Source organism: Blastococcus sp. SYSU DS0617, from assembly GCF_054051075.1.
Map to the genome: position 1 here is coordinate 1 of NZ_JBJHAO010000005.1, position 115343 is coordinate 115343.

The window sequence follows — 115343 nt, forward strand, 5'->3', positions numbered from 1 at the left end:
CCCCCCCCCCCCCCCCCCCCCCCCCCCCCCCCCCCCCCCCCCCCCCCCCCCCCCCCCCCCGCCCCCGCCCCCCCGCCCCCCCCCCCCCCCCCCCCCCCCCCCCCCCCCCCCCCCCCCCCCCCCCCCCCCCCCCCCACCGCGCCTCGGGCCCCCGTGTTCCGGGTCGTGGGGCTGCCGCCCCTGTGGTCACATTGCCGGACCTATCTCCTTCCGGACCGGGATGCGACATGGCCGAGAGCACGGACACGCAGGAGCAGTACAACACCGTCCGTGCCATCCACCTGGCCGCGGTCGCCGCCCTCGGTGGTTTCCTGTTCGGCTACGACACGGCGGTGATCAACGGCGCCGTCGTGGCGCTCCGGGCGGACTTCGACATGGGGTCCGGGCTCACCGGCTTCGTCGTCGCCTCGGCCCTGCTGGGCGCGGCGCTGGGTGCGTGGGGCGCGGGCCGGGTGGCCGACCGGTACGGCCGCATCCGGGTGATGTTCCTGGCCGCGGTGCTGTTCATGAGCAGCGCCATCGGCTCCGGCCTGGCCCTGGGGCCGGTCGACCTCACCGTCTGGCGGGTGATCGGGGGCGTCGCGGTGGGCGCCGCCTCCGTCATCGCGCCTGCCTACATCGCCGAGATCTCCCCGGCCCCGATCCGCGGCCGGCTGGGCTCGCTCCAGCAGCTGGCGATCGTCGTCGGCATCTTCATCTCGCTGCTGGTCGACGCCCTGCTCGCCAACCTCGCGGGAGGGGCGGCCGAGGACCTGGCCCTCGGCCTCCAGGCGTGGCGCTGGATGTTCATCGCCGAGGCGCTCCCGGGCCTGGTCTACCTGGTCATGTGCCTCACCATCCCCGAGTCCCCGCGGTACCTCGTCGCCCAGGGGGAGCCGAGAGAAGCACGCCGGGTGCTCGCCCGGGTGCTCACCGCCGGGGTGGACGACCGGATCTCCGAAATCCAGCGCACGGTGCGGGCCGAGGACCGGCGCAGGGCCGGCTTCGCCGACCTGCGGGGGCACGTGCTGGGCCTCAAGCCCATCGTCTGGGTGGGCATCCTGCTGTCGGTCTTCCAGCAGGCCGTGGGGATCAACGTGATCTTCTACTACAGCAACGCGCTGTGGCAGCAGGTCGGTTTCAGCGAGTCCGACGCCCTCACGATCACCGTGATCACGTCGATCACCAACATCGTCGTCACGCTGGTGGCCATCGCCACGATCGACAAGGTGGGCCGGCGCATCCTGTTGCTGGTCGGCTCGGCGGGGATGGCGCTGAGCCTGGGGACGCTGGCCTGGACGTTCGGCACCGCCCCCGTCGTGGACGGCGAGCCGGTCCTCGGCGACACGGCGGGGACCGTGGCGCTGGTGGCGGCCAACCTCTTCGTCATCTTCTTTGGGGTGTCGTGGGGTCCGGTGGTGTGGGTGCTCCTCGGCGAGATGTTCAACAACCGGATCCGCGCCGGCGCCCTCGGCCTCGCCGCGGCGGCCCAGTGGATCAGCAACTTCGTGATCTCCCAGACGTTCCCGGTGCTGGCCGGCATCGCGCTCTCCCTGGCGTACGGGCTCTACACCGGCTTCGCCGTCCTGTCGTTCCTCTTCGTCGCGAAGTTCGTGCGGGAGACGAAGGGCCGCCAGCTCGAGGACATGGAGTGACGACGGCACAGCGCCGCCTGAACCGCCTCAGGAGCGCTGGGCCAGGTGCTCCTGGCTGACCTCCCACAGGTGGCGGGCGTTGCCCTCGTCCAGCGCCCACTGCCGCACCCCGCTGCGCACCCGCGCGTCGTCGGCGACGGTGGGCGCCTCGACGCAGTCCTCCAGGTAGTGCCCGCCGGTGGCGAACTCCTGGGCGACGGCGGCGACGTGGCAAGCAATCGTCCACGTCCGGTCACCCACTCGGGGCGCTCGTCAGCCCGTCAGGGGTGGGCGGACGGTGGCCGTCGCCCTGCTGTCCGCTCACCCCCCGAGGAGGAAGAGAGAGGTCCTGGTCGGCGAACCGACCAGGACCTCTCCGTGCCGGGTGTCAGCGAGCGGCGGGAACCAGCTCGTCCTCGGGACGGGGCTCGGGCGCGCGGCGCTCGAGCGCGGCGCCCTCGATGTCGACGTCGGGCAGTGCGCGGTCGAGCCAGCGCGGCAGCCACCAGGCGCTCGTGCCCAGCAGCGTCATGACCGCGGGCACGATCGCCATGCGCACGACGAAGGCGTCGACCAGCACGCCGAACGCGAGTGCGAAGCCGATGCTCTTCACGGTCGCGTCGTGGCCGAGGATGAAGCCGCCGAAGACCGAGCCCATGATCAGCGCCGCCGCCGTCACCACGCGGGCGCCGTGCCGGAAGCCGCCGATGACCGCCTGGGTGGGAGCGGTGCCGTGCACGTGCTCCTCGCGCATCCGGCTGACCAGGAACACCTCGTAGTCCATGGCCAGGCCGAACAGCAGACCGATGAGCAGGATCGGCAGGAAGCTCAGCACCGGCCCGGTGGACTCGACGCCGAGCAGGTCGGCCAGCCAGCCCCACTGGAAGACGGCGACCAGCGCGCCGAAGGTGGCGGCGAGGCTGAGCAGGAAGCCGAGCGTGGCCTTGACCGGCACGAGGATCGACCGGAAGGCGAGCATCAGCAGCAGGAACGCCAGGCCGACGACGACCACGAGGAACACCGGCAGAGCGGCGCCGAGCTTCTCCGAGATGTCGATGCCGAGGGCGGTGTTGCCGGTGACCGCGAGCTCCGAGCCGGTGCTCTCGGTGAGTTCCGGGCGCAGGTCGCGGATGTCGTGCACGAGATCCTCGGTGCCGACCGCGGCGGGCCCGTCCTCGGGGATCACGGCGAGGATCGCGGTGTCGCCGGCACCGTTCGGCTGCGGCGGGGCGACGGCAGCCACGCCGTCGAGGTCGCCGACCGCCGCCGCGGTGGCGGTGAAGGCCGCCTCCGGCTCGTCGGAGCCGGTGGCGTCCACCAGGACGGTGAGCGGGCCGTTGAAGCCCGGGCCGAAGGCGTCGGCGAGCAGGTCGTAGGCCTGCCGCTGGGTGGTCTCCTCACCGAGGTCGCCCTCGGTGGGCAGGCCCAGGCGCAGGTCGAGGGCCGGCAGTGCGATGACGCCCAGTCCGATGACCCCGGCGAGCAGCACGACCAGCGGACGTCGGGTCACGGCGCGGGCCCACCGGGTGCCGGCCGAGTCCCCGGTGGCCAGGGCAGCCTGTCGCCGGCGGAGGCCGGGGACCTGCCAGCGGCCGAACCGCTCGCCGGCGAAGCCGAGCATCGCCGGGACCAGGGTGAGGGCGACCAGGACGGCGACGCCGACCATGCCGGCGGCCACGAGGCCCATGGTGGTGAGGAACGGGATGCCGACCACGGTGAGCCCGGCCAGCGCGATCATCACGGTCAGCCCGGCGAAGACCACGGCGCTGCCGGCGGTGCCCACGGCCCGGCCGGCGGACTCGCGGGCGTCCATGCCGGTGGCCACCTGCTCCTTGTGGCGGATGGTGATGAACAGCGCGTAGTCGATGCCCACGGCCAGGCCGATCATCAGGCCCAGCGTGGGCGTCGTGCTGGTCAGGTCGATGACGGCCGACAGCGCCAGCACCCCGGACATCCCGACGCCGACGCCGATGAGCGCCGTCAGCAGGGGGAGTCCGGCGGCCAGCAGCGACCCGAAGGTGATCGCCAGGACGACCATCGCGACGAGCACGCCGATCGCCTCGGCCGCACCCTGCGCCGGGGTGGCCTGGGTGGCCTCGCCGCCGAACTCGACCTGGAGCCCGGCGTCCTCGGCGGCGTCGGCGACGGCGAGCAGTTCGGCGCGCGCGTCGTCGGTGATCTCGTCGAACTGGGCGGCGTAGTTGACCGTGGCGTAGGCGACGGAGCCGTCGGGGGAGATGCCCTGCCGCTGGAACGGGTCGGTCACCGCCGCCACCTGGTCGGCTTCGGCGGCCTCGGCGAGCGCCTGCTGGATCGCGGCCTGGTACGGCGGGTCGGTGACCGCGCTGCCCTCGGGCGCCGCGAAGACGATGCGGGCTGCAGGGCCGGCGGCTCCGCTCTCGGGGAAGCGCTCGTCGAGGGTCTCCAGCGCGGTCACGGACTCGACGCCGGGGATGCTCAGCTGGGCATCGGCGTCCCGGCTGAAGGCCCCGGCGAGGCCACCGAGCACCACGAGGGCGAGCACCCAGGCGAGCAGGACGGTCCTGCGGCGGTGGAAGGCCCAGCGTCCGAGACGGTGGAGGAGGACGGCCACGTGCGGCTCCCGTTCTGGGGTGGGGTCGGTGACCGGGCACGACGATCTCGTCGCCTAGCCGATCGGCAAGGATGCTACTTGCCGATCGGCTAGGTGGCGCATGACCCGTGTCACGTGTCGCGGCGGATACCCTGTGGCCGTGTCCCGCCCGCTGCCGGCCTCCTCGGAGGGCTCCGCTCCCCATCCCGGGCGCACGGCCGGGGCCCAACGCGTGCTGGACGTGGCGCTGGACCTGTTCAGCGAGCACGGGTTCGCGGGCACCTCGCTGCAGGACATCGCCGACCGGCTGGGCGTCACCAAGGCCGCCGTCTACTACCACTTCCGGTCCAAGGACGACCTGCTGCTCGCCCTGGTGGAGCCGGTGATCGACGAGCTCATGGCGATGGCGGCCGAGGCCGACTCGGATCTGCGCCCCCGGCGCGGTCGTGGGGTCGAACTCGCCCGCTACGTCGACTACCTGCTGCGGCACCGCCGGGTGGCCGCCTTCCTCACCCGCGACGCCAGTGCCATGGGGCACGCGACGCTCGTGCAGAAGGGGGCTCAGCTGCGGGGGCAGGTCGAGGCGATGCTGCTCGGCTCGGACGTCGACGAGCTCGGCACCGTGTGGGGGGCGGCGACGCTGCAGGCGCTCGCCGGCGCCCTGCTGGCCGCCCCGCCCGAGGCCTCCGAGGAGTGGCTGCGCGAGGAGCTGACGGAGCTGGGCGCCCACCTGCTGGCCGGTTACCGGAAGGCCGCCCGCCGCCGCGAGGCCTGACGCCGGACGCGCCCGCACCACTCCGGCGACGAGAGAGGCCCCGGTCGGCGAACCGACCAGGGCCTCTCGTCATGGGGTGAGTGACGGGACTTGAACCCGCGACATCCAGGATCACAACCTGGCGCTCTACCAGCTGAGCTACACCCACCATGTCCGTCCTCCGCGCACGAGCGGGAGGGGAACCGGCGCAACGATACCGGAGGTGCCGCCGTCCCCGACGAGGCCGGGGGAGCGGCGCGCCCTCAGGCTCCCGGGGTCGGCTGCGCGTCCTCGCCGGCGAGCAGCGCCGCGAAGCCGCCGACGACCTCCTCGGCCGCCTTCTTCGCCTGCTGGGTGCTGGGTCCCGGCGTCTCGACGAACACGGTGCGCCGGTAGTAGGCCAGCTCGCGGACCGACTCGATGATGTCGGCCAGCGCGCGGTGCGCCAGCCCCTTGGCCGGCTGCCCGAAGTAGACCCGGGGGAACCAGCGGCGGGCGAGCTCCTTGACCGAGGAGACGTCGATCATCCGGTAGTGCAGGTGGTCGTCGAGCTCGGGCATGTCGCGGGCGAGGAAGCCGCGGTCGGTGCCGATGGAGTTGCCGCACAGGGGGGCGGTCCGGCGCTCGGGTACCCATCGCTTCAGGTAGGCGAGGATCTGCTGCTCGGCCTCGGCCACGGTCAGCGTGGACGCGCGTACCTCCTCGGTCAGCCCCGACTTGGCGTGCATCTCCCGCACGACCTCGTCCATCGCGTCGAGGTCGGCGTCGTCGGCGCCGATGACGAGGTCCAGACCCGGGTCCAGGACGTTGAGCTCGGAGTCGGTGATGAGCACCGCGACCTCGATGAGCTTGTCCTTGACGAGGTCCAGTCCGGTCATCTCGCAGTCGATCCAGACCAGGTGCCCTGTGCTGTCAGCCACGGCGACCGACAGTACGCACCACCACCGACGGCGTCCCGCGGACGCCCGGGCGTGCCGCGTTCCCGGCGCGGGTGAATCGCGGCATGCCCGGCGCGGGTGCCCCGGACCGCCCCGGCCGGTGACGTAGCGTCGGGGCCGATCGCCGGGGGTCGATCGACCACCCGCTGCGCCCGGCACCGCCGGACCACCCACCCCATCGCCCGGAGGACGACCGTGCTGCCCCTCACCCCGCTGCCGCCGCAGACGGACGGGGAGCGTGCCTTCTTCTCCGAACTGGTGCGCTGGGACACCGGGAACGCCATCCGGGGGGCCGTCGTGGCGTCCATCCCGTTCGCGGACGGGCCGCTGCAGCGCCGGCTGTCCGACGCGATCCTCCTGGTGCCCGAGGGCATCGCCGTCGTGCGGGTGGCCGAGGTGGTGCGCCAGTCCGGCGTCGTCACCGCGTCTCCCGAGGGTCCGTGGACGATCGGTCCGGCCGGCACGGGGGGAGCGGTCCTGCAGTTGGCCGGAGGCGGCTCCACGCCGCTCGACGGGCTCATGCGCGCCGGCATGGAGACCGCCGTGCGGCTCCGCCGCGCCGGCCTGGAACCGGGGCGCATCGCCCGGCTCACCGTGCTGGTCGGCGACATCGAGGGCCTGCTGCCCGCCGACGGCGACCTCGGCGAGGGCGACCAGGTGGCCCTCCTGGAGACCCGCTCGCTGCTGCTCGGGATCGCCCGGGCGAGCCGGTACACCGGCGTCGACAACCCGCGGCTGTGGACGACGGCCGACGTGCGCGCCGCCCTGGAGGCGCTCGGCCTGCAGGGCCGTGGGCCCTCGGTCGAGGAGCTCAACGGCGAGGGCTTCCCGTACTCGCCCTACGTCCTGCGCCGGCCGCAGCTGCTGACGCCGGCAGCGATGGCCGCGTCGCCCGCCGCCGCCGCGCCGGGCGCCTCACCGCCGGCCCCGCCCGAGCAGCAGGCGCCCCCGCCGGCGCCCGCGCCGCAGGAGTCCCCGGCGCAGCCGGCCGTGCCCACCCGGGCGTCGATCGAGCAGGCGGTGGCCGCCTCGGTCGCCGCTGCGCACGCCGCGGCAGCCGCCCAGGCCCCGGCCCGCCCGCCGGCGGCCGGGAACGCCCCGGCCGCCGGCGGCCCGACCAACCCCGTCGCCGGGGTGCCGGCGTCCCCGTCCGCGACCGCCGCTGCTGCGGCGCCGGCCGGGGACACCGTCGCCATCGACGGGCCGTCCGTCGCCGACGCTGCCGCCGCTCCGGTGACCACGCGGGACACCGTGGCCGTGGACGGACCCGCCGAGCCGCCGTCGGGCGACGCAGGCATCGGCGGGCTCTTCGGCCGTGGCGAGCCCGAGGTCGCGGACTCCCCGCCGCGCACCGCCGTGCTGCCCGCGCAGCAGCCGCCGGCTGCCGGCACGCCGCCCGTCCCGCCGGCCGCGGAGCCGGACCAGCAGCACTTCTGGGACCGCCCCGCCGACCACGACGACCCCGACCGGCGCGGTCGCAGCCGTCGGATCCTGCTCGTCGTGGCCGCCGTCCTGGTGCTGGCGCTGGTCGGCGTGGGGCTCGCGCTGGGGCTGGCCGACCGGGACGGCGACGACGGGGCGGCGGCCCCGACGGAGCCCTCGGACGCCGCTCCGGCCGGACCTGTCGTGGGCAGCGTGCAGCAGGTCGCGGGCGTGTCGTACACGGTCCGCGCCGCCGATGTCGACGACACCTGCGTCGGCAACGCCTACGGCGACACGGCGGCCTTCTTCCAGGCATCGGACTGCACGGGCCTGGCCCGGGCGCTCTACTCGGCACAGGTCGGCGGGCGCGAGGTGGTCGTCTCGGTGGCGCGGGTGCGGATGCCCGACACCGCCGAGGCCCGGCGGCTGCGGGGGCTGACCGACACCACCGGGACCGGCAACGTCAGCGATCTGCTGAGCGAGGGCGTCAGGTACCCCGGCGGCCCGGAGGAGCTGAGCGACGCCGAGTACGCCAGCGCGGTCTCCGGCTCGACGGTCACCATCGTCGAGAGCGACTGGGTGGACCCCTCCGCCGGCGGCACCGCCGCCGAGCTGGACCAGGTCGCCACCAGCGGGCTGTCGTTGGCCACTCCGGCCATCCCCGGCTGAACCGGTCGAACCGGTCCGAGGCCGCGGTCAGACGGTGGCGGCGGCCTCGGCCATGCCGGTGAGCAGCGCGGCCATCGCGGGCCGGTCGAGCTGTCCGGCACTGTGCGGCGTGGAGTTGATCAGCCCGAAGACGGCGTGGGCCCGGGCCCGGCACGTGGCGGCGTCGGACGTGGGGTGCAGCCGCGCCAGTACCGCGACCCACACCTCCACGTAGCGGCGCTGCAGCCGGCGCACCTGGGCGGCGTCGGCGTCGGCCAGCGAACCGAGGTCCCGGTCGTGGACCGTGATGAGTGCCGGGTTGTCCAGGGCGAACTCCACCTGGAACTCGACGAGGGCACGCAGTTGCGCGGCGGGGTCGGCACCCGCAGCGGAGACCCGCTCGCTGCCACCGACCAGCAGCCGCTCGCTGATCCGCAGCAGCATCTCGGCGAGCATGGCGTCCTTGCCGGTGAAGTGCCGGTAGATAGCCGGACCGGTCACGCCCACCGCCGCACCCACGTCGTCGACGCCCACCGCGCGGGAGCCGCGCTCGGCGAACAACTGGGCCGCCGCCTGCAGGATCTGCTCCCGCCGCGAGGGTCGGTCGACGTCGGCGTGCAGAGCGGTGTCCCGCTCCGTGCCGGTCGTCGTCACGCCGGGATCGTAGCGGCCGGTGAACCGGCGTTCACCGACTCGCGGCGAACTCTGGCCCTCCGGAGTGAACGCTGGTTAACCTGCAGCCGTGGACGTCCCGGTGCTGACCCGTTCGACTGCGACCGACCCGGACGCCGCCGCCGGCAACGCGGCGGCGCACGCGGCGCTGGCCGCGGACCTGGCCGAGCAGCTGCGCACCGTCGCGCTCGGGGGCGGCGAGCGCGCCCGCGAGCGGCACGTGGCGCGCGGCAAGCTGCTGCCCCGCGACCGGGTCGACGCGCTGCTGGACCCGGGCAGCCCGTTCCTCGAGCTCTCCCCGCTGGCCGCCCACGGCCTGTACGACGGCGACGCCCCGGCCGCCGGGATCATCACCGGCATCGGCCGCGTCGCCGGACGGGAGTGCGTCGTCGTGGCCAACGACGCCACCGTCAAGGGCGGCACCTACTACCCGATGACGGTGAAGAAGCACCTGCGGGCGCAGGAGGTGGCGCTGCACAACCGGCTGCCGTGCATCTACCTGGTCGACTCCGGTGGCGCCTTCCTGCCGATGCAGGACGAGGTCTTCCCCGACCGCGAGCACTTCGGCCGGATCTTCTTCAACCAGGCGAACCTCTCCAAGGCCGGCATCGCGCAGATCGCCGCCGTCCTCGGGTCGTGCACCGCCGGTGGTGCGTACGTGCCGGCCATGAGCGACGAGGCCGTGATCGTGCGCGGCCAGGGCACGATCTTCCTCGGCGGCCCGCCCCTGGTGAAGGCCGCGACCGGCGAGGTCGTGACCGCGGAGGACCTGGGCGGGGGAGACCTGCACAGCCGGGTCAGCGGAGTCACCGACCACCTGGCCGACGACGACGCGCACGCCCTGCAGATCGTCCGGCAGATCGTGGGCACCCTCGGCCCACGCGAGCCCCGGCCCTGGGACGTCGAACCGGTCGAGGAGCCGCTGCACCCGCCGGAGTCGGTGGTCGAGGTGGTGCCGCCGGACCCTCGCACGCCCTACGACGTCCGCGACGTGATCGCCCGGCTGGTCGACGGGTCGCGCTTCGCAGAGTTCAAGCCGCTCTACGGTTCCACGTTGGTCACCGGCTTCGCCCGGCTGCACGGGCACCCGGTCGGGATCATCGCGAACAACGGCGTGCTGTTCAGCGAGTCCGCGCTCAAGGGCGCGCACTTCATCGAGCTCTGCGACCGCCGGAAGATCCCGCTGCTGTTCCTGCAGAACATCTCCGGGTTCATGGTCGGGCGCGACTACGAGGCCGGCGGCATCGCCAAGCACGGCGCCAAGATGGTCACCGCCGTCGCCTGCGCCCGGGTGCCGAAGCTGACCGTCGTCATCGGCGGCTCGTTCGGCGCCGGCAACTACTCGATGTGCGGCCGCGCCTACTCGCCCCGGTTCCTCTTCACCTGGCCCAACGCCCGCATCTCGGTGATGGGCGGCGAGCAGGCGGCGTCGGTGCTGGCGACGGTCCGCCGGGACGGTATCGAGGCCCGCGGTGACGAGTGGTCGGCCGAGGACGAGGAGGCCTTCAAGGCGCCGATCCGCGAGCAGTACGAGGCACAGGGGCACCCGTACTACGCCACCGCCCGCCTCTGGGACGACGGCGTCATCGACCCCGCCGACACCCGCACCGTGCTCGGCCTGGCCTTGTCCGCCTGCGCCAACGCCCCCCTCGAGGAGGTCGGTTATGGCGTCTTCCGCATGTGACCCCCGCGGCTCCCTGCTTCTCCGCGGTAGAGCGGTCTGCTTCTCCGCGGAGAAGCGGGACGGGGTGGTGGCGTAGGTGTTCGACACCGTCCTGGTCGCCAACCGCGGCGAGATCGCCGTCCGCGTGCTCCGCACGCTGCGGGAGATGGGCATCCGCTCCGTCGCCGTGTACAGCGACGCCGACGCCGGAGCGCTGCACACCCGGTTGGCCGACGTCGCCGTGCGCATCGGCCCGGCCCCTGCGGCGCAGAGCTACCTGTCGATCGAGCGGGTGCTGGGCGCCGCCGCGCAGACCGGCGCTCAGGCCATCCACCCCGGCTACGGGTTCCTCTCGGAGAACGTCGACTTCGCCCGGGCCTGCGCCGACGCGGGAATCGTGTTCATCGGCCCGCCGGTCGCCGCGATCGAGGCGATGGGCGACAAGATCCGCGCCAAGCAGACCGTGATGGCCGCAGGCGTCCCCGTGGTGCCCGGTCGCACCGAGCCGGGGATGAGCGACGCGCAGGTCAGCGACGCCGCCGTCGCCGTCGGCTTCCCGGTGCTGCTCAAGCCCAGCGCCGGTGGCGGCGGCAAGGGCATGCGGGTGGTCCGGGCCAAGGACGAGCTGCCCGACGCCATCGCCGGCGCCCGCCGCGAGGCGAGCAGTTCCTTCGGCGACGACACGCTGCTGATCGAGCGCTACGTCGGCAACTCCCGGCACATCGAGGTGCAGGTGCTGGGGGACGCGCACGGCAACGTGATCCACCTCGGCGAGCGGGAGTGCAGCCTGCAGCGCCGGCACCAGAAAGTGATCGAGGAGGCCCCGTCGCCGCTGCTGGACACGGCCGGGCGCGCGTCGATGGGCCGGGCGGCCGTGGAGGCGGCGAAGGCCGTCGGCTACACCGGGGCGGGCACGGTCGAGTTCATCGTCGACGCTGATCAGCCGCGGGAGTTCTTCTTCCTGGAGATGAACACCCGGCTGCAGGTGGAGCACCCGGTCACCGAGTGCATCACCGGGCTGGACCTGGTGGAGCAGCAGATCCGGGTGGCGGCCGGGCAGCGGCTGCCGATCGACCAGAGCGACGTCTCCCTCGACGGGCACGCCATCGAGGCCCGGCTGTACGCCGAGGACCCGGCGCGCGGGTTCCTGCCGCAGGCCGGCACGGTGCTCGGCCTGGTCGAGCCCGCCGGCCCCGGCATCCGGGTGGACAGCTCGCTGGCCGTGGGCTCCGTCGTCGGCACCGACTACGACCCGATGCTGGCCAAGGTGATCGCCTGGGCGCCGGACCGCGAGACCGCCCGCGCCCGCCTCGTCGGAGCGCTGGGCCGGAGCTCCGTCCTGGGGGTCACGACCAACGCGGCGTTCCTGCGCGCGCTGCTCACCGACGCCGACGTCGTCGCGGGGAAGCTGGACACCGGGCTGATCGAGCGGCGGGGCGAGGCGCTCACCACGGCCGAGCCCGTGCCGTTTCCCGTGTACGCGGCGGCGGCCCTGGCGCTGCTGGTGGGGTCCGAGCCGACCGGCGCCGTCGTCGACCGCTGGGACGTGCCCGACGGCTGGCGGCTCGGTGAGCCGGCATGGACGGTGCGCCGACTCCAGGCGGCCGGCGGTGAGCCCGTGGAGGTGCGGCTCCGGGGCCGAGCGGCGGCGGCCGAGGTGCAGGCGGCGGGCGGGGTGGTGCCGGCCCGTGCGGTCGTGGACGGCGACCGCCTGAGCGTCACCGTGGGCGATCGGACCACCTCCTACGCCGTCGTCCACTCCGGCGGCACGATCTGGCTGGCCGCGGAGGGGCGGGTGGTGGCGCTCCGGGAGCACCAGCGGCTGTCGTCGGCCGCGGAGGGCGGCGCCCTCGACGGCGCGGTGACCTCGCCCATGCCGGGCACGGTCACGGTGGTGCAGGCGTCGGTCGGCGACGAGGTGGCGGCGGGGACCCCGCTGCTCGTCGTCGAGGCGATGAAGATGGAGCACGTGCTCACCGCCCCGGTCGCGGGCACGGTGACCGAGCTCGGAGTGACAGCCGGCCAGACGGTCGCGCTGGACGAGCGGGTGGCGCTGGTGACCCCGGCGGCGCCCGCCCCTGAGCAGACGGAGAACTGAATGCTGGACTACCGGCTCAGCGACGAGACCGAGGCCCTGCGGACGACGGTGCGGGAGTTCGCCCGCGAGGTGATCGCCCCGCAGATCGGCGAGTTCTACGAGCGCGACGAGTTCCCCACCCACATCGTGCGGCAGATGGGGGAGCTCGGGCTGTTCGGGCTGCCGTTCCCCGAGGAGTACGGCGGCTCGGGCGGGACCTACTTCGACCTCTGCGTGGCGCTCGAGGAGCTGGCGCGCGTCGACTCCTCGATGGCGATCACCGTCGAGGCCGGCGTCTCCCTGGGCGCCATGCCGATCTTCCGGTTCGGCACCGAGGCGCAGAAGCGCGAGTGGCTGCCCCGGCTGTGCTCCGGCGAGGCGCTCGGCGCCTTCGGGCTCACCGAGGCCGGCGGCGGCTCGGACGCCGGCTCGACCCGGACGACGGCCCGGCTCGAGGACGACTCCTGGGTCATCAACGGCTCGAAGGCGTTCATCACCAACTCCGGCACCGACCTCACCGAGCTGGTCACCGTCACCGCCGTGACCGGCACCAAGCTGGACGGCGGCAAGGAGATCTCGGCGATCATTGTGCCGTCGGGGACGCCGGGCTTCGTCGTCGGCCAGCGGTACTCGAAGGTCGGCTGGAACGCCTCGGACACCCGGGAGCTCTCGTTCGACGACGTCCGGGTCCCGGCGGAGAACCTGGTGGGGGAGCGGGGCCGCGGCTACGCGCAGTTCCTCTCGATCCTCGACGAGGGGCGGATCGCGATCTCGGCGCTCTCGGTCGGGCTGGCCCAGGGGTGCGTGGACGAGTCGGTGAAGTACGCCGGCGAGCGCGAGGCGTTCGGGCAGCCCATCGGGAAGAATCAGGCGATCCAGTTCATGATCGCCGACATGGAGGTCCGGGCCTCCACCGCGCGGCTGGCCTACTACCGGGCGGCGGAGAAGATGCTGCGCGGCGAGCCGTTCAAGCGCGAGGCGTCGATCGCCAAGCTCTACAGCTCCGAGGTCGCCATGGACAACGCGCGCTACGCCACCCAGGTGCACGGCGGGTACGGGTTCATGAACGAGTTCCCGGTCGGTCGCTTCTACCGCGACGCCAAGATCCTGGAGATCGGCGAGGGCACCAGCGAGGTGCAGCGGATGCTCATCGCCCGCGACCTCGGCCTCGGCTGAGGTCCGTACCGCGCCTGGTGCGCACCGATCGCCGTCCCGCCCGCCGGGAGACGACGATCGGTGCGCATCCGAGTCAGGTCAGTCCGCCTCGGGAGCGCGCTGGGGAACGGCGACGCTGAGCAGGACGACGCTGCCCTCGTCGGCGTGCAGGCTGTGCCGCCGGTCCGGGATCGGGCTGATCTGATGCGCCGCGAGGCTCACCGTCTGCTCACCCGCGACCAGGCGCACCCGGCCCTGGATCACCAGGATGCTGGCCGCTCCGGGGCTCTCGTGCTCGCTCAGCTCGGCGTCGGCCCGGAGCGCGATGACCGTCTGGCGCAGCCCGTCCACCGGGTGCGGCAGGGTGCGGGCGGCCCGGCCGGCGTGCTCCGAGTTCGCCTTCTCGAGCAGTTCGCCTGCGAGCGCGTGCAGGTCGATGGGGGTGTGGCTCATGCCGCGACCCTAGGCCGCGACCGGGCTTCCGGGCTGTTCGGGGAGCACGCGGCCGGACATCCGGTCAGACCGCCGGGTGGTCCCCGAGGATCTCGGTGCCGTGCTCGGCGGCGAGCTCGACCAGACGGTCGGGATCGGCCAGCAACTCCTCCTCGCCCGCCTCCGCGACGGCCAGGAAGAACTGCTCCATCCCGGTGGGGGACACCAGCGTGAGCATCCGCACCGGCTCGTCGGTGAGCCGGCGCAGCGCGTGCGGACGTCCGCGGGGCACCAGGAGGAACGCGCCCGGGCCGGCCTCGGTCTCACCGCCGTCGAGCCACAGGGCCGCGCGTCCGGCCAGCACGTAGAACGCCTCGTCCGCGGTGGTGTGGCTGTGCAGGGGTGTGGTGACCCCCCAGAACTCCTCCTCGACCAGCCAGTACGCCCCGCGGGTGGCGCCGCTGTCGGCCTTGGTCGTGTAGGTCGATCCCAGCGCCGTCAGCTTCGTCCCGTCTCCCGGTCCGAGCAGGGTCATCGGGCACCTCCGTGCGTGTCGGTGTCGGACCCACGGTCCCGGCGGGGAGCGCACGGGTCAACGTGCACCAGCACGGCCGCTCCCGCGTCGACGGGTCACCGTGTCGACCCGTCGACAGGTCGGCGGGTCGACCGCCTCAGCCGCTGACGTCGATCAGCACCTTGCCGACGGCGCCGTCCTGCACGGCCTGGTGGGCGGCGGCGGTCTCCGCCAGCGGGAACACGTGCAGCGGGAGGCCGGCCTCCTCGCCGACCCGGATCGCCCCGTCGGCGACGGCGGTGGCGACGTCCTCGATGCCGAGCACCTTGGCCCGTTCCGGCTCGGTGTAGACGAGCACGAACTGCCAGCGGGCATTCGGCCCCATCTGGGCCCGCACGGGCACGGTGAGCTCCGCGCCGCCGTCGTCGGCGTACATGGCGACGGCGCCGTGCATGCCGATCACCTGGGCGTCGACGGCCGCGTTCGTCGCCGCCGACACCTCGACGATCGCGTCCACCCCCTTCGGCGCGACCTTCTGGACCTCGGCGACGGCGTCCTGCTCGCGGTAGTTCACGACGTGGTCGGCGCCGGCGGCCGCGGCCAGCTGTGCCTTGCGGGGACTGCTGACGGTGGCGATCACCGTCGCGTCGGCCCAGCGCGCCAGCTGGATCGCCGCGTTGCCGACCGCGCCGGCGCCGCCCTGCACCAGCACGGTGTGCCCGGTGAGCGCGCCGGCGCCCAGCCGGTCGGGCAGCGACTCGGCGACGGTCAGGCACCGGTGGGCGGTGAGGAAGGGGATCCCGAGGGCGGCGCCCAGCTCGAACGACGGCTCTGCTCCGAGCAGGACGACGTGCCGGGCCGGGACGACGGTGTGCTCGGCGGCGGTGCCCCACCGGCGCTGCCAGGCGGCCTCCCAGATCCACACCCGCTGGCCCACCAATACCGGGTCGACGCCCTGGCCGACGGCCTCGACGGTGCCGGAGCCGTCCTGGTTCGGCACCTGCCCGTCCGGTCCGGGCTGTGCGGCGGTGCGGGACTTCCAGTCGGTCGGGTTCACCCCGGAGTACGCGACGCGCACCCGCACCTCACCCGGACCGGGCTCGGGCACCGGGAAGTCGAGGAGTTCGAGGACGTCCGGACCGCCGGTACGGCTGTACGAGATGAGGCGCATGGCCCCGCACCTACCCGATGGAGCCTTGCCGACGCGTGCGCTGAGTAGCGTCCGGACACGGCGCCCGGGCCAGCCTTCGGTCCGCGCCGCGGGTGATCGCCCCCGTCGCCCAGCGATGAGGCTCAGCTCGCGTAGCCGTCGGCCTCGGTCGGCCACTCCACCGGCGGCAGCCCGGCCAGCGCGGCGAGCCGGTCCACGGTGAGCTCGACCGACTCGTCGGTCGGCGGCGCGCCGCTCGGCGAGGCGAGCAGCGCGCGGACGTCGGCCGGGTCGAGCTCCGTGCCGGTGGCCTCCTTCGCCCAGGTGGCGAAGCCCTCGGCCTCGGCGTCCACGTCGACCGGGTCGGAGGCGTCGGGCTCCTCGAAGTAGATGCGCGGCTCGTACCCGAGGAAGAAGCGGCCACCACTGGCGTCGGCGCGGCGGTGGTCGACCGTCGCGATCCGGCTGTCGTGGACGTCGACGAGCAGGAACGGAACCGCCGTCGGAGCGCCTCGGGTCCACCGCCCGTCGCTGTAGGCGAACGTCGCGAAGAGACCCACACAGCGAGGCTAACGATGCGCTGCCCTGCTCCCGGCAGGCCACGAGCCGCGGCGGGCCGTCGCGGATCCCGGCGGAGCTATTCGGCCTGGTCCGTGCATCAGCCGGGCCGCACGGGTAGTGCGGGGGCCGGGCACCATCCGCGATGAGACGAGGAGCCGAACGATGAGCACCAAGGTCGAGGAATCCATCCAGGTCGACGTCCCGCTGAGCACGGCCTACAACCAGTGGACGCAGTTCGAGGACTTCCCGCACTTCATGGGCGGGGTCAAGGAGGTCCAGCAGCGCGGCGACCTGCGCCTGCACTGGGTGGCCGAGATCGCCGGTGTGCGCCGGGAGTGGGACGCCGCGATCCTCGAGCAGGTCCCCGACCGGAAGATCAGCTGGGCGGCCACGGACGGGGCGACCAACGCCGGCGCCGTGCGGTTCGAGCCCGCCGGCCCGTCGTCCACGATCGTGCACCTCAGCCTCGAGTACGAGCCCGAGGGCCTGGTGGAGCACGCCGGCGACACGCTGGGCATCGTGGGCAGGCAGGCGAAGTCGGACCTCCAGAAGTTCAAGGAGCTCATCGAGGACGCGGGCTACGCCAGCGGCGCGTGGCGGGGCTCGAAGGAACACTCCCTCGGTTACGGCACGCCGGGCGTGGAGGACGCGGCCGGGTCCCGCGGGGACAGCGGCAAGGCGGGGCTGTCGGGGAAGGCCGTCGCCGCCGGTGCGGCCGTGGTCGCCGGCGCAGCGGCTGCCGGCGCCGCGGTGGCCGGGTCGAGGACCAGCACGGAGACAGGTCAGCCGCAGGAGGTGCCGCCGCCGCCGACCGCGCAGCCGGTGGTCGTCGAGCCACCGGTGGAGGAGGTCCGGGCCGACGTGCTGGTCGAGGAGACCGACGGCCGGGAAGCCCCCGTCGTCGTCGAGGAGACCGTCGTCGTCGAGGGCGTCGAGTCCACCGCGCGCCGCCAGGGTGACGACCGGTGATGGTGGGCAGCAGCCGCTGAGCGGAGCGGTGGAGGGGGGCTCCCGCCCTTCTCCACCGTGGCTCCCCGGCTGCGCGCGCCGGGGGACGGTCAGGGCTCGGTGAGCGACCCTGGCGGGAGGTTGACCACGATCGCCTCCTGGCTGCTGCGGGCGATGACGACCACGGCCTCTTCGTCGCCCGGGTTCTCCTCGCGGTGCGGGGTGAACGGCGGGACGAAGACGTGGTCGCCCGGCTGCGGGGTCAGCCGCACCTCCTCGCCGTCGCGGGCGAAGACGAACACCGGGCGCCCGGAGACGACGTAGATGGCGGTCTCGGAGTCGCCGTGGTGGTGGTTGCCCGACGTCGCGCCCGGGGCGACCGTCGTCCGGCCCATCCAGAGCCGCTCCGACCCGACCGTGCGCGCCGAGATCGCCTCGCTGCGGCTCATCCCGGGCGTCTGGCCGGTGTCGGTCGACATCTCGGCCGCGCGGACGTGCCGCAGCGGCGCGTGCCACTGGTCGCTGCCGTCGGCGGCGTGGTCGTGTGCCATGGGCGGACGCTAGCGCTGGTCTCCCACGGACGGCAGGAGGGACCATCGCGTGATGCTGCGCAGGGCGGTCGTCGCTGCGGCCGTCGTCGTCCTGTTGTGCACTGCTCTGGTGGGCCTCTTCTGGGCGTTCCAGCGCCATCTCATCTACCTGCCGGACGCCGGGCCGGTCGCCCCGGCGGGCGAGGCCGTCCCGGGGGCGCGGGACGTGGTGCTCGAGACCGACGACGGCCTGCGCCTGGCCGGCTGGTTCGTCCCCGGCCGGACGCGGGACGCCCCCGGGGTACTGGTCGCCAACGGCAACGGCGGCCACCGGGGCATGCGGGCCCCGCTGGCGCGTGCGCTCGCCGAGGAGGGTCTCGCCGTCCTCCTCTTCGACTACCGCGGCTACGGCGGCAACCCGGGCACCCCGAGCGAGGCCGGCCTCGCGCTCGACGCCCGTGCGGCGCGGGCGTTCCTGCTGGACCGGGCGCAGGTCCCGCCCGACCGGCTCGTGTACTTCGGGGAGAGCCTCGGTGCGGCCGTCGCGGCCGAGCTGGCCGACGAGCACCCGCCTGCCGGGCTCGTGCTGCGCTCGCCTTTCGTCGACCTGGCCGCCGTGGGCCGGGAGCACTACCCGTTCCTCCCGGTCCGGGCGCTGCTGCGGGACCGCTACCCGGTGGCGGAGCTCGTCCGCCGGGTCGAGGTGCCCACGACCGTGGTGTACGGCGGCGGCGATTCGATCGTGCCGCCCGCGCAGAGTCGGGAGGTGGCCGACGCCGCGGCTCAGCTGCACCGGGTGGTGGAGGTGCCGGGTGCCGACCACAACGACCTCGTGCTGCTCTCCGGGGAGGAGGTGGTCTCGGCGGTGGTGGAGCTGGCCGCTCTCAGCGGGGGGTGATGGACAGGGTGAGCCGGGCGCGGCCCTCCTCGGAGCGCGCGGTCGCGAGCCGCTCGGCCGAGGGCGTGCCGTACTCCGTCGTCCGCTGGCGGGCGGGCCGGCCGATCGCGGCGGCCATGGCCTCCAGTTCCGCGATGGTCTTCAGCGAGCCGTTCTCGCTGCCGGCCATGCGGCTGATCGTCTCCTCCATGAGCGTGCCGCCGAGGTCGTTGGCCCCGCCCTGCAGCACGGCCTTGGTGCCGGCGTCGGCGAGCTTCACCCACGAGGTCTGGATGTTCGGGATCCGGCCGTGCAGCAGCAGCCGGGCGACGGCGTGGATGGCCCGGTTCTCGCGGACCGTGGGCCCGGGGCGGGCGACGCCGGCCAGGTAGATCGGCGAGTTGTGGTGCACGAAGGGCAGCAGCACGAACTCGCTGAAGCCGCCGGTGCGGTCCTGCAGTGCCGCGAGAGTGCGCAGGTGCCCGACCCAGTGCGCGGGGGTGTCGACGTGGCCGTACATCATCGTCGACGTCGTCGGCAGGCCCACCTGGTGCGCGGTGCCGATGATCTCCAGCCAGGTCGCCGTCGGCAGCTTGCCCTTGGTCAGCACCCAGCGGACGTCGTCGTCGAGGATCTCCGCCGCCGTGCCCGGGATCGAGTCGAGCCCGGCCTCCTTGAGCCCGGTGAGGAACTCGCGGAACGACAGCCCGGTGCGGGCGGCGCCGTTGACGATCTCCATGGGCGAGAAGGCGTGCAGGTGGATGCCCGGCTGCCGCTTCTTCACCTCCCGGGCGAGGTCGAAGTAGGCGGTGCCCGGCAGGTCGGGGTGGATGCCGCCCTGCATGCAGATCTCGGTGGCGCCGGCGGCCCACGCCTCGTCGACGCGGTCACCGACCTGCTCCATCGACAGCGTGTAGGCGTCGGCGTCGGTGCGCCGCTGGGCGAAGGCGCAGAACCGGCAGCCGGTGTAGCAGACGTTGGTGAAGTTGATGTTCCGGTTCACGACGTAGGTGACGTCGTCGCCGTTGACGTCGCGGCGGACCTGATCCGCCAGCGCCGCCAGTGCATCCAGGTCGGCACCGTCGGCACCCAGCAGCGCGAGGTACTCGGCGTCGGACAGCCCGGCCGGGTCGTTCTCGGCGTGCGCGAGAGCGGCGTGCACCTCCGGGTCGCCGACGGTCAGCGCGGTCGAGTGCCCGTCGCGGGCGCTCTCGGTGCGGTCGCGCAGCTCGGACCAGTCGCCGTAGACGGCGTCGAAGTCGCTGCGCCGGTCGCCGGTGCGGCCGACGGTGTCCACCTCGACGTGCAGGTCGACCCGGCCGGACGACGTCCACGACTCGTCCGGCTCCTGCCACGGCAGGCCCACCGGCAGCCCGCCCTCGACGGCGAGCCCGTCCGGGCCGGCCAGCGCGTCCACGTGCGGGCGGACCCGCGGGTCCAGCCAGGGCTCGGGCTGCAGCACGTACGGCGGCTGGGCGGCCAGCCGCTCGCGGAGCTCGAAGCCGGCGTCGGCGGACAGCTGCGCCAGCTTGTCGATGTTCGGCCAGGGCCGCTCGGGGTTGACGTGGTCAGGCGTGAGCGGGCTGACGCCGCCCCAGTCGTCGACGCCGGCGCGCAGCAGCAGACCGAGCTCGGTGGAGTCGGACAGGTTCGGGGGCGCCTGCACCCGCGCCTTCGGGCCGAGCAGCAGCCGGGTGACGGCCACCGCTGCGACGTACTCCTGCAGCTCCAGGTCGTCGTGCGCCTGCATCGCGGTGCGCGGCTTGGCCCGGAAGTTCTGGACGATCGTCTCCTGCACGTGCCCGTGCCGCTGCGCGGTGGCCCGGATCTGCAGGACGGCGTCGACCCGCTCGGCGTAGTCCTCGCCGATGCCGAGCAGCACGCCGGTGGTGAACGGGACGGCGGAGCGGCCGGCGTCCTCCAGGACCCGGAGCCGGAGCGCGGGCTCCTTGTCCGGGGAGCCGAAGTGCGGGCCGCCCGGCTCGGACCACAGCCGCGTCGCGGTGGTCTCGAGCATCATGCCCATCGAGGCCGACACCGGCTTGAGCCGCTGGATCTCCTCCCACGACAGCACGCCGGGGTTGAGGTGGGGCAGCAGCCCGGTCTCCTCGAGCACCCGGATCGCCATGGCGCGCAGGTAGCCCAGCGTGGAGTCGAAGCCGTGCGCCTCCAGCCACTCGGCGGCGACCGGCCAGCGGTCCTCGGGGCGGTCGCCGAGGGTGAACAGCGCTTCCTTGCACCCCATGGCGGCGCCGGCGCGGGCGATGTCGAGCACCTCGTCGGGGGAGAGGTAGGGCGCCTTGCCCTCGGCGCGCAGCTGCCCCGGCGTCGTGACGAACGTGCAGTAGTGGCAGCGGTCGCGGCACAGGTGGGTGAGCGGGATGAACACCTTGCGGCTGTAGGTGACGACGCCCGGCCGCCCGGCGCTGGCCAGACCCGCGTCGCGGACCCGCCCGGCGGCGGTGAGCAGGCGGTCCAGCGGTTCGCCCTCGCCCAGCCCGCGGGCATGCAGCAGGGTCTCGGCCTCGACGGCGTCGAGGGTCACGCCCCGCTCGGCGCGGGTCAGCGCGCGACGCAGGGCGGACTCGGTGGGTGCGGGCAGGGCGGTCATGAGGCCCCCGACGCTAGCCCGCGGAGGAGCACAGCGGGGGCCCCGCCCCGGCGATCCACCTCACCGGGCCTGCCCACATCGGCGATCTGGCCGCGAAGACGGCTCTGTGGCGACCAGATCGCCGATGTGGGCGAGCGGGCAGCGTTCAGAGGTCCCGGCGGGTGAACGACACCGCGGCCAGGCCCCACACCATCGCCACCCACAGCGCGGCCCAGGCCATGTAGGCCCAGGTCAGCGGGGCCACGCTCAGGAACGGGAACGCCTCGCCGTCGGCCCCGCCGAACTGGAGCAGCGCCGAGGGGTCCTGGAACCCGTGCATCGCGCCGCGCCACAGCCCGTCGGTGGGCAGCAGCATCCGCGACACCGAGCCGACGCGGGCGACGGCCTCGTTGTCCAGCGAGGCGCCGATGCCGCCCACGACGCCGGCCACCCAGGTGGTGCAGAACATGCCGACGGCGACGACCCCGGAGGCCATCGGCGAGATGACGGTCGAGAGCAGGACGGCGAGGGTGAGCAGCACGGTCGTCTGTGCGGCGAGCAGCGCCAGCGCGGCCGCCGGGTCGGGCGGCCAGTAGTCGACCGTCGCCCGGACGACGAGGATCTGCGCCAGACCGGCGAGGACGACGAAGACGCTGCCGAAGGTCACCAGCCCCAGCCACTTGCCCAGCAGGAACGCCGACCGCCGGATCGGCCGGGCCAGCACCGCCAGCGCGATGCCCGACTCGGTCTCACCCGCCAGCGTCGGGCCGGCGAGGAACGCGGTGCCCAGCGCGGCGATCAGGCTGTAGCCGAACATGACCAGGTTGAGCAGGATCGACGCCGTCAGCCGCGCCTCTCCGCTGGTCAGCGTGCCGCCGGACTCCGCGGCGAACCGGGAGAAGCCCCACCCGCTCAGCGCGAGCAGGACCAGGGTCAGGATCGCGAGCGCCAGCAGCACCCGGCGGCGGGCAGCCTCGCGCAGGGTGAGCCCCGCGACGGTCAGCACGACCCGGGTCACGAGCGCTCTCCCTCGGCTCCGTCGCGCAGGATGCCCAGCAGCCGCTCCTCGAGGCTGATCCGCCCCGGCTCGACCGCGTGCACCCGGACGCCGAGCGCCACCAGGTCACGCACCAGGTCGGGCACCGTCTCCTCGTCGTCGGCCGGGAAAGCCACGGTGAACCAGTCGCCCTCCCGCTCGACGCTTCCGGCCGCCGCCAGCCGCGTCCCGCCCGCCGGCGGCAGGCCGGTCAGGTGCAGCCGCACTTCGTGCTGGCCGAGCAGCTCCAGCAGCGAACCGGACGCCGCGACCCGGCCCCGATCCAGGATGACCACCCGGTCGCACACCCGCTCCACCTCGCCGATCAGGTGCGAGTTCAGCAGCACGGCGATGCCGCGCGACTTCAGCGACAGCACGATGTCGCGCACGTCGACCCGGCCCAGCGGGTCCAGCGCGCTGGTGGGTTCGTCGAGGACGACGAACTCCGGCCGGGCGACGAGGGCGACGGCGAGGCCGAGCCGCTGCTGCATGCCCTTGGAGAAACCGCCGACCCGGTCAGCGGCGCGGTCGCCGAGCCCGACCAGCTCCAGGGACTCGCGCTGCTCCCGCGCCGTCACGTCCATGCCCGAGAGCCGGACGTGCAGCTCCAGCACCTCGGCGGCGCTGAGCCAGGGCTGGTAGCGGAAGAGCTCGGGCAGGTAGCCGACGCGGGCCCGGGCGGCCGGCTCGGTGGCCGGCTGCCCGAGCAGCATCACCTCGCCGGCGTCGGGGCGCACCAGGCCCAGCAGCATCTTGATGACGGTCGTCTTGCCGGCGCCGTTCGGCCCGAGCAGGCCGACCACCTCCCCGCGGCCGACCTCCAGCGAGACCCCGTCCACGGCGGTGCGCCGGCCGTACCGCTTGCGCAGCCCCGTGCACCAGGCGGCGGCGGGCGGGGGCAGGTCGGCGACCAGCCGGGCCGCGTCCCGCAGGGCGTCGCCGCCGAGCGCCGCCCCGCCGGCCGCCGCGGTGCTCAGCGGAGCCCCCGGGCGACCTCGAGCACCTCGTCGGTGTCCAGGGGGCCGGCCACCACCGTCACCTCGCCGTCCTCGGCCCAGACCACGGCGGCCAGGGTCCGGTCCCGGGTGGCCAGCACCGTGGCCGGCTCGCCGTCCACGTCCTCGGTCGAGGTGGTGACCAGGTCCGAGGGCACCGGGAGCGGCAGGGTGGCGCCGTCCGCGGTGAACGTGCGCAGCTGGGCCGCGACGTCCTCGGGCAGCCCGGGCAGCGAGAGCAGGTAGTCGCGCACCGTCTCGAACGGCACGCCCGAGGAGAAGGCCGACGGCGCCACGGCGCGGCCCACGATCAGCCCGGGCGCACCCATCCCGCTCTGCCACACCTGGGCGACGCCGGGCCCGGCCACGAGCCGCACGGAGGCGCCGTCCAGGCCGGGCGGCGGAGGCGGCAGCGTCTCGCCCGCCTCGGCGGCGGCCTGCGCGGCGCGCGCGGTGGAGAAGGTGAACGTGGCGGTCACCTCACCCCCCACCTGGTACTCCGGCTCCCCGGTGATCCCGGGCGGCAGGGCGGCCACCTCGGGCACCTCCAGGCCGCTCTCCGCCGCCGCGGTGGCAGCGTCGGGCACCGAGCGCAGGTCGCCGTCGCCGGTGATCTCGACGTCGCCGTAGGCCGCCAGGTCGGGCAGGGCGATCAGGTCGGCGCTGCGCAGCCCGACCGCGGCGACCTCCTCGGTCCGGAAGATCTGCAGCCAGTCGTTGGCGGCCGCGGTGCCGGCACCGGCCAGGACGACGCCGAAGGCCAGCGCGGCGACGGCGGGGCGGCGCACCAGCTCCCCGAACCGGCCACGGCGGGCCGGCGCAGGAGACGTGGCGCGCGCCGGGGACGCCGACGTGTGCGCCGCGGCGGACAGCCGCACCCAGCCGGCCGGGACGTCGACGTCGGTGTCGGTGCGGAGCGCCGCGCCGACGAGGGCGGCGTCCTCCCGGGTGGCCGCGAGGGCGGCGAGGCAGTGCGGGCAGTCGGCGACGTGCCGGCGGTCGGTCTCGGCCACGCCGGCCGGCTCGTCGAGCAGTCGGCGCAGCACGCCGTCAGTGGGATGACGCATGACGGGTCAACTCCTTGCGCAGGGCGGATTCGGCGCGTCGCACGGTGGTGCCGACGCTGCCGGGGGACAGGTCCAGGGCGGCCGCTACCTCGGCGTAGCTCAGCCCGCTGTGCCGCAGCACCAGGGCGACGGCCTGCTTGTGGGGGAGCCGGGCGAGCGCGGCCCGGACGCGGCTGCGCTCCTCGAGCGTCACCACGTCCTCGGCGACGTCGGGCACGACGGGAGGGACGGCCGCGGCCGCGGTCTCCTCGTTGGTCGCCCGGCGGCGCCCGGAGCGGATCAGGTTGAGGGCGGTGTGCGCCGCGGCGACCGACAGCCACCCGCCCGCCTCGGATGCGGGCACCGAGGAGCGGTTGAAGGCGAGGAACACCTCCTGGGCGACATCCTCGGCCTGGTCGCGCGAGCCGAGCACGCGGGCGGCCACGGCGACGACCCGCTGGTACTCCCGGCGGAAGACGGCGTCGAGGTCGGAGCGCAGGGCGCCGCGGGGAGGTACATCGGGAACCGGCACGCCGTCCCTCCCTCCGATCCGCGTTACGACGCCGGCGGGCAGCGCCACGGCGAACGCCGGGACCGCCGGTCGGAGCGGGAGATGCCGCACGAGGTCCATGTCCAGGAAGCACCGCCGGGGCCCGGTTTGTGACACCGGGCCGCAGTCTGCCGTGCGGGACGCCCGTTCAGGCCCGGCCGGCGGCCGATCCACCCGGATCGACGTACCGGCCGCGGTGGCGCAGCAGCGGCACCGCGGACGGGTCGCCGGGCAGCACCTCGGTGACCTCCAGCAGGGCGAGCACGTGATCGCCGGCCTCGACCAGCCGGTCCAGCCGGCAGTCCAGCGCCGACAGGCCGCCGGCCAGCACGATCGCGCCGCTGCCCGGGGCGCGCGTCCACGGCACGGCCTCCAGCAGGTGCCTGGCGCTGGGCCGTCCGGCCGAGGAGAACCGGGAGGCGACGATGGCGTGCGGCGCCGCCAGCACGGTCAGCGCGCAGCTGCCGACCTCCTCGAGCACCTCGGCCGGGTAGCCGGAGGCGGTGAGGCCGACGGCGACCAGCGGGGGCGCGGCCGACACGCTCATCACCGAGCTGACCGTCGTCCCGACGTCGTCGATGCCGTCGCGCACGGTCAGCAGGCAGACCCCGGTGGCGTACGAGCCGAGGGCGGCGGCGAACTCGGCGGCGTCGAGCGGCATGCCGCCAGTCCAGCACACGGTCCAGGATGGCGGCATGAGCATCACGCGAGAGCGGACCTACGACGTCATCGTCCTCGGAGCGGGGTCGACCGGCGAGAACGTCGCGGACGTCGTGGTGAAGGGCGGGCTGTCCGCCGTCCTCGTGGAGAGCGAGCTCGTCGGCGGGGAGTGCTCGTACTGGGCCTGCATGCCGAGCAAGGCGCTGCTGCGCGGCACCGAGGTGCTGGCCGAGGCCCGCTCCGTCGACGGCGCGAAGCAGGCGGTGACCGGGGAGCAGGACGTCGCCGCGACCCTCGCGCGCCGCGACTCCTTCACCCACGACTGGGACGACTCGAGCCAGGTCGACTGGGTGGAGGGCACCGGCATCGATCTGGTCCGGGGCGCCGGGAGGCTGGCCGGTGAACGCACGGTCGTCGTCACCGACGCGGAGGGCGACGAGGTGCGGCTGACCGCTCGCGTCGCCGTCGCCGTCTGCACCGGCTCCGTGGGCAAGCTGCCGCCGGTCGACGGCCTGGCCGACGTCGCGCCGTGGGGTCCGCGCGAGGCGACCAGCGCCAAGGAGGCGCCGGCGCGGCTGCTGATCCTGGGCGGCGGCTACGTGGGCTGCGAGATGGCCACCGCGTGGCAGGCGCTGGGCTCGCAGGTCACCCTGCTGCAGCGCGGCGACCGGTTGCTGCCCCGGTCCGAGCCCCAGGCCGGCGATGCGGTGGCGGACGCACTGCGCGCGGCCGGCGCGGACGTGCGCTTCGGCACCGACGTCACCGCGGCGCGCCGGGAGGGCACCGAGGTGGTGCTGACGGCGGGGGACGAGGAGTACCGCGGCGACGAGGTGCTCGTCGCGATCGGCCGCGCCGCGCGCACCACCGACCTCGGCCTGGAGACCGTCGGACTGGAACCGGGGGAGTACCTGCCGGTCGACGACACGCTGCAGGTCCATGGGCTGTCGTGGCTCTACGGCGTCGGCGACGTCAACGGGCGCCAGCTGCTCACCCACATGGGCAAGTACCAGGCCCGCCAGGCCGCGACGGCGATCGTCGCCCGGGCCCGCGGCGAGCGGGTGGACGGTGCCCCGTGGTCACCGACGGCGGCGACCGCCGACCACGCCGCCACGCCGTCGGTGGTGTTCACCGATCCGCAGATCGCCAGCGTGGGCCGCACCGCTGCCGAGGCGCGCGAGGCCGGGCTGCCGCACCGGGTGGTCGAGTACCCGATCGGGAGCGTCGCGGGCGCGTCGCTGTTCGCCGACGGCTACACCGGGACGGCGGTCGCCGTCGTGGACACCGAGCGCGAGGTGCTGCTCGGCGTCACGTTCGTCGGCCGCGGGGTCGCCGAGCTGCTGCACGCCGCCACCATCGCCGTCGTCGGCGAGGTGCCGATCGCGCGGTTGTGGCACGCGGTGCCCGCCTATCCCACGATCAGCGAGATCTGGCTGCGGCTGCTGGAGACCTGGCGCGACGGCGACTGATCGACCCGGCGCGACCCGGCGACCTGTCGACTCGTCGACGTCAGGGGTGTGTGATACGGCAAATGGGGGTGACAGATGGGTCCATCTGGTCGAGCGATCTGTCACCGAAGTGGCTGAACTGGGCCGGCCGCGCAGATTCCGTAGCTCCGGGGGCGTCAGGCGGCGTGCAGCAGCTGTCCCACCCGCTGCACGAAGGCGTCGTGCGAGATGCCTTCACGCTGTTCCAAGGCCAGGGGATGACCGTTCTCGACCAGTTCGACGTGAGGGCGCAACCCCACCGGCTGGGTGTGCACCAGCGCCGGCAGACCCAACGTCGGTTCGTCGAACACCGGGATGTTGTTGGCCAGCGTTCCAGGCACCGGCGGCATCGACTCTCGGCCCTCGGTCTCCCACACCTCCGCCATCCGCACGATGTCCTCCTCGGACACCGAGACCCACACGCCGAACTCGAATGGCTCATCGAGGCCCGCGACGGGCACGCGGATGAGGCCCAAAACGAAGAACTGCTCGTCGTTGATGACGCAGGTGTCGCTGCCGAGCTCGCAGCCCTTGACCCTGCGGAGCTTCCGGGACCAGGCGTCCGGCCCCGGGATGTGGAACGCCTGCGGGATGTCCGAGTGCCACCGGCCGCAGCCCGTGCAGTGGAAGCCCTCGGCGGCGTCTCCAGGGGGAGCAGACGGAGCCGACCGTCCGGAACGACGTCGCAAGAACCTCACGCGGCGATGGTGCCCGACCGCTGGCGCTGACCAGTCGCCGCCCAGCCGCGTGTCGCTGCGCGCCCGACTCGGGGATGACCCCGAGCATCGCCCGCACCAGCAACCCAGGTCCGTTGGGTGCGGAGCGCCAACCCGCGCCCCTAGCGCCCCGGCCGCCCGGCCTCGGTCCGCTCAGAATGGACCCATCCCATCGCCCTCATTTGCCGTACTCAGGGGAGTGGGAACGGGGCGTCGTCGGGTGCGGGCAGCGGCCCGGCGGTGGTGGCGGTGACGGTCATGCCCTCGAAGCGGGCGACGCCGCCCAGCGTGGTGAGGAACGCGGTGTCGGCGGCGTCCCGGCCGGCGCAGATGCGGACCAGCGAGCGGGTGGGTGCCAGCCGGGTCGCGTCGATCACGCACCAGGTGCCGTCGACGTCGGCCTCCACGACGGCGTGGAAATCCATGGGATGCAGGCCCGGTGCGTAGACGGCGACCAGCCGGGCGGGGACCTCGAGCGCGCGCAGCAGGGTGATGGTCAGGTGCGCGTAGTCACGGCACACCCCCTGACCCAGGAGCAGGGTGTCGACGGCGGTGTCCACCGGGCGGCTCGATCCGGAGGTGTAGGTGAGCCGCCGGTGCACCCATGCCGCGACCGCCGGCACGAGCTCCGCTCGCGGCATGGTCGCGTCGAACTCGGCGTGCGCGAACCCCTCGAGCTGGTCCGATGGGCAGTAGCGGCTGGGCCGCAGCGCCAGGGCCCAGTCGGCGGGTGTGACCGGGCGCGGTGCGCCGCCGTCCTCGACCGACGCCGAGTAGGTGATGGTCGTGTCGCCCGGTCGAAGCTGGACCCGGTGGACCCGGGCGCCGTCGACCTCGAACTCGGCCGGCTCCAGGAACGTGCCGCCGGAGATCACCGTCAGCTGCTCGGTCACCGGCGCGGCCACGGCCACCTGCAGGAGCGCGGGCGCCGAGGCGGGCGAGGAGAGGGTCAGCGAGGCGGCGACGTCGATGCGCATGCGGGCATGGTGACTGCGGATCGGGCCTGCCGCTGACCGGCAACAGGACCGACGCGGGGTTCTTACGCGGCGTTCACCGGCGCTGTGCGCGACGGCACGTCGCCGGGCGGTCCGGAACGCCGCAGGTGCGTGATGGGGTGGGGGACGTGCAGTTCTCGCCCTCCTCCGCTCCCTGGCAGCGCTACATCGCCCTCGGCGACTCCTTCACCGAGGGGCTGAGCGACGCCGACCCGTCGCGCCCCGGGGAGTACCGCGGATGGGCCGACCGGCTCGCCCAGCACCTGGCCGCCGCCACCGAGGGCGACGTCGAGTACGCCAACCTCGCGATCCGCGGGCGGCTGCTGCGGCAGGTGGTGGCCGAGCAGGTGCCCGTCGCGCTGGAGGCGGCGCCCGACCTGGTCAGCCTCATCGCCGGCGGCAACGACCTCATGCGCCCCGGCGCGGATCCGGACGAGCTGGCCGCGACCCTGGAGGCCGCCGTCGTCGCCTTCCGGAACGCCGGCGCCGACGTGCTGCTGTCCACCGGCGTCGACACCCGCAACACCCCGATCCTGCGGCGGGCGCGCGGCAGGATCGCGGTGTTCAACGCGAACATCTGGTCGATCTCGGCACGGACCGGCGCCGCCGTCCTCGACCAGTGGGGTGCGGGCTGGGTCCAGGACTTCCGGCTGTGGGACACCGACCGCATCCACCTCACCGACGAGGGGCACCGCCGCATGGCCCTGGCCGCGGCCACCGCGCTGGGCGTGCCGGCCGGTGATGACGAGTGGCGCACCCCGTTGCCGCCGCAGCCGGCCCGCGCCCTCCGGGTCGCGGTGGCCGAGGAGGCGGCCTGGGTGCGCGGGTTCGTCGCGCCGTGGATCGGCCGGCGGCTGCGCGGCACGTCGTCCGGGGACGGCCGCGAGCCCAAGCGCCCCGTACCGCTCGCCCTCCCGCGGCCGTAGCCCGGGTCAGTCCTCGGGGTCGTCGGCGAACTGGTCGAACAGCCCGAACTTGCCGGTGTCGTCGGTGGCGAGCACCACGCGGCGCGGCGGCTCGGCGGCGGCCGTGCGGGGCTGGGGCACGATCGGCGTCTCCAGCGCGTCGGGCAGCAGTTCGCCGGCGACGTCCTCGGCCGGGGCCTGGGTCACCTCGCCGATGAGCACGTCCGCCGGGCTGGGCAGCGGAGCGGGCCGGCCGAAGGCGTAGCCCTGGGCCATGGCGCAGCCGTGGTCCAGCAGCCAGGCGGCCTGGTCCAGGTCCTCGATGCCCTCGGCGATGACCTGCAGTCCCATGCCGCGGCCCAGCTGCAGCAGCCCCTGCACGAGCGCTGCGGTCGCGGGCTCGGCCACGACGTCGGCGACGAACGAGCGGTCGATCTTGAGTGTGTGGATCGGCAGCCGGTGCAGCGCGGTGATGGCCGAGTAGCCGGTGCCGAAGTCGTCCAGCGCCAGGGTCACGCCCGCGTCGGTGACGACGGCGACCGCGTGCAGGGTGGCCTCGGCGGCGAACAGCGCCGTCGACTCGGTGATCTCCAGCTCCAGTCGCTCCGGAGCCAGGCCGGACTCCTCCAGCGCCGCCGCGACCAGCTCGCTGAAGCCGTCCTCGGCCAGGTGCCGGGCCGAGACGTTGACGTGCACGCGCAGCTCGTCGGGCCAGGTGACGGCGTCGTGGCAGGCGCGCCGCAGGACCCAGGCGCCCAGCTTGGAGGTCAGCCGGTTGTTCTCGGCGGCGTCGAGGAAGGCGCCCGGCGGGAGGAGCCCGCGGGTCGGGTGCTGCCAGCGGATGAGTGCCTCGTAGCCCAGCAGCGACTCGTCGGCCAGGTGCACGATCGGCTGGTAGAACAGCCGCAGCTCGTCGTTGTCCAGTGCGTGCCGCAGGTCGACCTCGAGCTGCAGCGCGTCGACGTCGCTGTCGCTGAGCGCCCCCTCGTGCACCTCGACCCGTGCACGGCTGCCGTCGGCCTTGGCCCGGTTGAGCGCGCTCTGCGCCTGGCGAAGCAGGTCGTCGGGCGTCAGATCGGAGCCGAGGGTCAGCCCGACGCTGGCCGACAGCGTGATCTCGCGGTCGAGCACCACGAACGGCTCGTCCAGGACGCCGAGCAGCCGTTCGGCCAGGGCGCGCAGCCCCTCGAGGTCCTCGACGTCCTCGGCGACGACGAGGAACTCATCAGCTCCCAGCCGCACGGCGGTGTCCTCGACGCGGGTGCTCCACCGCAGCCGGTCGGCGACCTGGCTGAGCAGCATGTCGCCGGCCTCGTGCCCGAGGGTGTCGTTCACCGCGCGGAACCGGTCGATGTTGAGGTGCACCAGACCGACCTGCAGGCCCCGGCGCCGGGAGAGCGCGACGGCGTGCCGCAGGCGGTCGGTGAGCGCGCGGCGGTTGGGCAGCCCGGTCAGGGGGTCGGTGAAGGCGCGCCGCACCAGGTCGTCCTCGGCCCGGCGGCGATCGGTGACGTCCACCAGGGAGAGGACGACGAACTGCGGGGTGCCGTTGTTGTGCCGGACGACCTCGTGGGCCTGCACGACCCAGAGCTCGGTGCCGTCGGAGCGGCGCAGCCGGCGCTCGCCGTCGAGCAGCAGGTTCGGGTCCAGCACGGGCTCGCCGGGCAGCGGGGCCAGGCCGAGGTCGCCGACCGGCGGGTCGTCGGGGTGGGCGAGCAGGTCGATGTGCCGGCCGGCCAGGTCGTCGGCGCTGCGCCCGGTCAGGGCGCACATGACCGGGTTGGCGACGAGGACGTGACCGTCGAGGTCGACGAGGGCCTTGGCGATCGGTGCGGAGAGGAACAGCGCCTGGAAGAGCTGGCCGCGGTCGGCCAGCAGCGTGTCGATGGCCCGCATGCGCTGCCGGGCAGCCGCGCTGGGCGTGCCGGTGGGCTGCCACGGCGTCTCGGAGGCGGGATGACTCACCGGGTCAGGGTTACGCATCGGAGGTGCCAAGTGACGGAACTCGTCCACGGAGAGTCGTAATCGTGCCGTCACCGTGTGTGAGAAGTGGGAGACTGCAGGCAGGATCTGCCGAAGGAGCGCCTCCACGTCCGGCAGATCGGACGGACGCGCCCGTCCCTGGGTGTCAGGGCCGGGACGTGGTCCCGCTCCTCAGTCGCCGACGGTGACGCCGGGGGAGAAGGCGACGTAGCCGGCGAAGTCGGTGCCCACCCGCTCCACGGCCGACGGCTTGAGGTCGGGGTAGCTCCAGGCGCCGTCCCGGGTCGTCCCGGACGGGGTGACGACGTCCCAGTACTGGGCCGCGCCCTTCCAGGGGCAGGTGTAGGCGGTCGGGCTCTCCGTGAGCGACCCGGCGACCACGGCGGACGGCGGGAAGTACCAGTTGCCCTCGATGCGGACGAGGTCGGACTCGGGGGCCTCGGCGATGACGCTGCCGTCGACGGTGGCGCGCATGGGGATCCCCTCCCTCTGGACCGCCCGGTGCGGTCGCTGCCGAGGGGAACGCTGCCGCGGGCCCGGGTCATCCCGGGAACACGGTGCGGCGCGGCGACGCTGGGTCGGGCGTGGACAAGAAGATCGGCTTCCTGAACTTCGGGCACTGGCAACCCATCCCGGGCTCGCAGGTGCGCACCGGCCGGGACGCGCTCGTGCAGACCGTCGAGCTGGCCGAGGCGGCCGAGGAGATCGGCCTGGACGGCGCCTACGTGCGGGTGCACCACTTCGCCCGGCAGCTCGCCTCGCCCTTCCCGCTGCTGGCCGCGATGGCCGCCCGCACCTCGCGCATCGAGCTGGGCACCGGCGTCATCGACATGCGGTACGAGAACCCGCTGTACATGGCCGAGGAGGCAGCCGCGGCCGACCTGATCAGCGACGGCCGGTTGCAGCTCGGCGTCAGCCGGGGATCACCGGAGACGGCGCTGCGCGGCTCGGAGGCCTTCGGCTACGTCCCCGGACCCGGCAGCGACGACGCCGAGCTGGCCCGCCAGAAGACCGCGCTCTTCCTGGCCGCCATCTCGGGTGAGCCGGTCGTGGACGCCGACCCGAAGATGACCGGCGGCCGCCCCGGCCGGCTGGCGGTCCAGCCGCAGTCGCCCGGCCTGGCCGAGCGCATCTGGTGGGGCTCGGGGACGAGGGCCACGGCCGAGTGGACGGGCCGCCAGGGGATGAACCTGATGAGCTCCACGCTGCTGGTCGAGGACACCGGCGTCCCCTTCGACGAGCTGCAGGCCGAGCAGATCGCCCGCTTCCGCGAGGCCTGGCGGGCGGCCGGCTGGGAGCGCGAGCCGCGGGTGTCGGTGAGCCGCAGCGTGCTGCCGATCGTCAGCGATCTCGACCGTCAGTACTTCGGCGGCGACCCCGGACAAGACCAGGTCGGCGTCCTGGAGGGCGTGCGGGCGCGGTTCGGGAAGAGCTACGTCGGCGAGCCCGACCGGCTCGCCGAGGACCTCGCCAAGGACGCCGCCGTCCGCGAGGCCGACAGCCTGCTGATCACGGTGCCCAACATGCTCGGCGTCGAGTTCAACGCCCGGCTGCTCGAGAACATCGTGCAGCACGTGGCCCCCGCGATCGGCTGGGTGCACCCCGACCAGCGCTGACCGGTTCGCGGCCGTTCGTGCACGAACTGCGCTCGTGCAGCGCCGGGGACGACAGCTCGTGCACGAACGGTGGGCGGGCCGGCTTCAGCGCAGGTCGAAACCCAGGTCGAGCACCGGGGCGCTGTGCGTGAGCGCGCCGACGGCCAGGTAGTCGACGCCGGTCGCGGCCACCTCGCGCGCCCGCGACAGGTCCAGCCCGCCGCTGGCCTCCAGCCGCACGCCGGTCCCGCGCACGAGCTCGACGGCGTCGCGGGTGTCGGCGGTGGAGAAGTTGTCCAGCAGGACCAGCTGCACGCCGGCCGCGATCGCCTCGCGCACCTGGTCGAGGGTGTCGCACTCGACCTCGAGCGGGATGTCCGGCGCCGTCGTCCGCACCGCCTGCACCGCCGCCGCGATGCCCCCGGCCGCGGCCACGTGGTTGTCCTTGACCAGCGCGGCGTCGCCCAGAGCCATCCGGTGGTTGACCCCGCCGCCGCTGCGCACCGCGTACTTCTCCATCGCCCGCAGGCCCGGCGTCGTCTTGCGGGTGTCGCGCACGGCCGCCCCGGTGCCCTCGATCGCGTCGGCCCACTGCCGGGTGAGCGAGGCGATGCCCGACAGATGGCAGATCAGGTTCAGCGCGGTCCGCTCCGCGGTGAGCAGCGAACGGGTCGGGCCGGTCACGGTGAGGACGGGCAGTCCCGGCTCCGTGACCGCGCCGTCGGCCTCGTGCACCAGGATGTCCACGGCGGGGCCGCCGACGAGGTCGAAGACGGCCGCGGCCACGTGCACCCCGGCGAGCACGCCGACGCTGCGCGGCGTGACGTCACCGGTGGCGACGGCGTCGGCCGGCACGGTGGACCCCGTCGTCACGTCGGGACCGAAGGCGAGGTCCTCGTCCAGGGCGGTACGGATCAGCCGCTCGACGGCGACGGGGTCGAGCCCGTCGGCCAGCAGCGCGGCCGCCAGCCCGTCGCGCAACGGGCCGGTCACGCGACCACCTGCTCGTCGGCGCCGGCCTGCACCGGCACGGTGCGCGTGCGCACGTGCCCGGTGCGGTCCAGCCGGTGCACCAGGCGGACCTGCCACTCCGGCCGGGTCTCCGGGGCGTCGAGCCGCCGGTGGCAGCCCCGGCTCTCGGGACGCCCGAGCGCGGCCGACGCGAGGAGGGTCGCCACGGTGTGCAGCGCCGTCGCCTCGACCGCGGCCAGGCCGAGCGGACCGGCGGCCCGGTCGACGGCGGCGAGCGTCCGGGTCAGCTCGCCGAGGCCGTGGGCGTCGCGGAGGACACCGGCGTGCCGGGTGGTCGCCGCGGTGATCGCGGCCCGAGCGGCCGGGTCGACCGCGTCGCCGCCGGTCGTGGGCGGGGCGATCCCGGCGAGCGCGGGCAGCTCGGCGGCGAGCAGCTCCGCGCAGCGGCGTGCCGCGACCAGCCCCTCGGTGATCGAGTTCGACGCCAGCCGGTTCGCACCCTGGACGCCGGTGCAGGCGACCTCGCCGACGGCGAAGAGGCCGGGCACCCCGGTCCGTCCGTCGAGGTCGGCGAGCACGCCCCCGCAGGCGTAGTGCGCGGCGGGCACGACCGGGACCGGCTGGTGCGCGAGGTCGAGGCCGGCGTCGCGGCAGGCCCGCACGATGCCCGGGAAGCGGTGCTCGAGGAACTCCGCACCCAGGTGCCGGGCGTCGAGGAAGACGTGGTCGGCGCCGGTGGCGCGGAGGGCGGCGGCGATGGTGGCCGAGACGACGTCGCGCGGCGCGAGGTCGGCCAGCGGGTGGGCGCCGGCCATGATCCGGTTCCCGTCCGCGTCGACCAGCACGGCGCCCTCGCCGCGCACCGCCTCGGAGACCAGCGGCTGCTGACCCCGCGCGCCGGCGCCGGTCCACAGCGCCGTCGGGTGGAACTGCACGAGCTCCACGTCTGCGATCTCGGCCCCGGCGCGCAGCGCGAGCGCCAGGCCGTCGCCGGTGGCGCCGGCCGGGTTGGTGGTGGCGGTGAACACCTGACCGAAGCCGCCGGTGGCCAGCACCACCGCGCGGGCGCGCAGGTCGGTGACGTCGGCGAGCGCGCCGTCGTCGGTGATGCGGGCGGTCCGCACTCCGGCGACGCCGCCGTCCGCGGCGTGCAGCGCATCCAGCGCGACGGTGTGCTCGAGCACCGCGATGCCGCGGGCCCGCAGCGCGGTGGCCAGCGTCCGCGTGACCTCGGCGCCGCTGGCATCGCCCCCGGCGTGCACGATCCGGTCGCGGCTGTGCCCGCCCTCGCGGGTGAGCGCGGGCCGGCCGGCGTCGTCCAGGTCGAGGCGGGCGCCGAGCTCCTGCAGCTCCGCGATCGCCCCGGGCGCCTCCGCGACCAGGGTCCGCACAGCGGGCTCGTCGCAGAGCCCGGCGCCGGCGACGAGGGTGTCGCGGACGTGCAGCTCGGCGTCGTCGTCGGCACCGAGCACGGCGGCCAGGCCGCCCTGGGCCCACGGCGTGCTGCCCGCACCGAGCTCGCCCTTGGTGACGACGGTGACCGCGCGCCCGGCCTCGGCCAGCGCAACAGCCGCCATCAGCCCGGCGGCACCGCTGCCCACGACCACGACGTCGGTGATCCGCTCCCGCTCGGCCGCCGGGAGGGGCAGCGCGGCGACGACTGTGGGCGCCAGCGTGGCGACCCGGTTCCGCACCTCACTCACCGACCGGTGACGGCGTGCCGATGGCGACCATGGCCTCGACCGCGGCGCGGGCACGGGCGGCGACCTGGGGGTCGACGGTCACCTCGTCGCGGCCCTCGCGCAGCGCGCGCAGCAGCTTCTCCGGCGTCGACATCTTCATGTAGGGGCACGCGGCGCGAGAGTTGACCGGCTCGAAGGCCGTGGTCGGGTTGGCCTGGCGCAGCTGGTGCAGCATGCCGATCTCGGTGGCGACGAGCACCCGCTTCGCCGTCGTCCGGCGTGCCTCGTCGAGCATCCCGCCGGTGGAGAGGATGTGCACGCGCTCGCCGGGCAGCTGGCCGTCGGACACCATCCACAGCGCGCTGGTCGCGCAGCCGCACTCGGGGTGCACGAGCAGCTCGGCGTCGGGGGCGGCCTCGACGCTGGCCCGCAGGTCGGTGGGGGAGATGCCGGCGTGCACGTGGCACTCGCCCATCCAGATGCGCATGTTCTGCCGGCCGGTGACCCGCTGGACGTGTGCGCCGAGGAACTGGTCGGGCAGGAAGAGGATCTCCCGGTCCACCGGGATCGACTCGACCACCTCGACGGCGTTGGACGAGGTGCAGCAGATGTCGGTCTCGCCCTTCACCTCGGCGGAGGTGTTCACGTAGGAGACGACGACGGCGCCGGGGTGCTCGGCCTTCCAGGCGCGCAGCTGGTCGGCGGTGATCGTGTCGGCCAGCGAGCAGCCGGCGTTCGCGTCGGGGACGAGCACCGTCTTCTCCGGCGCCAGGATCTTCGCGGTCTCCGCCATGAAGTGGACGCCGGCGAAGAGGATCGTGCCGGCCTCGCTGGCGGCGGCGAGGCGGGAGAGGGCGAGGGAATCGCCCACGTGGTCGGCGACGTCCTGGATCTCGGGCGCCTGGTAGTTGTGCGCCAGGATCACGACGTCCTTCTCGCGCGCGAGCCGGCGCACCTCGTCGTGCCAGTGCTGCCACTGGTCGGGCGTCCAGCCGGCGGCGGGAGGGGCGGGCAGCGTCGCGGTCACGGGGACCTCCATGCGGGTGGGGTTTCTGACTATCAGGCGAAAACCTCGTGGCAAGACCCTAGCATTCCCGGGCATGGGTTCCGTGTGGTCGTCGCCGGAGCGCCCGGCCTATCCGCACCAGGCGCTGGCCGTGGTGCTGCAGGTCAGGGCGCGCCGGCTGCACGTGATGCTCTGGGAGCGGCCGAACGAGCCCTTCGCCGGCGCGTGGGCCCTGCCCGGCGGGCCGTTGCTCGCCGAGGAGACCCTCGGGGCGTCGGTGGCGCGGCAGCTGGCGGCCAAGGTCGAGGTCGAGGTGCTCGGCCACCTGGAGCAGCTGGAGACCCGGAGTGACCCCGGTCGGGATCCCCGGGGGCGGACGGTGGCCACGGCCTACCTGGGCCTCATCCCCTCGCACCTGGATCCGGCGCTGCCCGAGGACACCGCGTGGCACCCGGTCGACGCGCTACCGGTGACGGCCTTCGACCACGGCTCGATCGTGCGCTCGGCGCTGGACCGGCTGCGGGCCAAGCTCTCGTACACCAACGTCGGGTTCGCGCTGGCCCCGCCGGAGTTCACGATCGCGGAGCTGCGCGAGCTCTACGTCGCCGCGCTCGGCCACGACGTCACGGCCACGAACCTGCAGCGGGTGCTGCTGCGGCGCGGCGTGCTGGAGCCGACGGGGGAGCAGGCTGCGTCCGGTCGTGCCGGTGGCCGGCCGGCCGCGCTCTACCGGTTCGTCACCCCGGAGCTGGCGGTCACCGATCCGTTCGCTGTGTTCCGCCCGCCGTCCGCGCGCTGATCGTCCGGGGCGCGGCCGGCGCGCATCTCACGTTCCGCGTAGCGGGCCACGGCGTAGAGGAACAACGCCGCGCCGATCATCTCCAGGCACTCCTCGACGGTGGTCACCAGCACGTAGGCGACATTCGCGCCCAGGTCGTCGCCGTAGAACAACCCCCCGACGGCCTCCAGGCCCAGGGCGCCTCCGACGTAGAGCAGGCCGGCGAGCACGAACAGGGCGGCGGTGCGGCGCGGCAGCTTCCAGAGGAAGCCCGCGTACACGACCGCGAACAGGATCACGAGCGGCGCGGCCACGACGACCCACGGGAAGGTGAACGCCCCCTCGGCCTCGACGATCCCGTCCATGCGCGGGATCAGCTCCTCGTGCAGCCACGCCAGCTCGTCGACCGAGAGATAGCCGAACACCAGGGCCAGGCCCAGCCAGTACCGGCGCAGCGGTGCGCTGCGGGCGCGGAGGAGCATGCCGACGCCCAGACAGACCAGGGCGATGGAGAACAGCAGCACCGTCGAGAACCACGTCGTGACGTTGCCCTCGCCGTCGGCGTTGAGGAGGCGGTAGGCGCTGTCGAAGGCGGTCGGCTTCTGGCCCACGATGAACACCGGGCGCTCCGGATCCAGCGCCAGGAGGCGGATCCAGAGGGACAGGGCGGTGAGCACCGAGGTCACCGCGAGGGCGCCCACCAGCAGGGTCGCCGGTCGCACGGCGGGCAGCATGGGGAAGAGACGTCCTCGGTTCAGCTCGGTGAACGGCGGTGATCGCCACGGTGACCGTCCGACGGTACCGACATCCGCCCGAGGCCCCGGCAGTGATCGCTGTCGACCCGCTCGGACCGGACGCGCCGACGGTCCGCCTCGCCCGCATCGAGAACTCCGAGATCACGATCGAGTGAAGCCGGGCCGCGGCATGTTCGAGGCGGCTCCGTCACGGATAGCTTCCAGCCGACTGCACACCGCTGCGACCGACTGGAGACCACGTGCTCATCCTCGGGTTGATCCTGCTGCTCCTCGGCTTCTTCCTCGACATCTCGATCCTCTGGACGATCGGAGTGATCCTCCTCGTCGTCGGGGCCATCCTGTACGTGCTCGGCGCCACCGGGCGGGCAGTCGGGGGACGGAAACACTACTTCTGAGTCGTCCGCGGTCCTGTCCCTCCAGGGGACGGGCCCGCGCACGCTGACCACAGCGAACCCCCGGCCGCGTCTCGCGTCCGGGGGTTCGCTGTGTCGGCAGGCCGCCGCCGGCGCGCTGAGGCCCTAGTCCGGGCAGAGCGGCAGGTTCGGCAGCAGTGGCAGGCCGAGTCCGCTGGTCAGGGAGCACGTGACGCCGGGGACCAGCTCCGCGACGGGCTCGGCGGCCGGCAGGGCCGGGGCCGCAGGTGCGGGCCCGCTCGGAAGCGGCAGCGGCAGCGGGACCGGCAGCGGTGCCGGTGCCGGTGCCGGTGCCGCCGCGGGCGGTGGCGGCGCGGGCTGAGCCGGCAGGGGAGCCGGCGCAGGTGCCGGCCGTGGGGCCGGCGCGTCGTTCTGCTGTCGGGTGCCGCCGGCCGCGGCGGGCGGCGGTGTGCCGCCGCCGGAGGGGGCCGGCGGGGCGGGCGGTGCGGGGGGCGGCGGCTGGCTCGTGCCGGTGCGCACGCCTGCCGTGTCCCCGGAGGCGGGCGTCATGTCCTGGGCGCCGATGGCCGGCCCGGGTGCGGCCGGTGCCCGGTAGTTGCCGGACGGCGGCGGCACGGGGCTGCTGGTGTCGCCCACCAGCGGCAGCGTGGCGACCGGGATCCCGGATGCGTACGCCCGGGCGAGGGCCAGCACCTGGGCGACGTAGGTATCGGAGTGGTTGTAGGCGAACACGGCCCGGCGCTGGCCGGAATCGGTGCGCAGGTCCCGCCCCGCGACGCAGAGGTAGTTCGCGGCGGCGAGGGCGGCGTCGTCGATGTCGAAGGGGTCGGTGGTGCCGTTGCCGTCGCCGTCCACCGCGTAGGACCGCCAGGTGGTGGGGATGAATTGCATGGCGCCCACCGCACGGTCGTAGCGGGTGTCGTGGTCGAAGCGGCCCCCGTCGCTGTCGCCGATGTAGGCGAACTGCCCGCCGTCCAGAGCGGGGCCCCGGATCTCCGGCGTCGAGGTGCCGTCGCCGTTGAGCACCGCGCCACCGAAGCGACCGTGGTTGGACTCGACGCGGCCGATGGCGGCGAGCAGCGACCAGTCGATGCCGCAGGAGGGCCTGGTGGTGTTCATGCGGGTCGCGGCGACCCGGTAGGCGTTGAGCGCCACGTTGGGGATGCCGTTGGCCGCCAGGCCCTCGATGACCGGTGTCCCGGCCGGTTGCTGCTCGGCTCCCCGGACGGGCTGCGCGGCCAGGGTCACGGCTCCGGGGGGTGCGCCGGCGGAGAGGCGGTCGGGCGAGAAGGTGCCGACGGCGACGTCGGCGCGGCCGTCGTCGGGCGCCTCCGCCCGCGCCACGGCGACCGGGGTGTCGCCGGACGCGGTGAGACCGGCGACCAGCCCGGCCCCCCCGACGACCAGTGCCGCGACCAGCAGCACACCGTGTGTCCGCTCCTGCGTCCTACCCATGGACCCTCGCACCCGTCTCTCGCCCTGCATTGGAGAGGAATGCCGGCCCCGTTCCGGCGGGAGCTCGTTACCCGTGTCCTGTGGTCTCAATCACATCGGGGGAGCGGACCTGAGGTCGCCGCCGGGTCGGCCGGACGCGGGTGACCTCGACCCCGGCGGGAGCGCGCCCGGCAGGATTCGAACCTGCGACCGTCGGATTAGAAGTCCGGTGCTCTATCCGCTGAGCTACGGGCGCTCGGTCGCCGATCATCGCATCGGCGCGCGGCGGAGGTCTCAGCGCGCATGCCCCGCGTCGTCCACAGGGGTGGGGCGGTTCCACAGATGCGCCGCACCAGGACCGGCCGGGGTCCCCGCGCCGCAGGGTCGGAGCACGCCGGCACCGCGCCGGTCGCGCCCTCCGGCGCAGCACCTCCGAGGAGCACCGTGAACGACACCACCGTCACCGTCGTCGGCAACGTCGTCGACTCACCCCGTCGCGTCAGCCTGGACAACGGCGCCGTGACCAACTTCCGCATGGCGTCGACCGCCCGCCGCTACGACGCCGCCACCCAGCAGTTCGTCGACTCCGGCACCCTCTGGGTCGACGTCGAGTGCTGGGGCGCGCTGAGCGGCAACGTCGCGGCCAGCCTCAGCAAGGGCGACCCGGTCATCGTCCACGGGGCGCTGACGACGCACAGCTGGGAGTCCGAGAGCGGACCGCGCAGCAAGCCGCGCATCCGGGCGTTCGCGGTCGGGTCGAACCTGCAGAAGGGGCGGTCGGTCTTCACCCGGGACCGGAGCGCCCGGCCGGCCGAGGAAGGCACACCGGCTCCCTCCGCCGGCGCCGAGGACCAGGGCTTCCCGACGTCGGCGGAGGAACTGCGACGCGGGCGGGACTACGTGGGCAGCGACGAGACGTTGAACCCTGTGGACACCGACAACCTCTCGCAGGAGCCCGCGCACGCGTAGTCGCCCTGGACTGGGAGGATCGACAGCGAGAACGGACGGGGTGGGGTCGCGCCCGGCGGCCCCGCCCCCGCTCGCGAGACGACGGAAGGCTCCGAAGCCCAGTGGCTCAGTACATCTACACGATGGTTCGCGCGCGCAAGGCGCACGGCGACAAGGTGATCCTCGACAACGTCACCCTGTCGTTCCTGCCCGGCGCGAAGATCGGCGTCGTCGGCCCCAACGGCGCCGGCAAGTCGACGGTCCTGCAGATCATGGCCGGCATGCAGCAGCCCTCCAACGGCGAGGCGACGCTCGCGCCGGACGCCACGGTGGGGATCCTGCTCCAGGAGCCGCCGCTGAACGAGAACCTCGACGTGCGCGGCAACGTCGAGGAGGCGGTCAAGCCGCTCCGCGACGCCCTGACCCGCTTCGAAGAGGTCAGCGCCGCCATGGGCGAGCCCGACGCCGACTTCGACGCGCTGCTCGCCGAGCAGGGCGAGCTCATGGAGATCATCGAGAACCAGGACGGCTGGGAGCTCGACGCCCGCATCGAGCAGGCCATGGACGCGCTGCGCTGCCCGCCGGGCGACGCAGACGTCACGGTGCTCTCCGGTGGCGAGCGCCGCCGCGTCGCGCTGTGCAAGCTGCTGCTCGAGGCGCCCGACCTGCTGCTGCTCGACGAGCCCACCAACCACCTGGACGCCGAGAGCGTCGCGTGGCTGGAACAGCACCTGGAGAAGTACGCCGGCACCGTCGTCGCCGTCACCCACGACCGGTACTTCCTGGACAACGTCGCCCAGTGGATCCTCGAGCTCGACCGGGGCCGGGCCTATCCCTACGAGGGCAACTACTCCACCTACCTGGAGACCAAGGCCGCCCGCCTGCAGGTGGAGGGGGCCAAGGACGCCAAGCGCGCCAAGCGGCTCAAGGACGAGCTGGAATGGGTGCGCTCGGGCGCCAAGGCCCGCCAGGCCAAGAGCAAGGCCCGGCTGGCCCGGTACGAGGAGATGGCGGCGGAGGCGGACAAGTTCCGCAAGCTGGACTTCGAGGAGATCCAGATCCCCCCGGGCCCGCGGCTGGGCAGCGTCGTCGTCGAGACCAACAAGCTGACCAAGGGCTTCGGCGACCGCGTGCTCATCGACGACCTGTCCTTCAACCTGCCGCGCAACGGCATCGTGGGCGTCGTCGGCCCCAACGGAGTCGGCAAGACGACGCTGTTCAAGATGCTGGTCGGCGAGGAGAAGCCCGACGACGGCGAGATCAAGGTCGGCGAGACGGTCAAGCTGTCCTACGTCGAGCAGAACCGCAGCGGCATCGACCCCAAGAAGACGCTGTGGGAGGTCGTCTCCGACGGCCTGGACCACATCAAGGTCGGCAACGTCGAGATGCCGTCGCGCGCCTACATCGCGGCCTTCGGCTTCAAGGGCCCGGACCAGCAGAAGCCCGCGGGCGTGCTGTCCGGCGGCGAGCGGAACCGTCTCAACCTCGCCCTGACCCTGAAGCAGGGCGGCAACCTGCTGCTGCTCGACGAGCCGACGAACGACCTCGACACCGAGACGCTGACCAGCCTGGAGGGTGCGCTGCTGGAGTTCCCCGGCTGCGCCGTGGTGGTCAGCCACGACCGGTGGTTCCTCGACCGGGTGGCCACCCACATCCTCGCCTACGAGGGCGAGTCCAAGTGGTTCTGGTTCGAGGGCAACTTCGCCGACTACGAGAAGAACAAGGTCGAGCGCCTCGGTCAGGACGCCACCCGGCCGCACCGGGCGACCTACCGCAAGCTGTCCCGCGACTGAGCCGAGCAATCGGCCGACGGCCGGCGTGGAGCACCTGCTCCGCGCCGGCCGTCGTCGTTCCGGAAGGCTCCGTCCGGGGGTGCCCGGGTCGCGCGATGAGCGCCGGCCCGCGCGGGCGACCGGAGGGCGAGGGCTGGCCGGGCACGCGCGAGGCGCCCTACGCTCCGGCCAGCCGTCGTGACCGATGCGACCGAGACTCCCCGGAGCGCAGATGTCCGTCATGCACCTGGCCCGCGCCGAACGCGAGGAGCTGCGCGACCTGCTGAGCGGCCTGTCCCCGGAGCAGTGGCGGGTGCCCTCGCTGTGCGCAGGTTGGACCGTCCAGGACGTGGTCGCGCACGTGCTGAGCTACGACGAGCTCGGCGCCCGGCAGCTGGCCGAACGGCTCGCGCGCGGGTTGTTCAGCGTCGACCGTGCCAACGCCATCGGACTGCGGGAGTACGGCACCCGGACGCCCGAGGAGCTGCTCCGCCTCCTGGACAGCCATCTCACCCCGACGGGGCTGACCGCCGGGATGGGCGGTGCGATCGCGCTGACAGACGGGATGATCCACCAGCAGGACATCCGGCGCCCGCTCGGCCTGCACCGGCACATCCCGGCCGAGCGCCTGGTGCCGGCGCTGCGCACGGCCCTGTTCGCCCCGACGTTGCTGGGTGCCTGGCGCGTGCGCGACGTCCGGCTTGTGGCCACCGACATCGACTGGTCCTTCGGCCGTGGCCCCGAGGTCCGGGGCGCCGCGGAGGCGCTCCTGATGACCGTGGCGGGCCGTCCGGCGGCCGTCGCCGACCTGTCCGGCCCCGGCCAGGAGCGCGTCGCCCGGCGGTTGGCCGGCTGACCGGCCCTCAGCCGGCCACGAGCCTGCTGACCAGCCGGCGCTGACGTCGCGTCTCCACCGCGCGCGGGCGGTAGTGCCGGCGGACGAAGGCGACGGCCTCCTCGGCAGGGACGCCGTCCAGGACGGCCAGGCAGGCCAGGGCGGTGCCGGTGCGTCCGGTGCCGCCGCCGCAGACGATCTCCACCCGTTCGCCGGCGGCTCGCTCCCAGGCCGCGGCCAGCGCCGTCCGCAGCTCGGCCGGGTCCCGGGGGAGGCCGAAGTCCCGCCAGCGCACCCAGTGCTGATCCCAGGCCACGGCCGGAGGTGGGCGCCCGAGCAGGTAGACCCCGAGCTCCGGCGGAGGAACCGGGGACGGCGTCCCCAGCCCGCGGCCCAGCACCCTGCGCCCGGACGGCAGCGTGAGCACCCCGGGGAGGTCGGCGGGCCAGGCGTCCCCCATCGCCTCACCGTAGGCGCGTGCGCGGGTCCGGTCGTGGCGCCGGAGAGAGGTAGGGCAGGGTGGCGGTGTGAGGCACACCGCTGCGGTCCCGATGCGCTGGTCGGACATGGACGCCTACCAGCACATCAACAACGTGGCCTTCCTCGGCTACTTCGAGATGGCCCGCATCAGCCTGTTCCGCGAGCAGCCCGCGCACGACCTGAGGACCGGGCAACGGCGGGGCCTGATCGTCGCCGCGCACGAGATCGCCTACAAGCGCCAGGTCGTCTACTCGTCCCAGCCGCTGCAGATCGACGTCTGGGTCACCGACGTCCGCGCGGCGACCTTCCTGTGCCGCTACGAGGTCTTCGACCACGGCAAGCTGGCGGTCACCGGCAGCACGAAGATCGTGCCGTTCGACTTCGCCCTCGAGCGCCCGCGCCGGCTCACGCCCGAGGAGAAGGAGTTCCTCGCCCGCTGGGCCGACGAGCCGGCGGACTGACGCCCGCGAGACCGGGCCGCCCCGGGCCATCTGCAGGGAGCAGGCCCTCGGGCCGCGTTCTGGACACCACGTTCCCCGGAGTTGCGCCCGGTGCGGGCCGGCCCCGTGACGCGCGCGACACGAGGGCCCGTAAGGGCAAGGACCCGGCAACGCGACGACCCCCGGGCGCCGAGGCGTCCGGGGGTCGTCGTGCGAGCGGGCGTCAGGCCCGGCGGGTGGCCTTCCAGGCGGTGCCGAGGACCGCCGCGGCGACCCCCGCCTTCACCAGGCCGCCGAGGATGAAGGGGTAGAAGCCGGCGTCCAGAGCCTGGGCCGCCGACATGTCGGCGGAGACGGCCAGCCACGGCACGCCGACGGCGAAGATGACCGCCTGGCCCGCGATGAACAGCGGCACGGACTTCAGCGGGTTGCGGTCGGCGCCGTGCTTGGCGGCCAGACCGATGAGGAACGCGGCCGGGATGAAGCCGACGACGTAGCCACCGGTCGCCCCGAAGACGACGTCGACGCCGCCGCTGGCCTCGGAGTAGAACGGCAGCCCGACCAGGGCGCACGCCATGTAGGCCACCTGCACCGCGATGCCGCGCACCGGGCCCAGCGCGGCTGCGGTCAGCACGACGGCCAGCGTCTGGCCGGTGATCGGCACCGGCGAACCGGGGACCGGCACCGAGACCTGCGCGAGCGCCGCGGTCAGCAGCACCCCGAGCGCCACGAGGACCACGTTGCGTGCGCGCACGGCGGGCACCAGGTCGGCGAGAACGAGCGGGCGCAGCGGCTGCGCGGGCATCGAAGCGGTGGCCACGAATCCTCCTGAACGGCGGGTCGGCGCCGGCCGCACGGCCGGCGCTCCGGATCACGGAGAGTCTGCACTACGCCCTCGGGCGGTGTGCCACCCACCGGGCGGCCCCTGGCTCAGGCCACCAGCCACACCGCGGCGTCGTCGGGAAGGGAGCCGTCGCCCACCTCGGCGCTGGCCAGCAGCACGGAGCCCTCCGGCAGCGGAACCGCCGCACCGGACAGGTTGAGCAGGCACACGAGTCCTCCCGGGCGGCGGAACGCCAGGCATCCCTCGGGTGCCGGTAACCACTCCAGTTCCGCCCCGGCGAACGCGGGCGAGGAGGCCCGGAGCGCCAGCGCCGTCCGGTACAGCGACTGCATCGACGCAGGCTGGGTGGCCTGTGCCTCCGCCGTGAGCTCCGCCCAGCCCGCCGGCATGGGCAGCCACGTCGCGGAGCCCGAGGAGAAGCCGTAGGGCGGCTCGGTGCCCGACCACGGCACCGGGATCCGGCAGGCGTCGCGCCCGCGCTCCCGGCCGCCGGAGCGGAACCAGATCGGGTCCTGCAGCGCCGCATCGGGCAGGTCGACGTCGGGCATGCCGAGCTCGTCGCCGTTGTACAGGTACGCCACTCCGGGCAGGGCCAGCTGCAGCAGCGCGGCCGACCGTGCCCGGCGGGTGCCCAGCTCCCCGCCGCCATAGCGCGTCACGTGCCGGGGCCGGTCGTGGTTGGACAGCACCCAGCACGCCGGTGCCGGGGTGCCCTCGACCGCGGCCAGCGAGTGGGAGACGGCGTCGCGCAGGGCAGCGGGCGTCCACTCCGCCGTCAGCAGCTTGAAGTTGAACGCCAGCTGCAGCTCGTCGGGGCGCAGGTACTGGGCCAGCCGCTCGTCGTCGGAGACCCACACCTCGCCCACGGCCATCCGGCCGGGGTACTCCTCGAGCACCGAGCGGATCCGCCGGTGCACGACATGGACGCCGTCCTGGTCGAAGCGGTGGTCGCCGGGACCGTGGTCGTCGAGCAGCCCGGTGTCGTCCATCGGGACCATGTCGGGCAGACCGTCGGGCTTGGCCATGCCGTGCGCGACGTCGATGCGGAAGCCGTCGACCCCGCGGTCCAGCCAGAAACGCATCGTCTCCTCGAGGTCGGCGAGGACCTCGGGGTTCGCGAAGTCCAGGTCGGGCTGCTCGGGGGCGAAGATGTGCAGGTACCACTGGCCGTCGGGGACACGGGTCCACGCCGGCCCACCGAAGACCGAGGGCCAGTTGTTCGGCGGCTCGCTGCCGTCGGGCCCGCGGCCGTCCCGGAACAGGTAGCGCGCCCGCTCGGGAGAGCCGGGCCCGGCGGCGAGCGCCGCCTGGAACCACTCGTGGTCGTGCGAGCTGTGGTTGGGGACCAGGTCGATGGTCACGCGGATGCCCAGGGCGTGGGCCTCGGCGAGCAGGGCGTCGAACTCGGCGAGGTCGCCGAACACCGGCTCGACGTCGCGCGGGTCGGCGACGTCGTACCCGTGGTCGGCCATCGGCGACGGGTAGAAGGGCGTGATCCACAGCGCGTCGACGCCGAGATCGCGCAGGTAGGTCAGCCGCCCACGCAGGCCGGCGAGGTCGCCGACGCCGTCGCCGTTCCCGTCGGCGAAGCTGCGGATGTAGACCTGGTAGAAGACCGCGTCCCGCCACCACTCGGTGGACGGGACGGTCGTCGGCTCCGGTGGCACCGGGCTCCTCGGGGATCGGGTCGGCCGGGGGCCGGGCTGGGACTAGGGGGTGAGGTCGCTGCCGGCGTCCGCGGGGAAGCGGTTCTGCATGCTGCGCGCCGCCATCGCCAGGTAACCCCACAGCGTGGCGTCCTGCTCGGCGGGCAGATCCAGGGAGTCGACGGCGTCGCGCATGTGCGTGAGCCAGGCGTCGCGCTCGGCCGGGCCGATGGCGAACGGCGCGTGCCGCATGCGCAGCCGCGGGTGCCCACGCTGGTCGGAGTAGGTGGTGGGCCCGCCCCAGTACTGCTCCAGGAACTGGCGCAGCCGCGTCTCGGCGCCCTCCCAGTCGTCCTGGGGGTACAGCGGCGCCAGCACCGGGTCGGTGCGGACGGCGGCGTAGAAGCGGGCCACGAGCCGCTCGAAGGTGGCGGAGCCGCCGACCTCGTCGTAGAAAGCGGTCCGCTCGGACGGCGACCGCCTCGACTCGCTCATGCCCGCGATGCTCCCTCAGCGTCGATTCCGACGGACGACCGGTCCCGCGTCCGTCGATAGGCAACCAGCGCCGGGGCGACGGCGATCATTCCGACACCGCCGCAGGCGGCGAGCACGACGCTGGGCGCCATGCCCTCCGCGGCGAGCCCGGCGGCCAGCGCCCCCAGGCCCTGCACGCCGTAGAGGCCGCTGACCGCGACACCGAACGCGCGGCCGCGGAAGGCCGGCGGGGTCGCCTGCACGAAGGAGATGTTCAGCGGGATGAGCCAGGAGGCGCCGAGTCCCGACACGAACAGCAGCGCCAGCAGCGTCGCGAACGGCGGGGTACCGCCGCCGATCACCGCCACCACCAGACCGCCGGCCAGCAGTGGCGCCAGGGAGAGCGCGACCAGGGGGACGACGAGCCGCTCGCGGCGGTCGGGCGGGACGAGCCGGCCCAGCAGCAGGCCGCCGACGACGACGCCGGCGGGGTTGGCCGCCAGCAGGACGCCGATGGCCATGCTGCCGCGCCCCAGCTCGTCGGCCAGCGGGGCGGCGATGCCCTCCCAGGCGTTGGCGAACAGTGCGCCCACCCACAGCACGGCGATGATGGCCAGCATGCGCCGGGTGCCGCCGAGGAAGCGCAGGCCGGCGGCGGTGTCCCGCCACAGCGAGCCGCCCTCCTCGGCCGGCGCGGGCGCGGGTCGGCGCTGGAGGCGCGCCGAGAGCCACAACGCCGAGACCGCGAAGGTGGCGGCGTCGATGCCCAGCGCCAGCGAGGGATGCAGGGCGACCAGCGCGCCGCCGGCCAGGAAGCCCACGACCTGGGCCAGTTGCAGCGTGACCGTCGTCAGCGACGTGGCGACGGCGTACCGCTCGCCGTCGAGCACGTCGGCCATGAGCGCCGACCGGGCCGACTCGAACGGCGGCGCGCACAGGGAGACCAGCAGCAGCAGGCCCAGCAGCACCGGCAGCGGCATCCCCGGCACGGCCATCACCGCCAGCAGGGCGGCGCGGGCGGCGTCCGTGGCGATGAGCACGCGGTGCCGCGGCAGCCGGTCGGCGAGCGTGGACAGCAGCGGGCCGCCGATCAGCCACGGGAAGTGGCTGATGGCGAAGGTCAGCGCGGACAGCAGCGGGGAGCTGGTGCGCTGGTAGACCAGCACGGTCAGCGCCACGCGGGCCAGCTCGTCGCCCGCGGTGGAGAGCAGGAAGGTGCCGAACAGCGGCCGGAACTCCGCGACGGCGAAGACCTCGCGGTACGTCGCCGGACGGTCGGGGGCGCCGGGAGCGGCCTCCTCCGGCGCGGGCGAGGTCAGCGGAGCCTCGATCCGGGACGCCGCACCACCGCGGGCGGGGCTGCGCTCGTCATCACCATGGCCGCTCCCCGGATCTCTCGTCCACCACCACCGCGCCACGCTCGGCGACGGATAGTGACCTGACCATCACCGGAATGGTGTCAGGTGCGGCGCGGTCTGTCAGCGAGGGGCGCCGGACGCGTCCTCCCGAGGGAGCAGGCCGGTGTACCGCGCCAGGAACGCCAGCTGGTCGGCCGCCAGCCCCACCGTCCGGCTGACCGCCCGGGCGCCGTGGCCGACCGACACCTCCCGCCGCAGGACGACCGGGGCGCCGGCGCTCGTCGCGTGCTGCAGGGCGGCGGCCAGCTTGCGTCCGTGCAGCGGGTGCACGCGCGTGTCGGACTCGAAGGTGGTGATGAGCACCGCCGGGTACGCCGTGCCCTCCCGCACCGCGTGGTACGGCGAGTAGCCCAGCAGCCAGCCCAGCTCCGTCGGGTCCTCGGCGGTGCCGTACTCGTCGTTCCAGGTGCGCCCGAGCCCGAACAGCTCGTACCGGACCATGTCCAGCAGGGGGGCGCTGCAGACGACCGCCGCCGCCAGGTCGGGCCGCTGGGTCAGCGTCGCCCCGACGAGCAGACCGCCGTTGGACCCGCCGAAGATCCCCAGCTGCCCGTGCGTGGTCCAGCCCTCGGCGACGAGGTGCTCCCCGGCGGCGGCGAAGTCGTCGAACACGTTCTGCTTGCGGTCGCGCATCCCGGCCCGGTGCCACTCCTCGCCGTGCTCCGAGCCGCCGCGCAGGTTGGCCACCACCCAGATGCCCCCCGCCGCGACCCACGACAGCGCCTGCGCGCTGTAGGCCGGGGTGAGCGAGACGTTGAAGCCGCCGTACCCGTAGAGCACCGCCGGCCGCGGGGCGTCGGGGGTGCCGGTGCCCGAGAGGACGAACAGGTGAACCGGCGTCCCGTCGGCCGAGGTCGCGTGGGTCTCGACGACGGTCAGCTCCGGAACGGCGCCGGCGACGCCCGCCCGCTCCCAGTCCTGCAGCGCCGCTCCGGTGCCCGCCTCCCAGCGCAGCACCGACGGGGGAGTGGCGTAGTCGGTGTAGCCGATCCACGCCTCGGTGCCACCCTCGGGCCGGGAGACCACGCCGGAGATGCTGCCGCTGCCCGGTGCGGGCACGTCGGAGAGCCGGCCCGAGCCGTCCGCGGCCCAGACCGAGAGCCGGTCGGTGGCGTCCACCGCGTGCACCGCCAGCACCTGCAGGTCGCCGTCGGGACCGTCGACCAGGGTGACGTCGGTGAGGACGGCGTCGTCCTGCTGCGGGACGACGTCCCGCCACGCCTCCGGTGCCCAGGTCGCGGGGTCGGCGGGGTCGGCGACCGCGAGGCGCCAGCGCGGGGTGCCGCGGTCCGACATCAGCCACAGCCGGCCGTCGCGCGCCACCCACGCCGAGGTCTGGGCGTCCACGCCCACCTGGAGCTCGCGCAGCGGCGCCGGCCCGCTCTCTGATGTCGCCGTCAGGTCGGCCAGCCAGACGTCGTCCCGCGGGGCGGTGCCCACCGAGCGGGAGACGACCAGCCAGCGGCCGTCCCGGCTGGTGTGCACGCCGAAGTAGCTGGCCGGGTCGCTGCCCTCGCCGTGCACGAGCACGTCACCGTCGGCCGGCGTCCCGACCCGGTGCCGCCACACGCGGCGGTGGAACTGCTCCTCGCCCGCGGGCACCTGGTCGGGGGCCAGGCGGCGGACGTAGAACAGCTCCTCGCCGCCGGGCAGCCAGGCGACGGGGGAGTAGCGGCAGCGGTCGACGGGGCCGTCGAGGACCTCGCCGGTGGCGACGTCGAGCACGTAGAGCCGCGACTCCTCGTCCCCGCCGACCGAGAGCTGGTAGGCCAGCCGGTCGCCCTCGATCGACGGCGACCAGGCGTCGAGCGTGGTGGTGCCCGCGGGGTCCAGCGCCACCGGGTCGACCAGCACCCGGACCGCTCCGTCGGGCTCGGTCACCCGCAGCACGGCGTGCTCCTGGCCCGGGTCGCGACGGGTGGAGAACGCGCGCCCACCCCGCCACACCGGCAGCCCGACCGCGCCGGCGTGCACCAGCTCCTCCAGGCGGGCGGCGAAGGCCGGGCGCAGAGGCAGCGAGCCCAGCACGTCGGCGGCCAGGGCGTCCTGGGCCTCGCTCCATGCCGCGGTCCGCGGGTCGGCGTCGTCCTCCAGCCAGCGGTAGGGATCGGCGACGGCCTGTCCGTGCAGGTCCTCGACCAGGTCGAGCCGGGGTGCCTCGGGGTAGCGCATCCGGCCCACGGTAGCGGCGTGCCGGGCCACCCGGCCGGGCCATCCGGAAAACTGAGCAGCGCCGATCGGAGGTTTCCGGGTCAGAATGGGGCCAGCCCGCGGGTCTCGGAGCCACCGGCGGTCCGCGGCGACCGGAGGTGATCCGTGCTGCGCGCCGCGTCCGGGTCGACGTCGGAGGGTCACCCAGGCCCGCGCCGCGACCCACACCATCCCTCGGTCGTGCCCGTGCCGTCGCCCGGGACGACCAGCGCCACTCTGCTGCTCAACGCCACGTTCGAGCCGCTGTGCGTCGTCTCGAGCCGGCGGGCGATCGTGCTCGTGCTCGCCGAGAAGGCCGAGCCGGTCGACTCGGCGGCGGACGTCGTGCACGCCGAGCGGGTCAGCCTGCCGGTGCCCGTGGTCGCCCGGCTGACCCGGTACGTGCGGGTGCCCTACCCCTCGTCGGTGCCGCTGTCCCGGCGCGCGGTGTTCACCCGGGACGGGCAGACCTGCGTCTACTGCGGCGGCTCGGCGACCAGCATCGACCACGTCGTCCCCCGCAGCCGGGGCGGCACCCACACCTGGGACAACGTGGTGGCCGCCTGCCGCCGGTGCAACCACACCAAGGCCGATCGCTCGCTGGCCGAGCTGGGCTGGTCGCTGCCGCAGCCGCCGCGCCCGCCGACCGGTGCCGCGTGGCGGCTGCTCGGTCACCGCACCGTCGACCCGCGCTGGCGGGAGTGGCTGGGCATGCCCGAGAGCGTCAGCGCGTGAAAGAGGACCCCGTCCTCCTCCCCACTCGCACGCTCGCGGCGAGCCTCGGGACGGGGCCGACGAGCCACCGGAGGAACTCATGACTTCTGCGGCGACCGCGCGGCTGCTGTGGAGCCTGGCCGAGCCGTTCCACGCCCTCACCTACTTCGCCGAGGAGGCCGGCAGCGCCTTCGCCGCGGCCGGCCTGCGCGGGTTCTGGTCGGGCTACTTCGCCGGCCGGGCGGCGCCGCTGGGCGCGGTCGGTGCCGAGGTCGTCTCCGCGACCTTCGTCAACTTCGCGCCGGAGTTCGTGGCCCGTCGCGTGCCGGCGGTGTGGGACGCGGTGACCCCGGCGGCGGCGCTGGACGCACGGGTCGCGGGCGTGGACGCCGCGGTCCGCCGGGTGCTGGGGGAGGAGTGGATCGGCTCCGACGTTGCGATCGAGGCCATGCACCTGGCCGGCACCGCGGCGGCCGCCGTCGACCACCCCGGCCGCCCGCTCGCCGCCGCGAACAGCGCGGTGGCAGTGCCCGGCGAGCCGCACCTGGTGCTGTGGCAGGCGCTCACCACGCTCCGCGAGCACCGCGGCGACGGGCACACCGTCGCGCTGGTCGCCCGGGAGATCGACGGCGTGCAGGCGCACGTGCTGGCCGCGGTGGCCGGCCGGTCCGACCGCGCCTGGCTGCAGAAGGCCCGCGGCTGGGACGACGCGGCCTGGGACGACGCCACCGACCGCCTGACCGAGCGCGGCTGGCTGGAGGACGGCGACCTCACCGCGCACGGCCTGGCCATGGTCACCACTATCGAGGCCGACACCGACCGGCTCGCGCTCGGGCCCTGGCGCGCACTGGGTGCGCAGGGCTGCGACCGGCTCGCCGAGCTGCTGCGCCCGGTGCGCCGCGCCGTCGTCACCGCGGGGCTGTGGCCGACCGGCAACCCGATCGGCGTGCCGGAGCCCGACTGACGCCGCTGATCAGGTGACGCGCGACCGCTCGGCGGGGAAGGACTCGTAGGAGCGGTCGGCGAGGATCGCGCGGAACCGGTCCATGGCGTCCCAGACGTCGACGAACCGGGTGTAGAGGGGCGCGGGGCCCAGGCGGACGCGGTCGGGGGTGCGGAAGTCCGGCACCACCGAGCGGTCGACCAGCGCCTGCGTGAGCTGCCACGCCTGCGGATGGGCGAAGGTGACGTGCGAACCCCGGCGGACCGCCTCCCGCGGCGAGGCCAGCGCTACGCCCGCGGGCACGAGCCACTCGTCCCCGAGCGCGACGACCAGGTCGGTCATCGCCCGGCCCTTGGCCGCCAGCGCCTCGATGCCGGCCTCGGCGACCACGCCCGCACCGACCTCGACCGCGGCCATGCCGATCACCGGCGGCGTCCCCACGCCGAAGCGCTCGATGCCCTCGGCCGGCTCGTACGCCGGGCCCATCGCGAACTGGTCGCGCTGGCCGAACCAGCCCTGGATCGGCGAGCGCAGCTCGGCCTGCAGCTCGCGGCGCACGTAGAGGAAGGCCGGGGCCCCCGGGCCGCCGTTGAGGTACTTGTAGGTGCAGCCCACGGCCAGGTCCGCGCCGGTGGCGTCGAGGTCGACGTGCACCGCGCCCACGGCGTGCGAGAGGTCCCACAGCAGCAGGGCGCCGGACTCGTGCACCAGCCGGGTCACCTCGGCGACGTCGGCCAGCGCTCCGGAGCGGTAGGCCACCAGCGACAGGACGACGACGGCGACCCGCTCGTCCAGCGCCGCCGCGAGCACGTCGAGGTCCAGGCCCTCGTCGATGTCGGCGTCGATCTCGCGGACGGTCATGCCCTGGGCCTCGGCCACGCCGGCGACGACGTACCGGTCGGTGGGGAAGTCGTCGGCGGTGCAGACGAGCACGTCCCGGCCGGGGCGGGCAGCGGCGCCGGCCACGAGCAGCTTGTAGAGGTTCACGGTGGTCGAGTCGCCGACCAGCACCTGACCGCGACCCGCGCCGAGCACGCCGGCACCGAGGTCGTCCCCGAGTCGCGTGGCCGCGCCGATCCACTGCGACCAGGAGCCGACGAGTCCGCGCGCCCACTCCTGCTCGACCACGCGGCTCACCGCGGCCGGCGTGGCCAGGGGCATGCGGCCGAGGGAGTTGCCGTCCAGGTAGAGCAGCCGGTCGGGGCCGTCCTCGTCGGCGCCGGAGAAGCGGGCGCGGAAACCGGCGAGGGGGTCGGCCGCGTCGAGGGCCTCCGCGGCGGCACGGGAGAGGTCCATGGCTCCTTGTGTACGTCACCGCCGGCCCGCGCCCGCCCGGGGGTGGGCGATCCGCCGACTAGCCTCGCCGCCCGTGACCCAGCTGCACGACCTGACCGCGCTCGAGCAGGCGGCCGCCGTGCGGTCGGGCGAGGTGAGCCCCACCGAGCTGGTGCGGCACGCGCTGGACCGGATCGAGGCGCTCGACGGGGCGCTCGGTGCCTTCGTCACGGTCACCCCCGAGCGGGCGCTGGCCGCTGCCACCGCCGCCCGGCGCCGGGTGCGGGACGGCGGTGACCTGCCCCCGCTGCTGGGGGTGCCGACGGCGATCAAGGACCTCACCAGCACCGCCGGCGTGCGGACGACGTCCGGCTCCCGGGTCACCGCGGACCACGTGCCCACCGTCGACGACGCCGTCGTCACGCGGCTGGCCGCGGCCGGCACCATCAGCCTGGGCAAGACCAACACCCCGGAGTTCGGCTTCCCCTGCTACACCGACAACGACCTGGTGGGACCGGCGCGCTGCCCGTGGGACCCGAGCCTCCTGGCCGGCGGCTCCAGCGGCGGTGCGGCGGTCGCGGTCGCGGCCGGCTTCGTGCCGTTCGCCCACGGCAGCGACGGCGGGGGCTCGATCCGCATCCCGGCCAGCGTCACCGGACTGGTGGGACTGAAGCCGGCGCGTGGGCGGGTGAGCAACGCACCGTCCGGCAGCGAGATCACCGGCCTGGTCACCCACGGCCCGCTCGCCCGGACGGTGCGCGACGCCGCCGCGATGCTCGACGCGATGGCCGGTCCCGAGCCGGGCGACCCCGGCTGGGCGCCTCCGCTGCCGCCGGGGGAGACGTTCCTGGCCGCGGCCGACCGCCCGCCCGGCCGGCTGCGGATCGCCGTCCTCCGCGAGTCGCCGATGCCCGGGGCGTCGCCGCTCCAGCCCGAGGTGGCCACCGCCCTGGCGGACGCGGCCGGGCTGCTCACCGACCTCGGCCACGACCTCGAGGAGGCGCCGGGCGGACTCGTCGGGCCCGAGGTGATGCCGGCCTTCGAGCAGGTGTGGGCGCTGTCCGGCGCCACCCTCCCCGTCCTGCCCGGGCGGGTCGCCGAGCTGCGGCCGCTCACCCGGGAGCTGCGCGCCCGGGGTCTGGCGCTCACGGCCCGCGACGCCATGCTCGCGATGGCCGCGCTGCGGTCGTTCGCCCGCCGGTTCGTGCAGGCCACCGCCGCCTACGACGTCCTGCTCGCACCGGTGGTGACCATGACCCCGCGACCGATCGGCTGGTTCGACGCCGACGGCGACGGGGCCGCGGACTTCGAGCGCAACAAGCGCTACTCGGCGTTCCCCGCCCTGGCCAACGTCACCGGTCAGCCGGCGGTGAGCGTGCCCCTGCACTGGACCGCCGACGGCCTGCCCGTGGGCAGCATGCTGGTCGGCCGGCCCGCCGACGAGAGCACGCTGATCTCGCTCTCGGCGCAGCTGGAGGCCGCCCGGCCCTGGGCGCACCGACACCCCGCCGCCTGGGGGAGCGTGGCGGGCTGACCGAGTGGGGTGCCGGTAAGTTGGTGGCGTGACCGTTGCCGAGACCATCCTCGTGTTCGTCGCGGTGCCCCTGGCCATCGTCCTGGCGCTCGCGCTGCTGACCCTCGGGCCCGCCGCACGCAACCGGCGGCCCCGCTACAAGCCCGGGCAGCCCTGGAACCACGACCCGATCTGGTTCGAGCCGCACCCGGAGGCCACCGGGCACGGTGGCGGCCACGGCGACGACCACGCCCAGGCGCTCGGCTCGTCCGTCTACCCCGAGCGGTACGGCGACGAGGCCGCGGCGACGCACGCGGTGAGCGGCGGGACCACCCCCGGCGGCCTTGCCACAGGTGCCACCGCGGCTCCGCGCCCCAAGCCGGCCGGCCCGCTCGGCGGAGCCCGCGGCACGTGGTGAGCCTGGTGCCCGGACCCGTCCCGAACACCCCCGTCGCTCCCGCGATCGACCTGCCCGGAGGCCCGCGATGACCAGCGCTCTCGAAGTCGAGTCCCACGACACCGCGACCAACCGGACCGCGGCGGCGCGCACGGACGAGGGCATCGACCAGGTCTTCAGCTTCCGCGAGCTGGCCCGCCTCGACGAGGCCCTGACCATGTCCTCGCGAGAGACCGGGCTGCGCTTCACCCTCTACGTGGGCGACCTGGGCACCCCGACCCGCTCCCGCGCCGAGGAGCTGCACGCCTACTCCGGCGGCAACACCGCCGAAGCGGTGCTCATCGCCGTCTCGCCCGGGCAGCGCGTGGTCGAGGTCGTCACCGGGTCAGCGGCGGCGCGGCGGCTGCCCGACCGCGCCTGCGCGCTGGCCGTGCTGTCCATGACGACCGCCTTCGCCGGGGGAGACCTCGTCGGCGGCATCATCAACGGGCTGCGCCAGCTGGCCGACCAGGCCGGCCGGCCCGCCGCTCGCCACTAGGTCATCGCGGCCCTCCGGGCCGCACCGCGGCCAGGAGCCGTCCCCGACCGGCCCGGAGCCCCACCTCGTGTGCCGATCGGGGAGCCTCCGGCCCCCGCGACCGCCCCACGAACACCGCATACGAACGAGGCCCCGCCTCCCCGATCGGGGAGGCGGGGCCTTCGTCGTCGGCGCCTCAGAGGCCGGCTTCGGCGTCCCGCTCGCGGGCCCGCAGCGCCCGCGCGATGCCGTCCCGGCCCTCGAACACCAGCCGCCGCAGGGCCGCGGGCTGGGTGGCGTCGGACAGCCAGGCATCGGCGGCGGCGATGGTGCGCGGCTCCACCACGGAGGGGAAGAGGTACTGGACGGCGTTCTTGGCGATCTCGCCCGGACGGCGGTCCCAGATCGACCGGATGTCGGCGAAGTACCGGTCCACGTACTCGGCGGTCAGCTCGCGCTGGGCCGGGTGCCAGAACCCCGCGACGATCGCCTCGTGCACCGCGTTGGGCACCTCGTCGTCGTGGAAGGACTGCCGCCAGGTCTCGGCCTTGGACTCGGCCGTCGGCCGCAGCGCCCGCGCGGTGGCCGCGCGGCGGATGCCGGTCGCGGTGGCGTCACGGGCGGCCTCCGCCTCGATCTCGGCGTCGCCCGCGGCACCCAGGGCGACCAGCCCGTGCAGGAAGGACCACCGCGCGTCGGTGTCGACGACGAGCCCCTCGGGGACGCGCGAGCCGTCCAGCAGACCGCGGAGGGCCGCGACGTGCTCGTCGGTCCGGGCGGCGCTGGCCAGCGTGCGCGACCACATCAGCTGCTGGTCGCTGCCCGCCGGCGCCGACTCCAGCGCGGCCAGCGCGGAGTCACCCAGCCGCGCCCAGCCGGTGGGCGCCCACGCCGGGTCGGCGAAGCTGTTCAGCGCCGTCTGCACCCGGGCCAGCAGTGACTGGACGACGCTGATCTCGGTCTCGGCGCCCACCCCGGCCAGCACCAGCTCGACCCAGTCGCGGGCCGGGAGCTCGGCGTCGCGGGTCATGTCCCACGCCGCCGACCAGCACAGCGCCCGGGCGAGCGGATCGGTCATCGCCGCGATGCGGGCGCGCAGCGTGGCCAGCGAGCCCTCGTCGAGCCGCAGCTTGGCGTAGGTCAGGTCGTCGTCGTTCACCAGGACCAGGTCCGCGGCGGGGTGGCCCGCCAGGTCCGGGACCTCGGTGCGTGCGCCGGCCACGTCGAGCTCCACCCGGTGCGTCCGGGTCAGCCCGTCGGGGCCTTCGCTGTAGAGCCCCACGGCGAGGCGGTGGTTGCGCAGCACCGGGTGCTCGGCGACCGCGGTCTGCTCGATGGCGAAGCTGCCGTAGCGACCGTCGTCGGTGAGGTCGAAGACCGGGCGCAGCGTGTTGACCTGGCTGGTGCGCAGCCACTGGTCGGCCCACTCCGACAGGTCGCGGCCCGAGCTCTCCGACAGGGGACCGAGCAGGTCGGCGAGCGTGGTGTTGCCGTACTCGTGACGCCGGAAGTAGCGCCGCACCCCGGCGAGGAACTCGTCCCGTCCGACGTAGGCCACCAGCTGCTTGAGCACCGAGGCGCCCTTGGCGTAGGTGATGCCGTCGAAGTTCACCTCGACCGCGGCGACGTCGGGGATGTCCGCGGCGATCGGGTGCGTCGAGGGCAGCTGGTCCTGCGCGTAGGCCCAGGCCTTCTCGGTGTTGGCGAACGTCGTCCACGCCGTCGTGTACTCGGTGGCCTCGGCCTGGCACAGGGTGCTGATGTAGGTCGCGAAGGACTCGTTGAGCCAGAGGTCGTCCCACCAGCGCATGGTCACGAGGTCGCCGAACCACATGTGGCCCAGCTCGTGCAGGATCGTCTCGGCCCGGCGCTCGTAGCGGGCCCGGCTCACCTTGGAGCGGAAGACGTAGTCCTCCAGGAAGGTCACCGCACCGGCGTTCTCCATGGCGCCGGCGTTGAACTCGGGGACGAACAGCTGGTCGTACTTGTCGAACGGGTACGGGTAGTCGAACACCCGGTGGTAGAAGTCGAACCCCTGCTTGGTGACTCGGAACAGCTCGTCGGGGTCGAGGTACTGGGCCAGGCTGGCCCGGCAGTAGAGACCCAGCGGGATGCCGTCGTGGGAGTCGGTCACCTTGGCGTAGGGCCCGGCGACCAGCGCGACCAGGTAGGTCGAGATGCGCTTGGTGGGGGCGAAGTGCACCAGTTGCGAGCCGCCGTTGCCCGCCTCGACGGTCCGGTTCCCGCTGTTGGAGACCACCTGCCAGTCGAAGGGCGCCGTCACGTGCAGGGTGAAGGTGGCCTTGAGGTCGGGCTGGTCGAAGCAGGCGAACATCCGCTTGGCGTCGGCGGGCTCGAACTGCGTGTAGAGGTAGACCTGGCCGTCCTCCGGGTCGAGGAACCGGTGCAGGCCCTCCCCGCTGTTGGAGTAGCGGCAGTCGGCGGTGACGACCAGCGTGTTCTGCTCGGCGAGGTCGGGCAGCGGCAGCCCGACCTCCTCCTTCCAGGTGCTCACGTCCAGGTCGACGCCGTTCAGGGTGGCCGAGCGGAGCCGGTCGGCGACCAGGTCGATGAACGTCGAGGCGCCGGGCTCGCGGCAGCCGAACACGACGGTCGTCGTCGACTCGAAGGTGCGCTCGCCGGGGTGCCCGGCGCCGTCGGTGACGTCGAGGACCAGGTCGTAGCTCTCGACGGTCAGGAGTTCGGCGCGGGCGGAGGCATCGATGCGGGTCAGGTTGGGTGCGGCCACGTCCGGGAGCTTCCCACGCGGGGAGCAGGGCATTCGCGGTCGCGGTAGGACCCCGGGCACACCGCCGTCGTCCCGTCCTGCGGGGGAACAACCGGGCCGCGATCCTCATTGGCACCCGGGGAGAGCCCGGTGACGCCACCCGGGACGCCGACCGCGAGGAGAACCGCATGACCGAGGCAGTGCAGAGCGCCCCCGTGAAGGCCCGTGTCGACTTCTGGTTCGACCCGCTGTGCCCCTGGGCCTGGCTGACCAGCCGCTGGGTGCTCGAGGCCGCCAAGGTGCGGGAGATCGACCTGCACTGGCACGTCATGTCGCTGGCCGTGCTCAACCGCGGCCGCGACCTGCCGGAGGAGTACCAGGAGATGATGAAGAAGGCGATCGGCCCGGTGCGGGTCGCGATCGCCGCCGCCCAGCAGCACGGCGACGAGGTGCTCGGCGACCTCTACACCGCCATGGGCACGCTGCGGCACCACGAGCAGGCGGAGCTCGACGAGCTGATCGCCCCGGCGCTGGAGCGCGCCGGCCTGCCCGCGTCCCTGGCCGAGGCGGCGACCTCCACCGAGTACGACGAGGCGCTCGAGAAGAGCCACCACGAGGGCATGGACCCGGTCGGTGACGACGTCGGCACGCCGGTCATGCACATCGACGGCGTCGCCTTCTTCGGCCCCGTCATCAGCAAGGTGCCCACCGGCGAGGACGCCGGCAAGGCCTTCGACGGTGCCGTCCTGCTGGCGAACCTGCCCGACTTCTGGGAGCTCAAGCGCACCCGCTCCACCGGCCCGGACATGGACAGCGTCCCGTCCGGGACCCTGGAGCTCACCCGCCGCTGAGGCCCCGCGCGCGTCATCTGCGGGGGAGTTGGTGCCCATGGAGCGTCTCCGGCCACCAACTTCCCCGCAGTTGCGTCGTGCGGGAGCCCGCGGCGTCGCGGGCTCGATACGGCATCCTGGTGCGATGCCGCACCCCGTCCGCCAGCGGATCTTCATCTCCGGTGCCAGTGCCGGCCTCGGCGAGGGCATGGCCCGCCGGTTCGCCGCCCAGGGCCGCGACCTGGCGCTGACCGCCCGCCGGCTCGGCCGGCTCGAGGCGCTGCGCGACGAGCTGCTCGCCGCGCACCCCGGCATCCGGGTCACCGTGGCCGCCATGGACGTCGACGACCCGGCGTCGGTGGCCGCGGTGATGCCCCGGCTGGCCGAGGAGTTCGGCGGCTTCGACCGCGTGATCGTGAACGCGGGCATCGGCAAGGGCGGCTCGGTCGGCACCGGCTCCGCCGCGGAGAACCGCGCCGTGCTGATCACCAACGTGCTCGGCTCGCACGCGCAGTGCGAGGCGGCGATGGAGCTGTTCCGCACGCAGGGCGCCGGGCACCTGGTGCTCATCTCGTCGGTCGCCTCGGTCCGCGGGATGCCGGGCACCCGGACGGCCTACGGCGCCAGCAAGGCCGCGCTGAACTCGCTCGCCGAGGGCATCCGCTCCGACGTCCACGGCTCGCAGATCGTCGTCTCCACGATCCTGCCCGGCTACATCGCGACCGACATCAACGAGGGACGGCGCGGGCCGCTGACCGTCGGGCTGGACAAGGGCGTGGACGCGCTGGTCGACGTCATCGAGCGGGAGCCGGTGCGCGGCTACGTGCCCGAGTGGCCGTGGCGCCCGGTCGCCGCGCTGCTGCGGGTGCTCCCGCTGTCGATCCTCCGCCGCGTCACCGGCTCCTGAGCGTCACCAGCAGATGCGCATCGGGCGGCCGCGGCTGTCGGTCGCGCCGTCGCCGACGCACTCGCCGCGGCCCTCGTGGATGCGCGCAGCCGACCACGCCGCGGCGCAGGCGTCCAGCGCGTCCACCATCGGCACGAGCGGTGGCGCGTTCGTCAGTGCCTCCTCGACGTCCATCACGCCGGACAGCGCCCCGAGCCGCTGCATCGTGCCGCGAGCGGTGACCTTCGGATCGGTGACCGCATGCCCGGACAGCTCCCGGAACGCCAGCTCCGGATGTACCTCCACGACCCGCTCGGACGGCGGGTCACCCAGTGCGTCGTCCAGCTGCCTGATCGCCTTGACCAGCTGGAACGCCTGGGCGGACGGTGCGCGAGGGGGACTGGTGTGGGCGCGGGAGACCGCCCGCGCCTCGGCGTAGTCGGTCGCGTTCAGCACCGCCCTCACCGGCGTCTGGAACACCGAGCTGCCGGCCGGTCCGAGGAGCTTCCTGGCGGCCACGTCGCAGGCACGCAACCCGTCGTCCGAGAGCCCGATCGGCATGTCGATGGCGATCAGCTCCACGTCCGGGACGGCGAGGACGGTTTCCATGTCGTCCAGGGCCAGCAGTTCCACCGTGCGGCCGGTCAGCTGGGCGCCCACCCAGCGGCCCCGCCAGCCATCCACCCCCAGAACCGCCACCCGGGCAGCCTGTCAAACTTCTCGCCATGCGCGTCTTCGTCGGTACCGACCACGCCGGCCTCGAGTTCAAGGAGCACCTCAAGCAGGCGCTCACCGAGGCCGGCCACGAGCCCGTCGACTGCGGGGCGTTCGAGTACGACGCCCAGGACGACTACCCGCCCTTCTGCCTCGAGGTGGGGGAGCGGACCGTGACCGAGCCGGGGTCGCTCGGCGTCGTCATCGGCGGCTCGGGCAACGGCGAGCAGATCGCCGCCAACAAGGTGCCCGGCGTCCGCGCCGCCCTGGTCTGGAACACCGCGACCGCGCAGCTGGCCCGTCAGCACAACGACGCCAACGTCGTCTCCGTCGGCGCACGGCAGCACAGCGTCGAGGAGGCCACCGAGCTGGTGCTGGAGTTCCTGCGCACCGACTTCAGCGGCGACGAGCGGCACGTCCGGCGGATCGGCCTGATCAGCGACTACGAGCGCGACCGGCACCGCCCGGCCGGCGGCCAGCCGACCGGGCCCCAGCAGCACCCCTGAGTCAGAACTCGTCCGGGCACCACGGCGTGACCGGCCAGCCGAACGCCGTCGAGGCCTGGACGACCGCACCCGGGCTCACCTCGAGCACCCGTCCGGCGCCCTGGAGCGTGGCGAGGGAGACCCCGCCCAGGTAGGCCGCGGACAGCTCCTCGATGCCCAGGACGATGTCCGGGTCCCGGTCCGTGCGGTCGCAGAAGCCGCCGGCCGGATGGCCCCACAGGTGCCAGCGCCCGGTGTTCTCCGGGCAGAACTCGTCGCGCACCTCGAACACCATGTCCAGGGGCGCGGGGTACCGGCGGGCGGACAGCGCCCGGCCGACGTCCACGATGCGCACCCAGAGGGCGTCGACCGGGTGGGCGTGCAGCGCGCGGGGGTCGACCACCAGGTGTCGCAGCGGGTCGTCCTCGGAGGCCGTCGACGCCTGGACGGTGCGCACGAGGTCGACCGACAGCAGGTACCGCCACAGCGCGGCGTACGCCGCCGGCGTCGCGGCCCGCACCTCGCCGACCGAGAGCTTGCCCTCGGGCTCGATGCTCTCGCTCCACTCGGACTTGCGCCGGTAGGTCGCGTAGCCGGTCGGCGTGCCGTCGGCCTCGGTGTGCACGAGCCAGTGCTGGGCCGACCAGCCCCGGCGCTCGTCGGGCTCGTCCATCATGAACCGGCCCCACCAGGCCTCGTCGCGGGCCAGGTTGCCGGGCACCCAGCGCCGCAGTTGGTCGTGCAGGCCGACGGCGGCGGTGCGGAACTCGGCGGGGTCGACCGGCCGGACCGCCCCGGTGCCGACGGGGACGTCGGGACGCAGACGCAGCCGTTCGGTGCGGCCGGTCCACCCGCCGCGCCGGGTGGCCGGCGCGTAGCCGAACCGGCCGTAGATCGACGCCTCGGCGGCCCACAGGGCGGCGACCGGCTCGCGCTCGGCGGCCCGGAGGTCGTCGAGCTGGCGGCGCATGATGGCGGTGAGGACGCCGCGCCGCCGGTGGGTCGGGGCGACGGTGATCCAGGTGACCCCGGCGCAGGGGACGACGGCGCCGGGCACGGTGAGCTGGCGGCTGTAGAGCCCCGCCGTCGCCACCACGCGGTCGCCCTCCCACAGGGCGAGGGACCGGTCGAGCTCGGCCCACGGCGACGGGGTGTCGACGTACCGCCCGCTGGGCTCGTCACCGAAGACGTCGTACATCGCGCGGATGAAGCGCGGCCACTCCTCCGCGGTGATCGGGCGGAGCTGGGCGGCGAGGTCGTCGGGCACGGCACGTGTCTACCGGGCGGGCGAGTCGGGGCGCCAACGGGTTGTCGAGCCGCCATCCGGTGCCCAGGATGCCCGGATGGACGACGAGCGGCCGATCGGCTGGTGGGTCAAGCGACTGGACACCCTGCTCGAGGAGGCGCTCGACTCTGTCGTCGCCGGGGAGGGGCTGACCCGCCGGCACTGGCAGGTGCTGCACTCGCTCGCCGGCGGCACGGACCGTGAGGCCGACGTCGTCGCCGCCCTGGCGGACTTCCCCGATGATGCGGGCGCGATCCTCGCCGACCTGGCCGCGCGGGGCTGGGTGGACCGGACCGTCGCCGGCTCCCTGCACCTGAGCGCCGAGGGCGCCGCCGCGCACGACCGCGTCTCGCGAGCGGTCGGCCGGGTGCGCCGGCACACCGCCGACGGCCTCTCGCGCCAGGAGTACGAGCGGACCGTGCTGGTCCTCACCCGCATGGTGGAGAACGTGGAGCGGGCGCTGGGCCGGGGCTGAGCGGACCGACGCCGTCCGCTCGGTGGCCTTAGGCTCGGATGGTGCGCCGGCGTCGCCGCACGGACTCCCGCGGCGTCGCACACCGGACTGAAGGAGGACCGTGCGGCTTCGTGTGGCAGCCCTGCCCGTAGCGCTCGCGCTGGTCGTGAGCGGTTGCACCGGCTCCGGGAACGACTCGGGACCCGACACCGACGGCGCGGGGTCGCCGTCCTCCCCGGAGGATGACGCGGCCGCCCCGGTCCTGTCGGAGCTCGATGCCGGCCTGACCCTCGTCGCGGACGAGGACCCCGCCGCGCAGGCGGTGAGCACGAGCCGCGCGCTGTTCGAGAGCTCCCCGGTCGCGGTGCTCGCCCGTGCGGACGACCGGGCCGGCATGCTCCTGGCCGCCTCCGCGGCGGTCGGTCTGGGTGTTCCGATGCTGGTCGAGCCCGCTCGCGGCGGGGACGGTGACGTCGCCGAGGAGCTGGAGCGGCTGGGCTCCGACGTCGTGCTGGCCGTGGGCGAGGCCGACGGGCCGGGGTCCGACGAGGACGACGGCCCGGAGGTGCGCGCCGTCCCGGCCGACGCCGACGCGGTGGCCGCCGTGACCGGACTGGACCTCGACGAGGTGGAGACCGTCGGTGCGGACGGCGACGTCGCCGCGGTGGCCGGTCTCGACCCCGAGGCACTCGTCGCCCTGGGTGCCGAGGACGACGGTGCCGAGGACGACGGTGCCGACCCCACCGACGCCGACTCCACCGAGACGGACGACACCGACGTCGACCCGCTGCCGGAGTTCCCGCGCGCCGATCCGCTGGACGGCGCGGTCGTGCTGGCCGGGAGCGACGCCTCACCCGCGGCTGTGGCCACGGCCCGCGCCGCCGGGGCACTCGTGCAACCCACCGACGGGAGCACCGACCCGCGTGCCTCGGCCGGCACGGTCGAGGCGCTCGCGGCCGAGGGCACGGACGCCGTGATCGCGCTCGGCGCCGGGTTCGCCGCGGAGCAGGGCCTGGACTGGAAGGTGGAGACGGCGGCCACGGGCACCCAGCTGCCCGGAGGTGGGCAGCTGCTGTTCCCGGGCCGGATGCTCGTCGCGCTCTACGGCCATCCGGGGACGGGCTCGCTGGGCGTGCTGGGGGAGCAGCCGCTCGAGGCCGCGATCCAGCGGGCGCGCGACCACGCCGCCGCGTACGACCCCTTCGTCGACGTCCCGGTCGTGCCTGCCTTCGAGATCATCGCGACCGTCGCCTCGACGGAGGCGGGTAGGGACGGCGACTACTCCAACGAGGCCGACATCGAGCTGCTGCGGCCGTGGGTCGAGGCCGCGGGTGCCGCGGGCGTGTACGTGGTCATCGACCTCCAGCCCGGCCGCACCGACTTCGTCCGGCAGGCCGAGCTCTACCGGCCGCTGCTCGAGATGCCGCACGTCGGGCTGGCGCTGGACCCGGAGTGGCGGCTGGGCCCGAACGAGGTGCACCTGACCCAGATCGGTTCGGTCGGCGTCGAGGAGGTCAACCGCGTGGTCACCTGGCTCGCCGACCTGACGCGGGAGAACGCACTGCCGCAGAAGCTGCTGGTGCTCCACCAGTTCCGGCTGGACATGCTCCCGGGCCGGGAGTTCCTGGACACCTCCCGGGACGAGCTGGCGATCATGATCCACGCCGACGGCCAGGGCGGTCAGGGGGCCAAGCAGTCGACCTGGAGCACGCTCCGCCAGGGGGCGCCTCCCGTCTACTGGGGGTGGAAGAACTTCTACGACGAGGACCTCCCGATGCTGACCCCCCAGCAGACGGTCGAGCAGGTCGTGCCCCGGCCGGACCTGGTCAGCTACCAGTAGGAGCCCTCCGTCGGGGGACCCGGCGTTCGGCCCTCCCGAACTGTCGGCAGGGTGTGGTGTGCTGGCGCCCACACCGACCGGAGGAGTGGTTCCCTCGTGACCAGCGTGGCCCTCGGCCCGACCGACCAGCTCGACCCGCGGCTCCTCGAGCACCGCCGCGAGCTCACCGGCTACTGCTACCGCATGCTCGGTTCGGCGTTCGACGCCGAGGACGCCGTGCAGGAGACGATGGTCCGTGCCTGGCGTGGGCTGGCCCAGTTCGAAGGTCGCTCCGCCCTGCGGTCCTGGCTGTACCGCATCGCGACCAACGTCTGCCTCGACCAGCTCAACGGCCGGCAGCGGCGGGCCCTGCCGATGGACCTGGCGGGGGACCCGTACCCACCGGTTCCGGCGTCGCTGGCCGGCCGCCGGCCGATGACGGCGTGGATCGAGCCGGTGCTCGACCGCCAGGTGCTCCCGGAGGACGACGACCCCGCCGAGCAGGCGGTGGCCCGCGAGTCGATCCGGCTGGCCTTCGTCGCCGCACTGCAGCACCTCCCCCCGCGGCAGCGGGCGGTGCTGATCCTGCGCGAGGTGCTGCGCTGGAAGGCCGACGAGGTCGCGGCGCTGCTGGACTCGACGGTGGCCTCGGTCAACAGCGCGCTGCAGCGGGCACGTGCCACGCTGGCCGAGCTCGACGGCCGGCCGGCTCCGCGCACGCTCGACGACGACGACCGCGCGCTCCTCGCCCGCTACCTGGACGCGTTCGAGCGCTACGACATCGAGGCCTTCGTGCAGTTGCTGCACGACGACGCCACGCAGCACATGCCCCCTTTCGAGATGTGGCTCCGCGGCGCGGCGGACATCGGTACCTGGATGCAGGGCCCGGGTGCGGAGTGCCGTGGTTCGCGGGTGTTCCTCACGTCGGCGAACGGCACACCGGCGGTCGCGCAGTACCGGCCCCGTGCGGGCGGGGGCCACGAGCCGTGGGGTCTGCACGTGCTGGAGATCGAGGGCGGGCGCGTGGCCCACATCTCCAGCTTCCTCGACCTCGGGACAGGGCTGTTCGTGAAGCTCGGCCTGCCGCCGGGCTTCGATTGAGCCGGTCGTTCCCGGGCATGCAGCAGCCGTGACCCGTAGCCGGTATGCCTCCGCCCGGACGGAGGAGCCGCCGGGTCACCGGGCCGGCGAGTCCGGGCCGCCGACGATGGTGGGAGGGTGACGGCCCCGGTCATCCGGGTGTCCGACGAGGGTGAGCGCACCGCCTCCGATGCCTGGCGGGCGGTGCGCAAAGCGCGGTGGACGTTCTGGCACGAGGCATTCGCCCGCTTCCGCTACGGCGACGGCTTCTCGCACTCCCGTGCGCTCGCACTGCAGTTGAGCCTGGCGTTCATCCCCCTGGTCATCGCGACGGTCGGCCTCAGCGGCGCGCTGGCCACGAGGGAGCTCGGCCAGGTCCTCCGGCTCACGCTCCTCGAGCTGACCCCCGGCGGATCCAACGCGATCATCCGGTCCGCCCTCGAGCGGGACCGGAAAGCACAGCTCGCGCTCTGGTCGGGGCTCGCCTTCGCGCTCGCGACGCTCACCACCGCCATGGGCCAGGTCGAGCGCGGCGCCAACCGCATCTACGGCATCGAGCGGGACCGGCCCAGCGCGCTCAAGTACGGGCGCGCACTGCTCCTGGTGTTCCTCGCCGGTCTGCCCGCCATGGTCGGGTCCGGTGTGCTCCTGGCCGGCGCCGAATTCGGCGAGGCGGTCGAGTCGGTGTACGGCTGGGACGACGACACGGTGATGGCCGTGGCGGGGCCGCTGGGTGCGGGCATGGTGGTGTTCGCGCTCCTGGCGATGCTCCGGCTGGCGCCCCACCGCCGCCAGCCCGGCTGGCTGTGGCTGCTCCTCGGCGCGAGTCTGGCCGCCGCGCTGTGGTTGGCCTTCACCGGCGTGCTGGTGGCCTACGTGCAGCTGTCCGGCTCGTTCGGCCTCGTCTACGGCCCGCTGACGGGGGTCATCGCCCTGCTGCTGTGGACCCAGGTGACCGCCATCGCGATCCTGCTCGGGCTGGCCGTGACGGCTCAGCTGGAAGCCGGGCACCTCGGCATCCAGCACGGCGCCGTCCCCGACCCGGAGGTCGAGGGCCCGGCCGGCGCTCAGGCGTCAGCGTGAGGAGGGACGAACCTGTCACGCCGGGGCAGCACCTCCTGCAGGCCGGACCGCCTCGGCGCGGCTGACGTCGACCGGGTGACGGGGCAGCGCCGTGCCGTCGGCCGAGGCGTTCCGGCTCCCGGTCAGCCGACCCGCTGGACGTCCGCCGGTCGTGCGGGCCGCACATCGGCAGGGGTCTCGCCGTCGGTCCGGGGCAGCATGAGGCGGGCACAGACGAACACCCAGACCCCGCCGAGCACCAGGCCGGCGACGACGTCGGTCGGGTGGTGGGCCGCGACGTAGATCCGGGTCACGCCGATCACGGGGGGCAGGAGCAGCGGCAGCACGAGCACGGCCCGCCGCCACCGGGCGCGGCTGTAGGTCAGCACGACGGCGGCGACGGCGCCGTAGATCGCGGCCGCGGCGGCCGCGTGCCCCGAGGGCCAGCTCGCGCCGGTGGGCAGGCCGGCGGTCAGGTCCGGCACGTCCGGCCGGATCCGGCCGACCGCCACACCGATGACGAAGTAGAGCAGCACCTCGCCGAGGACCGCCACGGCCACGAAGACCACCGGGCGCCAGGACCGGGTGGCCGCGAGCGCCAGCACCGCGAGGTGCAGCGAGACCGCGATGACGGCCTGGGTGCCGGAGAGGGCGCCGATCGCCTTCATCACCGTGGTGAGGCCGTCGCTCCGGAGGTCGACGAACCACCGCACGACGTCGAGGTCCCAGCGGACGAGCCAGGTGCCGGCGGGCGTGCGGTTGAGCAGCAGACCCGCGGCGCTCAGCACCACGAACAGCGCGGCCGCCCAGGCGAGCAGGCGGACGACGGTGGCCCGCCCCTCGGGCAGGACGGGGCCGCTGTCCCGGGCCGGGTGGGCGGCCTCGTGCGGCGGGACGTCCAGCGGGTCGAGGGGCTCGTCGGTGTCCGTGCCCTCCTGGTGCTGCCACACGCGGAACGCGGCGACGGTGACCGCCAGCCAGGCCGCGCCCAGCGCCCAGCCGGCGAGGACGTCGGACACGAAGTGGACGCCCAGCGCCAGCCGGGTGAAGCCGATGGCGACGACGAGCAGCACGGTCCCGGCGATCAGCCACGGACGTGCGCCGCGGCGCACGGAGGGCAGCACCACGAGGAGCAGCACCCCGAAGGTGACCATGCCGGTCAGCGCGTGGCCGCTGGGGAAGCTCGCGTTCGACGGGACGTCCACGACGGGTGCGTCGACCACCGGTCGGGCGCGGTCGACGATCGCCTTCGTGAGGGGCCCCAGCAGCGGGAGACCCAGGCCGGCCGTCGCGGTGAAGGCGGCGAGCCGCCGCTGCCGGCGCACGAGCAGGAACAGCGTCATCAACGAAAAGATCAGGACGGCCGCGAAGGTCCCCGCCAGGTCCGTCACCGCGCTCAGCACCGTCACCGCGAGCGGTGACTGGCTGACCCAGTCGTTCAGGCCCGCGGCGACATCGCCGTCGAGCGCCTCCAGCGGCGCCCAGGAACGCTGCACGAGCAGCCACAGCAGCAGGAAGGGGACGGCACCGGCCACCACGGCGATCCAGCCGAGGACGGCGCGCGTCCCGAACCGGCCGAGCCCCTTCGTGCGTGCGGGGTCGTCGGGTCGTGCGGTGAGGGAAGGCATGCGCCGCATCACTCGTCGGTCGGGTCCTGCGGTGCGTCGAAGACGGGGTCGTCGTCCTCCTGGCTGGAGGCGACGGGAGCCTCCATCGTGACCTCGCCGAGGTCTCCCTCGGCGTCCTCGAAGACGAAGGTGACCTCGATCGACTGCGACGAGCGCAGGGAGGTGCCCAGGTCCTCCAGGACCACCGACGGCGGCCCCTCCGGCTGCAGGTAGGCGTTGTCGTCCTCGGGGATCTCGATGGATCCCGCACTGCCGTCCAGGGGGACCAGGCGCGCGTCGGCGAAGTCGGGCCCCACGACGTCGACCAGTCGGTAGTCCACGCTCGCGGTGTTGGTCAGGGCGGCGTAGAGGGGAACGTCCTCGCCCTCCTCGTACAGGCCGTCCTCGGGGTACTCGAGTTCCAGCGAGGAGATCTTCAGGTCCTCGGTGACCACCTCGTCCGGTGCCGGGGCGCCGCCCACGATCTCGCCCTCGTCGTCCTCGCCGCAGGCGGTCAGGGCCACCGCGGTGAGGAGGGCGGCGGTGGCCGCCCAGCCGCGGGACGCGGGCGTGCGGTGTGCAGGCATGGTCTCTCCGTTCGTCGCGTGCTGGACCGTCTCCGGGCCTACCCCCGGTCCCCTGGGCGCACCTGCCGGCCGCGGAGTGTCGCCGGACTGCAACATCGGGGGGACACCTGCGGCCGTCGGTCCGGAGCCCACCGTCGCCGGTCCGCGGGCGGAGGTCAGAGCTCGAACGAACCGCACGCGAGCTGGGAGCCCGTGCTGTCACCGGTCGTCACGCAGCCATCCGTGAGGTGTCGCGGTTCAGCCGGGGGCGGTGGCCAGGTACACCGTGTTGGTGGCGGGGCGGCCCTGGAGCGGGTTGGGGAAGGTGATCACCTGTGCCTCGACGTCCACGAAGACCGCGGCGAGAGCAGCGAGGTAGTCCGCATCGGGCGGGTCGTTCGACCAGAGCGAGAAGACGCCGCCCGGGCGGAGGCACGCGGCCAGCCGCTGGATGCCGGTGGGACGGTAGAACGGGGCGTTCGCCTCGTCCAGCAGGTCGCCGGGGGAGTGGTCGATGTCCACGATCACGGCGTCGAACCGCCGGCCGGGCGCGGCGGGGTCGAGGGCGGCGTCGGCGGACATCGCGAAGAAGTCCCCCTGCACCAGCCGGCACCGGGGATCCGAGGAGAGGGCGCCACCCAGGGGGAGCAGCCCCTGCTGGTGCCACTCGATGACCGGCTCCAGCAGGTCGACGACGACGAGGTCCCGGACACGGACGTCGTCGAGCACGGCCTGCGCGGTGTAGCCCAGGCCCAGCCCCCCGACGACGACGTCGAGCCGGTCGCCGTCCAGCCGGGCGAGGGCCAGCCGGGCGACCTCGATCTCGGCGACGGTGAACAGGGACGACATGAGGAACTCGTCGCCGAGCTTGACCTCGTACACGTCGGCGCCGGTCGTCGGGTCGCGTCGCCGGCGGAGGCTGACCTCGCCGATGGGGGAGGCGCTCCAGGCCAGCTCCTCGAACCGGACGCTCATGCGGCTCACGCTAGCCCGGGGGCGTCGACGGGCTGCGGCGACGGTGCGGTCTCGTCGGTGTGGAGCGGGTGACCGGGATCGAACCGGCATGGCCAGCTTGGAAGGCTGGGGCTCTACCATTGAGCTACACCCGCGAGGCGGACGCCCGCCGGTCGGGACCGGCGGGAAGATCCGCATCGAGGGTAGCGCCCCGAGGGCATGCCGTTCCCGGGGCCTCGCCGTCCCGGGCCGCGATCTCCTCCTTCCGGCGGATCACGGACGCACTCTGGGCTCGTACGGTGACCGGCGTGGACGCCCTGCTGCGCTCGGTCTGGCACGAGCCGAGGCCGCCGGACCCGCCGGCTCGCGCCCGGTGGGACCGGGTTCGAGTGCTCGTCGGCCTCGCCCCGGTCGCGGCGGTGCTCGAGGGCGTCCTGCGCCCCGACCTGCCGATGCGCTGGCTGCAGGTGGCGGTGGTGAGCGCGCTGGTCCCGCTCCTGCTGTGGCGCCGGGCGCACCCGCTGCTGGTCCTCGTCGGGTGGTTCCTGGGCCTCGACGCGCTCGCTCTCGTCACCGGCGACGACGACGGCCTCTACACGGCCGTCGTCGGCCTGGTGCTGCCCTACGCCGTCGTGCGCTGGGGGTCCGGGCGCGAGGCGCTCGCCGGGCTGGGGTTCCTGCTCGTCAGCGCCATCGGCTCCCTGCTCGTGGGCCCGGCCTCCGCGGGGGACGCCATCGGTGGCTTCACCATCCTCGTGGCCGCCCTGGCCCTCGGTTTGGCGGCCCGTTACCGGGCGGGGGCACGTGCCCGCGAGCTCGACCAGGTCGCGGCCCGGGAGCGGGCGGACCTGGCCCGCGACCTGCACGACACCGTCGCCCACCACGTGTCGGCCATCGCCATCCGCGCTCAGGCGGGCCTGGCCACGGCTGCCGTCCGCCCGGAGGCCGCGGCCGAGGCGCTGCGGCTCATCGAGGCGGAGGCAGCCAGCACGCTCGCCGAGATGCGAGGCATGGTGCGGACGCTCCGCCGCGACGAGGCCGCGCCACTCTCGCCGGCCCCGGGCCTGGCCGAGCTGCGCCGGCTGGCTGACGACGGCGACGGGCTCGTCGTCGCCGTCGACGTCACCGGCGACGCGGACGCCGTCCCGCCCGCGGTCGCGGCCGCGGTCTACCGGCTGGCGCAGGAGTCGGTCACCAACGCCCGACGGCACGCCCGGCGCGCCACCCGGGTCGACGTGCGCGTCGACGTGGACGATGCCCGCGTGCAGCTACGGGTCACCGACGACGGCGAGCGCACGCCCCGCGCCGGCGACACCGGCTTCGGGCTGCGCGGCATGGCCGAGCGCGCGCACCTGCTCGGGGGCACCTTCCGGGCCGGGCCGGGGCCCGACCACGGCTGGACGGTGACCGCCGAGCTGCCCCGCCGGGGGCCCGCGTGACCGTCCGGGTCGTGGTCGCCGATGACCAGGAGATCGTCCGCACCGGCCTACGGATGATCCTCGACGCCCAGCCCGGGATCGAGGTGGTCGGCGAGGCCGCGGACGGTGAGGCGGCCGTGGAGGTGGCTCGCCGGCTGCGCCCCGACGTCTGCCTGCTCGACATCCGCATGCCCGGCACCGACGGGCTCGAGGCCACCCGCCGGCTCGCCGGTCCGGAGGCCGGCGACCCGATCGCCGTCGTCGTCATCACCACCTTCGACCTGGACGAGTACGTCTACGCCGCGCTGCGCGCCGGTGCCCGCGGGTTCCTGCTCAAGGACGCCGGCCCCGAACTGCTCGCCCAGGCCGTGCACGCCGCCGCCCGCGGCGACGCCCTCATCGCACCGACCGTCACCGCCCGCCTGCTGGAGGCCTTCGCCGGCACCGGACCCGGCGTGCCCCCGGCGCAGCCCGCCGTCCCGCTCACCGACCGCGAGGAGGACGTCCTGGCCGCCGTCGCGCGCGGGCGCTCGAACGACGAGGTCGCCCGCGAGCTGCACATCACCCTCAGCACGGTGAAGACCCACGTCGGCAGCCTCATGGCCAAGCTGGGCGTCCGGAACCGGGTGGAGCTGGCGATCTGGGCGTACGAGACCCATCGGGTCGTACCCGGCCGGTGACCCGGCCTCGTACCAAGGGACGAGGTGAGGTCCGGCCTTTCGTCCGATGACCGGCGGCCGCCCCGCCCCGACGATCGCTGCATGACCGCAGCCGTACCGACGACGTCGCCCTCCCGACCGCGGTGGCTGGTGCCCGCGGCACTCGTCGCCCTGGCCCTCGTGCCGCTCCTGGCGGGTGCGGCACGGCTCGTCGAGCTGTCCGGCGGCGCGGCGGCCCTGCCCGAGCCGCCCCGATCCGCCGCCGCGCCGGCGCTCCTGGCCGTGCACATCGTCAGCGCGCTCGTGTTCACGGTGGTCGGGGCGTTCCAGTTCGTGCCCGGTACCCGGGGGCGGCGCCCTCGCTGGCACCGCCGTGCCGGGCGCATCGTCGCACCGGCCGGCCTGGTCGCCGCCCTCAGCGGGCTGTGGCTGACAGTCGTGATCACCGGCGCCGACAGCAGCCTGCTCACGGTGTTCCGTGCGGCTGCCGGGGCCGGGATGGCCGTGTCCATCGCGCTCGGTGTCACCGCCGTCCTCCGCCGGGACATCGCACGCCACCGGGCGTGGATGATCCGTGGCTACGCCCTCGGCCTCGGCGCGGGTACCCAGGTGTTCACCAACGCCTTCTGGCTGGCGGTCTCCGGAGCGCCCGGCCCGACGGCCGAGGCGGTGCTCATGGGCGCCGGCTGGCTGATCAACCTCGCGGTGGCCGAGTGGCTGATCCGCCGCCCCGCGGGTGGGCGCCGTCCGCACGGAGCCGGCTCGACGCCGTTGCTACGGTCCGCGGTGTGACGGAGAGCACGAACCGACCTGGCGACACCACCTGGCTGGACGCCACCGCGCAGGCGGAGCTGGTCCGCACCGGTCAGGCCGGCCCGGCGGAGCTCGTCGAGGCGGCCATCGAGCGGATCGAGCGGGTGAACCCGAAGCTCGACGCCGTCATCCGCGACCGCTTCGACGCCGCCCGCGCGGAGGCGGCCGGCGCCCTGCCGGACGGCCCGTTCCGCGGCGTCCCGATGCTGCTCAAGGACCTCGGCTGCCACGTCGCCGGCGAGGCCACGAACTACGGGACCTCCTACCTGCGCGACGCCGGCGTGACCTGGCCGACCGACAGTCACCTGGCGCGCCAGTTCCGCGCCGCCGGCTTGGTCTCCCTCGGCCGCACCAACGTGCCCGAGTTCGGTACCACCATCACGACCGAACCGGCAGCCCACCGGCCGACGCGCAACCCGTGGAACCCGGCGCACTCCGCCGGCGGCTCCAGCGGCGGATCGGCCGCCGCCGTCGCCGCGGGGCTGGTCCCCGTCGCCCACGCCAGCGACGGCGGGGGATCGATCCGCATCCCGTCGTCCGAGTGCGGGCTGGTCGGGCTCAAGCCCACCCGTGCCCGCGTGAGTCACGGCCCGGACGTGGGGGAGGGCTGGGCCGGCGCCACGACCGACGGCGTGGTCACCCGCACCGTCCGCGACGCCGCGGCCGTCCTCGACGTGATCAGCGCCCCCATGCCCGGTGACCCCTACGTCGCCCCGCCGCTGTCCCGGCCACTCGCGCAGGAGGTCGGCGCCCCGGTCGGCCGGCTGCGGGTCGGCCTCCTGGACACCGAGCCGGGGGAGCCGTCCCCGGACTGCCGCGCCGCTGTCGACCGCACCGGGCACCTGCTCGAGCAGCTCGGTTGCACCGTCGAGCCCGCCACCCCCGACGGCATGTTCGACGAGCAGTTCATGCGCTCTTTCGGCGCCACCATCGCCGCGGACATCGCACTCGCGCTGGCGACCCACGAGCGCCTGCTGGACCGCCCGGTGCGGGACGACGAACTGGAGCCCCGCAACGCGGCCTACCGCGCGATGGGGCAGCGCCTCTCGTCCGCCGACTACCTCGCGGCACGGGCCGTGCTCGGCGCGTGGGCGCGCCGCATGGCCGCGTTCTGGACGCCGGGGGAGCAGGGCGGCCGGGGCTTCGACCTGCTGGTCAGCCCCACGGTGGGCGCGCCGCCTCCGGAGCTGGGCTGGTTCGCCGCGGCGGGCCCGGAGCAGGAGGGGCGCCGGATCGGCGGCTTCATGCCCTACACGGCGCAGTTCAACGTGACCGGCCAGCCCGCGGTCAGCCTGCCTCTGCACTGGACGGCGGACGGCCTTCCCGTCGGCGTCCAGCTCGTCGCCGCCTACGGTCGGGAGGACGTGCTCGTGCGGGTCGCCGCAGCCCTGGAGCAGGCCGCGCCGTGGGCCCACCGCCGTCCGCCCGTCTCGGCCTGAGCCGGGGGACGGCGGCGCGGGCGGCTCGGGCCCTCCCGGCCGGTGCGGCCCGCCGGCCCTGACCCGGCCGCCGGTGTCCTGCGCCCCGCCGTCGCCGGAAGTTCGCGACCGCTTCAGCCGACCTCATCCCGCTGTGCCCCGGCCGGACTCCAGGCCGTAGGCAGGGTGCCGGTGTGCGCGTAGTGATCGTCACCGAGTCCTTCCTCCCGCAGGTCAACGGCGTCACGAACTCCGTCGTCCGGATCTGCGAGGAGCAGCGCCGGATCGGCAATCCGGTCCTCGTCGTCGCGCCCGGCCCCGGCCCCGACGAGTGGTCCGGCATCCCCGTGGTGCGGACGCCGTCCTGCCCCGTTCCCGGGTACCGCGACTTCCGGGTGTCGCTGCCCTTCGCCGGGATGGTCGCGACACTGCGCGACTTCCGCCCGGACGTCGTCCACCTCGCCTCGCCGGCTGTGCTCGGCGCGCAGGGGGTGGCCGCCGCGGCCCAGCTGGGCATCCCGGTCGTCGCCGTCTACCAGACCGACCTCGCCGCCTACGCCGGCCGCTACGGGTTCGGGCTCGCCGAACCCGCCGTCTGGCGCCGGATCGGACGAGTGCACGCGGCCGCGAGCCGCACCCTGGCGCCGAGCCGCGCCGCCGTCCGGCAGCTCGAGGCGCACGGCGTGCCGCGGGTGGCGCGCTGGGGGAGGGGCGTGGACCTCGAGCTGTTCGACCCGTCCCGCCGGGACCCGCAGCTGCACCGCAGCTGGTCGCCCGGGGGCGAGCTCGTCGTCGGCTACGTCGGCCGGCTGGCGCACGAGAAGGAGGTCGGGCTGCTGGCCGCCGTCCAGGACCTGCCGGGCATCCGTCTGGTGGTGGTCGGCGACGGTCCGCAGCGGCGGCAGCTCGAACGGCAGCTAGACCGGGCCACCTTCGCCGGCCTGCTCTCCGGCACCGACCTCGCGGCGGCCTTCGCCTCCCTCGACGTCTTCGTGCACACCGGCTCCCACGAGACGTTCTGCCAGGCCGCCCAGGAGGCGCTGGCCAGCGGACGCCCGGTCGTCGCCCCCGCGGCCGGCGGGCCGCTGGACCTCGTGCAGCCCGGGGACAACGGACTGCTGTTCCCGGCCGGCGACGCGGCCGGCCTCGCCGACTGCGTCGCGACGCTGCGGGACGACCCGGCGCTCCGGCAGCGGATGGGACGACGGGCCCGGCGCTCGGTCGAAGGGCGCACCTGGGGGGCGATCAACCGGGAGCTCCTCCAGCACTACGAGGACGTGATCGCCGAGGCTCGGGCCGGCGACCGGGAGGCAGCGTGAGGATCGTCCAGGTCGCCAACTTCGTCGCCCCCACCTCCGGCGGGCTGCGCACCGCGCTCCGGCACCTGGCCGAGGGTTACGCCGGGCAGGGGCTCGACGTGGTGCAGGTCGTCCCGGGGGAGGCCGACGGCGAGACCGCCACCCCGTGGGGCCGGCTGGTCACCCTGCGGGCACCGGCCCTCGGGCGCACGGGCTACCGGCTGCTCGTCGACCGGGCGGCGGTACGCCGGACGCTCGACCGCATCTCGCCCGACGCCCTCGAGGTCCACGACCGGACGACGCTGCGGGGGCTGGGCAGGTGGGCCCGGGACCGCGGCGTGCCGTCGCTCGTCGTCAGCCACGAGCGGCTGGACCGCTGGCTCACCCAGTGGCTGCCGCCGGCGCTGCCGCTGACCGCGCTGGCCGACCGCACGAACGAGCGGCTGGCGCGCACCTTCGACGCCGTCGTCTGCACCACGGCCTGGGCCGCCGAGGAGTTCGCCCGGCTGGACGTCGCGCCGCCCGAGGTGATCCCGCTGGGGGTCGACCACGCGGCGTTCCCGGCCCGCACGGGTCCGCGCGCCGGCCACCGTCCCGGCGAGGACGTGGCACTGGTCCTGGCCAGCAGGCTCTCCCGCGAGAAGCGGCCCGACGCCGCGCTGGCGACCCTGCGCGAGCTGCGCGACCGGGGAGTCGCCGCGCGGCTGGTCGTCGCGGGGGAGGGGCCGATGCGGTCGCACCTCGAGGCCGTCTCCCGCGATCTGCCGGTCGAGTGGCTCGGCTTCGTCCCCGACCGGTCCCGGCTGGCCGCGCTGCTCGCCGACGCCGACGTCGCCCTGGCCCCCGGTCCGGTCGAGACCTTCGGGCTGGCCGCGCTCGAGGCGCTCGCCTGCGGCACGCCCGTGGTGGCCGACGTCCGCTCCGCGCTGCCCGGCGTCATCGGCGCTGCCGGCCGGGCCGGACTCGGCACCGCCGCACTGGCCGACGCGGTCCAGGACCTGCTCGCCGTACCCGAAGAGGTGCGGCGGACGGCGGCCCGCGCCCGGGCGGAGGAGTTCTCCTGGGACCGGACCGTGCGCGGTTTCCTCGCCCTCCACACCGGGACCCCGGTGGCCGTGCCGTGACGGTCGTGGCCGCCCTCGGCGACAGCTTCACCTGCGGCGAGGGCGTCGGGATCCGGCTGGATCCGGCCGCCACCTGGGTGTCGCTCCTGGCCACGGCGCTCCCGGACGGCCGGGTCGTGCGGCTGGCCGAGCCCGGGGCGAGGATCGCCGACGTCCGCGCCCGCCAGCTCCCGCTCGTCCCCGCCCGGGTCGAGGTGGCCACGCTGCTGGTCGGCCTCAACGACATCGGCCGGTCGGGCTTCGACGCCGACGCCGCCGTGGCGGACCTGCTCGCCGTCGTGCGGGCGGTGCGCGACCGGGCGGACGCCGTCGTGGTCGGCCGGCTGCACGACGCCGTCTCGCTCCTGCCCCTCCCGGCCCGGATCACGGCCGCCTGCCGGGTGCGGCTGGCGGCGGTCAACGCGGCGGTCGACCGGGCGTCGGCGCTGGACCGGGTGCACGTGGTGGACCTCGCCGACGTGTCGGTGCTCGGCTCGTCCGCCGGCTGGTCCGCCGACCGGATCCACCCGAGCGGCGCCGGTCATCGCGGGATGGCCGCCGCCGCGGCCGCCGTCCTCCGCGCCGCCGGGCTCCCGGCGACGACGATCACCGAGGCCGTGGCGCCGTCGGGTGCCTCACGGCGGGCCCGGGTGTGGTGGGCCGCCCGGCACGGTCTGCCCTACGCCGCCACGCACCTGCACGACATCGGGCAGCCCCTGGCCTCAGCGCTGCTCCGCCGGCGCTGAGGCCGACCAGGTCTGGGCGGCCAACCAGCGTTCGGTGACCGCCCGGCCGGCGTCGAGCAGGGCCGCGGACCGGGTGACGTCGCGCGGGCCGGTCGGCAGGGCGTCGAGCACACCCGCAGCCCACGCGTCGGCGATGTGCGGGACGACGTGCACGCGCGGATCGTCCAGCGCCTCGCGCACGGCGGCGCGGTTGGCCACCGCGCGCGCCACCGTGAATGCCTCGAGCACGGCGCCCAGCGCACCGACGGCGCCCTCGACCGCTGCGACGTAGGGCGCCAGGTCGGGTTCCACGGGAACGCCGCACGCCTGCCCGGTGAGCACCTCCGACGCGGCGGCGCACACGTCCGTGCGGCCGGTCACCGGCGCCAGCCCGCAGTCCAGGACGAGAACGCGGTCGCCCGGCCGGGCCCGCTCCAGCGCCGCCCCCACGGGCACCCCGTCGAGGATGCCGGCGTCGACGTGCCGGTGGCCGTCCTCCAGCCGGACCGGGCGGAACAGGCCCGGCAGGGCGCAGCTGGCGGCGACGACGTCCTCGACCGGACCGGTGTCGTGGCGGCGGGCCGCCGCGCAGTCCAGGCAGGTCGTCGTGACCGAGACGGGCGCGGCCAGCTCCCCGAGGTCGTGCGCCGGTACGGCCTCGGCCAGCAGCCGGCGCAGCGGGCGGGCGTCCAGCAGCGCGCCCTCCCGGCGCATCGAGCGGGCCACGCCGCGGACCCGGGCCGGCCAGGCCGGCCGCAGCAACCTGGTGGCGACCGGCCCGGTCCACCACTCGGCCAGCTCCTGCGCGCGCGTGACATCGGGGCGCACGGCGAGGAAGACGGCGTTCATCGCGCCGACCGAGCTGCCGTGGAACTGGTCGGGGCGGACGCCGGCCTCGAGGAGGGCCACGAGGGCGCCGGCCTGGAAGGCGCCCATCGCCGCCCCACCCCCGAGGACGACGTGGGTGCGGGAGGACATCGGACCATCGTGCACCGCGCCCGCCACCCGGCGGCGCCGCGCCGGTCACCGCGGGGAAGGGCTCGGCCTAGACTCGGGCGGCCACGGGGTGTGGCGCAGCTTGGTAGCGCACCTGCTTTGGGAGCAGGGGGCCGCAGGTTCAAATCCTGTCACCCCGACGAGACCAGGCCATGCCGCGGGTTCACATCCCGTCACCCCGACGAGACCAGGCCATGCCGCGGGTTCACATCCCGTCACCCCGACCAGACCAGGCCATGCCGCGGGTTCACATCCCGTCGCCCCGACTCACGAGCGCTGAGGGAGTGCATCCCGCCGCCGCGCCTCTGCCGTCGACGTCCGTAGACTCGGGGGTCGACCCGGCGTCGACCGACCGCGCCGCGTCCCACCCATTGCCTTACCGAGGAGCACTGCCGCTGTGAAGAGCACCATCGAGGAACTGGGCCCCACGCGGGTCCGGCTGGCGATCGAGGTGGCTTGGGGGGACCTGGACCACGCCTTCGGTGAGGTCTACAAGGAGCTGGGCAAGCAGGTCCGCGTCCCCGGATTCCGCCCGGGCAAGGTCCCCAACCGCGTGCTCGACCAGCGCATCGGCCGTCCCGTCGTCCTCGAGCAGGTCGTCCAGCACGCCATCCCGGAGGTCTACTCCGAGGTCGTGCGCGAGAACCAGGTCCGCGTTCTCGGCCAGCCCGAGATCGAGGTGACCAAGCTCGAGGACAACGAGTCCCTCGAGTTCACCGCCGAGGTAGACGTCGCCCCGCAGCTCGAGCTCCCGTCCCTGGACGAGCTCGCCGTGACCGTCGACGACGTCGAGGTCACCGACGAGGAGATCGACCAGCAGGTCGACGTCATGCGCGAGCGCTTCGGCATGCTGCAGTCCGTCGAGCGCCCCGCCCAGGACGGCGACTTCGTCTCCATCGATCTCGAGGCCAAGCTCGGTGACGAGGTACTGGAGGACGGCTCGACCACGGGCATGTCCTACGAGGTCGGCTCGGGCAACCTCATGGAGGGCCTCGACGACGCCGTCCGCGGGCTGTCCGCCGAGGAGACCAAGACCTTCCAGACCGCGCTGCTGTCGGGCCCGAACTCCGGCGAGACCGCCGACGTCACCGTCACCGTCCGCTCGGTGAAGGAGAAGGAGCTCCCGGAGCTCGACGACGAGTTCGCCTCGACCGCCAGCGAGTTCGACACCCTCGCCGAGCTGCGCGAGGACGTCCGCACCCGCCTGGCCCGCACCAAGGTGCTCCAGCAGGGGGCGCAGGCCCGCGACAAGCTGGTCGAGCACCTGCTCGAGGCCGTCGAGGTGCCCATGCCCGAGAACCTGGTCGAGCGCGAGATCGAGTGGCGCAACCGCGCCTTCGAGGGCGAGCTCAAGCAGGCCGGCATGGACTGGGACACCTTCCTGTCGATGTCCGGCGTCGAGAGCCGTGAGGCCTACGACGCCGACCAGCGCAAGAACGTCGAGGAGGCCGTCCGGACGCAGTTCATCCTGGACGCCATCGCCGACGCCCGTGAGGTCACCGTCGACAACGACGACCTTTCCGCCCAGATCATGGCCCAGGCGCAGCGCAACCGGATGAGCCCGGAGCAGTACGCGCAGCAGCTGCAGCAGGGCGGCAACATCGCCGAGTTCGTCGCCGACGTCCGCCGGACCAAGACCCTCGCCCAGCTGCTCGAGCAGACGACGATCACCGACGCGTCGGGCAAGACCGTCGACCTCGAGGCGCTGCGTCCCAAGACGGTGCAGGCCCCGGCCGCGGACGCTGCGTCCGAGGACGCCGCCGACGAGGACGACGACATCGCCGTCGAGGCCGTGGCCACCGAGGCCGCCGAGGGCGCGACCGAGGACACCGAGGACGTCGCCAAGGCCTGACCTCCCCACTCCGCTCCGGACGCCGCTCCACCCGATCCCGGGTGGGGCGGCGTCCGGCGTTCCGGGAGCAGCCGCTGCGCCGTCGGCGAACACCCCCCGTTACGGGCATCGACCGTCGGAGGTGCGCGTTAGGGTCGACAGGACTCAAGGGATCGCCGGGGGGCACCGCCCCCCGGGGGCCGCCGAGGCCCGCACCACCGCCCAGCACCCTGTCGTACGTCCCACCCCACCACCCCGACGAACACCCAGTCCACCGAGACCGACTGCTGGACAGTCCTACGGAGGTCACCGCACCTGTGAGCACCACCGACCCGAACCTCGCGAGCGCACCCGTGATGCGCGGCGCCAGCGGAATGATGAACCTCGGAGACTCCGTCTACGAGCGCCTGCTGCGCGAGCGCATCATCTTCCTGGGCACCCAGGTGGACGACGTCATCGCCAACCAGCTCGTCGCCCAGATGCTGCTGCTCTCCGCCGAGGACCCCAAGAGCGACATCCACCTCTACATCAACTCGCCCGGTGGCTCGGTCACCGCCGGCATGGCCATCTACGACACGATGCAGTTCATCGACTGCGACGTCGCCACCTACGGCATGGGCCTGGCCGCCTCGATGGGCCAGTTCCTGCTGACCGCCGGCACCAAGGGCAAGCGCTACGCCCTGCCGCACGCGCGGATCCTGATGCACCAGCCCTCGGCCGGCGTCGGCGGTACGGCCTCCGACATCGCCATCCAGGCCGACCTGTTCCGGCGCACCAAGCAGGAGCTGTCCGAGCTGCAGGCGCAGCTCACCGGGCAGACCGTCGAGCGGATCCTCGAGGACTCCGACCGCGACCGCTGGTTCACCGCGCAGGAGGCCCTGGACTACGGCTTCGTCGACCACGTGGTCAGCAAGGCGGCCATGACCGACAGCGCCAACCCGGTCTCCGACAACTGAGCGCCCGAGGACACAGACAATGAGCTTCGAGATGCCCTCCAGCCGGTACATCCTGCCCTCCTTCGTGGAGCGCACGAGCTACGGCATGAAGGAGTCCAACCCGTACAACAAGCTCTTCGAGGAACGGATCATCTTCCTCGGGGTGCAGGTCGACGACGCGTCGGCGAACGACGTGATGGCGCAGCTCATCACGCTGGAGTCGGCCGATCCCGACCGCGACATCACGATCTACATCAACTCGCCCGGTGGCTCGTTCACGGCGCTGATGGCCATCTACGACACGATGATGTTCGTCCGGCCCGACATCCAGACCGTCTGCATGGGCCAGGCCGCCTCGGCCGCCGCCGTCCTGCTGGCGGCGGGCACGCCGGGCAAGCGGCTGGCGCTGCCCTACTCCCGCGTGCTGATCCACCAGCCGTCCGGCGAGTCCGGCGGTCAGGTGTCCGACCTGGAGATCCATGCCGCCGAGATCGAGCGGGTCCGGGTGCAGATGGAGGAGATCCTGGCGCGGCACACCGGCCGCAGCCAGGAGCAGATCCGCAAGGACATCGAGCGCGACAAGATCCTCACCGCCCAGGAGGCGAAGGACTACGGCATCGTCGACCAGGTGATCCAGAGCAGGAAGCTCAACGCGCTTCCTGCGGTCTGACCTCTCACGGTTCCGGGCCGGGGGTGCGCGTGTCGCGTCCCCGGCCCGTACCGTCGGAGGGGTCCAGCGGGTCGGGAGGGCACTCCCGGGCCGGGGACGGTGCGGAAAGACGAGCGAGACGGAAGTGGGACCACCGGCGCGAACCCGGGTGAGTCATTGCCCGGTGGCGTCGGTAGCGGCAGGTACGTTCGGCGGACGCCCGAACCCCGGCCCTCAGCGCCGGGAGGAGAGCTCCGCGGAGCGGGGCCTGCAGAGGCGGACGAGCAACGACGATGACGACGCAGCATCCTGGTTCCAGGGCTGCGAATCCGAACCGGAGGTCAGCAGGTGGCACGAATCGGTGAGAGCGGTGACCTGCTCAAGTGCTCCTTCTGCGGGAAGAGCCAGAAGCAGGTCAAGAAGCTCATCGCTGGCCCCGGGGTCTACATCTGCGACGAGTGCATCGATCTCTGCAACGAGATCATCGAGGAAGAACTCTCGGAGTCCTCGGACCTGAAGTTCGACGAGCTGCCCAAGCCCAAGGAGATCCACGATTTCCTCGAGCAGTACGTCATCGGGCAGGACCAGGCCAAGCGCACGCTCTCGGTGGCCGTCTACAACCACTACAAGCGGATCCAGGCCGGCGGTGACCGTGCCTCCCGCGAGGACAGCGTCGAGCTGGCCAAGTCCAACATCCTGCTGATGGGTCCCACCGGGTGCGGCAAGACCCACCTGGCGCAGACCCTGGCCCGGATGCTCAACGTCCCGTTCGCCATCGCCGACGCCACGGCGCTGACCGAGGCGGGCTACGTCGGCGAGGACGTCGAGAACATCCTGCTGAAGCTGATCCAGGCCGCCGACTACGACGTCAAGCGCGCCGAGACCGGCATCATCTACATCGACGAGGTCGACAAGATCGCCCGCAAGAGCGAGAACCCGTCGATCACCCGCGACGTCTCCGGTGAGGGCGTGCAGCAGGCGCTGCTGAAGATCCTCGAGGGAACGACGGCGTCGGTTCCCCCGCAGGGTGGTCGCAAGCACCCGCACCAGGAGTTCATCCAGATCGACACGACGAACGTGCTGTTCATCGTGGGTGGCGCGTTCGCCGGCCTGGACAAGGTCATCGAGGCCCGCACCAGCAAGCAGGGCATCGGCTTCGGCGCCGAGGTCCGCGGCAAGGCCGAGATCGCGGAGGCCAACGCCTTCGCCGAGGTGATGCCCGAGGACCTGCTGAAGTTCGGCATGATCCCGGAGTTCATCGGCCGGCTGCCGGTGATCACCAGTGTGCAGAAGCTGGACCGCGAGGCGCTGATCAACATTCTCACCGAGCCGAAGAACGCCCTGGTGCGCCAGTACCGGAAGCTCTTCGAGCTCGACGGCGTGGAGCTGGAGTTCACCGACGACGCGCTCGAGGCGATCGCCGACCAGGCCATCCTCCGTGGCACCGGTGCCCGCGGGCTCCGCGCGATCATGGAGGAGGTGCTCCAGTCGGTCATGTACGACATCCCCAGCCGTGAGGACGTCGCCTCCGTGGTGATCACCAAGGAGGTCGTGCTGGAGCACGTGAACCCGACCATCGTGCCGCGCAAGCCCACCCGCGAGCGCCGCGAGAAGTCCGCCTGACCTACCGCACGCCGTCGACGGCCCGCCCCCAGCAGGGGGCCGGCCGTTCGCGTTCGTGGGCCGGTCGCGACTGGAGGGCTGCGGCCGAAGCGTCGTCCCTGGACCGGCCATCCGGTCGGCCTGGATGACCGCTCACGGGCCAACGCTGAGCCGCGCACGGTAGGCGGCGTCGATGCGGGCCCGGCAGAGCGCGGGCTCGCGGGTCACCTGGCGATAGCTGAAGCGGATGACCAGCCAGCCGAGGGCCGCCAGCGCCGCGTCCCTCGCCAGGTCCCGCTCCCGCGCCTCGTCCGAACCGTGGAAGGCGGCGCCGTCCAGCTCGATCGCCAGCTTCACCTCCGGCCAGGCTGCGTCGACGTACACCGGTCCACCGGGCAGGACGATCCGGTGCTGCTGCTGACACTTCGGCAGCCCGGGCACGTCCAGCACCTGTCGGACGGCGATCAGCTCGAGGCGGCTCTGCGCTCCGTCGGCGACCAGATCGACCAGTTCGCACAGCGCGCCCCGTCCGGCCAGCTCCGGCCGGACCGCCAGCGCCTCGGTCAGCTGGGCGACGGTCACCCGCCCCTCCCGCGTCGCCCGCAGGACCGCGTCCTGGGCCACGCCGTCGAAGCCCCGCATCGCACGGGCCCGGTGCGCGGCGGCCCAGGTGTCCACCAGCGACCGCGCCACGGTGGTCGCCGGCAGTCCGCGGGCCCGGACGATCCCGGGAGCGTTGATGCTCCGGTGCACGCGGAGCCATCGGGAGGTGCGGACCCGGCGATCACCGCGAACGGTCACGTCGATCCGCGTCACCTCGCGATCCACGATGCCGTGGACGGCCAGCGCGCTCATGTGGCTGAGCGGACCCCGGGCATAGCTGGTCGCCGCGCGTGCGCGAACCGTCCAGTCCTCGGCCAGGCCGGGGACGGTCACCCAGCCCGGGTGCAGCCGCACCAGCCGGCCGCTGGCGATCCACCTCCGCACGCTGCGCTCGCTGGTGGCCGCCGCCAGGGCAGCCGTGGACGCCATGCGTCCGGGTCCCAGCAGGTCGAGGAGGTCGTGCACGACCGAAGGGTGCCGGGCGGAGCACCTGCGCTGCCGCCGTCGCAGTCAGACCTGTGGACGGCGCCGCAGCGTTGCCCTCCACCCGGCCATCAGGTCGGCGGTTCTGGCCGGTTGCGGGGCAACGCTGCGGGGGAGCGGTCAGGCCTCGGGGACCTCGGCGAGGACGACGTCGACCGTCAGCTCACCCTGGCCCGGCTCCACGGCCAGCGTGCTGATGCGGCCGGCGTCGACCAGGTCGGCCCGGCCCGCTTCGATCAGCGGCACCTGGGTGGCCGGCGCGGTCACCGTCGCCGTCTCGACGTCGGCCCGCATGGAGACCTTGGCGTCGGACTTCGCCTTGCGCACCCCGGCCAGGGCGGCGGCGGTCGCCGTCAGCACGGCCGGGTCGCCCTGGCCGGGCAGCTCGCCGGAGACCGGCCACGCGGCCCGGTGCACCGAGCCGGTCTGCCACCAGGACCAGACCTCCTCGGTCACGAACGGCAGCACCGGCGCGAACAGCCGCAGCTGCACGTCGAGAGCCACCGCCAGCGCCGCCTGCGCCGAGGCCGCGGCCGGCCCCGTCCCGTAGGCGCGGGACTTCACCAGCTCCACGTAGTCGTCGCAGAACGACCAGAAAAACGTCTCGCTGACCTCGAGCGCGCGCGTGTAGTTGTAGGCCTCCATGGCCGCCGTCGCCTCGTCCACCACGCGACCCAGCGCGGTGAGCAGGCCGAGGTCGATCGGCTCGGTCACCTGGTCGACGGTCGAGGACGCCGAGGCGCCCAGGCCCAGCACGAACTTGCCGACGTTGAGGATCTTCATCGCCAGCCGGCGACCGACCTTCATCTGCGTCTCGTCGAACGGCGAGTCCGCGCCCGGGCGCGCACCGGCGGCCCGCCAGCGGACGGCGTCGGTGCCGTAGCGCTCCAGGACGTCGATCGGCGTGGTCGCGTTGCCCTTGGACTTCGACATCTTCTTGCGGTCGGGGTCGACCACGAAGCCGGAGATCGTGGCGTGGGTCCAGGGCACGGTCCCGTGCTCGTAGTGCGCCCGGACGACGGTGGAGAACAGCCAGGTGCGGATGATGTCGTGCGCCTGCGGCCGCTGGTCCATGGGGAACACGCGCGCGAACAGCTCCGGGTCGGTGTCCCAGCCGGAGGAGACCTGCGGCGACAGCGAGGACGTCGCCCACGTGTCCATGACGTCGGGGTCGGCCATGAAGCCCCCCGGCTTCCCGCGCTGGTCCTCGGTGAACCCGGCCGGGACGTCGGAGGACGGATCGACCGGCAGCGACTCCTCCGGCGCGAGGATGGGCGCCGAGTAGTCCGGCTCGCCCTCGGAGTCGAGGGTGTACCAGACCGGGAACGGGACGCCGAAGAACCGCTGACGGCTGATCAGCCAGTCGCCGTTGAGCCCCTCGACCCAGTTCTCGTAGCGGTGCCGCATGTGCTCGGGCACCCACTGGATCTCGCGGCCGCGGGCGACCAGGGCCTCGCGCAGGTCGGCGTCCCGGCCGCCGTTGCGGATGTACCACTGCCGCGTGGTGACGATCTCCAGCGGGCGCTCGCCCTTCTCGAAGAACTTCACCGGGTGGGTGATCGGCTTCGGCTCGCCCTCGAGGTCGCCGGACTCGCGGAGCAGCTCCACGATCCGCTGCTGGGCGCTGAACACCGTCTTGCCGGCCAGCTCGTCGTAGGGGTGCGCCGGGACGTCGGCCGGCGGGTCGGGCAGCAGCCGGCCGTCCCAGCCGACGATGGCCCGGGTGGGCAGCTGCAGCTCCCGCCACCAGGTGACGTCGTTGAGGTCACCGAAGGTGCAGATCATCGCGATGCCCGAGCCCTTGTCCGGCTCGGCCAGGCGGTGCGCCACCACGGGCACCTCGACGTCGAACAGCGGCGTGCGGACCGTCTTCCCGAACAGCGGCTGGTAGCGCTCGTCGTCGGGGTGGGCGACCAGGGCCACGCACGCCGGCAGCAGCTCCGGGCGGGTCGTCTCGATGAACACCGGGCCGTCGGCCGAATGGAAGGAGATCCGGTGGTAGGCGCCGGGGCGCTCCCGGTCCTCCAGCTCGGCCTGGGCGACGGCGGTGCGGAAGGTGACGTCCCAGAGGGTGGGCGCCTCCTGCGCGTAGGCCTCGCCGCGGGCCAGGTTCTTGAGGAACATCCGCTGCGCGGTGGCGCGCGAGGTCTCGGAGATCGTGCGGTAGACGCCTGCCCAGTCCACCGAGAGCCCGACGCGGCGCCAGAGCTTCTCGAACTCGGCCTCGTCGGCCGCGGTCAGCTGCATGCACAGCTCGACGAAGTTCCGCCGGGAGATCGGCACCTGGTTCTTGTCCGGCTTGGCGGGCGGCTCGAACGAGGCGTCGTAGGGGAGCGAGGGGTCGCACCGGACGCCGTAGTAGTTCTGCACCCGGCGCTCGGTCGGCAGGCCGTTGTCGTCCCAGCCCATCGGGTAGAAGACGTGCTTGCCGCGCATGCGCTGGTAGCGGGCGATGAAGTCGGTGTGCGTGTAGCTGAACACGTGGCCCACGTGCAGCGAGCCCGACGCCGTCGGCGGGGGAGTGTCGATCGAGTAGATCTGCTCCCGCGTCGTGGCGAGGTCCAGGGCCGCGGCCCGGTCGAAGGCGTAGGTGTCCTCGGCCGCCCAGCGCGCGACCCACTTCTCCTCGAGCCCGTCGATCGTGGGCTTCTCGGGTACGCCGACGGTCGCAGCCGGGGCAGGAGTGGCCGGGGTCGCGATGTCGGGAACCATGGGCTCATCCTAGGAAGCCGGGTCGCCCCGACTCCGCCCGTGCCGGGAACACCGGGGCTGCGCCGTCCGTGAGGCCCGGTATGGACACGCTGCGGCTGCTGCTGAACGTCGTCTGGCTGGTGCTCCAGGGCTGGATCCTCGCGCTGGCCTATCTGCTGGCCGGCGTGATCGCCTGCCTGCTGGTCGTCACGATCCCGTTCGGGATCGCGTCGTTCCGGCTGGCCGGGTTCGTGCTGTGGCCGTTCGGACGGACGACGGTGCGCGCACCGGGCGCGGGCGTGGGCTCGGCGATCGGCAACCTGCTGTGGTTCCTCGTCGCCGGCTGGTGGCTGGCGATCCTCCATGTCATCGCGGGCATCGGGTTCTGCCTGACGATCATCGGGATCCCCTTCGGCGTCGCCTCGTTCAAGCTGGCCGCCGTCGGGCTGTTCCCGCTGGGCAAGCGGGTCGTCGAGACCGCGCCCCCGCGGGACTGGATGCACGCCGGCAGCGGCGTCGTCCAGGGCGCCGCCCGGTAGGGCGGGGCAGGCCACCGGCCAACTGGCATCCTGAGCAGGAGTGAGCGAGCTTGCGAGCGAACCCAGAGACACAGTCAGCGCGAACGCGGCGACGAGCGCCAGCGAGGAGAACTCGTGAGCAGCAGCACCGGTGAGCTGGCCCGGGTCGAGTCGGAGCTGCTGGCCCGGTGGCCGGAGACCCGGCTCGAGCCGTCCCTGACCCGTATCAGCGCTCTGGTCGACCTCCTCGGCAACCCGCACCGCGCGATGCCGGTGATCCAGGTGGCCGGCACCAACGGCAAGACGACGACGGCGCGGATGATCGACGAGCTGCTGCGTGGATTCGGCCTGCGCGTGGGCCGCTTCACCAGCCCGCACCTGGAGTCCATGCGGGAGCGGATCGTCCTGGACGGGGAGCCGGTGAGCCCGGAGCGGTTCGTCGAGACCTACGCCGACATCGCGCCCTACGTGCAGATGGTCGACGCCGCCGGCGAGCACCCCATGAGCTTCTTCGAGGTGATGGTCGGCATGGCCTACGCGCTGTTCGCCGATGCGCCGGTCGACGTCGCCGTCATCGAGGTGGGCATGGGCGGCACCTGGGACGCGACGAACGTGGCCGACGCCCGGGTCGCCGTCGTCACCCCGGTGGCGATGGACCACGCGGAGTACCTCGGCCCCGACGTCGCCACGATCGCCGGCGAGAAGGCCGGGATCATCAAGCCGGACTCGATCGCGGTGCTCGCCCACCAGCAGCCCGGCGCGCTCGACGCCCTGATCCGTCGCGCCGTCGAGACCGACGTCGTCGTCGCCCGTGAGGGCACCGAGTTCGGCGTCCTCGAACGCCGGGTCGCCGTCGGCGGGCAGCAGGTGCGCCTGCAGGGACTGGGCGGGGAGTACGAGGAGGTCTTCCTCCCGCTGTTCGGCGCGCACCAGGCGCAGAACGCGGTCACCGCGCTGGCCGCCGTCGAGGCGTTCCTGGGCGCCGGCGCCGCCACCGGCCCGATCGAGCAGGAGACGGTCCGCGCCGCCTTCGCCGGCGTCCGCTCGCCGGGTCGCCTGGAGCGGGTGCGCACCAGCCCGGCCGTGCTCGTCGACGCCGCGCACAACCCGGCCGGGATGACGGCGACCGTCGAGGCGATCCGGGAGTCCTTCGACTTCACCCGCCTGGTCGGCGTGGTCGGGGTGGTCCGCGGCAAGGACGTCTCGGGGATGCTGGCCGCGCTCGAGGAGATCTGCGCGGAGCTGGTGGTCACCCAGAACTCCTCGGACCGCGCGATGCCCGCCGACGAGCTGGGCTCCCTGGCCGTCGACGTCTTCGGTGCCGACCGGGTCAGCGTCTCGCCCCGGCTGGGTGAGGCGGTCTCCGAGGCGATGGAGCTGGCCGAGGCGGGGCCCGACGACGCGCTCGGTGGGTCCGGCGTCCTGGTCACCGGCAGTGTCATCACCGCGGGGGAGGCCCGGACGCTCCTGTCGGGCCGTCGCCCGTGAAGGCGGCCGACCCGGTCCGGGCCGGCCGGGCGCTGGGCGGGGCCGCCGCGGCGATCCTGGCGCTCGAGGGCATCGCCGTCCTGTTCGTGCCCCGCGCCATCGCACCGACCGAGGGGCTCGGCGCGGTCCGGCTGACGCTCCTCGTCGTGCTCGCCCTGCTGCTGTTCCTGTCCAGCGGGGTGCAACGCCGGGAGCGGGGCCTCTACATCGGCACCGCGCTGCAGGTGCCGCTGCTGGCCACCGGCCTGATGACCGCCGCGATGTGGTTCGTGGCCGGCGCCTTCGTGCTGATCTGGCTGTACCTCCTGCAGGTGCGCAAGGAGCTGGTCGGGTCGATGTTCGCCCCGGTGGCGGGGCCGGGGCCGGACGACGCCGACGGGGCGACCACCACGTAGGCGGGTCGCCCCGTCGGCGGGCGACTCAGCGCGCGCGTGCGGCCTTGCCGGCCGAGGACGTGCCCAGCCCGGCCGCGTTCTTCGCCACGACGCGGAACGCGTACGTCTTGCCCGGCGCCAGCCCCCGGACGACCACCCGCGTCGTCGTCGCCCGGGCGGTGACCGACTTCACGAGCTTGCCGGCGGAGTACACGCGGACGACGTAGCCGGTGACGGGCGCGCCACCGGTGCTGGCCGGCCTGACCCAGCGCACCGCGACCGCCTTCTTCTGCGCCGTCACCGACCCGATCCGCGGGGCACTCGGCTTGGTGCGGGGCGTGGCGGTGACCAGCGCCGACCGGGGGCCGGTGCCGGCGGAGTTCACGGCCTGGACGGCCAGCCGGTAGGCGGTCCCGTTGCGCAGGCCCGTGACCGTCGCCGTGGTCGTCCGGCCGCTGACCACGACGGACTTGACCGGGGTGGCGCCCCGGTAGGCGGTCACCCGGTAGGCCGAGATCGCGGCTCCGCCGGTGTCCGCGGGAGCGGTCCAGCGCAGTCGCACACCGGCGGGCACGGGGATCCGCGTGCCGATCCGGGGCGCGGAGGGCTGGCGCACGACGGGCGCCGGGGGACCGGCCACCGACACCCGGACGGTGCCGACCGCGGTCGCTCCGCGGCCGTCGCCCACGGTGTAGCTGACGGTGTCGGTGAAGGGGCCGGGACGGGTCGGGGTGTAGGTCAGCGAGGTCGCGGTGGCCGCCACCGAGCCGTGGGCGCCCCGGGTCGAGGCGACGATCTGCAGCGGGTCGCCGTCGGCATCGGTGTCGTTCGCGGTCACCGGGAGCGTCCGGGTGCCGGGGTCGTACGGGAGCGAGACCGCGTCGGCGACGGCGACCGGCGCGCTGTTGACCGGCAGCGTGCCGCCGCCGGCGAGCGTCCGCGCGCCCTGCACGGCCCGCACGGCGTCCACCAGCCCGTGGCCGAACAGGTCGTCCCGGCCGGTAGTGCCGAGGTCGGTGGCCGACCCGGTGAGGGCCCGCTCGACCTGGTCCGGCGTGAGCGCCGGAGCCGCGGCCTCCATCAGCGCGGCCACGCCGGCCACGTGCGGCGAGGCCATCGAGGTGCCGCTCAGGTAGACGTACTCGCCCTCCAGCGCCACGTAGGTGGAGAGGATGTCGACACCCGGTGCCGCGACGTCGACGTAGCTGCCGTAGTTGGAGAACCACGCCCTGGCCCGCTGCTCGTCCACCGCGGCGACCGCGATGACCCCGGGGTCGGCCGCGGGGTAGAACGGCGCCGAGGTGTCGTCGTTGCCGGCGGCCGCGATGACGGTCACGCCCTTCGAGCGCGCGTAGGCGACGGCCTGGGCCTGCACCGTGCTGGGGCTGGCCCCGCCCAGCGACATGTTGATGACGTCGGCGCCGTTGTCGGCGGCCCAGACGATCCCGTCGGCGGCCCAGTTCGTCCACCCGCCGCCGGTGTCGCCCAGGACCTTGACCGGCATGATCCGCACACCGGTGGCGACGCCCTCGACGTTGCTGCCGGCGTCCGCGCCGATCGTGCCGGCGACGTGGGTCCCGTGCCCGTGCCGGTCGGTGGCGTCGAGCGGACCACCGGGGGAGTCGGTGAAGTTCCGGCCGGCGACGAGCGCCGAGGTCAGCTCGGCATGGGGCGCCACCCCGGTGTCCAGGACGGCGACGACGACGTCGTCGAGCGCGGCTGCGTCGACCTCGGCGCGGCCCTGCTCGGCGCGCACCAGGTCGTTGCCGTACTGCGCGTACCAGCCGCCGGTGGCGTGCACCGGTGTGCTGACGGCGGCCGCCTCGACCGATGGCTGCCGCTCGAGGAGCGCCGCCGCCGCCGTGGCATCGGCCCGGTCGCCGGCCTCCAGGGTGACGATCTCGGGCCCCGTCGGCGTCTCGACGAAGGCCTCCAGCTGGACGCCCTCGCCCTCGGTCAGGTCGGTCAGCGTCTGCTGCTCGGTCCGCGCGAGGTCGGCCACCAGCGTGGTGGGGAGCTCGGTCACCTCGGCGCTCACCGGCTCGTCGGCCGACGCGGTTCCGGTGGCGCAGACGAGGAGGAGGGACGCCGTGGAGACGGTCAGCAGCTGTCGGGTTCCGGTTCGCACAAGCTCTCATCGACTCGAGCGGACGACGAGCCCATCCCTCGTCAGGGGGAGGACCGGCGGCCCCTGGCGACGAGAGGGGCGGCCACCAGGTGGTGGCCGCCCCTGCGGGTGTCGGTCAGCGCGGGCGCACACCCTTGCTCGGCGCCGAGGCGGCGCCGATCCCGGCTGCGTTCTTGGCCAGCACGCGGAAGGTGTAGCTCCTGGCCTTCGACAGGCCGGCGACGGTCACGCCGGTCTTCGTGGCACCCACGTTCACGGCCTTGACCAGCCTGCCGGCGGAGTAGACCCGGACGACGTAGCCGGTGACGGGGGCGCCGCCGGTGCTGGCCGGCTTGGCCCAGCGCACCGTGACCGCCTTCTTCTGCGCCGTGACCGAGCGGATCTTCGGTGCGCTCGGCTTGGTGCGGGGCGTGGCGGCGACCATCGCCGATGCGGGGCCCGAGCCGGCGGAGTTGAGGGCCGTGACAGCGACCCGGTGGGCGACGCCGTTCTTCAGTCCCTTGAGCGTCGCCGTGGTCGTGCTGCCCCCGACGGTCACGGCCTTCACCGGGGTGGCGCCGCGGAAGGCAGTCACCCGGTAGCTCGTGATAGCGGCTCCGCCGTTGTCCGTGGGCGCGGTCCAGGAGACCCGCACGCCGCCGGGCAGGGCTTTCTGCGCGCCGATCCGCGGAGCGGAGGGCGTCCGCACGACGGGTGCCGGCGGTGCGGCGAGCGCCTTCGCGCTCTGCACGGCCCGGACGGCGTCCACCAGCCCGTGCCCGAACAGGTCGTCGCGGCCGGCTGCGCCGAGGTCGGTGGCCGACCCGGTGAGGGCCCGCTCGACCTGGTCGGGTGTGAGCGCGGGAGCCACAGCCTCCATGAGCGCGACCACCCCGGCCACGTGCGGCGCGGCCATCGAGGTCCCACTCAGCCACTCGTAGCTGCCCAGCTCGGCCGGGTAGGTCGAGGCGATGTCGACGCCCGGCGCCGCGACGTCGACGTAGGTGCCGTAGTTGGAGAACCAGGCCCGGTCGCCGAACTCCTCGGTGGCGGCGACGGCGATCACACCGGCATCGGCGGCTGGGTACTGAGGCGCGGAGGTGTTGTCGTTGCCGGCGGACGCGACAACCGTCACGCCTTTCGAGCGCGCGTACCCGATGGCCTGGGTCATCAGGCTGCTGCTCTCCCCGCCCAGGGACATGTTGATGACGTCGGCGCCCTGGTCGACGGCCCAGATGATCCCGTCGGCGACCCAGGCCGACTCCCCCCACCCGTCGTCGCCGAGCACCTTGACCGGGAGCACCTTGGCGCCCGCGGCCACGCCTTCCACGTGCGATCCGGGATCCGCGACGACGGTGCCGGAGACGTGCGTCCCATGTCCGTCGCGGTCGCCGCTGTCGGTGGGGCCCCCCGGGGAGTCGGTGAAGTTGCGGCCCGGCAGCAGGGCACCGACCAACTCCTCGTGCGGCGCCACCCCGGAGTCCAGCACCGCGACGACGACGTCGGCGAGAGCTGCAGCCGGGACCTGCGCGCGAGCGGCCTCCGACCGGATCGCGGTGTTGCCCCACTGCTCGTACGAGCCGCCCGTCTTCCGGACGGGGACGCTGAGGGCCGCCGCCTCGACCGAGGGCTGCCGCTCGAGCAGTTGCACCGCCGCTGCGGCGTCGGAACGCCGGCCGGCCTGGAGGGTGACGATCTCGGGCCCGTCCGGGGTCGTGACGAAGGCCGCCAGCGGGACGCCCTCGCCCTCGGTCAGGTCGGTCAGCGTCTGCTGCTCGGTCCGCGCGAGGTCGTCCACCAGCGTGGTGGGGAGCTCGGTCACCTCGGCGCTCACCGGCTCGTCGGCCGACGCTATACCGGTGGCGCAGACGAGGAGGAGGGAGGCCGTGGAAACGGTCAGTAGCTGTCGGGTTCCGGTACGCACGGTTCCTCATCGACGGGAACCGCCCGTGAGTTGATCACCCGCACGAGGGATGCCCGCGGGTGCGCGGGCCCGTTCTCCGGGGCCACGTAAGCTGCGCAGCCGTGTCCGCACCCACGCCTGAACGCACCCTCGTCCTCGTCAAGCCCGACGGCGTCGCCCGCGGCCTGGTCGGCGAGGTGATCACCCGGCTGGAGCGCAAGGGGCTGCGGCTGGTCGCCGCCGAGCTGCGCACGCTGACCGCCGAGACCGCGGAGACGCACTACGCCGAGCACCGCGAGCGGCCGTTCTTCGGCTCGCTCGTCGAGTTCATCACCAGCGGCCCGCTGATGGCGCTGGTCGTCGAGGGCCCGCGCGCCATCGAGGCGTTCCGCGCCCTCGCCGGCGCCACCGACCCGGTGAAGGCCGGCCCCGGCACGGTCCGCGGCGACTTCGCCCTCGAGGTGCAGAACAACATCGTGCACGGCTCCGACTCGCCGGAGTCCGCCGCCCGCGAGATCGGCCTGTTCTTCCCCGACCTCGGCTGACCCGGCTCAGCCAGATCGGCGATGTGGGCGCCACCCGGACCGGGTGGCGCCCACATCGCCGGTGTCGCCGCGGCGGCCCACTCCCGTTCAGTCCGCCAGGTCGTCGGCCGGCTCCTCGGGCGCGGTCCACGCGAGGTGCCAGTAGGTCAGCAGGCCGCTGGCCAACCAGAGCAGGAACCCGAGGCAGAGCGCCGGCGCGACGTGCCCGGTGAGCGCGACGACGGCGACCGCCCCGCCGATCGCCACGAACGTCAGCGCCATGCTCGGCCAGCCCATCGCGCTGTGCGACCGTTCGCCCAGCCGCCGCTGGTGCTCGTCGAGCGATCGCCGGTCGCGGTCGAGAACGCCGCGGATGCCGAGGTTGAGCACCGAGTGCATCGGGATGAACGCCAGCATCCCGGCCGTCCAGACGACGAAGAACCACGTCGTCCAGCCCTGGTCGGTGGAGGCGCTGACCACCGTCGCGGTGACCAGGGCGGCGAAGAGCGCCACCTCGGCGACCACCGCCCGGTGCCGGGCCCGGCGGCTCCGCGCCCAGGCGTAGCGCTCGTCGTCGAAGGTGCGGGCGAGGTAGGTCTGCTCGGGGGCAGTGCTCATGACGTCCTCCTGAGGAGTTCCTGGCGAGGTGAGGGCAGGTGGTCGAGGGGGGAGATCCCCTCGACCGGCACGGGGGCTCAGTCGTCGGCGGGCTCGTCGGGGGCGGTCCAGGCCAGGTGCCAGAAGGGCAGCACCCAGCTCGCCATCCAGAGCAGGAATCCCAGGCAGAGCGCCGGCATGACGTGTCCGCTGCGGGCGACGATCGTGAGGGAGCCGGTCACCGCCGCGAAGGTCAGCGCCGCGCTCGGCCAGTGCGTCGCGTCGAGCGACTGCATGCGCAGGTGGCGCTGGTGCTCGTCCAGCGACCGGTTGCTGCGCACGAAGAGGCCCCGGATCCCGAGGTTGAGCACGGAGTGCAGCGGGACGAGTGCCCACATCCCTGCCAGCCAGGTGATGAAGAACCACGTCGGCCACCCGTCGGCGGTCGCCGCGGCGCCGACGGTGGCGGCGACCAGCACGGTGAGCACCACGAGCTCGCCGGCGACCGCCCGCCGGCGGGTCCGCCGTCCGCGGGCCCAGCCGTAGCGGCCGTCGTCGAAGGTGCTCGCGCGGTGGGCCTGCGTGGGGATGGTGCTCACGTCGTCCTCCTGAGGAGTTCCTGGCTGAGCGAGGGCAGCGGGTCGAGGGAGAAGATCGCCTCGACCGGCAGGTCGAAGAAGCGGGCGATGCGCAGGGCCAGCGCCAGGGACGGGGCGTACTCGCCGCGTTCCAGGTAGCCGATCGTCTGCGGGTGGACGCCGACGGCGTCCGCGAGCTCCTTGCGGCTCACGCGGCGGTCGGCCCGGAGGACGGCGATGCGGTCGTGGACCTTGTCCGCCTCCGACTTCGACTGTCGTCCCATGCGATCAACCGTAGCATTATTGCTACGAATCGTGTCAAGCGACGATGGGTTCCCTTCCCGGGACGACGGAGCAGCGCGCCGTGGCGGCTACCCTGGACCCGCCATGACTGCAGAGCTCCGCACGACCGCCGGCGAGTCGCTCTACCCGCGACTCGAGCCGCTGCTGGCCCAGATCCAGAAGCCCATCCAGTACGTGGGCGGTGAGCTCAACGCCCAGGTGAAACCCTGGGAGGACGCCGCCGTCCACTGGGCGCTGATGTATCCCGACGCCTACGAGGTGGGCCTGCCCAACCAGGGCCTGATGATCCTCTACGAGGTGCTCAACGAGCGCCCCGACGCCCTGGCCGAGCGCACCTACGCCGTCTGGCCCGACCTCGCGGCGCTCATGCGCGCGGACGGCGTCCCGCAGTTCACCGTCGACGGTCACCGCGCCGTCGGCGACTTCGACGTCCTCGGCGTCAGCTTCGCCACCGAGCTCGGCTACACGAACCTCCTCGAGGCCCTCGACCTCGCCGGCATCCCGCTGCACGCGGTGGCCCGCGACGAGAGCCACCCGGTGGTCGTCGCCGGTGGGCACGCGGCGTTCAACCCCGAGCCGGTCGCCGACTTCGTCGACTGCGCCGTCCTCGGTGACGGCGAGCAGGTCGTCGGCGACATCACCGACGTCGTCAAGGCGTGGAAGGCGCAGGGCCGCCCCGGTGGCCGCGAGGAACTGCTCGCCCGGCTGGCCCGTGTCGACGGGGTCTACGTACCGCGCTTCTACGCGGTCACCTACGCCGACGACGGCGCCATCGCGACCGTGAGCCGCACCCGGGACGACGTCCCCGCGAAGGTCGGCAAGCGCACCGTCATGGACCTCGACGAGTGGCCCTACCCGAAGCAGCCGCTGGTGCCGAACGCCGAGAGCGTGCACGAGCGGATGAGCGTGGAGATCTTCCGCGGCTGCACCCGCGGCTGCCGCTTCTGCCAGGCCGGGATGATCACTCGCCCGGTGCGCGAGCGGACGATCACCGGCATCGGCTCGATGGTCGAGCAGGGGCTCAAGGCGACCGGCTACGAGGAGGTCGGCCTGCTCAGCCTCTCCAGCGCCGACCACTCCGAGATCGGGCAGCTCGCCAAGGAGCTGGCCGACCGCTACGAGGGCACCAACACCGGTCTCAGCCTGCCGAGCACCCGCGTGGACGCCTTCAACGTGACGCTGGCCAACGAGCTGTCCCGCAACGGACGGCGCAGCGGCCTGACGTTCGCCCCCGAGGGCGGCAGCGAGCGCATCCGCCGGGTCATCAACAAGACGGTGTCCAAGGAGGACCTCGTCCGCACGGTGACCACCGCCTACGCCAACGGCTGGACGCAGGTGAAGCTCTACTTCATGTGCGGCCTGCCCACCGAGACCGACGAGGACGTGCTGGAGATCGCCGACCTGGCGGTCGAGGTCATCCGCGCCGGCCGCGAGGCCAGCGGCCGCAAGGACATCCGCTGCACCGTCTCCATCGGTGGCTTCGTACCCAAGCCCCACACCCCCTTCCAGTGGGCCGCGCAGGCCAGCGCGGAGACGATCGACCACCGGCTGCGCGTGCTCCGCGCGAAGATCAACGAGGACCGGCGCATCGGCCGCTCCATCGGGCTGCGCTACCACGACGGCAAGCCCGGCGTGATCGAAGGGCTGCTCTCCCGCGGGGACCGCCGGGTCGGCCGCGTCATCGAGCGCGTGTGGCGCGAGGGCGGCAAGTTCGACGGCTGGAGCGAGCACTTCTCCTACGACCGCTGGGTCGCCGCGGCGACCGAGGAGCTGGCGACCTTCGGCGTCGGCCTCGACTGGTACACCACCCGCGAGCGCACCGAGCACGAGATCCTGCCCTGGGACCACCTGGACTCCGGGCTGGACAAGGAGTGGCTCTGGGAGGACTGGCAGGACGCGCTCTCCGAGGAGGAGGTGGCCGACTGCCGCTGGACCCCCTGCTACGACTGCGGGGTCTGCCCGACCATGGGCACCGAGATCCAGATCGGGCCCACCGGCCGCAGCCTGCTCCCGCTCACCGTCGTCTGATGGCCCGCCAGCCCACCGGCCCGCCCCCGCCGCCGACCGTCCAGAAGCTGCGCATCCGCTACGCCAAGCGAGGGCGGCTCCGCTTCGCCTCGCACCGGGACCTCGCACGCGCCCTGGAGCGGGCGCTGCGCCGCGCCCGGGTGCCGATGGCGTTCTCGGCCGGCTTCAGCCCACATCCCAAGATCTCCTACCTCGGTGCCGCACCCACCGGCGCGGCCAGCGAGGCGGAGTACCTCGAGATCGGGCTCTCGGTCCGGTGCGACCCCGAGGCCGTGCGGGCGGCCCTGGACGCCGCCCTGCCCGAGGACGTCGCCGTCCTGGAGTGCGTCGAGTCGGGGGAGGGGACCGGCTCCCTGGCCGACCGCATCGACGCCGCCGCCTGGCGCGTGGAGCTGCCCGGGGTGGACGTCGAGGCCCTGGAGCGGGCGGTCGCGGCGTTCCTGGCCGCGGACGAGGTGACCGTCGCCAAGCGGACGAAGAACGGCCTCAAGGACATCGACGCCCGCGTGGCCGTGACCAGCGCGTCGGCCTCGGCCGGGGCAGGTTGTGCCATACTGCACATGGTCGTCCGGCAGGTGACGCCCGCCGTACGACCCGACGACGTGTTGGCCGCCCTGGCTGCTGTTGCCGACCTGCGCCCGCCGTTGCCCCCCCGGGCCGTGCGTGAGGCGCAGGGCCGGCTCGACGACACCGGGACCGTGGCCGATCCGCTCGAGCCCGACCGCACGGCGGGAGCCCCCGACCAGGAGGCGCACGCGGCGGTCTGACCGGCGGAGGCCCACGAGGCTCGCGCACCGTCGCCCGCGACACGGCTGCCAGACGTGCCGCACCCGCAGACCACCGCTCCACCCCGCACCACCGCACCACGCAGTCCGGCTCCCCGCCGCGGCAACCGTCGCGCGGGAGTCGCCCACAGACTTCGCAGGACGAGTCAGCCGCCGTACCCCGTGCGACGGCTCGCCCCGCCCAATCCGTGCACCTGTGCGGCCGCCGATCAGCCGATCGGCGCCCGGGCGCACTCGAGGAGACGAGCCTTTCTCGTGGCCGATACCGACAACAGCACGCACAGCCCCGCCGAGGAGATCCCGAACGGCCCCCGGCCGGACGACACGGTGGCCGAGGTCCCCGCGGTGTCCGAGGACTCCTCGGTCCCGGAGGACCCGGAGGACGAGACCGACGCGTCCGCCGAGCAGGACACGCCCGAGCCCGAGGCCGGGCCGTCGCCCGAGGCGGAGCCCGAGCCGGTCGGCTCCCGCTTCGGCGCCCAGTTCAGCTCGCCCGAGCCGACCGCCGTCGTGGCCCGTCCCCGGCGCCGGGCCACCCGGCCCGCGGCCGCGCCCGACCCCGACGCGGTGGAGCCGGTGACCCCGGCGGCGCCCGCCCCCCCGGTCACCGCCTTCGTCAGCTTCATGGCGCCGCCCGCGGACCCGCCGCCCGCCCCGCGCCGCCGCAGCCGCCGCCCGGCGGAGTCACCCGAGGAACCCGTCGACGCCGAGACGCCCGAGGCGCCCGAGGAGGAGGCCGAGCCGACCCGCTCCCGCTCGCGCTCCCGCCGGCGTCCCGCGGCCGAGAAGCCGGCCGAGGACGTCGAGAGCACCGAGGACGACGACACCGAGGACGAGACCAGCGGCACCGAGGACGACGGCGACTCCTCCGACGGCAGCAGCAGCCGCCGTCGGCGCCGGGGTCGCCGGGGCCGCGGCCGCGGCCGCACCGGTGAGGACTCCGGTGACGGGGACGACGAGAACGGCGAGCAGCAACCCGTCGCGGACGGCGAGTCCGACTCGGACGACTCCGAGGACACCGACGACGAGAACGACGGCGACTCCGACGAGGCCTCGGGCGGCTCGAGCACCCGTCGCCGTCGTCGCCGGCGCCGGCGCAGCGGGGGCGGGGGCGAGGAGGCCTCCGACGACACCGACGACGACGACCGCCCGGAGCGCGCCGGCCGCAACGGCCGCACCACGAGCGACGACGACGTGCGCGGTGTCGCGGGCTCCACGCGGCTCGAGGCCAAGCGCCAGCGCCGTCGCGACGGCCGCGACACCGGACGCCGGCGCGCGCCGATCCTGACCGAGAGCGAGTTCCTCGCCCGGCGCGAGGCGGTCGACCGCAAGATGGTCATCCGCCAGCGCGGTGAGCGCACGCAGATCGCCGTCCTCGAGGACGACGTCCTGGTCGAGCACTACGTGACCCAGGCGCAGGCGACCTCGTTCGCCGGCAACGTCTACCTCGGCCGGGTGCAGAACGTGCTGCCCAGCATGGAGGCCGCCTTCATCGACATCGGCAAGGGACGCAACGCCGTCCTCTACGCCGGCGAGGTCAACTGGGACGCCGCAGGCCTGTCGGGCAAGCAGCGCTCCATCGAGACCGCGATGAAGTCCGGCGACAAGGTGCTGGTGCAGGTCACCAAGGACCCGATCGGCCACAAGGGCGCCCGCCTGACCCAGCAGATCAACCTGCCCGGCCGCTTCCTGGTCTACGTGCCCGGCGGCTCCATGACCGGGATCAGCCGGAAGCTGCCCGACACCGAGCGCCAGCGGCTCAAGGACATCCTCAAGCGGATCGTCCCCGAGGACGCCGGCGTGATCATCCGGACCGCCGCGGAGGGCGCCTCCGAGGAGGAGCTCACCCGCGACGTCAACCGGCTCAAGGCCCAGTGGGAGGTCATCTCCCAGAAGGCCGGGTCGACCTCGAGCGCGCCGACGCTGCTGTACGGCGAGCCGGACCTCGCCATCCGTGTCATCCGCGACGTCTTCAACGAGGACTTCAAGGACCTGGTCGTCCAGGGCGACGACGCCTGGGACACCGTCGAGGCCTACGTCGGTCACGTGTCGCCGGAGCTCAGCTCGCGGCTGTCCCGCTACACGGGGCAGGGCGACGTCTTCCACGACCTGCGCATCGACGAGCAGCTGGCCAAGGCCCTGGACCGCAAGGTGTGGCTGCCCTCGGGCGGCTCGCTGGTGATCGACCGCACCGAGGCCATGACCGTGGTCGACGTGAACACCGGCAAGTTCGTCGGGTCGGGCGGCAACCTCGAGCAGACGGTCACGCGCAACAACATGGAGGCCGCGGAGGAGATCGTCCGCCAGCTCCGGCTGCGCGACATCGGCGGCATCATCGTCATCGACTTCATCGACATGGTGCTGGAGAGCAACCGCGACCTCGTGCTGCGGCGGCTCACCGAGTGCCTGGGGCGTGACCGCACCAAGCACCAGGTCGCCGAGGTGACCTCGCTCGGCCTGGTCCAGATGACCCGCAAGCGCGTCGGTCAGGGCCTGCTCGAGGTGTTCTCCGAGAACTGCGAGCACTGCCGCGGCCGCGGGATCATCGTCAGCACCGACCCCGTGGACGAGCGGCGTCGCAGCGGCAACGGGGGCGGCAACTCCGGCGGGGGCAACTCCGGCGGCGGGAACTCCGGCAAGGGCGACAACTCCGGCGGGGGCGGTCGCCGCGACCGCTCCGGCAAGGGCGACAACGGCGGCGGCCGGGACGACACCACTGCCGAGCAGGACGCGGGCGAGGGCACGTCGCCCGCCGAGCCGGCTGCCGACGGCGAGACGGCGGAGGGCGCCCGCAGCGGCGGGCGCCGCAACCGGGGTCGCCGCAACCGGGGTCAGTCGGGCGAGGAGCGTGCCGCCGCGGACGCCGCAGTCCTGGCCGGCGCCGGCGACGACGTCGCGAAGGACACCACCGGGGACGACGCCCCGGACGGCGTCGATGTGGCCGCGTCCGGGTCCGCCCCGGCCGGCGAGGCGCGGGCCGACGACGTGCCCACGTCCGCGACCGTGGAGCCGGTGAACGCGGACGACGAGGGCGGCCCCGCCACGCCGCAGCGCGAGGCGTCCGACGTGGTCGTCGTGCCGCCGCTCGCGGTGGCCGAGCCGGCGCAGGAGCAGCAGGACGGCACCGCCTCCGGGGACGCCGCGACGCAGGACACGGTGGCACCCGCGGAGGACGAGACCGTGCCCGGAGCGGCACCCGAGATCGCGGCACCGGAGGTGGCGGCCCTGGAGGCGGCCGCGTCCGAGGCCGCACCCGCCGAGCCGGTCGCACCGGCCGAGCCGGCCGCTGCGGCGGGGCGTCCGCGCCGTCGCCGGGCGGCGAGCCGACCGGCCGGGCCGCCCGTCGTCTGACCGAGGACCCGCTGCCGCCCGCGCCCGTCGCGGGACCGGCAGCGGGCCCCGGGGGCACGTCGACCCGGGGCGCGGTCCTCGGGTACGCTGGTCGGGTTGCATCGCCACCGTGCGGGCGCCCTCGGGTGCCGCCGGGTCAGGCGTCCGCAACCCGTCCAGCACCCGGCGCCGCTCGGTCGTGCGCGCCGGACAGACAGCTGGGCACAAGCGAGCTAACGAGGAGTCAGTGGTGTACGCAGTGGTGAAGGCCGGTGGCAGCCAGCACAAGGTGGCCGTGGGCGACACGTTCACGATCAACCGCCTGCAGGGTGCGGCCGGCGACAGCGTCGCCCTGCCGGCGATCCTGCTGGTCGACGGCGACGCCGTCACCAGCGACGCCGCGGCCCTGGCCAAGGTGACCGTGACCGGCGAGATCATCGAGCACGGCAAGGGCCCGAAGATCCGCATCCACAAGTTCAAGAACAAGACCGGCTACCACAAGCGGCAGGGGCACCGTCAGCCCCTGACCAGCGTCGTGGTCCGCGACATCTCGAAGGGCTGACCTCGACATGGCACACAAGAAGGGCGCATCGTCGTCCCGCAACGGCCGCGACTCCAACGCGCAGCGCCTCGGCGTGAAGCGCTTCGGTGGCCAGGTCGTCAAGGCCGGCGAGATCATCGTGCGCCAGCGCGGCACCCACTTCCACCCGGGCCTGGGCGTCGGCCGTGGCAGCGACGACACGCTGTTCGCGCTGGCTCCCGGTTCGGTCACCTTCGGCATGCGCCGGGGCCGGAAGACGATCTCCATCTCGGCCGTCGAGGCCTGAGCAGCACCACCCCCCACTCCGGCGGGGGAGCGGCCCGTACGGGCCGCAGCACATTCGTGTCGCCACGAGCGCACGGGCGACCTGCCCGTGCGCTCGTGGCGCTCAGCAGGTAGGAGGCGGCGGGTATGGCCGCTTTCGTCGATCGAGTGGTCGTGCACGTGGCAGCCGGCAACGGTGGCCACGGCGTCTCCTCGATCCATCGGGAGAAGTTCAAGCCCCTCGGCGGGCCCGACGGCGGCAACGGCGGAGACGGCGGCGACGTCGTCCTCGAGGTGGACCCCAGCGTGCACACGCTGCTGGACTTCCACCACCGGCCGCACCAGAAGGCCGACAACGGACGCCCGGGCGAGGGCGGCAACCGGCACGGCGGCAAGGGCGAGGACCGGGTCCTCCGGGTGCCGGCCGGCACGGTCGTCAGCACGCCCGACGGCCGGGTGATCGCCGACCTCGTCGGCGCCGGCACGCGGGTGGTGCTGGCCAAGGGCGGCCGGGGGGGCCTCGGCAACGCCGCGCTGGCCAACGCCCGCCGCAAGGCCCCCGGCTTCGCGCTCCTCGGCGAGCCCGGCGAGGCGTTCGACGCGGTCATCGAGCTCAAGAGCATCGCCGACGTCGGCCTGGTCGGGTTCCCTTCCGCGGGCAAGTCGTCGCTGATCGCGGCGATGTCCTCGGCGCGCCCGAAGATCGCCGACTACCCCTTCACCACGCTCGTGCCCAACCTCGGCGTGATCCGGTCCGGCGACACCGTCTACACGATGGCCGACGTCCCGGGCCTGATCCCGGGTGCCTCCACCGGCAAGGGCCTGGGCGTGCAGTTCCTGCGACACGTCGAGCGGTGCGCGGTGCTCGTCCACGTCGTCGACATGGCCACGATGGAGCCCGGACGCGACCCGGAGTCCGACATCGAGGCCCTCGAGCACGAGCTGGCGGAGTACGGCGGTGACGAGCTCGACCTCGTCGGCCGGCTGCGGATCGCCGTCCTGAACAAGATCGACGTGCCCGACGCCCGCGAGCTGGTCGACCTGGTCCGCACCGGCCTCGAGGAGCGCGGCCTGGCCGTGTACCCGGTGAGTGCCGCGACCGGCGAAGGCCTCCGGGAGTTCGGCTTCGCCCTGGCCGCGGCCGTCGAGGAGCACCGCGCGAGCCTGCCGGCCATGGAGCCCGCGCGCGTCACCGTCACCCCCAGGGCCGTCGACGACTCCGGCTTCACCGTGGAGCGGGACACCGAGTTCGACACCGGCGGCTTCATCGTGCACGGCGTGCGACCCGAGCGCTGGGTCCGCCAGACCGACTTCAGCAACGACGAGGCGGTCGGCTTCCTGGCGGACCGGCTCAACCGGCTCGGCGTCGAGGAGGCGCTGGCCAAGGCCGGTGCCGTCACCGGCGACGCGGTCACCATCGGCGGCGTCACCTTCGACTGGGTGCCCTCCCTGCCGGCCGGCACGCTGAGTGCCGAGGAGGCCGCGGGCCTGGGTGGCCGGGGCACCGACAGCCGGATCGACGCGCCGCACCGCGTGCGGGCCGAGGAGCGGCTGGCGGCCAAGCGCGCCCGCCGCGTGCCCTACGAGCTCAGCGAACCGGGGTGGACCGAGGACGACCTGCCGGAGGACCTCCCGTGACCGATCAGGGGCCGCTGACCGCCGACGTCGCGCGGCCCGGGATCGCGGGCGCGCGACGGGTCGTGGTGAAGGTCGGTTCCTCCTCGCTGACCACGCTGCCCGGCGGGCTGGACACCGAGCGGCTGGCCGCACTGGTCGACGTGCTGGGCAGCGCCCGGACCGCGGGCCGCGAGGTGGTCCTGGTCTCCTCCGGCGCGATCGCGGCCGGGCTGGCGCCCCTCGGGCTCGAGGGGCGGCCGCGCGACCTCGCCACCGCCCAGGCAGCCGCCAGCGTCGGGCAGCTGCGGCTGGTGCAGACCTACGCGGACGCCTTCGCCCGGCACGGGGTCACGGTCGGCCAGGTGCTCCTGACCGCTGACGACCTCACCCGACGCGGTCACTACCGCAACGCGCACCGGACCGTCGAGCGGCTGCTCACCCTCGGGGCGCTGCCGATCGTCAACGAGAACGACACGGTGGCCACCGAGGAGATCCGCTTCGGCGACAACGACCGGCTGGCCGCACTGGTCGCCCACGTCGCCCAGGCCGACGCGCTCGTCCTGCTCTCCGACGTCGACGGCGTCTACGACGGGGACCCCCGCACCGGGCCGGCCTCCCTGGTCGACACCGTCCGCGAGCCCGGCGACCTCGCCGCGGTCACCCTCGGGTCGGCCAGCCGCAACGGCGTCGGCACCGGCGGGATGGCGACCAAGGTGGAGGCGGCCTTCATCGCCGCGCACGCCGGGGTCCCCGTCGTCGTCACCTCGGCCGCGCAGGCCGCCGCCGCGCTCGCCGGGGAGCGCGTGGGCACGCTGTTCCTGCCGATGGGCCGCCGGCCCAGCGCCCGCCAGTTCTGGCTGCGCTACGCCAGTCGCCCGCGCGGCCGGCTCACCCTGGACGACGGCGCGGTCGAGGCCGTCCGCGAACGGCACGCCTCGCTGCTCGCCGCCGGCATCACCGCCGTCTCGGGTGAGTTCGTCGCCGACGACCCGGTCGAGCTCATCGGGCTGGACGGCACCGTCGTCGCCCGCGGGCTGGTCGCCTACGACGCCTCCGAGCTGCCCCGGCTGCTGGGTCACAAGACCGGCGACCTCCCGCCGGAGTACCGCCGCGAGGTCGTGCACCGGGACGAGATGGTGCTGGTCCGCCGTCGGTCCTGAGCGCCGGCGGGGAGGGTGGGACAGGCCGGGGAGCCGGGCTGAGAGACTGGGCGGGTGACGATCCGCCCCATCCGCGAGCTCGGCGATCCGGTCCTCCGCACGCCCTCCGACGAGGTGACGGCGTTCGACGGCTGGCTGGCCGCGCTGGTCCGTGACCTCGAGGAGACCGTCGACAACCCGGGCCGCGCCGGGGTCGCCGCTCCACAGATCGGCGTGAGCGCGCGGGTCTTCTCCTACAACATCGACGGTGTCATCGGGCACATGGTCAACCCCGTCATCGTCGAGCGCTCCGAGGAGACCCAGGACGGCGACGAGGGGTGCCTGTCGGTGCCGGGCATCTGGGCCCCGACGGTCCGCGCGATGCGGTGCGTCGCCGAGGGGTTCGACGTCGACGGGAAGCCCCTGCGCCTCGAGGGTGAGGGCCTCATGGCCCGCTGCCTCCAGCACGAGGTCGACCACCTCGACGGCAAGGTGTTCCTGGACCGGCTGACCGGCGACGCCCGGAAGTCAGCACTGCGCGCGCTCCGGGACCGCTGACACCCGTTCCGCGGGCCGCGCGGCATCCCGCGCGGAGCACGTTTGACCGGCCCGCGAGTGGAGCTCAGGAGCGGGCGCTGCAGTCGGCGCAGGTGCCGAAGACCTCGACCTGGTGCTGCACGTCGGCGAAGCCGTGCTCGCTGGCGATCCGGGCGGCCCACCGCTCCACCGGCGGGTCGGAGACCTCCACCGTCCGCCCGCACGACCGGCAGACCAGGTGGTGGTGGTGGACGGGGGAGCAGCGGCGGTAGGCGGCTTCTCCGTCGGAACTGCGGAGCACGTCCAGCTGCCCGTCCTCGACGAGCGCCTGCAGGGCCCGGTAGACCGTCGCGAGGCCCACGGAGTCACCGCGCTCGCGGAGCAGGGAGTGCAGCTCCTGCGCGCTGCGGAAGCCGTCCAGCTCGTCCAGGAGCGCGACGAGCGCACTGCGCTGCCGGGTGGTGCGACGGCCGGACAGCTCGGCGGGTGCCGGCTCGCTCATGGTCATCCCGGCCTTCCGCTGGGGGGAGCGCCCACCGGGTGCTCCCCGTGCTCGTCGTAGTGCACCCCCCGGCCGGTCTGGTGCGGCGCGTGGAGGTGCCCGTCGTGGTCGTAGTCGACGTGGTCGCCGTGCGGCACCGGCGGATGACCGCAGTCGTCGCCGTGCTCGTGGGGGTGCGCGTCGTGGACGTCGACCCTACGCCGGTGACGTCGGCGCGCCGTCGCGTCCCGCAAGGTCACGGCCGTGGTGACGAGCAGGAACAGGGCGATGGCCAGCAGCACGATCGTCCCGCCCGAGGGGGTGCCGGTGTAGAAGGACGTGGCCGTCCCCGAGACGCTGATCAGCACTCCGACGAGGCAGGCGACCAGCACGGTCTCCCGGAAGCTGCGGGCGAGCAGCTGCGCGATGGCGCTGGGGACGATCATCAGCGCGCTGATGAGGAGCAGCCCGACGACCCGCATCGAGAGGACCACGGTGGAGGCCACCAGCGCCGCCAGCACGATGTTGAGGCCGAGGACGGGGAGCCCCACCGCACGGGCGTACTCCTCGTCGTCGCTCACCGCGTACAGCCGCTGGCCCAGCAGGGCCACGCTGACGAGCACCACGACCGCGATGACCGCGAAGACCGAGACGTCCTGCGGGCTGGTCGTCGTGATGGCGCCGAAGAGGTAGGAGTCCAGGTTCGTGGCCTGCCCTCTCGGGGCGAGGCTGAGCAGCACCACGCCACCGGCGATGCCGCCGTAGAAGAGGACGGCGAGTGCCACGTCGCCGCTGGTGCGGCCGCGGGCGCGGACCAGTTCGATGAGCACGGCACCCAGCACGGCCGCCACGAGCGCGGTCCACACCGGGCTGGTCGCCGTCAGCACTCCCACGGCCACGCCGGTGAGCGCGACGTGGCCGAGACCATCACCCAGCAGCGAGAGCCGGCGCTGCACGAGGAACACGCCGACGGCCGGTGCGACGAGCCCGACCATCAGGGAGGCGAGCAGCGCCCGCTGCATGAAGTCGTAGTCGAGGAGTCCCACGTCAGTGCTCCCTGTCGGCGTCGGTCCGCGGACCGGTGGTCACCGTGGGCTGGTCCATGCGGTAGCCGGTGGGCTCCCGCTCCGGCGGGTGGTGGTGCAGGTGCTCGTCGTGCGCGGAGGCCTCGGCCAGCGGCCCGTCGTAGGCCACGCGGCCGTGGTCGATCACGACCGCCCGGGAGAGGACACCGGCCAGCGGTGCGCTCTCGTGCGTGACCACCACCAGGGTGGTGCCGCGGGCGGAGATGCCGGCGAGGACACCGGCCAGCGCCTCCTGGCTGGCGGCATCCACCCCGGCGGTGGGCTCGTCCATGATCAGCAGCTCCGGTTCCGCGGCCAGCGCGCGGGCGACGAGCACTCTGCGCTGCTGCCCGCCGGACAGCGAGGCGACCGGGTCGTCCAGCCGGTCGGCGAGGCCCACCGCCGTCACCGCGTCGACGACGGCGGCGCGGTCGGCGGCCCCGAGCCTGCGGAACAGGCCGAGCCGGGCGAGCCGGCCCACGCCGGCGACCTCGCGCACGGTCGCCGGGACCGCTCCGCTGATCGAGTGCCGCTGCGGCACGTAGCCGACGCGGCCGCGCTCGCGGAGCCGGCCGATCGGGGCGCCCAGCACCTGGACCTCTCCGCCGAGCACCGTGGCCAGGCCGAGCAGCCCGCGCGCCAGGGTGGTCTTGCCGGAGCCGTTCGAGCCCAGGACGGCGACCGCCTCCCCGGCCCGGACGGTCAGGTCGACGTCGCGCACGATCGGCACGTCGCCGTAGCCGATGGTGGCCCGCCGGAGGTCGATGACGCCCGGCCCGGTGGACGGGCGATCCGTCATGAGCAGGACTGACCCTCCTGCAGCGTGGCCAGGTTGGCGCGCATGACGGCGAGGTAGTCGTCGCCGGCCGACTCGTCGGTCAGCCCTTCGAGGGGGTCGAGGACGGCGGTGCGGACGCCGGACTCCGAGGCGACGGCCTCGGCGATGGAGGGGTCGACGAGCGTCTCGGTGTAGACCGTCGTCACCCCGCGCTCGCTGACCAGGTCCGAGATCTCGGCCAGCTGGCTGGCCGAGGGCTCGTTGTTCGGGCTCAGCCCGGTGATGCCGACCACCTCGAGACCGTAGCGCTCGGCGAGGTAGCCGAAGGCGTCGTGGCTCGTGACCAGGGTGTCCACGGTGCAGCCGGACAGCCCCTCGGCCATCTCCTGGTCGAGCGACTCCAGCTCCTCCCGGAGGGCGGCGGCGTTCTGCTCGTAGGTCTCCGCGCCCTCGGGGTCCAGCTCGGTCAGCTGCCCGGCCAGCGCGTCGCCGACGTTGGCCAGGCGGGTGGGGTCGAGCCAGAAGTGCGGGTCCGCGGACTCCTCGCCCTCGGCGTGCTCCGCGTGCTCGTCACCTTCGGCGTGCTCCTCGTCCTCCGCGTGCTCCTCGCCCTCGGCGTGCTCGTGGTCGTGGCCGTCCGAGGTGAGCGAGAGGTTCGCGGCCTCGGTGGCGTCCCACGAGTGGTCGCCGGCCTGCTGCTCGGCGACCTCGTCCACCGCGGCCTGGAAGCCGCCGAGGTACACGAGCAGGTCGGCGTCCGAGACGCCGGCGACGTCCCGCGGGGTCAGCTCGAGGTCGTGGGGCTCGGCGCCGGGAGCGGTGAGCGACGTGACCGAGACGCGCTCGCCCCCGACCCGCTCGGCGGCCCACTCCAGCGGGTAGAAGCCGGCCAGGACGGTGAGGCCGTCGCTGCCGGCGCCGGCGTTCCCGGAGCCGTCGTCGCTGCCGCAGCCGGCAAGGAGGAGCAGGGACGCAGCGGTCGCCGCGGAGGCGGAGCGGCGAGCGAGCGAGATGTTCATGAGAACCATTATCTACTACCGAACCGCATTCTGGAAATGTCTGACCGCCGGGTAGGCTGGCTGCGTGTCGGAGATCTCACTGCTGCCGCTGATCGGCGCCGCCGCCCAGCGGGCGCGGTCGGCTGCCCGGATCCTCCGGACCCTGTCCACGGACGCGAAGGACGCCGCGCTGACGGCGATGGCCGAGGCGCTGGTGGAACGGGCCGACCAAATCCTCGCCGCGAACGCGACCGACGTGGACGCCGCGCGCGCGGACGGGACGCCCGAGGCGACCATCGACCGCCTGCGGCTCGATGCGGACCGGATCGCGGGCGTGGCCGCCGCCCTGCGCGAGCTGGTGGCCCTGCCCGACCCGGTGGGCGACGTCGTCCGCGGGTCGCGGTTGCCCAACGGTCTGGACCTGCGCCAGGTCCGCGTGCCCCTCGGTGTGGTCGGCATCGTCTACGAGGCCCGTCCCAACGTGACGGTCGACGCGGCGGGGCTGTGCCTCAAGAGCGGCAACGCGGCGCTGCTGCGGGGGTCCGCGTCGGCGTTCGCCACCAATACCGCGCTGATCGCCGTGCTGACCGAGGCGGGGGAGAAGGCCGGTCTCCCGGCCGGCTTCGTCGAGCTGCTGCCGGCCGACCGCGCGTCGGTCGGCGAGCTGCTCGGTGCCCGCGGGCTGGTCGACGTGGTCATCCCGCGCGGTGGCGCCTCGCTGATCCAGCGCGTGGTGCGGGAGTCGAAGGTGCCGGTGATCGAGACCGGTGAGGGCAACTGCCACGTGTACGTCGACGCCTCCGCCGACCCCGCCGTCGCCGAGGCCGTCGTCCTCAACTCGAAGACCCACCGGGTGAGCGTCTGCAACTCCGCCGAGACGCTGCTGGTCCACCGCGACGTCCCGTTCCTGCCCCGGCTCCTGCGCGCGCTGACCGACGCCGGCGTGACCGTGCACGGTGACCCGGCCGTGCTCGAGGCCGCGGGGGCGGGCGCACCCGCGGTGCTGCCGGCCACGGACGAGGACTGGGCCGCGGAGTACCTGTCGATGGACATGGCCGTGCGGGTGGTGGACGACCTGCCCGAGGCGCTGGACCACATCGCCCGCTGGACCACGGGTCACACCGAGGCGATCGTCGCGGACTCCGCCACCGCGATCGCCGCCTTCACCGCGGGGGTGGACGCCGCGGCCGTGCTGGTGAACGCCTCCACCCGGTTCACCGACGGAGGCGAGTTCGGATTCGGCGCCGAGATCGGTATCTCGACGCAGAAGTTGCACGCCCGTGGCCCGCTCGGACTCCCCGAGCTCACCTCGACCACCTACGTTGTGACCGGTCGCGGTCACGTCCGCTGAGCGGGTTCTTCCGCCCACCCCACCGCCCCTTGGAGCCGTCTTGCCCCGTCCGCCGTCGCAGTCCCCGCACTTCTCCTCCGTCGCCGACGTCGGCAAGCGGCTGAGCGAGGCGGGTTACCTGCCCGACGCCCAGATCGCGACGACGGTGTTCCTGGCCGACCGGCTGGGCAAGCCGTTGCTGGTCGAGGGGCCGGCCGGCACCGGGAAGACGGAGCTGGCCAAGGCGCTGGCCACCGCGACGAGCTCGGACCTGATCCGGCTGCAGTGCTACGAGGGCCTCGACGAGGCGCGGGCGCTGTACGAGTGGAACTACAAGAAGCAGCTGCTGCGCATCCAGGCCTCCCAGGCCGGCGACGGTGCCGACTGGGACAGCGTCCACGACGACATCTTCGGTGACGAGTTCCTGCTCTCCCGCCCGCTGCTGACCGCCATCCGCCGCACCGACCCGACGGTGCTGCTCATCGACGAGACCGACAAGGCCGACGTCGAGGTCGAGGGCCTGCTGCTGGAGGTGCTCTCGGACTTCCAGGTGACCATCCCCGAGCTCGGCACGATCACCGCCACCCGCCGGCCGATGGTCATCCTGACCTCCAACGCCACCCGCGAGCTGTCCGAGGCCCTCAAGCGGCGCTGCCTGTACCTCGCGCTGGACTACCCCTCGGCCGAGCGGGAGCGGGAGATCGTCCTGTCGCGCGTGCCGGACCTCGCCCCGGGCCTGGCCGAGCAGCTGGTGAAGACGGTGCGTGCGCTGCGGGCGATGGAGCTGAAGAAGTCGCCGTCGATCTCCGAGACGCTCGACTGGGCGCAGACGCTGCTGGAGCTCGGCCTGGACACCCTCGACGAGGGGGCCATGTCCTCGACCCTCGGCGTGGTGCTCAAGCACGCGAGCGACCAGGAGCGGGCCGCCGCCGAGCTTCGGCTGAACTGATGGGTGCCCCGGGGAGCCGCTCGCAGGAGCTCGGTGGGCTGGCCGGGCACCTGGACGGATTCGTGCGCGCCGTGCGCGAAGCCGGTATCCCGGTGGGCATCAGCCAGGCGGTCGACGCGGCCGAGATCCTCACCGTCGTCGACCTGCTCGACCGCGAGCAGCTCCGGCACGGTCTGGCGGCCGTGCTGCTGCAGCGGGGTGCTCAGCGACCGGCCTACGACGTGCTGTTCGACCTCTGGTGGCCGCTGTCGGACCGCCCGGCGGCCGACGAGGAGTTCGGCGAGGCCGAGGAGGGCGCGCAGGACGGCGAGCCGCGCCAGGCGGGTCCCGGTCCCGACGACGCCGAGCTGGCCAAGCTCATGCGCGACCAGCTCTTCCAGCTGCTGCTCGAGGGTGACGAGGACGAGATCCGCCGGTTCGCCCGTCGTGCGGTGGACCGGCTCGGCAGCGGGCAGCCCAGCCCGACGGGGCAGTCGTACTTCAGCTACCGGGTCATGCGGGCGCTCTCCCCGGACACGCTGGTGGCCCAGCTGCTGGCAGGCCTGCTCGCCGAGGGCGACCGCGGGGGGCTCAACGAGCAGGTCGCCCGCCAGACGGTCCGGGAGCGGGTGGAGGCGTTCAAGAACGCCGTCGAGGCCGAGGTGCGCCGGCGGACGGCCGACGAGAAGGGCCGGGATCGGGTCGCGAAGAACGCCGTCCGCCCGCTGGCCGATCAGATCGACTTCCTGCGGGCCCAGTCGACGGACCTCGCGGAGCTGCGCCGCACCGTGGCGCCGCTCGCCCGGCGGCTGGCCGTCCGGCTCTCCGCCCGGCGCAAGATCGGCCGCCAGGGCCGGCTCGACTTCCGGAAGACCGTCCGGGCCTCGCTCGGCACGGGCGGCGTCCCGGTCGTCACCCATCACCGCCCGCGCAAGGTGCACAAGCCCGAGCTCGTCGTGCTCTGCGACGTGAGCGGCTCGGTGGCCGGCTTCAGCCACTTCACCCTGATGCTCACCCAGGCGCTGCGCGAGCACTTCACCGGTGTCCGGGCATTCGCCTTCGTCGACTCCACCGACGAGGTGACCCGGTTCTTCCGTCCGGGTGCCGACGTCGCGGACGCGGTGACGCGCATCGGGCGGGAGGCCGAGGTGGTGGCCTTCGACGGGCACAGCGACTACGGCACCGCGTTCGAGGTGTTCGCCGACAAGTACGCCTCGGCGATCGGGCCGAAGACGTCGCTGCTGGTGCTGGGCGACGGCCGGACCAACTACCGGCCGGCGGCGGTCCCGCTGCTGGCGAGCATGGTGCGCCGGTCCCGCTCGGCGCACTGGCTGAACCCGGAGCCGCAGCGCCAGTGGGGCAGTGGTGACTCCGCCGCCGATCGGTACGGCGAGGTCATCGACATGGTGGAGTGCCGGAACGCCGCCCAGCTGGCCGACTTCATCACCACCCTCTGACCGGTTCGCCGCGCCCCGCCCGCCGGTGATCACCGGCGGGCGGAACGGCCCGGGTCAGGCCGCCCCACCGCGTTCCGCAGTCGCTTCGTCCACGCGTCGACCGGTCGACACGTCGACCGCCCCTGCGCACCGGAATGCGGCGCAGCGGAGCAGTGCGGACGGCCACACGCCAATTCCGGTACTGGTGCGTAACCCAGGCGGGATCGAGCCGTTGGTCAGCGCGGTGCCGATGCTCCCGGGTGTCGGCGCCTCCGGCCGCCTCGGGCGGTAGGGCCCGCGACCGGCTGCACGGGGGAGCCGGTCGCCGCGGGCCGCGGCGCCCCCTCCGGTGGGGCAGGCACCGCGGTTCCGTAGTACCGGAGCCGGTCCGGCCAGGGCCGGCTCCGGTGGGCACGGATACGCTCGGCCGGTGACAGGTGGGCGGATCGGCGTGATGGGTGGGACGTTCGACCCCATCCACCACGGGCACCTCGTGGCCGCGAGCGAGGTCGCCGGGCTCTTCGGGCTGGACGAGGTCGTCTTCGTGCCCACCGGTCAGCCCTGGCAGAAGAGCGACCGTCAGGTCAGCCCGGCCGAGGACCGCTACCTCATGACGGTCATCGCGACGGCGTCCAATCCACGGTTCTCCGTCAGCCGCGTCGACATCGACCGCGGTGGTCCGACGTACACCATCGACACCCTCGTCGACCTGCGGGCCCAGCGGCCCGACGCCGAACTCTTCTTCATCACCGGGGCCGACGCCCTGGCGCAGATCATGACGTGGCGCGACGGGGACCGGTGCTTCGACCTGGCGCACTTCATCGGGGTGACCCGTCCCGGCTACACGCTCGCGGACTCGGACCTGCCGGCGGGACGCGTCAGCCTGGTCGAGATCCCGGCGCTGGCGATCAGCTCCAGCGACTGCCGTGGCCGTGTCGCCCGCGGGATGCCGGTCTGGTACCTGGTGCCCGACGGCGTCGTCCAGTACATCGAGAAGCGGGGCCTCTACCGCGAGGGCCTGCGGCGGCGGGCGCCGGCCGCGGTCAGCGGCGGCGAGGACCCGGTCGCGGCCGGCCCCCCGCCGGCCGGCGACCGGCCGATCTACGACCGTCCACCGCAGCCCCCTGGCCCGCCGACCGACACCGACCCCACATCCGACCTCCAGGAGGTACCCCGATGACCGCCTCGGCCGAGGCGCGGGACACCGCGCAACTCGCCGCTCAGGCGGCCGCCGACAAGCTCGCCACCGACGTCTCGATCGTGGACGTCAGCGAGCGGTTGGCGATCACCGACGCGTTCGTGCTCGCCTCCGCGCCGAGCGAGCGCCAGGTGCAGGCCATCGTGGACGCGGTCGAGGAGCGCCTGCGCGAGCACGGGCTCAAGCCGGTGCGCCGTGAAGGCGTCTCGGAGGCCCGCTGGGTGCTGCTCGACTTCGTCGACGTCGTCGTCCACGTCCAGCACGCCGAGGAGCGCGCCTACTACGCCCTCGAGCGGCTCTGGAAGGACTGCCCGA

Annotated in this window: 107 protein-coding genes and 4 tRNA genes (1 of these 111 running past the window's edge); 59 read left to right on the plus strand and 52 right to left on the minus strand. The window is 74.1% G+C overall.

Going from position 1 to position 115343, the window contains the following annotated elements; all coding sequences use genetic code 11:
• The first annotated feature begins 227 nt into the window (after positions 1-227).
• On the plus strand, positions 228-1634 hold the full coding sequence (locus ACI793_RS07545; protein WP_456605759.1) for a sugar porter family MFS transporter: 1407 nt from the start codon (positions 228-230) through the stop codon (positions 1632-1634).
• Between the two features lie 27 nt (positions 1635-1661).
• Here the strand turns inward: ACI793_RS07545 and ACI793_RS07550 are convergent, their stop codons facing one another.
• Both ACI793_RS07550 and ACI793_RS07555 read right to left on the minus strand, forming a co-directional pair.
• Entirely contained in the window at positions 1662-1874 is a 213-nt protein-coding gene (locus ACI793_RS07550) for a hypothetical protein (RefSeq protein ID WP_456605760.1), read from the minus strand.
• Positions 1875-2001: 127 nt separating this feature from the next.
• A complete protein-coding gene (locus ACI793_RS07555; RefSeq protein WP_456605761.1) occupies positions 2002-4206 on the minus strand; it encodes an MMPL family transporter in 2205 nt (734 codons plus the stop codon).
• A gap of 139 nt (positions 4207-4345) precedes the next feature.
• Between ACI793_RS07555 and ACI793_RS07560 the strand changes: the two genes are divergently transcribed.
• Positions 4346-4960, plus strand: coding sequence for a TetR/AcrR family transcriptional regulator (locus tag ACI793_RS07560; protein WP_456605762.1), 615 nt, complete (start codon positions 4346-4348; stop codon positions 4958-4960).
• Positions 4961-5032: 72 nt separating this feature from the next.
• Here ACI793_RS07560 and ACI793_RS07565 read toward each other — a convergent pair.
• Positions 5033-5108: transfer RNA gene (locus ACI793_RS07565), tRNA-His, on the minus strand.
• Positions 5109-5202: 94 nt separating this feature from the next.
• Positions 5203-5859: an oligoribonuclease gene (gene orn / locus ACI793_RS07570; RefSeq protein ID WP_456605763.1), complete on the minus strand. Its 657-nt coding sequence runs from the start codon at positions 5857-5859 to the stop codon at positions 5203-5205.
• A 213-nt stretch (positions 5860-6072) separates the two neighbouring features.
• Between orn and ACI793_RS07575 the strand changes: the two genes are divergently transcribed.
• Positions 6073-7968 carry a hypothetical protein gene (locus tag ACI793_RS07575; RefSeq protein ID WP_456605764.1) on the plus strand — a complete coding sequence of 632 codons (1896 nt, stop codon included), beginning with the start codon at positions 6073-6075 and terminating at the stop codon, positions 7966-7968.
• A gap of 27 nt (positions 7969-7995) precedes the next feature.
• Here the strand turns inward: ACI793_RS07575 and ACI793_RS07580 are convergent, their stop codons facing one another.
• Positions 7996-8601, minus strand: coding sequence for an SACE_7040 family transcriptional regulator (locus ACI793_RS07580; protein WP_456605765.1), 606 nt, complete (start codon positions 8599-8601; stop codon positions 7996-7998).
• Positions 8602-8689: 88 nt separating this feature from the next.
• On the opposite strand from ACI793_RS07580, the gene ACI793_RS07585 reads away from it, so the two are divergent.
• From ACI793_RS07585 to ACI793_RS07595, 3 genes are all read left to right on the plus strand, one after another.
• Positions 8690-10303, plus strand: a complete 1614-nt coding sequence (locus ACI793_RS07585; RefSeq protein ID WP_456605766.1) for a carboxyl transferase domain-containing protein — start codon at positions 8690-8692, stop codon at positions 10301-10303.
• Positions 10304-10379: 76 nt separating this feature from the next.
• On the plus strand, positions 10380-12380 hold the full coding sequence (locus ACI793_RS07590) for an acetyl/propionyl/methylcrotonyl-CoA carboxylase subunit alpha (protein ID WP_456605767.1): 2001 nt from the start codon (positions 10380-10382) through the stop codon (positions 12378-12380).
• Positions 12381-13535, plus strand: coding sequence for an acyl-CoA dehydrogenase family protein (locus ACI793_RS07595; RefSeq protein ID WP_456605768.1), 1155 nt, complete (start codon positions 12381-12383; stop codon positions 13533-13535).
• A gap of 78 nt (positions 13536-13613) precedes the next feature.
• Here the strand turns inward: ACI793_RS07595 and ACI793_RS07600 are convergent, their stop codons facing one another.
• From ACI793_RS07600 to ACI793_RS07615, 4 genes are all read right to left on the minus strand, one after another.
• Positions 13614-13967 carry a LuxR family transcriptional regulator gene (locus ACI793_RS07600; protein ID WP_456605769.1) on the minus strand — a complete coding sequence of 118 codons (354 nt, stop codon included), beginning with the start codon at positions 13965-13967 and terminating at the stop codon, positions 13614-13616.
• Positions 13968-14031: 64 nt separating this feature from the next.
• Positions 14032-14481, minus strand: a complete 450-nt coding sequence (locus ACI793_RS07605) for a cupin domain-containing protein (protein WP_456605770.1) — start codon at positions 14479-14481, stop codon at positions 14032-14034.
• Between the two features lie 136 nt (positions 14482-14617).
• Positions 14618-15631, minus strand: a complete 1014-nt coding sequence (locus ACI793_RS07610) for an NADPH:quinone reductase (protein ID WP_456605771.1) — start codon at positions 15629-15631, stop codon at positions 14618-14620.
• Positions 15632-15753: 122 nt separating this feature from the next.
• On the minus strand, positions 15754-16170 hold the full coding sequence (locus ACI793_RS07615; RefSeq protein WP_456605772.1) for a hypothetical protein: 417 nt from the start codon (positions 16168-16170) through the stop codon (positions 15754-15756).
• Between the two features lie 163 nt (positions 16171-16333).
• Between ACI793_RS07615 and ACI793_RS07620 the strand changes: the two genes are divergently transcribed.
• A complete protein-coding gene (locus ACI793_RS07620; RefSeq protein ID WP_456605773.1) occupies positions 16334-17140 on the plus strand; it encodes an SRPBCC family protein in 807 nt (268 codons plus the stop codon).
• 89 nt (positions 17141-17229) lie between these two features.
• Here the strand turns inward: ACI793_RS07620 and ACI793_RS07625 are convergent, their stop codons facing one another.
• The gene (locus ACI793_RS07625) at positions 17230-17670 is read right to left on the minus strand and encodes a cupin domain-containing protein (protein WP_456605774.1); all 441 of its coding nucleotides are present in this window, start codon (positions 17668-17670) and stop codon (positions 17230-17232) included.
• 52 nt (positions 17671-17722) lie between these two features.
• Between ACI793_RS07625 and ACI793_RS07630 the strand changes: the two genes are divergently transcribed.
• Complete coding sequence (locus ACI793_RS07630; RefSeq protein ID WP_456605975.1) at positions 17723-18547, plus strand: alpha/beta hydrolase; 825 nt, start codon at positions 17723-17725, stop codon at positions 18545-18547.
• Here the strand turns inward: ACI793_RS07630 and ACI793_RS07635 are convergent.
• The 6 genes from ACI793_RS07635 to ACI793_RS07660 form a co-directional block, all read right to left on the minus strand.
• Positions 18534-21137, minus strand: coding sequence for a bifunctional FO biosynthesis protein CofGH (locus tag ACI793_RS07635; RefSeq protein ID WP_456605775.1), 2604 nt, complete (start codon positions 21135-21137; stop codon positions 18534-18536). The genes ACI793_RS07630 and ACI793_RS07635 overlap by 14 nt on opposite strands.
• A 145-nt stretch (positions 21138-21282) precedes the next feature.
• Positions 21283-22134 carry an ABC transporter permease gene (locus tag ACI793_RS07640; protein WP_456605776.1) on the minus strand — a complete coding sequence of 284 codons (852 nt, stop codon included), beginning with the start codon at positions 22132-22134 and terminating at the stop codon, positions 21283-21285.
• Positions 22131-22991, minus strand: a complete 861-nt coding sequence (locus ACI793_RS07645) for an ABC transporter ATP-binding protein (protein WP_456605777.1) — start codon at positions 22989-22991, stop codon at positions 22131-22133. Before ACI793_RS07645 ends, ACI793_RS07640 begins: the two co-directional genes overlap by 4 nt.
• A gap of 134 nt (positions 22992-23125) precedes the next feature.
• Positions 23126-24214 carry a hypothetical protein gene (locus tag ACI793_RS07650; RefSeq protein WP_456605778.1) on the minus strand — a complete coding sequence of 363 codons (1089 nt, stop codon included), beginning with the start codon at positions 24212-24214 and terminating at the stop codon, positions 23126-23128.
• Positions 24198-24725, minus strand: coding sequence for a sigma-70 family RNA polymerase sigma factor (locus ACI793_RS07655; protein ID WP_456605779.1), 528 nt, complete (start codon positions 24723-24725; stop codon positions 24198-24200). Before ACI793_RS07655 ends, ACI793_RS07650 begins: the two co-directional genes overlap by 17 nt.
• A gap of 166 nt (positions 24726-24891) precedes the next feature.
• Complete coding sequence (locus tag ACI793_RS07660) at positions 24892-25404, minus strand: flavin reductase family protein (protein WP_456605780.1); 513 nt, start codon at positions 25402-25404, stop codon at positions 24892-24894.
• Between the two features lie 34 nt (positions 25405-25438).
• On the opposite strand from ACI793_RS07660, the gene ACI793_RS07665 reads away from it, so the two are divergent.
• The gene (locus ACI793_RS07665; protein ID WP_456605781.1) at positions 25439-26869 is read left to right on the plus strand and encodes a dihydrolipoyl dehydrogenase family protein; all 1431 of its coding nucleotides are present in this window, start codon (positions 25439-25441) and stop codon (positions 26867-26869) included.
• A gap of 155 nt (positions 26870-27024) precedes the next feature.
• On the opposite strand, the gene ACI793_RS07670 is transcribed toward ACI793_RS07665, so the two are convergent.
• Positions 27025-27585 carry a DUF2199 domain-containing protein gene (locus ACI793_RS07670; protein WP_456605782.1) on the minus strand — a complete coding sequence of 187 codons (561 nt, stop codon included), beginning with the start codon at positions 27583-27585 and terminating at the stop codon, positions 27025-27027.
• Positions 27586-27794: 209 nt separating this feature from the next.
• Entirely contained in the window at positions 27795-28580 is a 786-nt protein-coding gene (locus ACI793_RS07675; protein WP_456605783.1) for a transglutaminase-like domain-containing protein, read from the minus strand.
• Between the two features lie 146 nt (positions 28581-28726).
• Between ACI793_RS07675 and ACI793_RS07680 the strand changes: the two genes are divergently transcribed.
• A complete protein-coding gene (locus ACI793_RS07680) occupies positions 28727-29524 on the plus strand; it encodes an SGNH/GDSL hydrolase family protein (protein ID WP_456605784.1) in 798 nt (265 codons plus the stop codon).
• A 6-nt stretch (positions 29525-29530) separates the two neighbouring features.
• Here ACI793_RS07680 and ACI793_RS07685 read toward each other — a convergent pair whose 3' ends face one another.
• Both ACI793_RS07685 and ACI793_RS07690 read right to left on the minus strand, forming a co-directional pair.
• A complete protein-coding gene (locus ACI793_RS07685) occupies positions 29531-31468 on the minus strand; it encodes a putative bifunctional diguanylate cyclase/phosphodiesterase (protein WP_456605785.1) in 1938 nt (645 codons plus the stop codon).
• 189 nt (positions 31469-31657) lie between these two features.
• A complete protein-coding gene (locus ACI793_RS07690; protein ID WP_456605786.1) occupies positions 31658-31960 on the minus strand; it encodes a DUF427 domain-containing protein in 303 nt (100 codons plus the stop codon).
• Between the two features lie 110 nt (positions 31961-32070).
• Here ACI793_RS07690 and ACI793_RS07695 point away from each other — a divergent pair, with 110 nt between their 5' ends.
• Positions 32071-33102, plus strand: a complete 1032-nt coding sequence (locus ACI793_RS07695) for an LLM class flavin-dependent oxidoreductase (RefSeq protein ID WP_456605787.1) — start codon at positions 32071-32073, stop codon at positions 33100-33102.
• 84 nt (positions 33103-33186) lie between these two features.
• On the opposite strand, the gene nadC is transcribed toward ACI793_RS07695, so the two are convergent.
• From nadC to nadA, 3 genes are read right to left on the minus strand one after another with little or no spacing between them, the layout of a single operon-like run.
• Entirely contained in the window at positions 33187-34074 is an 888-nt protein-coding gene (gene nadC, locus ACI793_RS07700; RefSeq protein ID WP_456605788.1) for a carboxylating nicotinate-nucleotide diphosphorylase, read from the minus strand.
• Positions 34071-35747 (minus strand): L-aspartate oxidase, encoded by a 1677-nt coding sequence (locus ACI793_RS07705; RefSeq protein ID WP_456605789.1) that lies wholly within the window; start codon positions 35745-35747, stop codon positions 34071-34073. The genes nadC and ACI793_RS07705 overlap by 4 nt, the downstream gene beginning before the upstream one ends.
• A 1-nt stretch (position 35748) precedes the next feature.
• Entirely contained in the window at positions 35749-36762 is a 1014-nt protein-coding gene (gene nadA / locus ACI793_RS07710; protein ID WP_456605790.1) for a quinolinate synthase NadA, read from the minus strand.
• Positions 36763-36835: 73 nt separating this feature from the next.
• Between nadA and ACI793_RS07715 the strand changes: the two genes are divergently transcribed.
• Positions 36836-37540: an NUDIX hydrolase gene (locus ACI793_RS07715; RefSeq protein WP_456605791.1), complete on the plus strand. Its 705-nt coding sequence runs from the start codon at positions 36836-36838 to the stop codon at positions 37538-37540.
• Here the strand turns inward: ACI793_RS07715 and ACI793_RS07720 are convergent.
• Positions 37468-38241, minus strand: coding sequence for a hypothetical protein (locus ACI793_RS07720; RefSeq protein WP_456605792.1), 774 nt, complete (start codon positions 38239-38241; stop codon positions 37468-37470). The genes ACI793_RS07715 and ACI793_RS07720 overlap by 73 nt on opposite strands.
• 50 nt (positions 38242-38291) lie before the next feature.
• Here ACI793_RS07720 and ACI793_RS07725 point away from each other — a divergent pair, with 50 nt between their 5' ends.
• Complete coding sequence (locus tag ACI793_RS07725) at positions 38292-38429, plus strand: hypothetical protein (protein ID WP_456605793.1); 138 nt, start codon at positions 38292-38294, stop codon at positions 38427-38429.
• An 84-nt stretch (positions 38430-38513) separates the two neighbouring features.
• Complete coding sequence (locus ACI793_RS07730) at positions 38514-38669, plus strand: DUF6131 family protein (RefSeq protein WP_456605794.1); 156 nt, start codon at positions 38514-38516, stop codon at positions 38667-38669.
• Between the two features lie 123 nt (positions 38670-38792).
• Here the strand turns inward: ACI793_RS07730 and ACI793_RS07735 are convergent, their stop codons facing one another.
• Positions 38793-40103, minus strand: coding sequence for a lytic transglycosylase domain-containing protein (locus tag ACI793_RS07735; RefSeq protein ID WP_456605795.1), 1311 nt, complete (start codon positions 40101-40103; stop codon positions 38793-38795).
• A 162-nt stretch (positions 40104-40265) separates the two neighbouring features.
• Positions 40266-40338 (minus strand) — tRNA-Arg (locus ACI793_RS07740).
• A gap of 188 nt (positions 40339-40526) precedes the next feature.
• Here ACI793_RS07740 and ACI793_RS07745 point away from each other — a divergent pair.
• From ACI793_RS07745 to ACI793_RS07755, 3 genes are all read left to right on the plus strand, one after another.
• Positions 40527-41051, plus strand: a complete 525-nt coding sequence (locus ACI793_RS07745; protein WP_456605796.1) for a single-stranded DNA-binding protein — start codon at positions 40527-40529, stop codon at positions 41049-41051.
• Positions 41052-41152: 101 nt separating this feature from the next.
• Entirely contained in the window at positions 41153-42823 is a 1671-nt protein-coding gene (ettA, locus tag ACI793_RS07750; RefSeq protein WP_456605797.1) for an energy-dependent translational throttle protein EttA, read from the plus strand.
• Positions 42824-43034: 211 nt separating this feature from the next.
• Positions 43035-43658: a maleylpyruvate isomerase family mycothiol-dependent enzyme gene (locus ACI793_RS07755; RefSeq protein WP_456605798.1), complete on the plus strand. Its 624-nt coding sequence runs from the start codon at positions 43035-43037 to the stop codon at positions 43656-43658.
• Between the two features lie 7 nt (positions 43659-43665).
• Here ACI793_RS07755 and ACI793_RS07760 read toward each other — a convergent pair whose 3' ends face one another.
• The gene (locus ACI793_RS07760) at positions 43666-44097 is read right to left on the minus strand and encodes a protein-tyrosine phosphatase family protein (RefSeq protein WP_456605799.1); all 432 of its coding nucleotides are present in this window, start codon (positions 44095-44097) and stop codon (positions 43666-43668) included.
• A gap of 67 nt (positions 44098-44164) precedes the next feature.
• Here ACI793_RS07760 and ACI793_RS07765 point away from each other — a divergent pair, with 67 nt between their 5' ends.
• On the plus strand, positions 44165-44578 hold the full coding sequence (locus ACI793_RS07765; protein WP_456605800.1) for an acyl-CoA thioesterase: 414 nt from the start codon (positions 44165-44167) through the stop codon (positions 44576-44578).
• Between the two features lie 202 nt (positions 44579-44780).
• On the opposite strand, the gene ACI793_RS07770 is transcribed toward ACI793_RS07765, so the two are convergent.
• The 5 genes from ACI793_RS07770 to ACI793_RS07790 all read right to left on the minus strand — a co-directional run bounded on the left by ACI793_RS07770 (position 44781) and on the right by ACI793_RS07790 (position 51111).
• Entirely contained in the window at positions 44781-45377 is a 597-nt protein-coding gene (locus ACI793_RS07770) for a biotin transporter BioY (RefSeq protein ID WP_456605801.1), read from the minus strand.
• A gap of 110 nt (positions 45378-45487) precedes the next feature.
• On the minus strand, positions 45488-47068 hold the full coding sequence (locus ACI793_RS07775) for a glycoside hydrolase family 13 protein (protein WP_456605802.1): 1581 nt from the start codon (positions 47066-47068) through the stop codon (positions 45488-45490).
• A gap of 42 nt (positions 47069-47110) precedes the next feature.
• Complete coding sequence (locus tag ACI793_RS07780) at positions 47111-47542, minus strand: globin (protein WP_456605803.1); 432 nt, start codon at positions 47540-47542, stop codon at positions 47111-47113.
• Entirely contained in the window at positions 47539-48939 is a 1401-nt protein-coding gene (locus ACI793_RS07785) for an MFS transporter (protein ID WP_456605804.1), read from the minus strand. The genes ACI793_RS07780 and ACI793_RS07785 overlap by 4 nt, the downstream gene beginning before the upstream one ends.
• A gap of 60 nt (positions 48940-48999) precedes the next feature.
• Positions 49000-51111 (minus strand): prolyl oligopeptidase family serine peptidase, encoded by a 2112-nt coding sequence (locus tag ACI793_RS07790; RefSeq protein WP_456605805.1) that lies wholly within the window; start codon positions 51109-51111, stop codon positions 49000-49002.
• Between the two features lie 219 nt (positions 51112-51330).
• On the opposite strand from ACI793_RS07790, the gene ACI793_RS07795 reads away from it, so the two are divergent.
• Positions 51331-51864, plus strand: a complete 534-nt coding sequence (locus ACI793_RS07795) for an HNH endonuclease (protein ID WP_456605806.1) — start codon at positions 51331-51333, stop codon at positions 51862-51864.
• Positions 51865-51943: 79 nt separating this feature from the next.
• The gene (locus tag ACI793_RS07800; protein ID WP_456605807.1) at positions 51944-52807 is read left to right on the plus strand and encodes an SCO6745 family protein; all 864 of its coding nucleotides are present in this window, start codon (positions 51944-51946) and stop codon (positions 52805-52807) included.
• Positions 52808-52816: 9 nt separating this feature from the next.
• Here ACI793_RS07800 and ACI793_RS07805 read toward each other — a convergent pair whose 3' ends face one another.
• The gene (locus ACI793_RS07805; RefSeq protein ID WP_456605808.1) at positions 52817-54082 is read right to left on the minus strand and encodes a kynureninase; all 1266 of its coding nucleotides are present in this window, start codon (positions 54080-54082) and stop codon (positions 52817-52819) included.
• Between the two features lie 73 nt (positions 54083-54155).
• On the opposite strand from ACI793_RS07805, the gene ACI793_RS07810 reads away from it, so the two are divergent.
• From ACI793_RS07810 to ACI793_RS07820, 3 genes are all read left to right on the plus strand, one after another.
• Positions 54156-55595: an amidase gene (locus ACI793_RS07810; RefSeq protein ID WP_456605809.1), complete on the plus strand. Its 1440-nt coding sequence runs from the start codon at positions 54156-54158 to the stop codon at positions 55593-55595.
• 28 nt (positions 55596-55623) lie between these two features.
• A complete protein-coding gene (gene ctaJ, locus ACI793_RS07815) occupies positions 55624-55992 on the plus strand; it encodes an aa3-type cytochrome oxidase subunit CtaJ (RefSeq protein WP_456605810.1) in 369 nt (122 codons plus the stop codon).
• 67 nt (positions 55993-56059) lie between these two features.
• Complete coding sequence (locus ACI793_RS07820) at positions 56060-56509, plus strand: DUF5130 family protein (protein WP_456605811.1); 450 nt, start codon at positions 56060-56062, stop codon at positions 56507-56509.
• A 175-nt stretch (positions 56510-56684) separates the two neighbouring features.
• On the opposite strand, the gene pepN is transcribed toward ACI793_RS07820, so the two are convergent.
• Positions 56685-59237: an aminopeptidase N gene (pepN, locus tag ACI793_RS07825; RefSeq protein WP_456605812.1), complete on the minus strand. Its 2553-nt coding sequence runs from the start codon at positions 59235-59237 to the stop codon at positions 56685-56687.
• 167 nt (positions 59238-59404) lie between these two features.
• Between pepN and ACI793_RS07830 the strand changes: the two genes are divergently transcribed.
• Entirely contained in the window at positions 59405-60067 is a 663-nt protein-coding gene (locus ACI793_RS07830) for a mycothiol-dependent nitroreductase Rv2466c family protein (RefSeq protein ID WP_456605813.1), read from the plus strand.
• A 124-nt stretch (positions 60068-60191) separates the two neighbouring features.
• Positions 60192-60953, plus strand: coding sequence for an SDR family oxidoreductase (locus tag ACI793_RS07835; protein ID WP_456605814.1), 762 nt, complete (start codon positions 60192-60194; stop codon positions 60951-60953).
• Positions 60954-60956: 3 nt separating this feature from the next.
• On the opposite strand, the gene ACI793_RS07840 is transcribed toward ACI793_RS07835, so the two are convergent.
• The gene (locus ACI793_RS07840) at positions 60957-61631 is read right to left on the minus strand and encodes a DUF429 domain-containing protein (protein ID WP_456605815.1); all 675 of its coding nucleotides are present in this window, start codon (positions 61629-61631) and stop codon (positions 60957-60959) included.
• 26 nt (positions 61632-61657) lie between these two features.
• Between ACI793_RS07840 and ACI793_RS07845 the strand changes: the two genes are divergently transcribed.
• Positions 61658-62152 carry a ribose-5-phosphate isomerase gene (locus tag ACI793_RS07845; RefSeq protein WP_456605816.1) on the plus strand — a complete coding sequence of 165 codons (495 nt, stop codon included), beginning with the start codon at positions 61658-61660 and terminating at the stop codon, positions 62150-62152.
• 1 nt (position 62153) lies between these two features.
• Here the strand turns inward: ACI793_RS07845 and ACI793_RS07850 are convergent, their stop codons facing one another.
• The gene (locus tag ACI793_RS07850) at positions 62154-63398 is read right to left on the minus strand and encodes a GNAT family N-acetyltransferase (protein WP_456605817.1); all 1245 of its coding nucleotides are present in this window, start codon (positions 63396-63398) and stop codon (positions 62154-62156) included.
• Positions 63399-63474: 76 nt separating this feature from the next.
• Between ACI793_RS07850 and ACI793_RS07855 the strand changes: the two genes are divergently transcribed.
• From ACI793_RS07855 to ACI793_RS07870, 4 genes are all read left to right on the plus strand, one after another.
• The gene (locus ACI793_RS07855) at positions 63475-63891 is read left to right on the plus strand and encodes a hypothetical protein (RefSeq protein WP_456605818.1); all 417 of its coding nucleotides are present in this window, start codon (positions 63475-63477) and stop codon (positions 63889-63891) included.
• Between the two features lie 100 nt (positions 63892-63991).
• Positions 63992-65710 (plus strand): hypothetical protein, encoded by a 1719-nt coding sequence (locus ACI793_RS07860; RefSeq protein WP_456605819.1) that lies wholly within the window; start codon positions 63992-63994, stop codon positions 65708-65710.
• 96 nt (positions 65711-65806) lie between these two features.
• On the plus strand, positions 65807-66790 hold the full coding sequence (locus ACI793_RS07865; protein WP_456605820.1) for a sigma-70 family RNA polymerase sigma factor: 984 nt from the start codon (positions 65807-65809) through the stop codon (positions 66788-66790).
• A gap of 117 nt (positions 66791-66907) precedes the next feature.
• On the plus strand, positions 66908-67852 hold the full coding sequence (locus tag ACI793_RS07870) for a YihY/virulence factor BrkB family protein (RefSeq protein ID WP_456605821.1): 945 nt from the start codon (positions 66908-66910) through the stop codon (positions 67850-67852).
• A 122-nt stretch (positions 67853-67974) separates the two neighbouring features.
• Here the strand turns inward: ACI793_RS07870 and ACI793_RS07875 are convergent, their stop codons facing one another.
• From ACI793_RS07875 to ACI793_RS07890, 4 genes are all read right to left on the minus strand, one after another.
• Positions 67975-69459, minus strand: a complete 1485-nt coding sequence (locus ACI793_RS07875) for a phosphatase PAP2 family protein (protein ID WP_456605822.1) — start codon at positions 69457-69459, stop codon at positions 67975-67977.
• Between the two features lie 8 nt (positions 69460-69467).
• Positions 69468-70025, minus strand: coding sequence for a hypothetical protein (locus ACI793_RS07880; protein ID WP_456605823.1), 558 nt, complete (start codon positions 70023-70025; stop codon positions 69468-69470).
• A 237-nt stretch (positions 70026-70262) separates the two neighbouring features.
• Complete coding sequence (locus tag ACI793_RS07885; protein ID WP_456605824.1) at positions 70263-70979, minus strand: spermine/spermidine synthase domain-containing protein; 717 nt, start codon at positions 70977-70979, stop codon at positions 70263-70265.
• 60 nt (positions 70980-71039) lie between these two features.
• Positions 71040-71113 (minus strand) — tRNA-Gly (locus tag ACI793_RS07890).
• Between the two features lie 153 nt (positions 71114-71266).
• On the opposite strand from ACI793_RS07890, the gene ACI793_RS07895 reads away from it, so the two are divergent.
• From ACI793_RS07895 to ACI793_RS07925, 7 genes are all read left to right on the plus strand, one after another.
• Complete coding sequence (locus tag ACI793_RS07895; RefSeq protein ID WP_456605825.1) at positions 71267-72397, plus strand: sensor histidine kinase; 1131 nt, start codon at positions 71267-71269, stop codon at positions 72395-72397.
• Positions 72394-73056 (plus strand): response regulator, encoded by a 663-nt coding sequence (locus ACI793_RS07900; protein ID WP_456605826.1) that lies wholly within the window; start codon positions 72394-72396, stop codon positions 73054-73056. Before ACI793_RS07895 ends, ACI793_RS07900 begins: the two co-directional genes overlap by 4 nt.
• Positions 73057-73137: 81 nt before the next feature.
• Positions 73138-73827, plus strand: a complete 690-nt coding sequence (locus tag ACI793_RS07905) for a DUF2306 domain-containing protein (protein WP_456605827.1) — start codon at positions 73138-73140, stop codon at positions 73825-73827.
• Entirely contained in the window at positions 73824-75287 is a 1464-nt protein-coding gene (locus tag ACI793_RS07910) for an amidase (RefSeq protein ID WP_456605828.1), read from the plus strand. The genes ACI793_RS07905 and ACI793_RS07910 overlap by 4 nt, the downstream gene beginning before the upstream one ends.
• Positions 75288-75460: 173 nt before the next feature.
• Positions 75461-76585: a glycosyltransferase family 4 protein gene (locus tag ACI793_RS07915; RefSeq protein ID WP_456605829.1), complete on the plus strand. Its 1125-nt coding sequence runs from the start codon at positions 75461-75463 to the stop codon at positions 76583-76585.
• Positions 76582-77688: a glycosyltransferase gene (locus ACI793_RS07920; protein WP_456605830.1), complete on the plus strand. Its 1107-nt coding sequence runs from the start codon at positions 76582-76584 to the stop codon at positions 77686-77688. Before ACI793_RS07915 ends, ACI793_RS07920 begins: the two co-directional genes overlap by 4 nt.
• Complete coding sequence (locus tag ACI793_RS07925) at positions 77685-78413, plus strand: GDSL-type esterase/lipase family protein (RefSeq protein WP_456605831.1); 729 nt, start codon at positions 77685-77687, stop codon at positions 78411-78413. Before ACI793_RS07920 ends, ACI793_RS07925 begins: the two co-directional genes overlap by 4 nt.
• Here ACI793_RS07925 and ACI793_RS07930 read toward each other — a convergent pair.
• On the minus strand, positions 78390-79370 hold the full coding sequence (locus tag ACI793_RS07930; RefSeq protein ID WP_456605832.1) for a patatin-like phospholipase family protein: 981 nt from the start codon (positions 79368-79370) through the stop codon (positions 78390-78392). The two genes, ACI793_RS07925 and ACI793_RS07930, sit on opposite strands and share 24 nt — an antisense overlap.
• A gap of 84 nt (positions 79371-79454) precedes the next feature.
• Here ACI793_RS07930 and ACI793_RS07935 point away from each other — a divergent pair.
• The 5 genes from ACI793_RS07935 to clpX all read left to right on the plus strand — a co-directional run bounded on the left by ACI793_RS07935 (position 79455) and on the right by clpX (position 84426).
• Positions 79455-79528, plus strand: a tRNA-Pro gene (locus tag ACI793_RS07935).
• 257 nt (positions 79529-79785) lie between these two features.
• Entirely contained in the window at positions 79786-81240 is a 1455-nt protein-coding gene (gene tig / locus ACI793_RS07940) for a trigger factor (protein WP_456605833.1), read from the plus strand.
• 296 nt (positions 81241-81536) lie between these two features.
• A complete protein-coding gene (locus ACI793_RS07945; RefSeq protein WP_456605834.1) occupies positions 81537-82175 on the plus strand; it encodes an ATP-dependent Clp protease proteolytic subunit in 639 nt (212 codons plus the stop codon).
• Positions 82176-82194: 19 nt separating this feature from the next.
• Positions 82195-82824: an ATP-dependent Clp protease proteolytic subunit gene (locus ACI793_RS07950; protein WP_311344765.1), complete on the plus strand. Its 630-nt coding sequence runs from the start codon at positions 82195-82197 to the stop codon at positions 82822-82824.
• Positions 82825-83151: 327 nt separating this feature from the next.
• Positions 83152-84426, plus strand: a complete 1275-nt coding sequence (gene clpX / locus ACI793_RS07955; protein WP_040336989.1) for an ATP-dependent Clp protease ATP-binding subunit ClpX — start codon at positions 83152-83154, stop codon at positions 84424-84426.
• Positions 84427-84558: 132 nt separating this feature from the next.
• On the opposite strand, the gene ACI793_RS07960 is transcribed toward clpX, so the two are convergent.
• The gene (locus tag ACI793_RS07960; protein WP_456605835.1) at positions 84559-85473 is read right to left on the minus strand and encodes a DUF559 domain-containing protein; all 915 of its coding nucleotides are present in this window, start codon (positions 85471-85473) and stop codon (positions 84559-84561) included.
• A 138-nt stretch (positions 85474-85611) separates the two neighbouring features.
• Positions 85612-88203: a valine--tRNA ligase gene (gene valS / locus ACI793_RS07965; RefSeq protein WP_456605836.1), complete on the minus strand. Its 2592-nt coding sequence runs from the start codon at positions 88201-88203 to the stop codon at positions 85612-85614.
• A gap of 68 nt (positions 88204-88271) precedes the next feature.
• On the opposite strand from valS, the gene ACI793_RS07970 reads away from it, so the two are divergent.
• The 3 genes from ACI793_RS07970 to ACI793_RS07980 all read left to right on the plus strand — a co-directional run bounded on the left by ACI793_RS07970 (position 88272) and on the right by ACI793_RS07980 (position 90583).
• Entirely contained in the window at positions 88272-88721 is a 450-nt protein-coding gene (locus tag ACI793_RS07970; RefSeq protein ID WP_456605837.1) for a YccF domain-containing protein, read from the plus strand.
• 114 nt (positions 88722-88835) lie between these two features.
• Positions 88836-90188: a bifunctional folylpolyglutamate synthase/dihydrofolate synthase gene (locus ACI793_RS07975; protein WP_456605838.1), complete on the plus strand. Its 1353-nt coding sequence runs from the start codon at positions 88836-88838 to the stop codon at positions 90186-90188.
• Complete coding sequence (locus tag ACI793_RS07980; protein WP_456605839.1) at positions 90185-90583, plus strand: DUF4233 domain-containing protein; 399 nt, start codon at positions 90185-90187, stop codon at positions 90581-90583. The genes ACI793_RS07975 and ACI793_RS07980 overlap by 4 nt, the downstream gene beginning before the upstream one ends.
• A 25-nt stretch (positions 90584-90608) precedes the next feature.
• Here ACI793_RS07980 and ACI793_RS07985 read toward each other — a convergent pair whose 3' ends face one another.
• The gene (locus ACI793_RS07985; RefSeq protein ID WP_456605840.1) at positions 90609-92690 is read right to left on the minus strand and encodes a S8 family serine peptidase; all 2082 of its coding nucleotides are present in this window, start codon (positions 92688-92690) and stop codon (positions 90609-90611) included.
• 115 nt (positions 92691-92805) lie between these two features.
• The gene (locus ACI793_RS07990) at positions 92806-94503 is read right to left on the minus strand and encodes a S8 family serine peptidase (protein ID WP_456605841.1); all 1698 of its coding nucleotides are present in this window, start codon (positions 94501-94503) and stop codon (positions 92806-92808) included.
• 191 nt (positions 94504-94694) lie between these two features.
• Here ACI793_RS07990 and ndk point away from each other — a divergent pair, with 191 nt between their 5' ends.
• Complete coding sequence (ndk, locus tag ACI793_RS07995; protein WP_456605842.1) at positions 94695-95117, plus strand: nucleoside-diphosphate kinase; 423 nt, start codon at positions 94695-94697, stop codon at positions 95115-95117.
• An 87-nt stretch (positions 95118-95204) separates the two neighbouring features.
• Here ndk and ACI793_RS08000 read toward each other — a convergent pair whose 3' ends face one another.
• The 3 genes from ACI793_RS08000 to ACI793_RS08010 all read right to left on the minus strand — a co-directional run bounded on the left by ACI793_RS08000 (position 95205) and on the right by ACI793_RS08010 (position 96555).
• Positions 95205-95714: a hypothetical protein gene (locus ACI793_RS08000; protein ID WP_456605843.1), complete on the minus strand. Its 510-nt coding sequence runs from the start codon at positions 95712-95714 to the stop codon at positions 95205-95207.
• 77 nt (positions 95715-95791) lie between these two features.
• On the minus strand, positions 95792-96292 hold the full coding sequence (locus tag ACI793_RS08005) for a hypothetical protein (protein ID WP_456605844.1): 501 nt from the start codon (positions 96290-96292) through the stop codon (positions 95792-95794).
• A complete protein-coding gene (locus ACI793_RS08010) occupies positions 96289-96555 on the minus strand; it encodes a helix-turn-helix transcriptional regulator (protein ID WP_456605845.1) in 267 nt (88 codons plus the stop codon). The genes ACI793_RS08005 and ACI793_RS08010 overlap by 4 nt, the downstream gene beginning before the upstream one ends.
• 103 nt (positions 96556-96658) lie before the next feature.
• Between ACI793_RS08010 and ACI793_RS08015 the strand changes: the two genes are divergently transcribed.
• The 8 genes from ACI793_RS08015 to def all read left to right on the plus strand — a co-directional run bounded on the left by ACI793_RS08015 (position 96659) and on the right by def (position 106836).
• Positions 96659-98602: a TIGR03960 family B12-binding radical SAM protein gene (locus tag ACI793_RS08015; RefSeq protein ID WP_456605846.1), complete on the plus strand. Its 1944-nt coding sequence runs from the start codon at positions 96659-96661 to the stop codon at positions 98600-98602.
• Positions 98602-99369, plus strand: a complete 768-nt coding sequence (locus ACI793_RS08020) for a TIGR03936 family radical SAM-associated protein (protein WP_456605847.1) — start codon at positions 98602-98604, stop codon at positions 99367-99369. Before ACI793_RS08015 ends, ACI793_RS08020 begins: the two co-directional genes overlap by 1 nt.
• A 273-nt stretch (positions 99370-99642) precedes the next feature.
• Complete coding sequence (locus ACI793_RS08025) at positions 99643-102738, plus strand: Rne/Rng family ribonuclease (RefSeq protein WP_456605848.1); 3096 nt, start codon at positions 99643-99645, stop codon at positions 102736-102738.
• A 229-nt stretch (positions 102739-102967) separates the two neighbouring features.
• Positions 102968-103279 carry a 50S ribosomal protein L21 gene (gene rplU, locus ACI793_RS08030; RefSeq protein ID WP_456605849.1) on the plus strand — a complete coding sequence of 104 codons (312 nt, stop codon included), beginning with the start codon at positions 102968-102970 and terminating at the stop codon, positions 103277-103279.
• Positions 103280-103286: 7 nt separating this feature from the next.
• Positions 103287-103544, plus strand: coding sequence for a 50S ribosomal protein L27 (gene rpmA, locus ACI793_RS08035; protein WP_311344780.1), 258 nt, complete (start codon positions 103287-103289; stop codon positions 103542-103544).
• Between the two features lie 125 nt (positions 103545-103669).
• Positions 103670-105160 carry a GTPase ObgE gene (gene obgE, locus ACI793_RS08040; protein WP_456605850.1) on the plus strand — a complete coding sequence of 497 codons (1491 nt, stop codon included), beginning with the start codon at positions 103670-103672 and terminating at the stop codon, positions 105158-105160.
• Positions 105157-106299: a glutamate 5-kinase gene (gene proB / locus ACI793_RS08045; protein WP_456605851.1), complete on the plus strand. Its 1143-nt coding sequence runs from the start codon at positions 105157-105159 to the stop codon at positions 106297-106299. Before obgE ends, proB begins: the two co-directional genes overlap by 4 nt.
• Before the next feature lie 54 nt (positions 106300-106353).
• Positions 106354-106836 (plus strand): peptide deformylase, encoded by a 483-nt coding sequence (gene def, locus ACI793_RS08050; protein ID WP_456605852.1) that lies wholly within the window; start codon positions 106354-106356, stop codon positions 106834-106836.
• Positions 106837-106900: 64 nt separating this feature from the next.
• Here def and ACI793_RS08055 read toward each other — a convergent pair whose 3' ends face one another.
• From ACI793_RS08055 to ACI793_RS08070, 4 genes are read right to left on the minus strand one after another with little or no spacing between them, the layout of a single operon-like run.
• The gene (locus ACI793_RS08055; RefSeq protein ID WP_456605853.1) at positions 106901-107317 is read right to left on the minus strand and encodes a Fur family transcriptional regulator; all 417 of its coding nucleotides are present in this window, start codon (positions 107315-107317) and stop codon (positions 106901-106903) included.
• A 2-nt stretch (positions 107318-107319) separates the two neighbouring features.
• The gene (locus ACI793_RS08060; protein ID WP_456605854.1) at positions 107320-108342 is read right to left on the minus strand and encodes a metal ABC transporter permease; all 1023 of its coding nucleotides are present in this window, start codon (positions 108340-108342) and stop codon (positions 107320-107322) included.
• Between the two features lies 1 nt (position 108343).
• Positions 108344-109159 (minus strand): metal ABC transporter ATP-binding protein, encoded by an 816-nt coding sequence (locus ACI793_RS08065; RefSeq protein ID WP_456605855.1) that lies wholly within the window; start codon positions 109157-109159, stop codon positions 108344-108346.
• Positions 109156-110157 (minus strand): metal ABC transporter substrate-binding protein, encoded by a 1002-nt coding sequence (locus tag ACI793_RS08070; protein ID WP_456605856.1) that lies wholly within the window; start codon positions 110155-110157, stop codon positions 109156-109158. Before ACI793_RS08070 ends, ACI793_RS08065 begins: the two co-directional genes overlap by 4 nt.
• A 64-nt stretch (positions 110158-110221) precedes the next feature.
• On the opposite strand from ACI793_RS08070, the gene ACI793_RS08075 reads away from it, so the two are divergent.
• From ACI793_RS08075 to rsfS, 5 genes are all read left to right on the plus strand, one after another.
• Positions 110222-111487: a glutamate-5-semialdehyde dehydrogenase gene (locus ACI793_RS08075; RefSeq protein ID WP_456605857.1), complete on the plus strand. Its 1266-nt coding sequence runs from the start codon at positions 110222-110224 to the stop codon at positions 111485-111487.
• A 40-nt stretch (positions 111488-111527) separates the two neighbouring features.
• On the plus strand, positions 111528-112415 hold the full coding sequence (locus ACI793_RS08080) for an AAA family ATPase (protein ID WP_456605858.1): 888 nt from the start codon (positions 111528-111530) through the stop codon (positions 112413-112415).
• Positions 112415-113851 carry a vWA domain-containing protein gene (locus ACI793_RS08085; RefSeq protein WP_456605859.1) on the plus strand — a complete coding sequence of 479 codons (1437 nt, stop codon included), beginning with the start codon at positions 112415-112417 and terminating at the stop codon, positions 113849-113851. The genes ACI793_RS08080 and ACI793_RS08085 overlap by 1 nt, the downstream gene beginning before the upstream one ends.
• 409 nt (positions 113852-114260) lie before the next feature.
• A complete protein-coding gene (nadD, locus tag ACI793_RS08090) occupies positions 114261-115010 on the plus strand; it encodes a nicotinate-nucleotide adenylyltransferase (protein WP_456605860.1) in 750 nt (249 codons plus the stop codon).
• On the plus strand, positions 115007-115343 hold the 5' portion of the coding sequence (gene rsfS, locus ACI793_RS08095) for a ribosome silencing factor (protein WP_456605861.1). 95 nt of this gene lie beyond the right edge of the window; 337 of the gene's 432 nt are visible here — the first part of the coding sequence; it begins with the start codon at positions 115007-115009; its stop codon lies beyond the right edge, outside the window. The genes nadD and rsfS overlap by 4 nt, the downstream gene beginning before the upstream one ends.

Coding starts and splice junctions, on each gene's coding strand:
- ACI793_RS08010 (WP_456605845.1), bottom strand. CDS start 96,555: ATGGGACGACAGTCGAAGTCGGAGGCGGACAAGGTCCACGACCGCATC.
- ACI793_RS07800 (WP_456605807.1), top strand. CDS start 51,944: ATGACTTCTGCGGCGACCGCGCGGCTGCTGTGGAGCCTGGCCGAGCCG.
- ACI793_RS07905 (WP_456605827.1), top strand. CDS start 73,138: ATGACCGCAGCCGTACCGACGACGTCGCCCTCCCGACCGCGGTGGCTG.
- ACI793_RS07690 (WP_456605786.1), bottom strand. CDS start 31,960: ATGCGCGCCACCGTCGACGGCAGCGTCATCGCCGAGGCCCCCGAGTCC.
- ACI793_RS07605 (WP_456605770.1), bottom strand. CDS start 14,481: ATGACCCTGCTCGGACCGGGAGACGGGACGAAGCTGACGGCGCTGGGA.
- ACI793_RS07855 (WP_456605818.1), top strand. CDS start 63,475: ATGGACGACGAGCGGCCGATCGGCTGGTGGGTCAAGCGACTGGACACC.
- ACI793_RS07760 (WP_456605799.1), bottom strand. CDS start 44,097: ATGGGGGACGCCTGGCCCGCCGACCTCCCCGGGGTGCTCACGCTGCCG.
- ACI793_RS07885 (WP_456605824.1), bottom strand. CDS start 70,979: ATGAGCGTCCGGTTCGAGGAGCTGGCCTGGAGCGCCTCCCCCATCGGC.
- ACI793_RS08000 (WP_456605843.1), bottom strand. CDS start 95,714: ATGAGCACTGCCCCCGAGCAGACCTACCTCGCCCGCACCTTCGACGAC.
- ACI793_RS07950 (WP_311344765.1), top strand. CDS start 82,195: ATGAGCTTCGAGATGCCCTCCAGCCGGTACATCCTGCCCTCCTTCGTG.
- ACI793_RS07625 (WP_456605774.1), bottom strand. CDS start 17,670: ATGGCACACGACCACGCCGCCGACGGCAGCGACCAGTGGCACGCGCCG.
- ACI793_RS08070 (WP_456605856.1), bottom strand. CDS start 110,157: ATGAACATCTCGCTCGCTCGCCGCTCCGCCTCCGCGGCGACCGCTGCG.
- ACI793_RS07755 (WP_456605798.1), top strand. CDS start 43,035: ATGTCCGTCATGCACCTGGCCCGCGCCGAACGCGAGGAGCTGCGCGAC.
- ACI793_RS07835 (WP_456605814.1), top strand. CDS start 60,192: ATGCCGCACCCCGTCCGCCAGCGGATCTTCATCTCCGGTGCCAGTGCC.
- ACI793_RS07780 (WP_456605803.1), bottom strand. CDS start 47,542: ATGAGCGAGTCGAGGCGGTCGCCGTCCGAGCGGACCGCTTTCTACGAC.
- ACI793_RS07635 (WP_456605775.1), bottom strand. CDS start 21,137: ATGACCGCCCTGCCCGCACCCACCGAGTCCGCCCTGCGTCGCGCGCTG.
- ACI793_RS07830 (WP_456605813.1), top strand. CDS start 59,405: ATGACCGAGGCAGTGCAGAGCGCCCCCGTGAAGGCCCGTGTCGACTTC.
- ACI793_RS07880 (WP_456605823.1), bottom strand. CDS start 70,025: ATGCCTGCACACCGCACGCCCGCGTCCCGCGGCTGGGCGGCCACCGCC.
- valS (WP_456605836.1), bottom strand. CDS start 88,203: ATGGTTCCCGACATCGCGACCCCGGCCACTCCTGCCCCGGCTGCGACC.
- ACI793_RS07820 (WP_456605811.1), top strand. CDS start 56,060: ATGACCAGCGCTCTCGAAGTCGAGTCCCACGACACCGCGACCAACCGG.
- ACI793_RS07630 (WP_456605975.1), top strand. CDS start 17,723: ATGCTGCGCAGGGCGGTCGTCGCTGCGGCCGTCGTCGTCCTGTTGTGC.
- ACI793_RS08085 (WP_456605859.1), top strand. CDS start 112,415: ATGGGTGCCCCGGGGAGCCGCTCGCAGGAGCTCGGTGGGCTGGCCGGG.
- ACI793_RS07845 (WP_456605816.1), top strand. CDS start 61,658: ATGCGCGTCTTCGTCGGTACCGACCACGCCGGCCTCGAGTTCAAGGAG.
- rpmA (WP_311344780.1), top strand. CDS start 103,287: ATGGCACACAAGAAGGGCGCATCGTCGTCCCGCAACGGCCGCGACTCC.
- ACI793_RS07660 (WP_456605780.1), bottom strand. CDS start 25,404: ATGCCGCTCGACGCCGCCGAGTTCGCCGCCGCCCTCGGCTCGTACGCC.
- ACI793_RS07675 (WP_456605783.1), bottom strand. CDS start 28,580: ATGCGCATCGACGTCGCCGCCTCGCTGACCCTCTCCTCGCCCGCCTCG.
- ACI793_RS07930 (WP_456605832.1), bottom strand. CDS start 79,370: ATGTCCTCCCGCACCCACGTCGTCCTCGGGGGTGGGGCGGCGATGGGC.
- ACI793_RS07665 (WP_456605781.1), top strand. CDS start 25,439: ATGAGCATCACGCGAGAGCGGACCTACGACGTCATCGTCCTCGGAGCG.
- ACI793_RS07620 (WP_456605773.1), top strand. CDS start 16,334: ATGAGCACCAAGGTCGAGGAATCCATCCAGGTCGACGTCCCGCTGAGC.
- ACI793_RS07600 (WP_456605769.1), bottom strand. CDS start 13,967: ATGAGCCACACCCCCATCGACCTGCACGCGCTCGCAGGCGAACTGCTC.
- ACI793_RS07715 (WP_456605791.1), top strand. CDS start 36,836: ATGGGTTCCGTGTGGTCGTCGCCGGAGCGCCCGGCCTATCCGCACCAG.
- ACI793_RS08065 (WP_456605855.1), bottom strand. CDS start 109,159: ATGACGGATCGCCCGTCCACCGGGCCGGGCGTCATCGACCTCCGGCGG.
- ACI793_RS07610 (WP_456605771.1), bottom strand. CDS start 15,631: ATGCGCCTCATCTCGTACAGCCGTACCGGCGGTCCGGACGTCCTCGAA.
- obgE (WP_456605850.1), top strand. CDS start 103,670: ATGGCCGCTTTCGTCGATCGAGTGGTCGTGCACGTGGCAGCCGGCAAC.
- ACI793_RS08015 (WP_456605846.1), top strand. CDS start 96,659: ATGACTGCAGAGCTCCGCACGACCGCCGGCGAGTCGCTCTACCCGCGA.
- ACI793_RS07545 (WP_456605759.1), top strand. CDS start 228: ATGGCCGAGAGCACGGACACGCAGGAGCAGTACAACACCGTCCGTGCC.
- ACI793_RS08055 (WP_456605853.1), bottom strand. CDS start 107,317: ATGAGCGAGCCGGCACCCGCCGAGCTGTCCGGCCGTCGCACCACCCGG.
- ACI793_RS07595 (WP_456605768.1), top strand. CDS start 12,381: ATGCTGGACTACCGGCTCAGCGACGAGACCGAGGCCCTGCGGACGACG.
- ACI793_RS07735 (WP_456605795.1), bottom strand. CDS start 40,103: ATGGGTAGGACGCAGGAGCGGACACACGGTGTGCTGCTGGTCGCGGCA.
- ACI793_RS07650 (WP_456605778.1), bottom strand. CDS start 24,214: ATGCGTCATCCCACTGACGGCGTGCTGCGCCGACTGCTCGACGAGCCG.
- ACI793_RS08020 (WP_456605847.1), top strand. CDS start 98,602: ATGGCCCGCCAGCCCACCGGCCCGCCCCCGCCGCCGACCGTCCAGAAG.
- ACI793_RS07790 (WP_456605805.1), bottom strand. CDS start 51,111: ATGCGCTACCCCGAGGCACCCCGGCTCGACCTGGTCGAGGACCTGCAC.
- ACI793_RS07875 (WP_456605822.1), bottom strand. CDS start 69,459: ATGCCTTCCCTCACCGCACGACCCGACGACCCCGCACGCACGAAGGGG.
- ACI793_RS07805 (WP_456605808.1), bottom strand. CDS start 54,082: ATGGACCTCTCCCGTGCCGCCGCGGAGGCCCTCGACGCGGCCGACCCC.